This window comes from Mesorhizobium sp. CA6 (genome assembly GCF_020165035.1).
Classification (GTDB): Bacteria; Pseudomonadota; Alphaproteobacteria; order Rhizobiales; family Rhizobiaceae; genus Mesorhizobium.
This window is the reverse complement of sequence record NZ_JAIUHI010000001.1, coordinates 113979-229321: the sequence shown is the minus strand read 5'-3', so window position 1 is coordinate 229321 and position 115343 is coordinate 113979. Positions and strand designations below refer to the sequence as shown.

Sequence of the window (115343 nt, the reverse complement as noted above, 5' to 3'; positions counted from 1 at the left end):
CCTGGCCCGCATTCTCAATCTCAATGGCATCGCCGCCGTGATCTACGAGGCAGAGGCATCGCCCAGCGCCCGCGTGCAGGGCGGGCTGCTCGACATGCATGAAGCTACCGGCCAGCATGCCCTGAGGGTGGCCGGTCTGTTCGAGCAGTTCGAGCGGCTGGTGCGTCCCAGCGAGGACGCGAAGCGCGTCGTCGATCGAGATGGCACAGTGCTGCTCGACAAGCCCGGTAATCCCTTCAGCAAGCGCCCGGAGGTGGACCGCGGTGAGCTGCGGAAGATGCTGATCGATGCCCTGCCGCAGGGCACGATCCATTGGGGACACAAGGTCGCGTCGGTGTCGTCGAGAGGCGACGGCCGAAACGAGCTCCGATTCGTCGACGGCACTGGCACGACGACGTCGCTGCTCGTAGGCGCCGATGGCGCATGGTCGAGGGTGCGGCCGCTCTTGTCCCAGACGAAGCCTGAATATACCGGGACCTGCTTCATCGAGACGCATCTGTCGGCGGACGATCCGCGCAGCGTCGCAAACGCTGAGATCATCGGCACAGGCACGCTGATGGCAGTGGCGCCGGGCAAGGGCATTCTTGCCCATCGCAACGCGGACGGCAGTGTTCACGTCTATGTCGCGATCAACAAGCCGGAAAGCTGGGCATCGAGCATCGACTTCACGGAGGCACGCGCCGGTCTCGCCCGGGTCGCCGAGCAGTTCGACGGTTGGGCCGCACCGCTGGTCGCGCTGATCACAAACACCGATATCTCGCCCGTGATACGGCCGATCTACGCGCTGCCGGTCGACCATCGCTGGCGCCACGTGCCAGGCGCAACGCTGCTCGGCGATGCCGCGCACCTAATGTCTCCCTTCGCTGGTGAAGGCGCCAACTTGGCGATGTATGACGCCGCTGAGCTGGCTGTTGCGATCGCCGTCAAAAACGACAACGAAGCCGCCATCGCCGAATACGAACAGCGTCTGTTCCCTCGCAGCACCAGCGTCGCGCAAACCAGCGCGCAGAACCTCACTCGGTTCTTCGGACCCGAGGCTCCTCAGAGCGTCGCCGACCTCTTCAGCGCCTTGGGCTGAGAGATATGGCCCAAAACGTAGGCTCGAACCCCCCTCGATCGCCGCTTCGGAAGTTTGGTCGGCACAGCACCTTTCGAGACAATAGGCTGTTTCGATCTTTCCAGCGAATTTCGAGGAGCTGATGTTGGAGCGCGACCTGTCACGAGCGTCTTGATGGTCAATTGGTCTTCAATTGACCGACACGGTTCTCGGCAATCCAGCGGGCAGCCAGCACCAGCGCGCCCATGCTGAAATCCTTACCGTGCTTGGCGACCATTTCTTCCGACAGTTTGGCGAGCCGTTCGAAGAATTCATCCTTGCTCTTGTCCTCAGGGGTAAGTTCGGTCTGCATCCTTCTTCTCCTGTCGCTTGCGGCCCGCATTGGCCTATTTGAACATCTGGGCGGGAAAGGTGATGATCGCGGCGGTACCGTCGACGGCGCCTAGCGCCAGGTGCCGTCCGTCGCCGGACCAAGCAAGCGCGGTCACCGCGCTGCCCAGGGGTCTGACGAGGAGTTCGTCCCGCGTTCCGATCTGGGCGATGGTGATCCGACCGTTGGCATAGCCGGCCGCAATCAGTTTCTTCTGCGGATGGGCGGCCACGGCCTCGACCGGAACCAACCCGGCGCGGCCCGTCTCCAGAGCGCCGGAGGTTTCGCCGTCAAGTGGCGGCGCGGTCATCGACCAGCCGGCAATCCGGAATGCGCCCGACGCAAACAGCGCGTCCCCCGGCGCGCTCCAGCATACCGTCCGGACTGACGATGGGAATCCCGCCACGATTGCAGTTCGGTCATCACTTGCGCTGACCAGAGCAAGGCCTCCGGTTTCGAGCCCACAGGCCAGCCAGGCGCCGTCGCCACTCCAGCAAATTGACATCGGGTGGGCTGAAAAGGCGAAATCGCGCATCGGGGTGGGCTCGCCTTCGACCATCCAGGTCGACAACCCGTGCTCCTGACCACAGGCAAGCCTCCTCCCGCCTGGTGAGAAGGCAAGCGCGTCCGTGGATGGTGGCGCGTCGCGTTGCAGCCTCACTGCTTCGATCCCGCCGCGCGCCAAAAAGATGTCCTGCCCGCTGCTGACGGCCACCATGCCCGACCGAGGACTATAGTCGATTGCGACGGCAGGTCCGGCGATCTTGACCAGCGTCTCCATCACAGAGCCGTCCGCGTTCAGCCGGGCCACATCGCCGGCCGCCGTCCCGACGAGAAAGTCGGACCCAAGATAGCTTGCGAGCGGAACATCGCCGTCAGCCAGAACGGCGGTCGCTACCAGTGGCACCGGCGGCTTTTCCCTTGGGCGGATCGTCGTTTGGCCGAGATCGCCGCTCACCCTGATCCGCTGCTCCGGCGGTTCCTGGTCCGCGACTGCCGCTATGGCAACCGTTCCATCGATGCACGTGAAGGCGACGGTCGAGCCATCGGCGCTGAAGCGCAGATCGGCGATCGCCGATGGACGGCACCAGCTTCTCGCCAGCAGGTCGAACAAGGTGAGGTTCTGTATCGCGTGCTGGTTCATGGCCACTCCCTTCGTCAGTTCACGGTCTTCGCCAGGCGACGGTCGACATCGTCAATGTCACCTTCGGCGGCCGCGATACGTTCCTCGCACGCCGTGCATGCGTTCCTGAATGCCGCGGCACTCTCCTCGGCTTCATGCAAGTCCTGCACCAGTTGCGCGTTCGTGCCGCGTCTGCCGATCTCGAGTTCCAGGCGCAGCACATCCATCTCGACGCCGGCAAGTTTCTGGTTGAGACGCTGCGCCTCGGCGGTGAGCGCGCAGACGCTCGCGACGAGATCGAGGCGGCGGGCGAGCAGCGCGTCACGGCTTTCGGTTTGCCCCATCGGACCCTCCTGTCACTTTTCGTTTCCAGGCACCGGACCTGGCGGTTGCTCGAATGCCGCCAGCAGCCCGGGCAGTGTGCCGGCCTGTGACTGGAACTGCTTTTCGGCCGTCTCGATGTGGCTCTTGAGCTGGTCCCAGATGTCGACGCGCATCATCGCAGTCGTGTCCCCGGTGAGGCGCTCGATTTCTTCGACGCGGAACTGGCGCGACAGCGAAACGCCGGAAAATACGAAGTCGCGCAGCAGGATGGCGTGGCTCTCGATGAACAGATGGATCATCGGATGCGTTTCGGCGGTGACGCCGCCGGCCGCAAGTTCGGCCCGGATGAAGCTCTGGAAGTGGCTCTGCAGGCGCAATTGGCTCTCGCCCATGAAACGCATGACAAACACCAGATCACGGGGCATCAGCCTTACCAGATCGCCGGCAACGCCGTCGGACAGATCGGATGTTGGCGGCGGACGGCTCCGGTTGTCCCTGTCGTTCGGCATAGCCTCTCTCCTGCTGAGCCGCATGGGCCGTCACGTTGAAATAATAGAGAGACCAGAAGAATTGAATAGATGGCGTGTATTTTTCTGCATGCTGCAGATGCTAAGTAAATATATTGCGATTGCGAATAGAAGAAAATCATTACAGCCGTAAGTTACAATTGTAAAATAACGTTACAGTTGATGGCGATCTCTGCCGTCGAAATGCGCGTGGGTTGTTCCCAGCGGCCGGATGCGCCCTTATTTCCAGACTGGCACGGCGCTTGCTTTGTCTATTTCCATAAGAAGCCCATCGCGCTCTCGTCGCGATGCTAAAAGAACGAAGGAACGGAGGAAGCAGGTCCGCTTCGATACGCCATCGCAAGTGCGGTTGGCGTAGCGAGCCGCGCCAGACCCCTCACAAACCTTTGCCGCGATCCACTTGAACAGCCGGCCGTCGGTCGCGCCTGAATGCGCAACCCTTTGTCGTGCCGTTCGCACTCTCACTGGCGGCGCTGTTTGCCGTCTCACGCCCGGATCAAGGATCCGCGGCTCAAACCTGGTGGAGGCTTATGACGATGTCGTCTTTGACGCTCAACAAGATTACCTCGCAACGCGGCATTTCCGTAGGCGAGGCGACGAAGAAGATTTCCGACCTCGGTTGGAACCCGACCTATGTCCAGGAAGCGATGACGTTTCCGACCGACTACAAGATCGCCAAGGCGCCGCGCGATCCGATGAAGCAGGTGCTGCGCTCTTACTTCCCCATGCAGGAGGAGAAGGACAACCGCGTCTATGGCGCGCTCGATGCCGCTCTTCGCGGCGACATGTTCCGCAATGTCGAGCCGCGCTGGGTGGAATGGATGAAGCTCTTCCTCGCCATCATTCCCTTCCCGGAAATCTCCGCCGCCCGTTCGATGGCGATGGTGGCGCGGCTGGCGCCGGGCGAGGATCTCAGGACCGGCTTCACCATGCAGATGGTCGACGAGTTCCGCCACTCCACGATCCAGATGAACCTGAAGAAGTGGTACATGGAGAACTACATCGATCCGGCGGGCTTCGACATCACCGAGGAAGCCTTCGGCAAGTGCTATGCGACGACCATCGGCCGCCAGTTCGGCGAAGGCTTCATCACCGGCGACACGATGACGGCCGCGTGCATGTACCTGACCGTCGTGGCCGAGACGGCGTTCACCAACACGCTCTTCGTCGCCATGCCCTCGGAGGCGGCCCGCAACGGCGATTACGCGCTGCCGACCGTGTTCCTTTCGGTGCAGTCCGACGAGAGCCGGCACATCGGCAACGGCCACTCGCTGCTGATGGCCGCGCTGAAGGAGCCTGAGAACCACCTGCTGCTCGAGCGCGACATGCGCTACGCCTTCTGGCAGAACCACGCCATCGTCGATGCCGCAATCGGCACCTTCATCGAATACGGCACCACCAATCGCGACAAGTCGAAGGAATCCTACGCGGAGATGTGGCACCGCTGGATCTACGAAGACTACTATCGCACCTACATGCTGCCGCTCGAGAAGTACGGCATCAAGATCCACCATGACGATGTCCAGGCAGCCTGGGAGCGCATCACCAAGAAGAACTACGTCCACAAGGTCGGCCAGTTCTTCGCGGTCGGCTGGCCGGTGAACTTCTGGCGCATCGAGGCCCAGACCGACAAGGACTTCGAGTGGTTCGAGCACAAATATCCGGGCTGGTACGCCGAGTTCGGCGACTTCTGGAAATGGTATGCCAAGCTCAGCCACAAGGGCGAGAAGGTGCTCTTGTTCAACAGCGATGTCGGTTACGTCTATCCGCATCGCTGCTGGTCCTGCCTGGTGCCTTGCCTGATCCGCGAGGACATCGTGGTCGACGAGATCGACGGGCAGCTGCATACCTTCGCCCACGAGCTCGACCGCTGGACCGCTGTCGAAGCCTTTGCCGACGAGTATCAAGGCCGTCCGACGCCCGCGATGGGCCGCTTCAGCGGCAAGCGCGAGTGGGAGACGCTCTATGACGGCTGGGATCTCGCCGATGCGATCAAGGACCTCAACTTCGTCCGTTCCGACGGCAAGACGCTGATCCCGCAGCCGCATTTGCGCTTCGGCGCCGACGAGCAGTGGACGCTCGACGATGTGCGCGGCAACATCCTCGGATCGCCGCTCAAGGCGCTTCGCGGCATGTCGCCGGCCGATCGTGAGAAGCACCTGGCCGAGTATCGGGCCGGCTTTACGATCACGCCCTTCAACTGACCATACGAGCGCGGGGGCCGGGTTCCGACCCCCGCGACATTCCAGAGGAAGGCCATCTCCTGTCCTGCGGACGGGCCGGAGAGGAATTGGGAGGTTATCGATGACTGGTGCTCACACCGTGCGCCTGGAGCCGGTCGGCGTCGAGTTCGAGGTCGAAAACGGCGAGACGGTCCTGAACGCGGCATTCCGCCAAGGCATTGCGCTGCCGCATGGCTGCAAGGAAGGGCAATGCTCGGCCTGCAAATGCGTGCTGCTCGAAGGCGAGGTCGACATGCTGAAATACTCGACCTTCGCCCTCAACGACACGGAGAAGGATACCGGGCACATCCTGCTGTGCCGGTCCATCGCCTATTCCGACATGCATGTCGAGCTTCTCAACTACGACGAGGAGGTGCTGGCGAAATCAATCGCGGTGAAGACATTCAAAGGCCGGATCTCAAAATTCGAACATCTGACCCATGACATCCGCGGCATCGAGATCGAGCTCGGCTCGCCGATAAAATTCTGGGCTGGGCAATATGTCGACATCACGGTCACCACGCAAAAAGGGGAGACGATTACGCGCTCGTTCTCCATGGCAAATACGCCGGACCAAACCCAAAAACTTTCCTTCATCATCAAGAAATATCCCGAAGGAAAGTTCTCCGGAGAGCTTGATTCCGGAGGCATCCGCGTCGGAGCCGAAGTCACTGTCGCCGGACCCTATGGAACCTGCTTCCGGCGGGAGGAACGGCAAGGTCCCCTGATCCTGGTCGGCGCCGGCTCCGGCATGTCGCCGGTTTGGTCGATCCTCAACGATCACCTGAAGAGCGGCGAGAAGCGGGACGTGTTCTTCTTCTACGGCGCGCGGACCCCGACCGACCTGTTCTATCTCGACAGGATCGCCGAGCTTGCCGGCCGCCACCCGGAGCTGAACTTCATCCCGGTGCTGTCGCATGTGAATGGCGAGGCGTGGGACGGCGAGCGCGGCTTCGTCCACCAGAGCGTCGATGCCAAGCTCAAGCAACTGGCGGTCGACGGGCAGGGCGACGTCTACGCCTGCGGTCCGCCGCCCATGATCGATGCGCTGCAGCCGGTCCTGTTCATGAACGGCTTCGAGAGCGAACGCATCTTCTTCGACCGGTTCACCACGTCGTCCAGCGCCACCCCGAGCCATTGAGACGGCCCGGAGCCAGCGACACCAAAGCAACTGCAACAAGGGAGTGAAGACAATGGTAGCAACGTCGAGTTCAGTCGGATCGGGAGCCGCGGGAGCCGCGATCTTCGCCGATTCCGACAGCCGCAAATATCGGTATTTCGATCCGAAAGGCCAGCGCGCCACCCATTACGAGGACGTCACGGTCGACGTGCAGCCCGACCCCGAGCGCTACCTGATCCAGGACTGGATCATCTCCTTCTCGAACGGCAAGGGCGCCTACATCAAGGACAATACGGCTGCCAAGAGCTCGAACTGGCATGCCTTCCGGGCTCCCGACCAGGAGTGGGAGCGCACGCATTATCAGCGCCAGTCGAAAATCGAGACGATGGTGCAGAGCGTCATCACCAATGCCCGCCGCGCAGGCGCGCCGAAGACCTTCGACAGGGTGTGGGCCAAGCTCCTGCAGGCGCATCTCGGAGCGTGGAAACATGCCGAGTTCGGCCTAGGCACTTCGCTGATGCAGGCGCAGCGCTACGGCTACACGCAGATGATCAACAACGCCACGCTGACCAATTCCTCCTACAAGCTGAGGCTCGCCCAGGACATCACGCTCTATCTCGCTGAGATCGGCATGGACATCGCCGGCTGGGACGACGAACTCGGCAAGAAGCACTGGCTGGAGGACGGTGTCTGGCAGGGCACCCGCGAGGCGGTCGAAACCATCATGGGCACGACCGATTATCTGGAACAGTACTTCGCCATCAACATCGTGTTCGAACCGCTGGTCGGCGAACTGTTCCGCTCCGGCTTCCTGATGCAGGCTGCGGCGGCCAACCACGACTTCATCACACCGCCGGTGATCTCGGCGGCCGAAGCCGACTACGAGCGCAACCTCGCCAACACCATCGACCTGGCCTACCTGCTTGCCAATGACGAGAAGCATGGCGCGGCGAACAGGAAGCTCTTCCAGGGCTGGGTGAACAAGCACGGCGCGCTTGCCGACAAGGCAGCCACCGGCCTTCAGCCGATCTGGTCGATGCCGCATTCCAAGCCGATTTCCTTCACCGACGTTCGCGCCCAATCCGAGGAACGGATCGGCCAGATCCTCGGCGAACTCGGCCTCAAGCGCTGAACAGGGAGAAGACCAACATGTCAGTAGCAGCACGCGACGCCTCGCAGTCCAACATCTTCAAATCGATGAAGGACATCACCTTTGAGCAGACGATTTCGCACCAGTGCGGCGTCACCATGAACGACTCGGTCGAGGCGCGCGCCATCGCCGAATTCATGGGCAAGAAGCCGGGGGTCATCGTCACTTACCAGCCGGCCATGATCCGCATCGACGGCAACGGCAAGCTGATCTTCAAGATGGACGAGATCAGCGAATATCTCGGCCGCGACATGACCGCCGAGATCTTCGAGGTCAACACCTCTACCCACTACGGCCGCATGGTGCGCGTCGACGACAACACCGTGATCCTGTTCGGGAACATGGACGAGGTCTTCGAATACATCTGAGGAAGCCGGGCACCGGCGCGCCGCCCGATCGCGGCGCGCCCACTCCATCAACAGGACGGCATCAACGCGACGATTGCGGAGGCAAGAATGTACAGGACACCTGAAGGCAAAGACATTTTCGTGGTCGATGGCCACACCCATTTCTGGGACGGCAGCCCGGAGAACCAAAGGAACATCCACGGCAAGCAGTTCATCGACTGCTTCTACGCCTATCATACGGGACTGAGCCCGAAGGAGCAGCTTTGGGAGAAGGGCAAGTTCGAGAAATACAGCGCCGACGATCTCTATCGCGACCTGTTCATAGACGGTCCGGACGACGTGGCGATCGTCCAGTCGACCTATCTGAAGGATTTCTACAAGAACGGGTTCAACACGATCGAGCGCAACGCGGAGGTCGCCAAGCGCTACCCGGAGCGCTTCATCATCAATGGGTCCTTCGATCCGCGCGACGGCGAGAAGGCGCTGGAATACATCCACTTCATGAAGGAGACTTATGACGTCAAGGGCGTGAAGATGTACACGGCCGAGTGGAATGGCGCCTCCAAGGGCTGGAAGCTCACCGATCCCGATGCCTACAGGTGCTTCGAGCTCTGTGAAAAACTCGGCATCAAAAACATTCACGTCCACAAGGGCCCGACAATCATCCCGCTCAGCAAGGACGCGTTCGACGTGCATGACGTCGACCACGCAGCGACGGATTTCCAGGGCTTGAACTGGATCATCGAGCATTGCGGCCTGCCGCGCCTCGACGATTTCTGCTGGATCGCGACGCAGGAAACCAATGTCTATGGCGGCCTTGCCGTGGCGCTGCCCTTCATCCATTCGCGCCCGCGCTATTTCGGCGAGGTCATTGCCGAGCTGCTGTTCTGGATCGGGCCGGAGAAGATCCTGTTCGGCTCCGACTATGCGATCTGGACGCCGCGCTGGCTCGTCGAGAAATTCTGGGCGTATCAGATCCCCGAGGATATCGCCGCGGAACGCGGCGTGCAGCTGACCGACGAGATCAAGGAGAAGATCCTCGGGCTGAATGCCGCGCGCCTTTACAACATCGACGTCGAAGCGAAGAAGAAGGCGCTCGCAAGTTCGCCCTTCAGCATCGCGGCGGAGTAGGGCCATGGCAACCGCCAGCGTTTCCGACAGCCGCGAGAAGGAACTCTGGCGGCGCCTTGGCGAGGTCAATGACCCGGAACTCGACGAGCCGATCACCGAGATGGGTTTCGTCGAGCGCGCCGAGATGACGGGCGACGGCAGCGTGGAGGTCGATTTCCGCCTGCCGACCTACTGGTGCTCGCCCAACTTCGCTTTCCTCATGCTCGACGGCGTCCGCAAGGCGCTCGACCAGCTTTCCTGGTCGCCCGCCTATCGCGTGAAACTGCACGATCATATGTTCGCGGAGGAGGTCAATCGCGGCATCGAAGCCGGCAAGGCATTCGGCGACATATTCGCCGAGTTAGCCGCAGACGCGGATCTCGGCGCCGTGCGCGAAACCTTCAGGATGAAGGCATTCAAGCGCCGCCAGGAAGCGGTCCTGCGCGGACTTCGGCAGCACCGCCTGACGGATGTCGAAATCCTCGGCATGGACCTGCCGGCATACGATGCCGCCAGCTTCGAGCCGGGCGAGGCGGCCATGCAGAAGCCACGGTACCGAGCAGCGCTGCTGGAGCGGTTTCCCGATCGCCGTATGGACGATCCCGTCTTCGTCACCTGGGAAGGGCGGCAAATTCCGCCTGCCGCGCTCAGTGCCCATCTCGCCGAGTTGCGCGGTGTGCGTGTCAACATGGAGTTCAACGGTGCGCTTTGCCGTGGGCTCAAGCAGACAAGATACAAGGAACTGAGCGTGGTCGAAGGCGAGCCGACGCTGGTCGACTTCATCATGGATCGCGTGCCGGCGCGAAACGCGCCGGCCGTCTAAGCAGCGTCGAAAGCAACGGCCTCCCTCGCACGAGGCCCCCAACCAACAACCCGCCCGTAAGGCGGAAGGAGGAATCATGCCTAAAATTATGCTTCACAATTCCGAGGCCCGCCGGGCCCTTGCCCGTGGCGTGTTCAGGCTGGCGGCGGCGGTCGAACCGACGCTCGGTCCCAAAGGCATGAACGCCATGATCGACCGGCCGATCGGAACGCCTATGGTGACCCGCGACGGCGTCAGCATCGCTTCCGAGATCGAGCTGCATGACCGTTTCGAGAACATGGGCGCGCAGGTCGTCCGCGAGGTGTCGATGCAGACCAACGAGGTCGCCGGCGACGGCACCACGACCGCCATCGTGCTCGCCAACGCGCTGATCCAGGGCGGCATCGAGGCCAATGAGCGCGGCGCCAAATCAGTCGATCTCTGCAAGGGCATCAACCTTGCCGTTGCGGCGGTCGTGACGGCCCTCAAGGCATCGGCCAAGCCCGCCAAGGGCAATGGCGTCCTCGCCTCGGTTGCCAACATCGCCGCGACCGATGCCAAGCTTGGCGCGCTGGTGGCGCAAGCGCATGAGCGCGTTGGCGCGGAAGGCGTCATCACCACCGATTTCAGCGTGACCACCGAGACCACGCTGGACGTGGTCGAGGGCATGTCCTTCGACCGCGGCTACCTCTCGCATCACATGGTGACGGACCAGGAGAAGATGGAGGCCGTGCTCGAGCGGCCCTTCATCCTGATGACCGATCTCAAGATCAAGGAGCCCACGGCGCTGGAGACTGCGCGCCGTATCGCCGACGAGGCGGGGCGCCCGTTGCTGATCGTGTCCGAGGAAGTGTCGCCGGAAGTTGTGGTCACGCTGCTCGGCAAGCAGGGGCCAGGCAAATACCTTGTCGTCCATCCGCCGGAATATGGCCATTGGCGAAAGGCCATGATGGAGGACCTGGCGATCATCACCGGCGGTAGGGTGATAGCCCGCGACCTCGGCGGCCGGCTGGAGGACATCACAGTCGACGATCTTGGGACCGCTGACCGGGTGAAAACCAGCTCATCCTACACCTCGATCATTCGCGGCGGCGGCGACCATGACGCGATCGCGGCGCGCCGCGCGCAGGTGCAGCGGCAGTATGAGGCCGCGCCGCCGAACATCGAGCAGGACAAGCTGCGCGAGCGCCTGGCTAAGCTCTCCGGCGGTACCGCGATCCTCTATGCCGGCGGCGTCACGCCGGTCGAGCAGAAGCGGACCATCCAGCTGATCGAGGATTCGCTGAATGCGGTGCGCGCGGCGTCCGAGGAGGGCGTGGTTGCCGGTGGCGGCTCGGCGTTGGCCCAGATCGCGCCGCTGCTCGACAAGGTGGCGACCGGTGTCGACGGCGATGTCGCCGAAGGCGTGCGCCTGGTCCGGTCGGTGCTGACACGGCCGCTCTGGCGCATCGCCGCCAATGCCGGCGCCGATCCCGAAGCCGTGGTAGCCGAGGTGACGCGCATCAACGGCGGCTACGGTTATAACGCATCCGCCGGCAGCTACCAGAACATGTTCGAAGCCGGGATCATCGATCCTGTCCGCGTCACCTACACCGCGCTGGCCAATGCCGCCTCCGTGGCGACGCTGATCCTGACCACCGAGACACTGATCGGCGATCTTGCCGAGGATGAGGACCCGACGGCCGGGCCGGCGCTCGGCGGCGGCGCGGAAAAGCTTGGCCGCGCCTGAAACAATTCCGGACCTGAAAGGACACGACGATGAAAGCCGCAAGACTTTACGAATACGACCCGCACATGAACGTCAAGCTCAAGATCGAGGAGGTCAAGGCGCCGACGATCACGGCCCCGGACGAGGTCATCGTGCGGGTAGGTGCCGCCGGCCTCTGCCGCACCGACCTCCATATCATTGAAGGTGTGTGGAAACCGACCATGGACCCCGACGGCAGCCTTCTGCCTTACATCATGGGTCATGAGAACGCCGGCTGGGTCGAGGAGGTCGGCAGCGGCGTCAGATCGGTCAAGCGCGGCGATGCCGTGATCTGCCATCCGTTCCGCTCTTGCGGCATCTGCCTCAACTGCCGGCACGGCGAGGATATGTACTGCGACAATGGCCAGTTCCCTGGACTGGGCATGAATGGCGGCTTCGCCGAATATTTCATCACCAGCGAGCGCTCGCTGATCAAGCTCAATGCCAATGTCACGCCGATCGAAGTGGCGCCGCTGGCAGACGCCGGCATCACCGCTTATCGCGCCGCCAAACGGGCGGCGAAGCTTTTGCGGCCGGGGAGCTACTGCGTCCTGCTCGGCATCGGCGGGCTCGGACACATCGCGCTGCAGTCGCTGCATGCGATTTCAGGCTGCCGGATAATCGCCGTCGATCGTGAGCCTGCCGCGCGGGTGCTGGCCAAGGATCTCGGTGCCGACTTCGTCCTCGACGGCGGGCCGAACGTCGTCGAGGAAGTAAAGGCGATCACCGGCGGCGGCGCCCATGTGGTCATCGATTTCGTCGGCGAGCTTGGCGTGGAAAACATCTGCTGGAAGATGGTGCGCAAGGGCGGCCAGCTGTTCGTGGTCGGCTATGGCGGCGCCGTCAACGTGCCGACCGCGCATCTGGTCATCGAGGAAATCAACATCGGCGGCAGCCTGGTCGGCAATTTCACCGAGCTCGTCGAACTGATGGAGCTCAACGCCGACGGCAAGGTCAAGATGCACTACACCGAGTACAACCTTGCCAGCATCAACACCGCGCTCGACGACTTCAAGAACCGGCGCTTCACCGGCCGCGGCGTCATCGTTCCCTGAAAACCTTGGGCCCGGATGGGCGCGGAAAGCCGCGGTATCCGGTCCAGGCGTCATAATCCGGAGAGGAAAAATGAACAAATACATCTGTGAATTCGTCGGAACCTTCGCGCTGGTCTTCTTCGGCTGCGCGACGGTTCTGTTCATGCGTTCCGAGGTCGGACTGCTAGGTGTTGCAATGGCCTTCGGCCTGTCGGTGATTGCGATGGCCTATTCGATCGGGCCGATTTCCGGCGCGCATCTCAACCCGGCGGTAAGCCTTGGCGTCTTCGTTTCGGGCCGGATGAAGGCCAACGATCTCGCCGGCTACGTGGTCGCGCAATGTCTGGGGGCGATCGCTGCCTCGGCGGTGCTCTACGTGATGGCGCAAGGCAAAGGCGGCGGCTATGACGTCGCGGCGAATGGTTTTGCCCAGAACGGCTGGTCGGCCTATTCGGCGACTTCGGCGTTCTTGTTCGAGGCAGTCGCCACATTCCTCTTTCTGCTCGTCATCTTGCGTGCCACTGCGGAGGACGGCGCGGGTGCTCTGGCCGGCCTGGCGATCGGTTTGACGCTGGTCATGATCCACCTCGCCGGCATTGCCGTGTCAGGGTCTTCGGTCAATCCGGCCCGCTCGCTAGGGCCCGCGTTGTTTGCCGGCGGAAGCGCGCTGTCGCAGCTCTGGCTCTATATCGTGGCGCCTTGGCGCTGCCGCAGCCGGACTGGTGCTGCGCGCCGGGATGATCGGCGCCAGCGAACCGGCACCGCAGCTCGCCTGATCGGCCGCTGCCTTTTTGTCGGTAAGATTCCCAAGCCCATGGCGGAACGCCATGGGTTTCTTTTTTGCTGCGTGTTCAGACGAAGCCGCGCCGGATGCCATATTGCTCGAGCTTGCGGTAGAGCGTTGGCCTGGAAATGCCCAGCCGCTGCGCCACCCGGCTGAGATTGCCGCCCTCCGCGGTCAGCGCATTCTTCAACGCCTGGTGTTCCGCCTCGGCTAGCGTGCCAGCGGGCTCTTCGGGGGAGGCTGCCGTGTTGCTGCCCGGCTGCGGCTTGGAACCGCCATCCGTGATTTCCTCGGGAAGGTCGTGCAGTCCGATACCGCGGCCGCGCGCCAGGATGTGCAGCCGTCCGACGAGGTTCTTCAGCTCGCGCACATTGCCCGGCCACCGATAGGCGAGCAATGCAGCGACAGCTTCCTGCGAGAATTCCAACGGCTCGTCGCCTGATGCAGCGGCGATCTTCCGGTTGAAATGTTCGATCAGCAGCAGCACGTCCTCGCCGCGATCGCGCAGCGGCGGCACAGTGATCGAGACGGCGCCGATCCGATAATAGAGGTCGCGGCGGAAACGACCCGCAGCGACTTCCTGCTTGAGGTCTCGATTGGTCGAGGCGACGAGCCGGACGTCGACTGGCCGGCCTCGGTTGTCGCCGATACGGTGGACCACGCGCTCTTCCAGGACACGCAACAGAAACGGCTGGATCTCGAGCGGCATCTCGCCGATCTCGTCGAGGCTGAGCACGCCGCCATTGGCAAGCTCGAAGACACCCGGTTTGCCGTCGCGTGATGCGCCGGTGAAGGCGCCGGCGACATGGCCGAACAGCTCGCTGCCGAACAAGTCCTTTGTGATGGCGCCGCAATTCATCGCGATGAACGGGTCATTGTCCGTACGCCGGCTGCCGGCATGGACGAGCCGCGCGAACAGCTCCTTGCCGACGCCGGTCTCGCCTTCGACCAGCAGCGAGGCGACGCTTTTCGATCGCGCGACGCGGCAGGCGACATCGACTGCGGCAAGCAGTGCCTCGCTCTCGCCGACTATCATTGCGGCTGCGTCTTGAAGATGCTTGTCCGCCTCCCGGTTGATCACGGTCAGGCTCGAAACTGTCGGCGCCGACGGGAACACCAGCGCCGCGCCGCGCAAGTCGCCATCGAGCTTGAGCGGTGTGATGTGGCAGGAGCGCAGATGAGCCGGCAGAGCCTTGGCGATATCGGCCTCCGAACCCGACGACGGAAGGTTCATCAGCCAGCGGCCGCGGCCCGCGTCTATCGGGCCGCTGGTCATTTCGGCGGCTTCGCCGTCGGGCAGGTTGTTTCGGTAGATCGCGCGCCCGCGATGATCGACGATCACCAGTCCATCTTTTCGGCGATAGCCGGGAGCCGAGGAAATGAAAGCTTCGAGCAGGCGTGTGCGCTGCTCCTGTTGCTGCTCTGCCAATGCTTTTTCGATCTGGCGGGCCGTGGCGGCGACAAGCGCGGTGTTGTGCGGTCGGAAGATCGGCGAGTAGCCTGACAAGTCGACGACCCCGACTATCTTGCCGTCCAGCGGATCGCGGATCGGCGCCCCGGCGCAGGTCCAGGACTTGATGCCGGCGCAGAAGTGCTCCGCCGCATGGACGAAAGTCGGTTCCCCGGTCCACAGCGCCGTGCCGATGCCGTTGGTCCCGACGGCGCCCTCATTCCATTTGCCGCCGATGGCCAGATGAATATCCATGCCGTCATGCAGGGTCTTCTTGTCGCCGATGGCATCGATCAGCACGCCGTCGCTGTCGGCAAGAACCAGCATCGCGCCGGTGCCCTCCAGCAACTGACCGATGGAGGCGAAGGATCGGCGCGCCGCCGAGAGCAGTTCGGCATTGGCCCGGGTCAGGTACTCGATTTCGTCGCGATCGCTGCTCAGCGGCGCTTCGATTCCCTGAGCGTTGATGCCGCCGGTGGCGCTGCGATACCAGGAGTCGTGAATGAGGGAGCGGACGTGGCTTGGGCGGATCGGATCGCGGACACATTTGGGCTCGTCCGCCAGAAAATCTTCCCAAGCGCGCATGGTGGCGCGCTCGTCATAGTCGATGCTGCCCAGAGCGATTTGATTGCTGGCCAACGACGCACGCGTCTGAAGAGCATCGATCTTCATCTGATTAGGCCCAGGATCGCGTTTCATTCAGTCATTACGGAACCTTCGAGGCATGCCAATGCTGTATGCTGTCTTGGATCGGACGTGCCGAAGCCGGTCCAATCGCTTACCGGTCAATTGATACCTAGTTTCGCGCCGATGTCGGTGGCGAGCTGTTCTTCGGAGTAGGTGGCGGTGAGGCGACGCCCGTCCATTTCGGCAAGCTTCGCGGCGACGGCTTCGTCGACCGGCGCGAAGTAGCCGTTCTGCTTGGTGGCCAATACGAAAATGTGCTCGCCGCCGCGATCGCGGATATCGCCGATATGATGAAGCTGACGGCCTGTGTTTTGATCCTTCGAGATCACACGCCCATTGAGGCTGACATGCACGGACGGGTTGGCCTCGGCCACAGATCCGGTTGCGCCGCCAACGTGAAAGATAAGGCCTTGAGCCTTCGGTTTCTGGCGTGGCTGTTTCGAAGCTGAATAACCGCCGGCGCTGAGCTGGTCGGCAAGGCGCACGATGGTTGAGCGGTTCTGCTCAATCAGCCTTTTGACTTGAGCATCCTCGCGCCGCGGGCCATCCCGCTTGGAGATGATCTCGACCATGAATCCTCCCAGATTCGTCGGCAGTGCCGGTATGGCAATTTTTCTTGCTTGCAGCGGACCTTACACTGCCACAGTCGAGTCCGCCATTCATATTAGTTAGTGCCGAAATGGATGTCGTTGGTAGCAGGTGGCTGCTACACCGGGGTATTCGTAGGTTGAGCAATGCCCGTGTCATGCCGCCTTGCTCTTCGATTCCGAGGGCTCGCTGTTGAATGAGTGTGCTGTTGCAGGAGACATTCTATTTCCCGTATCGCTGCTCCAGCGCTTCGGCAATATGTTCGCAAAGCAACTCCCCGGTGACGATGGTGACGTGGAGACGGATGCGTGCGCCCCGCGGATCGACCATCGTGACCACCGCGCCGCGGTCGGAGTATTCGAACGTGTCCAGAACCTTGTGAATGACAAAGTCAGCTACATTGGGTGCCGAGCCGGCCTGATTTTCCACGGCTTTCCTCCATCCCGAAATCAGCGGGTCCCTTTGGCAGCAGTCACGTGCTTAGGCGGTCTCCTTCGACAGCTGCCCGATCGTTAAATATGTAGCGGATTACCTCAACGTCCAGAAGAGTATTGACCCGCCATCCCTGTTGAGCGGCGAATATCTCTTTGTTCACAAGCGCAAAGGATAAGTGCCCCGGTCGTCATATCGTTGAAGCAGACAACGACGAAGTGCAGATTACGCTAAACACCATCTTAAGTCAGCCTTAATACATTTCAGCGCGAGATTGGCGAGGCGCTTCCAATCAGTCCCGCTATTGGCGCCTGCGGGCGGGACTGACCTTATCAGGTCAGCGTTAACATGAAACGGTTCAAGGACATAAGTGTCGGCAGCAAGCTCACGCTGGGCTTTGGATTGGCACTGCTTTGCACCGTGACGGTCGGGGTATTTGGGGTCGCACAGCTGCGGTCGCTCAATAAGGTCACGAGCGAGATCACCGGAGTTTGGTTGCCCCAGGTGCAGATCGTCGACGAGATGAAGCGCAACCTTGCGGAGCACCGGCTCTACGCGACGCTGCGCATGCGTGCCGAAAACTCTCAGCAAATCGCTGACATCGACAAGGAGATGGCGAGAGAGAGCGAAGAAATGCTCCAAGATCGGCGCGCCTACCGCAGGAGCGCCGGATCACCTGCCGAGCAGGAACTGTTCGATCAATTCGTCAACCTCTGGACGGCGTATCAAGATTCCCTGTCGTCGATCATTCCACTTCTCGATACCGCGGAGCGAACGAAGGCAGCTAACGAGTTCGAGGCGGTGTCGCTCCCCACGATTGCGGCGGCGGCTCAGCGGCTGGATGGCCTCTTGGCACTCACCAATCAGCGCAGCAAGGCTGCCGCAGCCATCGCGGACCGCACCTACACCATCGCGCAGCGGCTCGTTTGGGCCGCGATCGCCTTTGCTGCCGTGTGCCTTGGCGTGCTTGTCGCCTGGATTCGCCATAATGTCAGCAAGCCGATCCTGGCCGTGAGCGAAGCGATGCACCGGTTGACGCGAGGGGAACACCGCTCGACGCTGGTTGCGCTCAGAAAGGATCGGCGCGACGAGGTCGGAATATTGTTCACGGCCTTTGCCGGCTACCGCGCCAGCCTGGAGCGCAGCATCGCCCTGGCTCGCGATGCCGAGTTGGAGCGGCAGAATCTGGCTGCCGCTGCCGCGAACATGCCTGTGGGCCTATGTATGTTCGATGCCGGCCGACGGCTGGTTTTCTGCAATCAGGCCTATGCCGACTTCTATCGCCTGCCGGAGGCCCTGACCCACCCTGGTTCCCGGTGGGCCGATTTGATGCGTTTCCGGATTGCGGCGGGACTTTATGTAGGCCAGGACCCGGACAGATATCTGGAAGAGCTCTCGGCGACCATCGACCGCGCCGAGCGCGTCGTGAGCCTGGTGGAGCTCAGGGACGGGCGCACCATCGATCTCATTCATCAGCCGCTGCCGGGCGGCGGATGGCTTGCCACGCATCACGACGTGACCGACTTGCGGCGCAGCGAGGCTCGCATATCGCACATGGCTCGCCATGACGGGCTTACCGATCTTCCAAACCGGATATTGTTTCGCGAACGCGCAGAGGACGCCTTGGCCGAGATGGCTCGCAGAGATGGCAAGGTCGCCTTCCTTTGCCTCGATCTCGATCATTTCAAGACTGTCAACGACACGCTAGGGCATCCGGTCGGCGACGCCTTGCTCAAGGAGGTCGCCGCAAGGCTGAAGCAGATCGTGCGCGAGGACGACACTGTTGCCAGACTAGGTGGCGACGAGTTCGTGATCATTCAAAATGGGGTCGATCAGCCGGTCGAGGCCACCGCCCTTGCGCAACGCGTCATTGATGCGCTGAGCGCGCCTTATATCGCCGACGGCCATGGCGTCACCGTCAGCGCCAGCGTCGGCATCTCGATTGCGCCTGACGACGGCACAAACGCCGACCAGTTGCTCAAGAACGGCGACATGGCGCTCTATCGGGCAAAGGCGGAGGGTCGCAGAACATACAGGTTCTTCGAGCCGGACATGGATGCCCGCATGCAGGCGCGGCGGGTTCTCGAACTCGATCTGCGCGACGCGTTGGGACGGCAGCAGTTCGAGATCTACTACCAGCCGCTCCTCAATCTCGAAAGCGGCGAGGTCAGCTGTTTCGAGGCGCTGTTGCGCTGGCATCACCCGACGCGGGGTATCGTTTCGCCGTCCGAGTTCATCCCCTTGGCTGAAGAGATCGGCTTGATTGTTCCGATTGGGGAATGGGTGATCAAGCAAGCCTGTCTCGACGCAGCAAGCTGGCCCGAAGGCATCAGGGTTGCCGTCAACCTGTCGCCGACGCAGTTTCGCAATGCCCGCTTGCTCTCGACGATTGTCGCAGCGTTGGATGCCTCGGGATTGCCCGCGAGCCGTCCCGAGCTTGAAATCACCGAGACCGTGCTGCTGGCCAACACCCAGGCTACTCTCGCGATGCTGCAACAGATCCACTTGCTGGGTGTCCATATCGCGATGGACGACTTCGGGACCGGATATTCGAGTTTGAGCTATCTGCGCTCGTTTCCGTTCGACAAGATCAAGATTGACCAGTCCTTCGTAAAGGACGCTGAGGATATCGACAGCTCCGTCGCCATCATCCGGGCCGTCACCAGCCTCGGCAACAGCCTTGGGATGCAGACCACCGCCGAAGGGATAGAGACGGCCGAGCAACTGGAACGGGTGCGAAGAGAAGGCTGCACGGAAGCGCAAGGCTTCCTGTTCAGTCGGCCACTACCGGCTCGGGAGATCCCCGCGATGCTGGAGCGCACACGTTCCGTCGTGGCCGGCGACATCAGCGAGCTTGCGCCCGAAACGACAGGCGAGCGGAAGAAAGAACAGGTCTCCGCCGGCCGGCTTGGCAGGAGTGCGTCTGCCCGGGGTTGACTGAAGTCGGCAAGATGCCCCGCGCAGAGAACAAACCTGCTCGCGGTACTTGCATAGCCAACACTGGCTCATATCGGCGGGTCCTAATGAACGCGCCGGCGCGGCCGTGACGTTGAAGCCGCCAGTGCCATCCGGAACAGGCTCTGACGGGCTGCGGTTCGCAGGTCAGAGGGAAACCGATAGTCCGCCGTCCACCGCCAGCACATGTCCATTGACGTAACCGGCAGCGTTAGAGGCGAGAAACACCACGGCTCCGCCGAGTTCCTCAGGCTTGGCCCAGCGGCCTGCGGGGGTTCGTGCCTCGACCCATTTGGTGAAAGCCTCATCGTTGATAAGCGCGGTATTGAGCTCGGTTGCGAAATAGCCGGGGGCGATCGCGTTGATTGTTATCCCGTGACGGCCCATTTCGGCGGCGGCGGAGCGCGTCAGTCCATGCAGGCCCGCCTTTGCCGCCACATAGGCGTGAATGGTGGGACGGCCAAGGATCGCCGCAACCGATCCAGTGTTTATGATGCGGCCGAATTTGTTCGGCAGCATCAGACGCACTGCATCACGCATCATGCGAAAGCAGGCCGACAGATTGACGGCAATCACACGGTCGAAATCCTCGTCCTCCCATTCGACCAAAGGCCTGCGATGCTGGATGCCGGCGTTGTTGATCAGGATATCGAGGCGGCCGTGGCGTTCGACGATTGCTTGGAGCGCCGCCCTTGAGACCGCCGCGTCGGCAACGTCGAACGGCAGGGCTTCGGCCCCGATGCTTTCCGCCGCCGCGGAGAGGGCGTTCGTGCCGCGGGCGTTGACGATTACCGTCGCACCGTTTTCCGCAAGTGCTTTGGCCATGGCGAAGCCGAGGCCGCGCGAAGCACCCGTGACCAATGCGACACGGCCCTTGAGCGAGAACAATTCCGACATTGAAGCCCCTGGAGCGAGATGAGAATGCTTCAATCTAGCCGCATCTCGCTTCAACGAACGGGCGGGAGTTGCCTCCCGCCCAAAAAACCCTATTTGGCGACGCAGGTATCCGCCGTCTGCGGAGTGCAGACGTCGAGGCCGGTGTAGGTCGGGTCAGCCGGCGGAGCCTTGCCGTCCTTCATATCCTTCAATGCCATCATCGTCTTGTAGCCCATTTCGAACGGCCGCTGGCCGACCTGGCCAAGGGAGAGACCTTCCTTCATCTGATCGATCTGGACGGGAAGCGTGTCGGCGACGACAAGGGCCAGGGCCTTCGAGGCGATCTTGTCCTTGTACGGGGCTACCGCAGCTCGGTTGGCATCTGGGATGAACTGCGGGAAGCCACCGGTTGGGATGAATGCGTCGAGGTTCGGGTTTTTCCCCATGATGTCCTCGAATTGCTGCACCGAAAGCGGGAAATCATCGTTGGTATAGAGCGGACAGCCTTCGATTTCGGTCCAGCCATTCTGGCCCGTCAGCCGATCCCCGGGCGAGGCTGCCGATTTGGTGCCCGAAAGCGTATCGCGAATGCCCTGCATGCGCTCATTGTGGTTGGCCGCCGCCGCGCCGCCCGACTGGATACAGATCGTGCCGCCCTTGGGCTTAATCTGCATGGCAAGCTTGGCAAGGTTCACGCCGATCTCATAATTGTGGGTCCCGATATAGGCGGCGCGAAGATCCTTGTTCTCGGGCAGGAGGTCGGAATCCCAGGTGAGGACCGGGATGCCGGCTTCCTTGGCTGCCTGCAGCGCGACTGCCATCGCCGCGGCATTCGATGGCGACACGGCGATGCCGTCCACCTTCTTGGCAACGAGGTCCTGCACGATCTGTACCTGCTCGTCGCCGCCCCCATGCTCTCCGGGGCCGATATACATGCACTCCAGGGCCCCATTCGATTCGGCTTCGGCTTTCTTGCAGCCGTCGCGTGCCTGGTCGAAGAAAGGATTGTTCATGTTCTTCGGCACCAGGGCGAAGGTGTATTTCGCCTGGGCGCCGGAAACGGCGAGCACCATTGCGCCAAGCGCCACGGCCGCCGTCAACAGATGTTTTCTCATGGGACGTTCTCCTCCTTGGTGTGATCCCGCAGGCCTCCCGCCGGCGGGTTTCTAACGGCTTCGTTTGGGCATCAAGGCTGCCAGCGACGCTGCGAGCATCGATCTGCCGCCGGTTTGCATGCCCAAAAGAACCGCAAGAACGATGAAGGCGCCCACGAAGGCACCCTGCCAATTTGAATCGATGCCGGCCATCAGCAGTGCATTCCTGATCACCTCGAGGAAGGCCGAACCGATTATCGCGCCGAACGCCGTGCCGGCGCCGCCCATGAGGCTGGCTCCGCCAATGACTGTCGCGGCGATCACGCGCAGCTCATAACCTTGGCCCATGGCATTGATGGCCGAGCCGTTGTAACCAAGCAGCAGCAGCGAGGCGAGCGAGGCGGTGAAAGCCGAGAAGACATAGGCCTGGAATTTGATCCAGTCGACCGGCACGCCGGTAAGCCGGGCGGCCTCCTCGTTACCACCGATGGCGAAGAGATGTCGGGCCCAGGCGGTGAAATTGAACACGAAGCCGACGATTAGGGCCAGAATCACCATAGTCCAAAACTGCGATGACAGTCCCGGTATCCAGTGGGGTGCCCAGTCCTGCGGCCCATGCAGCGGCCATCTCGCCTGACCGATCGCCTTCACGATCGGAGCATCGGGCCCGAACTGGTAGAGCATCTGGTTGGCCGAGAACACGACCGCCAGCGAACGCGCCACGGACAGCATCCCGAGGGTGACCACGAAGGACGGCATTCCGACATAAGCAACAAAGAACCCGTTGACCGCGCCGCAGGCCAGACCGGAGAAAAGGCCGATGGCGAAGGCGACGTACCAAGGATAGTGCCAGGTCAGGAACAGGCCGGCGACGATGGCCACCAGGCCCATGATCGACCCGACCGACAGATCGATGCCACCGGTGATGATCACCACCGTCATGCCGAGCGCCATGAGGCCGAAAGGTGCGAAGTTGCGCGTGACGTTGGCGACGTTTTCGGAGGTGCCGAAGCTCGGCTCGATGGCTGTCATCAACATGACGAGAGCAATGAGCGCGATTGTCACCCAGAATGGCTGACTTGAAACCACACGCTGCAGCGCCGTCTTCTCCTTGGTCGGGATGAAGTCCGCCATGGCCGGGCGGCTGGTTTCCACGAGCGACTCCCTGACGCTAACCGACTGCCGAGCACTATTCGCCACGGATGGCCCCCGTTATTAGTCCGGTGATTTCCTCGGGCGAGGTGTCGTCGACCTGCTTGTCGGCAACCTTCGAACCTCGCCTCAGCACGATGATACGATCTGCGACGGCGAAAACGTCAGGCATGCGGTGGCTGATCAACATGACCCCGACCCCTTGCGCCTTGAGGCGTCGGATCAGTTCGAGCACTTCCGCCACCTGGCGTACGGAGATTGCGGCGGTCGGCTCGTCCATCAACACCAGCTTGGCGTTCGAAAGCCGGGTTCGTGCGATGGCTACCGCTTGGCGCTGCCCACCCGACATCTTCCTGACCAGGTCGCGCGGTCGGGTTTCCGATTTGAGTTCTTCGAACAGCGCTGCCGAGCGGTCGATCATCGCCTGCTTATTGAGCACCCTGATCGGCCAGAAGCCCTTCTTGATCTCACGGCCAAGAAAGACGTTCTGCGCGGCCGTTAGATTGTCGGCGAGCGCCAGGTCCTGATAGACGACTTCGATTCCTTTAGCACGCGCCTGGACGGGTTTGTGGAATTGACAAACCTCGCCGTCCACTACGATTTCGCCGTCGTTCGGCGGGAAGTTCCCGGCCACTGTCTTGACTATCGTCGACTTGCCGGCGCCGTTGTCCCCCATGAGACCCACGACTTCGCCCCGCTCTACCTGGAAGCTGACGTCGGTCAGGGCCTGGATGGCTCCAAAGTTCTTGGAAACATGGCGAACTTCAAGCACCGGCATCGCGGTCCTCCCCGGACAACATTGCCAACCCTGTCCCGGACTTATGCAAGACAGCTAATCAGCGAAACGCATTCAACACAATCATTATTAGATCAGGATTTTGGGGGCGTTGGAGCAAGGGTGCGACTTGCGGCGCAATAGGATCTTTGATACCGCCGGCTCGTCTCTGCTTGTGCGCAACGAAGGGACTCCGGGCGTGCACCGGCCAGCATGCCGTTGAGAATAGCGCAACCGATGGCAATCTTGGCTTTCGGGCGACAAGGCGCGGACTCGTAGACGTCGGCCGATGTGTCCCTTATAGCGCCGAAGACGAGCACGTCTTCAATCTGCTCGCCTTTTCTTATCTCGAAGGTCGAATGAGCAGTTTACAACGGCTGACTGAGTTTGGCGCCCAGCTTTGCGCCTGATGCCGGCCATTCCAGCAGAGCTTTGCCTCCTCCGGGAAGCGGACATCGCAGGGTGACAATGCCGGATGTCGTCGGATTCCAGAGGCAGACGACGCGAAATTGAATCCGCCACCCTCGGTGCGCTTGGTTCGGCGCCTCCCTACTGGTGACGCGGAGACGGATGCGTGCGCCCTGCGGATCGACCCTCAGGACGGCTTGTCGTCCGGATGGCCGAGCTCGCAGAACCAGCCGCCGAGATATTTCACTGACGGTCTTTTCGGATCGGGAACCGGCGTCTTCGCCTCGACGGCGGCGCGGAATGGCTCGGCGCTGTCCTGTGGGATAAATCCCAGATGGTTCGCGCCGCTGTTGTCGACCATCTTCAGCTTGTTATCGGAAATGCCGTAAGAGATGGTGTGGCCGACGCGCGGCGCGGTCAGCGATGCCTCGACCAGGCGCACGCAATCGGCAAAGGATAGGTACGACCACAGCATACGGCGGTCGGCCGGTTCAGGGAAGGACGAGAAGATGCGCAGGCATACCGTCTCGATGCCGAACTTGTCCCAATAGAGCCGGCTGAGACTCTCGACAAAGTTTTTCGACACGCCGTAGAGGCTGTCGGGACGCACCGGCGCGTCGACGCCGATATGCGCCTCGACCTCGTGGTAGCCGATGGCATGCACCGACGAGGCGTAGATGACGCGCTTGACGCCATGTTTCCGGGCGCCTTCATAGATGTGGTAGGAGCCGCGGATGCTGGAATCGAGGATGGTCTGCCACTCGCATTCGAGCGGCGCGCCGCCGAAATGCACGATCGCGTCGCAGTCCTTGGTCGCTGCGATCGCGGCTTCCATGTCGGCGAGATCGAAAACCGCTTCCTCTTCGTGAGGCGCGAGATCGCCGAACGGGTGGCGCCCCGCCAGGCGAATCGTCTTGGCCAGCGGCACCAGCCCCTTGCGCAGCTCCGATCCAAGCCGGCCGGCGGCGCCGGTGATCAGGATACGTTCGTAATGCGGCATCGTTTACTCCACTTGCGCTACGGCGGTATTGATCCGCGAGATCGCCTCGGCCAGCACCTCTTCGTTGGTCGCGGTCGAGATGCGGAAATAGGGTGACAGTCCGTAGGCGCCGCCGGGCACCGACGCCACCCGGCCTTCACTCAGCAGGTAATTCGCAACCGCGGTATCGTCTTCCAGCACGACGCCCTTCGGGGTCTTGCGGCCGATCAGGCTGGCGCAGCCGATATAGGCATAGAAGGCACCTTCCGGCGGCGACAGCGTCAGCCCGTTGATCTTCCCGATGCCGTCCACGACCAGATCGCGGCGCCTCTCGAAAGCCTGGCGGAAGCGCGCGACTTCGTCCTGCGGACCGTTGAGCGCGGCTACGGTCGCGGCCTGCGCGATCGAGCACACCGAGGTGCAGGACTGGCTCTGGATCGTCGACATCGCCTTGACGAGCGGCGCGGGTCCCGCCGCGTAACCGACGCGCCACCCGGTCATCGCGTAGGATTTCGAGACGCCGTTGACGATCAGCGTGCGGTCCTTGAGCTCGGGGCAGGCCTTGCCGAAGGAAACGAACTCGCGCCCGTCGAACAGGATGTGCTCGTAGATCTCGTCGGAGAGGACGAGCACTTGCGGGTGCATGGCTAGAATGGCGCCGAGTGCGCGCAAATCCGACTCCGAATAGACCGCGCCGGATGGATTACCCGGCATGTTGAGGAAGAGCCATTTCGTCCTCGGCGTGATTGTTTTTTCCAAGAGCGCTGGGGTCAGCCGGAAACCGGTGGTCTCCGGGCATTCGACGACGACCGGCGTGCCGCCGAGCAGCTTCACCATTTCGGGATAGGAGACGAAGTAGGGCGCCGGCAGGATCGCCTCGTCGCCCGTCTCCAGCGTTGCCATCAGCGCGTTGAAGATGATCTGCTTGGCGCCGTTGGCCACCACGATGTCATCGGCCGTGTAGTCCAGGCCGTTCTCGCGTCGGAATTTGCCGGCCACAGCCTGGCGCACCTCGGCCGTGCCGGCAGCGGCGGTGTAGAGGGTTTGTCCCGCTTTCGCCGCGAAATGCGCGGCATCGATGATGTGGAGGGGCGTCGGAAAGTCGGGCTCGCCCAGGCCGAGATCGATCACGTCCACGCCCCTGGCGCGTAGCGCCTTGGCGGCCTGCGAAGCGGCCATCGAGGCCGAAGGCTTCACCACCGAAAGGCGCGAGGCAATATAGCTCATCAGTCGTTCTCCGTGATGTAACCCTTGGACCGATCGTTGGCTCGTGCGGCCGCACGGCGTTTAGCCGGATCGCCATAGCCGCCGCCGCCTGGCAGTTCGAGGATCAGCCGGCGTCCCGCCGGCACATGCTGCCAGCCCTTGGGCCGCATCTTCGTGCCGTCGTCGAGCTTGACCAGGCCGGCAGTGCCCGGCTTGCCGCCGTTACGGCCGTGGGCCGGATGATTGACGCGGTCGAACATGGCCGAGAAGTCGAATTCGTGGCCATCGGTCGCCTCGATCTCGATGATCTGTCCGAGGCCGCCGCGGAATTCGCCGTCGCCGCCGGAGTTAGGGCGCAGCTCCTTACGCCAGATGACGATCGGGCCGGTATGCTCGGTGGCCTCGATCGGCATGGTGTGGACGCCGGACGGGAAGGCCGTCGCCGACAAGCCGTCGAGCTCGGGGCGGGCGCCCATGCCGCCGGAATTGAACATAAGCACTTCGGCGCGGCGACCGGATGCGCCTGAAACAGGGCGCGCCGAAATATGGATGTTCCAGAGTGCGCCGGCGCCTTCCGCGAGGATTTTTCCGGGTAACGCCTTCGAGAAGGCGCCGAGCACCAGATCGGGAACCATGTGGCCGAAAATATGCCTGAGCGCCACCGGCGCCGGTCGCACGGCGTTCAGGATGTTGACCGGTGAGGATACGGTGAAGAAGGCGAGCGAGGCTGCATTGTTGGGAATGTCGGGCGCCACCATGCATTTCAGCGCATAGCAGGCATAGGCCTTGCTGTAGATGATCGGGCAGTTGATGCCCCAGCGGCTCATCGGATCTGTGCCGGTGAAATCGACTTCGACATGGTCGTCGCGGACTGAGACCGTCGCTGCGAGCTTGACCGGCTCGTCATAACCGTCGGTCACCAGCTCGTTCGACCAGCTTCCCTTGGGTAGCGCCTCGATGCGCTCGAGCATCGCGTCGCGAGTGCGCGAGAAGATGAAGTCGCCGAGCCCGTCGAGCGAGGTGAGGCCGATCTCCTTCATCATGTCGACGAGGCGGCGATGGCCGACCTCGTTGCAGGCTGCGAGCGAATAGAAATCGCCGACGACCTGGTTGGGTTCGCGGACATTGGCGCGCAGGATGCGGACGAGGTCGAGATTGACCTTGCCCTTCTCGGCGAACTTCATGATCGGGATCTGGATGCCTTCCTCATAGACCGATTTGCCGTCGGCGCCGAAGCCGCGGCCGCCGACATCGACCACATGCGCCGTGCAGGCGAAGAAGGCGACGAGCTTGCCATTGAGGAAGGACGGCGAGACCATGGTGATGTCGTGCAGGTGGCCGGTGCCGAGCCAGGGATCGTTGGTGACGTAAGTGTCGCCCTCGAACATTTGATCGCGCGGGATCTCGTTCATGAAATGCAGCACGGCTTCGGCCATGGTGTTGACGTGGCCGGGCGTGCCGGTCACCGCCTGCGCCAGCATTTGGCCGCGCGGATCGAACACGCCGGCCGACAGGTCGCCGGATTCGCGCACCGAGGTCGAGAAGGCGGTGCGCAAAAGCGTGAGCGCCTGCTCCTCGACCACCGAGATCAACCGGTTCCACATGACCTGCATGCGGATTTCGCCAATATCGCTCATGCCTGGCTGCCTTTGCGGGTCAGGAGGATCGCGCCGTCGCTCTGGATGACGGCGTCGAAGCTGGTGGTGACAACGGTCGATGTCTCGCGCTCGACGATGACGGCCGGGCCAGCGATGCGATCGCCGGCGCACAGCGCCTCGCGTTCGACGATGCCGTAGCTCTGCGGCGCCCCCGTTGCCGGATCGAAGACCGCGCGGGTCGTCGTCGGTTGGCTGGTCTTCTTGCCTGCGGTGAGCTCGTGCGTGGTGCCGGCCGGACGAATATCGGTCGCCTTCACCGACCAGGTGACGATCTCAATCTCCAGCCCGTCGAGCCCGTCGATGGCGCGGCCGAAGAAGCGCTGATAGCTGGTCTCGAACAGCGCCTTGAGCCTGGCGGCCGCATCGTCGCCGAACGGCTCGTCCGATACCGGCACGGGGATTTCCCAGCCCTGGCCGGCATAGCGCATGAAGGCGGTGATCTCGCAGACGATCTGGCCACTGGCGCCGGTGCGGACAAAGCCTTCGGCGGAGGCTTTGAGATCGGAGAGCAGGGCGTTGACTTCGGCCGGCTTGAAGCGCGAAAGGCGCGTCAGTTTCGAGGCCAGCGCCTCGTAGCCGAACGGCGCCTTGAGGAAACCGATCGCCGATCCAACGCCGGCGCCGCGCGGCACGATGCACTGATCGATGCCGAGCTTTTCGCAAAGCCTTGCCGCATGCAGAGGCGCTGCGCCGCCAAAGGCGATCATCAGATTGTCGGAAATGTTCTTGCCGTTCTCAACGGCGTGTACGCGGGCGGCGTTGGCCATGTTCTCGTCCACCACCTCGCAGATGCCGAAGGCGGTCGACATGGCATTCAGCGACAGGCGCTCGCCGACATCGCGCAGGATCGCCTGCTCGGAAGCGGAGATGTCGAGCTTGATCGCGCCGCCGGCGAAATTGTGCGGATCAAGCTTGCCGAGCACCAGGTCGGCGTCGGTGATCGCCGGGCGTTTGCCGCCGCGGCCGTAGCAGGCCGGGCCAGGTTCCGAGCCCGCGCTTTCCGGCCCGGTCTGGATACGGCCCATAGCGTCCACCCACGCGATCGAGCCGCCGCCGGCGCCGATCTCGATCATCTCGATCACGGGGATCGAGATCGGCATGCCGGAGCCCTTGGAGAAGCGATAGGTGCGCGCCACTTCGAAGGTTCTCGCCGTGCGCGGCGCAAAATCCTCGATCAGGCAGATCTTGGCGGTGGTTCCGCCCATGTCATAGGAGACGACCTTCTCCAGGCCGAAGCGCCGAGCGATGTCGGCGGCAAAAATGGCGCCGCCCGCGGGACCGGACTCGACCAGCCGGACAGGGAATTCAGAAGCAGTTTCCACCGAGATCAGGCCGCCGCCGGAATGGATCATGAAGACCGGGCACTCGGCGCCCATGTCCTTGAGGCGCGTCTGCAGGCGGGCGAGATAGTCGGCCATCTGCGGCCGCACATAGGCGTTGGCGCAGACCGTGTTGAAGCGCTCGAACTCGCGCATCTGCGGCGAGACCTCGGCGCTGATCGAGATCGGGATGGTAAGCTTGCGAGCGAGGATCTGGCGCGCCCGGCGCTCGTGGTCGGGGTTGGCATAAGCGTGGATGAAGCCGATCGCCACCGAGCCGAAATTGCCGGCCAAGATCCGCTCGGCGATTTCCTCTAGGGCTGCTTCGTCGAGCGGTTGCAGTTCCTGGCCCTCGGCGCCGATGCGGCCCTTGACGGTAAAGCGGTCCTCGCGCGGGATCAGCGGTGTCGGCAGTTGCAGGTTGAGATCGTATTGCTCGAAGCGGTTCTCCGTCCGCATCTCGATCACATCGCGAAAGCCTTCTGTCGTGACGAGCGCGGTCCTGGCGCCGCGCCGCTCGATCAGCGCATTGGTGGCGAGCGTGGTGCCGTGGATGATGATGCCTATCTCGGCCGCCAAAATTCCGGCATCGCGGATCACCACCTCAATACCGTCGAGGATCGCCTGCTCGGGCGCCGAATAAGTGGTCAGCACCTTGGTCGAAAACATCGTTCCCCTGACATCGAGGGCGATGTCGGTGAAGGTGCCACCGATGTCCGCGCCGAGGCGAATGTCGTCTGATCTGGAGGTCATGCCGTGGCCTTCTGCGAAGCGAGTGCTGCGTCGCGCATCTGGGAAAGGGTCTGCCGGGGCGTGAGCGCTTCGGGCGAGATGGCGATGTCGAGAACGGCGCCGGTCGCAGACTGCTGGGCCCGCCGGAACGCCGCCGCGAAATGCCCGCTGCTTTCGACGCGCTCGGCGTGAAAACCATAGGCCCTTGCCAGCGCCACGAAGTCCGGGTTTTCCAGCGAGGTGCCGGAGACGCGGGCCGGATAGTTGCGTTCCTGATGCGCGCGGATCGTGCCGTATATGCCGTTGTTGATGATGAGCACGATTGGCTGCGCGCCGGCCTGCATAGCCGTGCCGAGCTCCTGGCAGTTCATCTGGAAGTCGCCGTCGCCGGCAAAGCATACGACTGTGCGCTGCGGAAACGCGACTTTCGCGGCGATGGCTGCAGGCAGGCCATAGCCCATGGCGCCAGACTGCGGGGCAAGCAGCCGCGCGTCCGGCCCGAACTTGAAGAACTTGTTCGGCCACACCGTGAAATTGCCGGCGCCGTTGGTGAGGATGACGTCGGCCGGCAAGGTCTCGCGCAACCAGGCGGTGACCGCGACCATGTCGACCGGGCCGGGCTGGACGGGTGCTGCGAATGTGGCTTCATAGGCCTTGCGCGCTGCCGCGCGCCAGTTGGCCCAGTCCCCTTTCACCGGCGTCAGCGCCTTGGCGAAAGCGTTCGGGCCGGCATGGACGCCGATCGCGGGCACGTAGATCTTGCCGATTTCGCGGTCGGAGCCGTGCACATGGATCAGCTTCTGGCGCGGCACCGGAACGTCGAGCAGCGTGTAGCCGTCGGTCGTCATCTCGCCGAAGCGGACATTGACAGCCAAGATCACGTCAGCATCGCGGATCAGCGTCTTGACATGCGCCACCATGCCGACGCCGGCTTCGCCAACGAAGACTGGCGAATGGTTGTCGAACTGGTCCTGGTAGCGGAAGGCGGCAATGACGGGGATGTCGGAAGGCTCGGCGAAGGCCTGGAGCGCGGCGCGTCCATTTGCCGTCCAGTTGGCCCCGCCTATCAGCAGCACCGGCCTCTCGGCCGCAACCAGCATCTCAAGCGCCGACGAAAGGGCATCCTGCGACGGAGCGGCTTCGAAAATCGAAGCAGGGCCGCTGAGCGGCGCGGCCTCGGTCGCGGTCGTCAGCATGTCTTCGGGCAGCGCGACGACGACGGGGCCGGGCCGGCCGGTCAAGGCGGTGGTCCAAGCGCGCGCCAAGATTTCAGGCAGGCGCTCAACGTCGTCGATCTCGACCGCCCATTTGGCGACGGTGCCGTAGACGGCGCGGTAGTCGATCTCCTGGAAGGCCTCGCGGCCCTTCATATCGGTGCCGACCTGGCCGACGAAGAGGATCATCGGCGAACTATCCTGCATCGCGGTGTGAATGCCGATGCTGGCATTGGTCACGCCTGGGCCGCGGGTCACTAAGCAGATGCCGGGCGATCCCGTCAGCTTGCCGTAGGCCGAGGCCATGAACGCCGCGCCGCCTTCATTGCGGCAAAGCACATAGTCCAGCCTGCCCTTGGTATCGTGCAGCGCGTCGAGAACGGCGAGATAGCTTTCGCCGGGCACGCCAAAGCTCTTGGTCGCGCCTAAGGCGATCAGGCATTCGACAAGAAGGCGACCGCCATTGCGGACCATGCTTCGACATCCTCTTAAGCCGGTGGCAAGCGGACCGAGCCTGCCTTTCGGATTTATACCTGCACTGCGGCCGGTCGACGCGAAATCAAGAAATGCGATCCATACGAAAGTTTTTCTTTCGCTATGAAATCCGCACCAAAACACTGGGGTTCATCATGCCCGACGGATCGAATGCATCCTTCAGCCGTGCCATGAGCTCCCGCTCCACCGGACTTCTGTTTCGGTCGGCCATGGCGATCTTGGCGCGGCCGAGCCCATGCTCGGCGGCGAAGCTCCCGCCCATGTCAGTGGCTGAAGCGGCCAGCGCCTCAGCGAATGCCGCGGCTTTCCCATCGAAATCGGCGCGGCCCGCCGGCGGCGACAGATTGTAATGGATGTTGCCGTCGCCGAGATGGCCGAACGGGTTGATCCGCACGCCCGGAAGAATCTTGTGGCATAGTTTCGCGCCCGCCTCGATGAAGCGCGCGATCGCGCCCGGCGGCACGGAGATGTCGTGCTTGAGCTGCTCGCCCTCCAGCCGCTGGCCTTCCGGCTGCTCCTCGCGCAGGCGCCAGAACTGCGCCCGCTGCGCGCCCGAATTGGCCAGCGCGCCATCGACGACCAGGCCTTGCTCCATGCCCCATTCCAGCGCCGAACCCAGGATGTCGTCGAGGGGGACGCGCGTCGAGCCCGACGCCATCTCGACGAGCAGATAGACGTCGCCCCGCGTCTCCAGCTGATAGGCGAGGTCTGGAAGATGCTTGAGCGCGAGCGTCAGGCCGACATCCGAAAAGAACTCAAGGCCGGCCAGGAACTCTCCGGCCTCGCCACGCAGAAACGCCCCGAACGACACGGCGGCGGCGAAGTCGGACATCACCAGCAGCGCGCTCGCCCGCTGCTTTGGCGAGGGATAGAGCCTGAGGATTGCTCGCGTCACGATGCCGAGCGTGCCTTCCGAACCGCAGAACAGCTTGCGCAGCTGATAGCCTGCATTGTCCTTCTGTACCGCGCGCATTCCGTCCCACACCGTGCCGTCCGTCATGACGACCTCGAGGCCGAGGACCAGATCCTGCATCATGCCGAAGCGAAAGGCCTGGCTGCCGCCGGCATTGATGCCGATCAGACCGCCGATCCTGGCGCTGCCTTCGGCCCCAAGATGCACTGGGAACATCAGGCCACGCGGCTCCAGCGCCTCGTGCAGCGCGGCGAGCACGACGCCTGCCTCAACCGCGATCGAGCCGCTCTCCGGATCCGGCTCGCCGATTGCCGTCATGCGCGACAGCGAGACGATAACCGCGTCGGGCTGCTCGGCGACGGCCCCACCGCACAGGCCGGTATTGCCGCCTTGCGGCACGACTGCCAATCCTGCCTGCCGGCAAGCCTTGACGACCGCGGCCACCTCCGCGGTGCTGGCGGGGCGGGCGACGCCCACGGGCCGGACGCCGTAGCGGTTGAGCCAATCGCGCTGGTAAGGTTGGGCATCATCGCCCGAAAGCCAGCCTTTCGGTCCGAGTATCCCGCGCAGGGCGACTATGGGATCGGTCATTGAAATTCCTGCTGATGTGCGCGCGAACGTTGCATCTCCCGGGATGCTGTTCAATGACCCAGCACCTGCGACAGAAACTGACGGGTTCGCTCATTTCGGGAGGACGTGAAGAACGCCTCCGGCGGCGCCTCTTCGACGATCTCGCCGCCGTCCATAAAGATGACCCGGTCGGCGACGCGACGGGCGAAGCCCATTTCGTGGGTCACGCAGATCATCGTCATGCCTTCGGAAGCGAGCGTCACCATGACATCCAGCACCTCGGCGATCATCTCCGGGTCGAGCGCCGAGGTCGGCTCGTCGAACAGCATGATCTGCGGCTGCATGCAGAGCGCGCGGGCGATCGCGACGCGCTGCTGCTGGCCGCCGGAAAGCTGGCTCGGAAACTTCATCGCCTGCTCAGGGATTCGCACCTTCTCCAGAAAGCGCCTGGCCGTCGTCTCGGCTTCCGCGCGCGGCCGCTTGCGCACGATCATTGGCGCGATCATGCAGTTCTCCAGCACCGTCATGTGCGGGAACAGATTGAAGTGCTGGAACACCATGCCGACTTCGCGCCTGATCCCGTCGATATTGCCGACGTCGTCGTTGAGCTCGGTGCCGAGCACGGCGATGCGGCCGCCGTCATGCTGTTCGAGCCGGTTGATGCAGCGGATCAGGGTGGATTTGCCGGAGCCTGACGGACCGCAGATGACGATCCTTTCGCCGCGCCCGACGGAGAGGTTTATCTTCCGCAGCGCGTAGAACGACCCGTAATGTTTGTCGAGGCCTTCGATATGCACGGCCGGGCCGGACGGGAGCGTGGAATCCATGCGTGCCTCCTACCGCTCGCCCACCGCCATGCGCCGCTCGAGGTAAGCGCCGTAGCGGGACAGGCTGAAGACGAAGACGAAGTAGATGAAGGCAATGAAGGCATAGACCTCGACATAGGCGAAGCGCCATTCGCCGGTGCCATAGGCGGCGTTGCCTGAGGCCAGGATCTCGAAGAAGCCGACGATGACCACCAGCGAGGTCTCCTTGAACGAGATGACGAACTGGTTGATCGTGGCCGGCAGCGCGTTGCGCATCGCCTGCGGCAGAAGGATGCGGCCGATGCGCTGCCAGTAGCTCATGCCGAGCGCCATGGCGGCTTCTTCCTGCCCGGCCGGGACGCCCTGCATGCCGCCTCTGACGATCTCGGCCTGATAGGCGGAGAAGAACAAGGCGGAACCCAGGATCACCCGGTAGAGCTTGTCGCCCGCCATCCACTGCGGCAAGGCGAAAGGCAGGACGATGGCGAAGGTGAACAGGATCGAGATCAGCGGCAACGACCGGACCCCATCGATGATGAGACCGGTGGTCCTGGATATCCATGGCAGCTCGGAGCGGCGCAGCAGCGCCAAGCAGACCGCCAGCGGGAAGCCGATCAGACAGGTGGTCACGAAGATGAAGAGGGTGAGCGCCAGCCCGCCCCAGGCTTCCTCGCCGACATAGGAAAGGCCGAGCACGCCGCCTTTCATCAGCACGTAGTACGACGCTGCTCCTGCTCCCCACACCAGCGCGATCCGGCGTCCGGTCCAGAAGGCCGGAATACAGCTCAGCACCGTCATCACCACCACGGTCAGGCAGGCGAGCGCGGAGCGCCATTGCTCCTCGAAGGGATAGAGACCGAACAGGATGATCCGCCACCGGGCAGCGATGACCGACCAGCAGGCTCCTGCCGCCGCCTGGCACGCCTCTGGCCCGCCACTCGTGGTGAAGACGGCAGAAAAGACTGCCCAGTTGAGCAGTTTCCAGACGATAGAGACCATGATCGCCAGGGAGATCAGCGACAGCAGCGCCTGGAGCGGCGTCGCGAAGAAGCGGCACTTCAGGTCTTCGAGCCTGCCCGGGGCAGGGGGGGCGACAATGACCATCTCCATCTCTGTCATCCCCTCAGTTGATTGCCCTTGAGGGCAATGGCCTTGTTGATGCGGTTGAAGACGGCGGCGAGGCTGAGATTGATGGCGAGGAAGCCTCCCATCAGGATGCCGATCACTTCCAGGGTCTGGCCGGAATGATTGATGGTCAACGCCACGATCATGAAGAAGTCGGTGAAGCCGACGGCAATGCCCATGGTCGTGGCCTTCATCAGCCAGACATACTGGTTGGCAAGGATCGGCAGCATGGCCCGCAACGCCAGCGGCAGACGCACCAGCGTGAAGACGCGCCATGGGCTCAAACCGAGCGAGCGTGCAGCTTCCATCTGGCCCATGCCGACAGATTTGAAGCCGCCGCGCACGATTTCTGCGATGTAGGAGCCGCCATAGATGGCGATCGCGATAGCCAAGGCGGAGAATTCCGGCGGAACGCGCAGGCCGCCCCTCAGGTTGAGGCCTTCCAGGGCCGGGAAATCGAGCAGCGGTGCGTCAGGCAGACGTCCTACCACCAAAACGATGGCCGCGCAGGCCAGCGCCGCAGCAGCACCGGCAAGCTGAATGGTGGCACGCTGGCCGAACGGCTGGCTGAGCCGTGACGTCCTGCCCAGCCAGACCGGCAGCGCGATGGCGGCGATCAGGGCCGATGTGGCCAGCGCCATTGCCACCCCGCCGACATTCGGCGCCGGCACGTAGAGGCCGCGGCTGGTCAGCAGAAAGCCCCAGGCTTCGTGCGCAGCGCGCGGCGTCGGCAGGTGCGTGATCAAAGCGTACCAGAAGAAGACCTGGAGGATCAGCGGGATGTTGCGGAAGATGTCGACATAGGTGCGGCCGAGCAATTGCGCCAGTTCGTTGGACGAGGTCCGCGCCAGGCCGACGATCGTCCCGACGAGCGTTGCCAGGATCAGCCCGGTGCAGCCCAGGAACAGCGTGTTGATGATGCCGATGAGGAAGAACCACCAATAGGGATCGTTGGCCGTGGCCGGCAGCAACGAGAAGTTCACGTCCCAGCCCGTCGACTTGTAGAGGAAATCGAATCCCGAGGTGATCCCTTGCTCCGCGAGATTCCGCCGCGCGATGATGATGCCTGCGAGCACCAGGGCTGCAAGCGAACCGACATAGACGACCTGCAACAGCGCGTTGCGGACCTTCTGATTTCTCAGCAGGCTGACCATTGACCAATCCTTCTCGAATTGCCGCCGGCTCCGCCCGGCCGAAGCCGGGCGGGAGCCTTGAGCGGTAACACCGTCAGACGTGGATCAGTCGATCACCAGCGGGAACAGGACGCCGCCATTGTTCCAGAGGTTGGTTAGCTCGCGATCCATCTTGTAGGGCGAATCCTTGCCTAGGTCGCGATCGAAGATCTGGCCGTAATTGCCGACCTTCTTGATCACGTTGTAGGCCCAGTCGTCCGAAAGCCCGAGGCCTTTGCCCATGCCGGGCGTCACGCCAAGGAACTTCGCCACCTGCGGCGAGGTCGGCTTGGCCTTGATCTCGTCGACGTTCTTGGAGGTGATGCCTTCCTGCTCGGCGAAGATCAGTGTGCTCAGCGTCCAGTTGGCGATGTCGACCCAATTGTCGTCGCCCTGGCGCATGATCATGACTTCCGGCTCTACCGCGAGCACGTCGGGCAGGATGACATGGTCTTCGACCTTGCTCTTAGCGATGCGGGCGATGGCCAATGTCGGACCCCACTGCGCATAAAGATCGCAACGGCCGGAGAAGTAGGCCTGCTCCAACTCTTCCGTCTTTTCGATCAGCACCGGCTCGAGCTTGATGCCGAGCTTCTGGGCGTAGGCGGCGACCTGCTGTTCCTGCGAGGTGCCGGCGGGAATGCAGATCGTGCCGCCATTGGCATCCTTGAGCGATTTCAGGTTGAGCTCCTTATGCGCCATCACCTTGGTGGTGCCGAGATAGTAGGACGTCGAGAATTGCAGGCCGAGCTCGGTGTCGCGGCTGAGTGTGCCGCCCGAGGCCTTGATGATGATGTCGACATCGCCCGACTGAAGCGAGGGCCAGCGCTGCGCCCAGCTGATCGGCACGACCTTCAGCTTCGCCGGATCGCCGAACACGGCGGTCGCCACCGCCTTGCAGAGGTCGATGTCCATGCCCTTCCAGTTGCCTTTGTCGTCCACTTCGGCGAAGCCGAGATAGGAGCCGTCATGGCCGGTGCAGTTGAGCACGCCGCGGGCCTTCACGGTCTCCAGCGTCTTGCCGCCGGCGGCTTCAGCCGGCACCGCCAGATGCGCGAGGCCCAGGGCCATGGCGGCGGCCCCCCATTTGATCATTTTCATAGTTGTTGTCTCCACTGTTGAGGTTGTTCCGTTTCTTGTTGTTGGAGCCCCGCAGATGTCTTCGGGACTCGGTCTCGAAGCCGCCTCTCAGTCGGAAAGCGGGGTCGGTTTCGGCAAGGAGAGTTTCAGGTCGCTCCGCCAATCCTCCTGGGCCAGCCACCGATGGAGCGCCGCCACCGCCTTCACGCGCAGATGCCCGCGCGGGACGACGAGATAGAAACCAGGCACTTCCTCCGGCTTCATATCGGCAATAGCGTCGCGGCCGATCGGCGCCACCAGCGCGCCGGAGCGGAAATCTTCCTCGGCATCGATCACGGAAACCAGGCCGACGCCGATGCCTTGCAGGGTCGCCCGACGCATGGTCGCGGCATCGTCGAAGCTGATGCTGCGGTCTCCATCCGTCAGCTCGACGCCAAGGTGCCGCAGAATATCCGGCCACAGGCGCTTCGACTTGACGGTGTCGAGCAGCGTGAACTTCGTGAGATCGTGCGCCGACTTGATCTTTTCGCCGATCGCCGGCGTGCAGCAAATGATCTTCGGATCCGGCACCAAGAGCGTGGTTTCGTAGTCCGGCCAGTTGCCGTAGCCCCACTGCACGGTCATATCGATGTCGTCGCGCCCGAAGTCGGGCAGGTCGACCATCGTCGTCAGGCGCAGATCGGCGCCCGGCAGCATCTCGCGGAAGAGCGAGAGCCTGGGCAGCAAATAGTGCGTGGCGAAGTAGGGGCTGGCATTGAGGTTGATGCGGTCGCGGTAGTTCGACTTGGTGACGCGGCGGACACCTTCGGAAAACTCCTCGAAGCCGGCCTTGACGTAGTGCGAGAGCAAAATGGCGGATTCGGTCAGCTCGATCGAACGACCCTTGCGCTCGAACAGCGTCACCTGGAGCGTGTCCTCAAGGAGCTTGATCTGCTGCCCGACCGCTTGCGGCGTGACCAGCAATTCGTCGGCTGCCTGCCTAAAACTCTTGTGCTGCGCGACGGCGTGGAAAACGCGCAGCGCGTTGAGCGATGGGAGGCGAAGCTTGCCGGTCATGGAATTCCGCCTCCTTTCGTTCGAGACTCCGTCGATCATGCACTGCTGAATGTCAGCCGGGCCGGGCTGATGAAGTTGGTTCAGGCGTAGATGTAACCACCTGAGACAATGACGTTTTCGCCGGTCATGTAGGTATTCTTGGGTCCGCCGGTCATGAGTACCCACTCGGCGATTTCCGTCGGCTCGGCGCCGCGGCCGAGAGGGCTTGCCTTAGCCAGCTCCTCCAGGAAACCGAGCGCCTTTGCCTTCTCCGTGGCCATGCCGGCGGGTGCGACGGAATTCACCAAGACACCGTCCTTGGCCACGTGATGGGCAAAGGAGCGCGTCAGGCTGACGACGGCTGCCTTCGTCGCTGCATAGTGGGCGTTCTGCGGATGCGCCTTGAAGGCATCGACCGAGGTGAGGTTCACAATCCGCCCGCGCACATGGTTCTTCGGCTCTTGCGCCTGCATGTGGCGAACCGCGGCCACCATCATGTGATAGGTGCCCTTGATGTTGATGCCGTTGGAGGCGTCCCAATCGGCGTCGGTGATTTCGAGCAGCGGACGGCGCGGATAGATGGCGGCGCAATTGATCAGCGTGTCGATGCGCCCGAGCTTCGAAACGATGGCGTCGAAAGCGGCATGGCACTGCGGGCCGACCTGGATGTCGCAAGTCGCCGCTGCGGTTGGCAGGCTCTTGGCCTTTGCCGGATCGAGCGCGCTCTGCGCTGCTTCTTGGTTAATGTCGATGACACCGATCTTTGTCGCCCCGGCCTCCACGGCCATGCGGGCGAGAAGAGCGCCGAGGCCTGCGCCGCCGCCAACGATCAGAACGGAAAGGTCTTTCATCCTGTTTCCCTTACTTGGTGCCGCTCGGCGAGGTTGGCCAGGTCGGCATGATGTCAAAACGGGTAACGTCGGCCCATGCGGGGAGCGCGAGAACCGCGGTCACCATCTTGGCCACGTCATCCGGCTGCACCACTTTGCTGGCGTACATGGCCTCGCGCGCCTTGGCGTCGAGGATGTCTTCATAGAGCTGCGTCTCGACGCGGCCGGCGACGATCTCGGTGACGCGTATGCCGGACGCAGAGAGGTCGGCGCGCAGCGCGCCGGCAAAGCCGGAGATCGCCGCCTTGGTGGCCGCGTAGACGGCGATGTTGGAGAATGCCGTGTGGCCGGCGACGGAACCGGTGAACAAGATGTGGCCCGACTGCCGCTCGCGCATCTGCGGCACGACGAGGCGGGTGAGCAGGATCGCGGCGCTGAGGTTCACCTCGAGCGTGGTGTCGATGTCGGCGATGTTCATATCGGCGAAATTGCCGAGCGGCGGCATGATGCCGGCATTGTTGATCAAGACGTCGACGGTGAGATCGGCCAGCACCGATTCCAGCGCCTCGCGGTCGGTGACGTCGACGGCGATCGGCACGATGCCCGGACGCTCGGCCTGTAGCTCCTTGAGCGCGGCCTGGCTGCGGCCGACGGCATAGACGTCGTAGCCGGCGTCGCTCAGCGCAATTGCCATCGCCCGCCCTATGCCGCTCGTCGCTCCTGTTATGAAGGCTGTCGTCACCTGGGCTTCCCCGATTGCTTGGACTTCAGTTTGCGGCCTGGGCCGATGCCGCGAAACCAAGAAAAGCAGCAAAAAGGAAAGATAAAATTTCGAATGCCTTTCGGCGGCTGGAATATTTCGGCGTGCCTATGCGGCGACAAATGCTGCTATCCCAAGGAAAACAATGTCCTCAACCCGCGAAGGCGGATTTCCGATCGCCAGCTGAGAAAAAACATGGCTTTCGTAAACAACCGGCCGCCCGCGCGGGCGACAGAGGCGAACGACGTCGAAGTCGGCGAACCTACCCAGCGGTCGGCAAAGGCTTTTTCAGCTTGGTGAAAAGCGAGGCCGCCGCGGCCTTCTGCTCGGCCTCGGTTGCCTCGACGCCCGAGGCTTTGGCAAGCGCGCGCACACGTCCCAAACTGTTCTGCAGATGCTTGCGCATCGCCTGTCGGGCTTTGCTTCCGTCCTGCCTTTCGATGGCATCGACGATGGCTTTGTGCTCGCTGTGGATACGCGCGTAGTAGCTGTCCTTGAGGGCAGGCTCGACGACATAACCGAGCTGGAATCTCGGCACGATCATCGGCCCGAGATAGGCAAGGAAGCCGTGGATGAATTCGTTGCGCGCCGCCTTGGCGATCGCGAGGTGGAAGTCATAATCGTAATGGATCTGGACCGCGGCGGGGTCGGCCTGCTGCGCGTCGATGTCATCCATTATGGCGCGGATGCCGCTTGCTTCCTTGTCGGTGCGGCGTTCCGCGCAGAGCCCGGCGGATTCCACCTCGACGCTCAGTCTGAGTTCAAGCAAGGCGATGGTTTCCGGCAGGGTCCTGAGTGCCTCGTCCGGGATCGAGAAACTGCGCGGGGTCGGCGTTTCGCTGACGAACATGCCGCGCCCCTGCTGCGGAACCACCATACCCTCGGAGCGCAGCCGCGCCACTGCTTCGCGCACGACGGTGCGGCTGACGTCGTATTCGGCGCAAAGCTCCGCCTCGGTCGGCAGTTGCGCGCCGGGCTGCAACTGACCGGAGCGGATCTTTTCGGCCAAGCTCTCCGCCACCAGGGTGGAAAGCGGCTTGCGTTTCGTCATTGAGGTCCTTCCGTTCAAATCAGATCAGGGCCGTTCAAGTTCAGATTCGGGATGATGCCCGAACCGGCAGGACCATTCAAACCGCCGCGGTGACGATCAGTTCGACCAGCATGCCGGGCTTGGCCATGCGGCCCTCGCCGGAGGAGCGGGCCGGCGCGTGCTCCTTCGGCATCCAGGCATCCCAGACCGTGTTGACCTCGTCGAAATCCCGCACGTCGTCCAGCCACATTTGCACGTGCAGGATGCGGGTCTTGTCGGTGCCGGCCGTGGGGAGCAAGGCATCGATCTTGCCGAGCACCTCGCGCATCTGGTCGGCCGCGGATTGACCCGGTTTGGCGACTTGGCCGGTCAGGTAAAGCGTGCCGTTGTGAATGACGCCGTGATGAACGCGGGTGTCGAAGTCGAAGCGCTGGATGTCGGTCACGGGTTCTCTCTCAGGTAGCCGGCGTCAGCCGGATGGGATTGCCTTGCAGATACTGCGCGTAGGGCGCCTGGACGAGCCAGCCGGCATCGACGGGCAGGGTCACGCCGGTTATCGAGGCGGCGCGGTCGGAGCACAGGAACAGCGCGGCCTCGGCAACGTCGCGCGGCTCGACGAAGCGGCGCAGAGCCGTGGTCGCCTGGATGGCTTCGGGGTTGCGCTCGCCCTTGGCGATCTTTGCTTTCAGCCCGTCCGACAGCGTGTAACCCGGAGCCACGGCATTGACGCGTACCCCGTGCGGGCCGAGCTCGGCGGCCAACATCTGGGTGAGAGCCAGCACCGCATGTTTTCCCGGCGTATAGGCCGGCAGCGACAGCGGCGCGAAAGAGGCAAGCGAGCCGACATTGAGGATCGCCCCGCGGCCGGCCGCCGACATCAGCCGGCCGAACACCTGGCAGCCGAGCAGGGTGCCGCGATAGTTGATGCGCCACATCTCTTCGTCTTCGGCGAGGTCCTGGTCGAGCACATGCTTGCCACTCTGCAGGATGCCGGCGCAGTTGACGACGACATGAGGCGTGCCGAACGCGCTCACGACTTCCGTCGCCAGCGCCTCGACGGAGACGGGATCGGCAACATCGGTCCGGACGAAGAGGGCTCGCGGCGCGCCTATGCTCTCGCACGCGCTCGCCGTTTCCTTGCCACGGACGCTTTCACGGCCGGCGACGACCACCTGATAGCCGTCCCCGGCAAAGCGCTCGGCGATCGCGCGGCCGATGCCCGACGTGCCGCCGATGACGACGGCGCTCGATATATCAGCCATGGCGGTGGTCCTTCCGCTCGATGTCGAAGAATTCGGCCATGGCCTCGACCTGGAAATCCATCATCGGGCGTCCGGGCTGAATGCGGCAACCGATCTCTTTCGCCGCCTTGAGCAGCGCCGTCTCGGCGGGCTCCATGATGATGTCGACCACCGTCATCTCCGGCGTCAGCTTGCTCACATCCATCGGCAACGGATCGCCGGCCTTCAGCCCGGACGGCGTGGCGTTGATCGCCATGTCCATGCCGGACGGATCGGGCTCTCCGATCTCGATGCGACAATCGGGGAAGGACTTGTTGACCAGCGAGGCAAGCTTTTGCGCGCGGTCTCGGTCGATGTCGGCCAGCCGTATCTCCGCCGCGCCTTCTTCGGCCAGGCAATAGGTCAGCGAGGAGCCGGCGCCGCCGGCGCCAACTTGGAGGATGCGCTTGCCGGCGATCTGGTGTCCGCCTGCCTTCAAGCCATCGATGAAGCCGACGCCGTCGAAATTGTCGGCATACCAGCTACCGTCCGCCTGCCGGCGCACCGAGTTGGCGCTCTGCACACGCGCGGCGCGGTCGTGAGCGGCCGCGCATTTGTGGTAGACCGGGACCTTATAGGGCACGGAGATGATCACACCTCTGATGTTCTCGGCCGCCGTGATGCCGGCCCAGAAAGTGTCGAAATCTTCCGGACGGCAGCTCAGCGGCACCATCAGGCTGTCGAGCCCCTTCTGCTCGAAGATCTCGTTGAATATGCCGGGGCTCTTGGCATGGCCCACGGGATGGGCCAGCATGACGAAGATGTCGGCCTTGCCGGTTCCGCGCATCGGTTATTCCTTTCCGTTTGACAGTTCGTGATCACTCAGGATTTCGAGCGCCCGCACGAGTGACGAATGGTCGGCGTCCGCGCCGGCGGTTCGCGCTGAGCAGGCATTCATCAGCTGCTGCGCCGTTGCCGTGCCCGGCAATGCAACGCCAAGCGCGCGAGCACTTTCGAGCGCAAGACCGAGATCCTTCTGGTGCAGCCGGATGCGGAAACCCGGGGCGAAGGCGCGGGCGATCATGCGCTCGCCATGCACTTCAAGCACGCGCGATGAGGCGAAGCCGCCCATCAGGGCAGTACGCACCTTCGCCGGATCGCAGCCGGCCTTGCCGGCAAAGACCAGCGCTTCGGCAACCGCCTCGATGTTGAGCGCGACGATGATCTGGTTCGCGATCTTGCAGGTCTGGCCGGCGCCGTTCTTTTCGCCGATCAGCGTGATGTTGTTGCCGAGCTTCTCAAAGATCGGCAGCGCGCGCTCGAACTCGGCAGCCGGACCACCGACCATGATGGTAAGTGTGGCCGCCTTGGCGCCGACCTCGCCGCCGGAGACCGGCGCGTCGAGATAGCCGCCCCCCGCTTCCCTGATTTTCGCCGCAAATTGGGCGGTGGCGATCGGGCTGATCGAGCTCATGTCGATCACCAGCTTGCCGGCGGATATCCCTTCAAGCACGCCGCTCTGGCCAAACAGGACGCGCTCCACGTCAGGCGTGTCGGGCAGCATCGTGATGACGATCTCCGCGGTCCGCGCCACCTCAGCGGCGGAGGCGACGACCGATGCTCGCAGATCTGCAGGCAGAGGCGAGCGGTTGAGCACCGTGAGGACCTCATACCCCGCGTCGGCGAGATGCCTTGCCATCGGCGCCCCCATGACGCCCAGTCCGATAAAGCCAATCTTCATTTGCAACTCCGTTGCGGCCAGAGCCATCTTGCAGGCCAAGCTTGCCATATGATATAGGACATCATACAAATTTCAATGCACCTTTTTTCTCATTGGAGACCGATCGCAAAATGCAGGAGCGTGTCAATTCGCTAAAGGCTGCCGTGCAGGCGGGCAAACCCCACATCGGTATCTGGTGCTCGCTGGCTTCGGCGCTGACCACCGAGGTCGTCGCCGGCTCCGGGACGGGCTGGCTGCTGATCGACGGCGAACACAGCCCGAACGATCTGCGCAGCATCATGGCGCAGCTGCAGGTCGCGGCAGCGTTTCCTTGTGAGGCAGTGGTGCGCCTGCCGTCCGACGATGCCAACCTCATGAAGCAGGCTTTGGATGTCGGCGCCCGCAGCTTGATGATTCCAAATGTGCGCACGGCGGAGCAGGCACGCGCAATCGTCGCAGCCATGACCTATGCGCCAGGCGGCTTCCGCGGCTTTTCCGTCGGTCATCGTGCCAACGCGTTTGGCCGCATCGCCAGCTACCACGCCAAGGCACGCGAGCAGCAGCTGCTGGCCGTCCAGATCGAGGACGAATCGGGCGTCACCAATGCGGGCGAGATCGCCGCTGTCGCGGGCGTCGATGTGCTCTTCGTCGGCCCCGGCGATCTCTCCACCAATATGGGCGCGATGGGCAATCCAGGCGCTGCACATGTGCAGGAGGCGATCGCTTCGGTGCGCAAGGCCGCGGCCGCCGCTGGCAAGGCCAGCGGCATCCTGGCGCCGGTCAAGGCCGACGCCGACCGCTATGTCGCCGACGGCTTCACCATGATTGCGGTGGGCTCGGATCTCGGTTTGCTGGCGCGGGGCTCGGATGCCCTGATCGCTTCGTTCAGGCAGTAGGAAAAGCCATGGCAATTCCTCCTTACAAGGCGCCTTCCCGGGACGCCTACGACATCGTCATCGTCGGTGGCGCGGTGATCGGTTCGTCGACCGCTTACTGGCTGAGCCAGGCGCTGGGCAGCGGCGCGTCGATCCTCGTGGTCGAACGCGACTCAAGCTACGAGTTCTCCTCGACGGCGCTCTCCACCAGCGCAATCCGCCAGCAATATTCCAACCCGATCAATGTGAAGATCAGCCAGTTCGGCATCGAGATCATCCGCGGTTTTCAGGAGCGGATGGCGCCGTTCTACACCAATGAGCCCGCGCCTGATCTCGGCTTCAAGGAACATGGATATCTCTACTGCTGCTCGCCCGAGGGCGTGAACGCAGCGCGTGAGCGGGTTGAGCTGCAGCGCAGCCTCGGCGCCCACACCGTCTTCCTCGGACCGGGCGCGTTGAAAGAACGTTTTCCCTGGCTGAATGTCGACGACCTCGGCGGCGGTTCGTGGGGTTCGCGCGAAGAGGGCTGGTTCGACTCCATGGGCTTGCTCAATGGGTTCCGCCGCGCGGCGCGAGCCAGCGGCGTCGAATATATCGACAACGCCGTGACGGATTTGGATGTTTCCGAAGGCCGGGTCGTCTCGGCCCGTCTCTCGACCGGCCAGACGGTTCGTTGCGGAACCCTAGTCAACGCCGCCGGTCCACGCGCACAGCAGGTCGCCGCCATGGCCGGCCTTTCCATCCCGGTCGCGCCCTACAAGCGCTACAGCTTCGTTTTCGCCAGTGCCAATCCCATCCCCGGGCGGATGCCCAATGTCATCGATCTTTCCGGCACATTCGTACGCCCCGAAGGCGAGCTCTTCCTCACCGGCAACACGCCGCAGGGCGACGGGCCGGCCGACTATGACGACTTCGAGATGCATTTTGAAGAGTTCGACGACTACATCTGGCCGGCGCTCTGGCACCGCATTCCAGCTTTCGACGCATTGAAGGTGCAGACCAGTTGGACCGGCCATTACGAATACAACATGCTCGACCACAACGGTATCGTCGGCTTCCACCCGGAGGTGACCAACTTCATGTTCGCCAACGGTTTCTCCGGCCATGGCCTGCAGCAGTCGCCTGCCGTCGGCCGGGCGGTCTCGGAGCTGATTGTCCACGGGGCTTTTCAGACGCTCGACCTGTCGCCGTTCAGCTACGAGCGCATACCGCGGAATGAACCGTTTCTCGAAGAAGCGGTGATTTGAGCCGTGTCAAACTGAGCCGACCGGCGCTCCCAATTTGATTTCAGGGAAAACGGAAATGAAGATCCTTGTGCCCGTGAAGCGGGTTGTGGACGCCAACGTCAAGGTCCGGGTGAAAGCCGACGGACTGGGCGTCGAGCTTGCCAACGTCAAGATGGCGATGAACCCGTTTGACGAGATCGCGATCGAAGAAGCCATCCGCATCAAGGAAGCCGGCAAGGCTGAAGAGATCATCGTCGTCTCGATCGGCCCGCAGCAGGCGCAGGAGACGCTGCGCACCGCGCTCGCCATGGGCGCCGACCGTGCCATCCTGGTCAAGACCGACGAGCAGACCGAGCCGCTGGGCGTCGCCAATTGGCTCCAAAGAGCGTCGAACAGCTCGAAAAATGGCTTCAATGACAGCGCGGAGCCGATCTGCGTCGAGATGTTCCATCGGTGTGTCGCGTCAGGTCAGAGGGTACTCTGGGTCGACCTTCAGGCTTAGAAATCGTTCGATCGATCATGCATTCTTCTGTTGCGTCGCACTGTCAAAGTCGAGCCACCCCATCGTGTCCTCAAGCCGTCTCGCTGCATGAGAAAAGGTCTTCGCCAGCGCTCGAGCTGGCAGGTCGATGACTGCAGCTTTTCGAAGCGAAGTTGAGCAACTCATTCGTAGACGAAGTTGCCGGAACTGCGCCAACGGACTCTGCCGTCCAAGTGAGTGGAACCTTCCGATCGATGCTGCCTTATCTTCATGTTTGAAGAAGCAGCGAGAGGAAGCAATTGAGCAGCATTGCCTGGCGGAGTCTGCTTTTACTGCCGGTGCTTGCACTGGCGCTGGCCTCCTGCTCCTCATCTGAAACCGTCGAACAGCAATCGAAGCTTGCCGCCTCGACGGCGGAGGCGGCGGTATTGGTGATCGATGCCTGGCTTTCGGGCGCCGCACCGCCGCACTATGCATCTGCGGCCCTGCAATCCTTTGCCGGCACGCTTGGTGACGCCGACCGGCAAGTTCAATCGGCCCCCTCATCCGATATCGCAAGGCGGGACGCGCTGAAGTCGGCGGTCGGCCGGGTGACGATCGCAGCAGCCGCGGCCGAGCGCGCCGTTAAGGCTGAACAGCAGATCCAGGCCAGACAGGCGCGGCAGGATCTTCGCGCCGCGCAAGCGGATCTCGCCGCGGCCTATCGCCAGTATTTTGCGCAGCAGCAATGAAGAAGCTGCTTGAAATTTCACTCGGTGTCGTGACCAGCGTCGGCGGCTTCCTGGAGGTCGGCTCGATGGCGACGGCGGCGCAGGCCGGTGCATTGTTCGGCTACCAGCTCATCTGGGCGGTGGTGCTCGGTACCATCTGCATCATCTTCCTGGTCGAGATGGCCGGCCGCTTCGCCGCGGTCAGCCATCACACCATCGCTGACGGCATCCGCGAGAGGTTCGGCTTCAATGCGTTCATCTGGCCGCTGCTTGCAGTCTTGCTGGTCAACTTCCTGGTGCTTTCCGCCGAGATAGGCGGTGTTGCCGTCGCTGCCGAGCTTGCCACGGGGATCAGCTTCCAGTGGTGGGCCTTGCCGGTCGCTTTCCTGGCGTGGCTGCTGCTGTGGAAGGGCACGTTCGGCCTCATCGAGAAAGGGGTGTCGATGCTTGGCCTCGTCACCCTCTGTTTCGTCGTCGCGGCCTTGATGCTGCGCCCTGAATGGAAAGAGGTGGCGGTCGGGGCCGTGCCCAGCCTGCCGCAGCACGACACGGCGACCTACTGGTTCATGGCCGTCAGCATTCTCGGCGCATCGATCTCGCCTTACCTTTTCATGTTCTATTCGTCGGGCGCGATCGAGGACCAATGGGACAAGAGTTACCTCGGCACCAATCGAGCGATTGCCGGCCTCGGCATGAGCTTCGGTGGCACGATCTCCGTGGGCGTGCTCATCGTGGCCGCGCTCGTGCTGGGCGCTCATGGCGTGAACCAGGTGGATGACTATAACCAGCTTCCGCTGATGCTGATCCCGATCTTCGGCTTCTGGGGCTTCGTCCTTTTCGTTGCTTCGCTAGGCATTGCCTGTTTCGGAGCCGCTCTCGAAGTGGCGCTGCAGCAGGCCTATCTCGTCGCGCAGGGATTCGGCTGGACATGGGGTGAGGATCTGAAGCCGCGCGATGATCCCGGATTCAGCCTCGTCTACACATTGACGCTCTTCCTCGCCGCCGTCCCGATAGCGCTCGGTCTGGACCCGTTGAAGCTCACCATCTTCTCGATGGCGCTGACCGCGGCCAGCCTGCCGCTGACGGTCGTGCCGTTCCTTTTCCTGCTGAACGACGACCGCTATGTCGGCAAGCATCGCAACGGTGTCATTTCGAACGCGGCCGTGATCTTCGTCATCGCGCTCGGCTTCGTGCTGGCGGTGGTGACCATTCCGCTGCAGATATTCGGAGGCACATGATGCAGCTGCTGCGCGATATATTGGACAAGCAGGTCGTCGACCGCGAGCAGGTCAAGATCGGCAAGGTTGACGGTTTGGTTGCCGAGCTGAGGCAAGGCAAGCCGCCCAGGCTCGTTGCCGTCGAACTTGGCTCGATCGCATTGGCGCGCCGGCTTGGCGCGCAGCCAGGGCGGTGGACGGCGCGCCTCGCGGCAAAGCTTGGCGGCAAGCGCCAGGCAAGGCCGCATCGGATCGCATGGAACAAGGTACGCGACATCGGCGTCCACATCGAATTCGATATCGACGTTCGCAGGACGAAGATCTTTGCCTGGCAGCACTGGTTGCGCGATCACGTCGTCGGCCGGATCCCGGGAGCCTGACGATGACGAATGTAAATCTCGAGCATCTGGCCGGTCGGCGCGTGTGCTCAGAAAGCGGCAAGAGTATCGGCTACATCGAGGAGATCATCGCCGAGCAGGATGGTGACGATCTCGTCGTCACTGAATTCCATATCGGCATCTTCGCGGCGTTCGAACGTCTGTCCGCGTCGACCGTCGGCACCGCATTGCTCGATTTTTTCAAGCTGCGTCGCAGGTCGGGCCTCTATCGCATACCTTGGGACAAGCTCGACATTACCGATCCGGCGCACCCGCGGCTGCTCTGCTCGGATAACGAGCTTTCGGGATTCGAAGATATTGGCAATTCTCGGACAAGTCCCGCTCCCCTCCATCAGCGCGACAGTTGAGGCAGCGGTCTTCCGATGTCGTCCGAGACGCTTTGCACCGACCCGCGGGCGCGCCGTCTGTCCAGATGAGCCCGGACTTGCCGACAGCAAGGCCGCTACTCTTGCCATATTGCATTTATGCCCAAGGAAACTCCTCGTATGCGGAACGATCGAGTCCAACTGCCGTTACCGTCAAAAAGACAGGAGCGAGCAATGACTGGACGCACCACCCACGATCAGCAGATACGTGTCATCGAGAAGCGTGAGAATACGAAGAACGCGCCCAAGGAATTCGAGGCCAAAGCGGAGCTGAAGCGGTCGGCGGCGGAGCGCGAGGCACGGCGGAAGGGGTCGAGCCTCAGGGGCGATACGCCTGACCTGGTCGATCCAGACGATCGCAATATCCTTCGCGGCAAAAATCAAGAAAGTGCCCATAACAAGAATCGAGGTTCCAAGTAGGACCGCGCTCCGCGGCAACCCCAGGGCCTCCCGGCCGCAATCGGTGCCTTCTCGATAATCTGTCTTTTGCGCAACTTGCCCGGATTCTCGACGAATAACTGTGATCGGCTTCGACGTGTTCGACTGGAAAAGGTCTCCAGGCTGAACCACCGCCTTCGCTAGCGGTTGGCCACCAAAAGACCGCAGCCCCGGCGCCCGCGGGAATGGAACCTCGCCCATCCTGCAAAGTTAAAGCGCGGGAGCGGTTGTCATGTCAGCAAACGCCGGCCTTCTGGTAGGCTTCGCATTTTGGTTTCTTGCCAGCAGCTGGGTCGCAGCCGAGGAAGCCGGGCGTCGACAAGCGAAGGTCGTCGAACCTCCGATCGAGCCCGCGACTTCGGCTGCGCCGCAATCCTCGAACCCAACCGCGTCCCAGGACCCGCCGGGCATCGGACTGTCGCTGTTCCTGAGCAACGGTTGTGGTGCATGCCATACCATAAGAGGCACCGAGGCCCGCGGGACGATTGGCCCGGACCTTTCCTATGTCGGATCGCGATCAGCGATTGGCGCCGGGGTCCTGCCTAACACCGAGGAAGCCATTGCACGTTTTGTCGCTCGCCCTGATCTGTTCAAGCCAGGCGTGAAAATGCCGGCGTTCAACATGCTGCCGCAAACCGAAATCCAGACGATCGCGCGATATTTGAAAGCCTTGCAATGACGCCTGGTTCTCGTACCGAATTCGGGACAGCGTCGTCCAATGCTACTGCCGAAGAAGACGCCGTTCGCGTGGCGAACCAGCCGATGATGATCCGCGTGAAGCATGTCGTATTCGGCGCCATCGGTTTGCCTGTCGTCCTGTTGCTTGGGGCATGGATCGGCTTTTTCAACGTCGGCGCCAGCAGCGGCCATTGGAAGGTGACGGCCTGGTTCCTTCAGCTCGCCATGCGCTCGGCCGTACGCACCTATGCATTGGCCGTGGACGCGCCGAAAACGCTCGACCGGCGGGGGCTCCCGGCGGCAGCCGGACATTTCGCGCGAGGCTGCGCGATCTGCCACGGCGCGCCTGGCGAGCTCCGCTCGCCGGCGGTGCTGCGGATGCTTCCGCAACCGCCGGATCTCGCGCTCACGGTCGGAGATTGGACCGACGCCCAGCTTTTTCGGATCGTCAAGCATGGAATACGGTTCACCGGCATGCCCGCCTGGCCGGCCCGCGACCGCGATGACGAGGTCTGGGCAATGGTTGCTTTCCTGCGGGAACTTCCAAAGCTCAATCCGAATGAATTTCGAGCGCTTGCCTTCAATGGCAGCGATGCTACCAGCAGCGATCGGCAACCCGCCACCCCGGATGTTCTCTCCGACTGCATGCGCTGCCACGGAGGCGACGGCGAGGGCAGGGGTGACGCCGTGCCCGTGCTGGCCGGGCAGAAAGAAGCTTACCTGCTCGCCAGCCTTCAAGCCTATGCCAATGGCGATCGCACGAGCGGCTTCATGGCTCTGCCGGTGACTGGCGTCGACCCCGCCGATCTGGCTGCGCTTGCCCGGTATTTCGCGGCGCAGCCGTCGGTATCAGCGGACCGCGATCAAGTTTCGGCGGAGGTGATCAACAAGGGACAGCAAATCGCTGAGGCCGGAATTCCGGAGCGGAACGTGCCTGCCTGTTCCGGCTGCCATCTCGGCTCCGACAAAAATCCGATCTATCCGCGCCTCGACGGTCAGCGTGCTGCTTACCTGGAGCGGCAGCTGAAGCTGTTCCGGTCCGAAGACCGAGGCGGCACGCCGTTCTGGCATATCATGGCTACCGCAGCCCAACGCCTCACGGACGACGATATACGGGCGGTATCGGCCTATTTTTCCAGACGTGCTGAAGGTCCTCGGTGAGCACAATGCGCCTGCTGTACAAGGCGCCTCGAAATCGGTTCAAGGAACTTTATCCCATCCTGCCAGTTCCAACTCCGCACAGACGGCCTGAGCAGACAGCCGGCTGAAGCATCCTTTGCGGGTGAACCAGGCTGAATGCACTTCCGGCGGCCTTACGAGACATGGAATTTCGGGACTGCAGCCTGTCCCGGCCTCCTGTCGCAGCTATGGCGCGTAGATGCCGCAGAACAGAAGAACGCCGCCGATCAGGCAGAAGGCGAGGAGTGTCGCAACGTAGAACCCGTGTTCGCGGAAAATCCTGATATCGCGTTTCAGACTCACGGCTCAGCCTCTTCGGCACCCTACGAAGCCCACAACACGGAACGGCACCGGCGAGTTCCGGATCTTGTGTTTCGTCTGTTTCGGAGAGCCCCCAATTGGCGGGCGTTGGCCAGCCTTCCGGCTGCAGCCGGCGCTCTCGCCTCTGGCTGCACCGGTGTGCAGTCGGCCCTCAATCCGCACGGCGAGCAGGCCGACGCTCTGGCTGTTCTGTTCTGGATATTCACGGCCGTGCTCGGACTTGTCTGGCTGGTCACCATGGCCGGGTTGTTCTTCGCGCTGACACGCCGGCGAGACAGTCGCGGCGAACCGGCGCAAGCGCGTCCCGCCGTCAAACGGCCGATGGGTATCGCCTTTGCTGCGATGCTGACATCGACTGTCATCATTCTCTCCGGCCTGGCCGTGCTCAGCTTCGACGGACAAAGGGCGGTTTACGGAGACGGGGCCGGGGCGGCCGTAACAATATCCGTCATAGGGCACCAATGGTGGTGGCAGGTCCGCTACGAAGGAAACAACGGTTTCGAAACGGCGAACGAGATTCGCATTCCGGTAGGCAGCGCGGTCGACATCAAGCTCACAACGGGTGATGTGGTCCACTCGTTCTGGATCCCGAGCTTAGCCGGCAAGCTCGATCTCATTCCAGGCAAAAGCAATGAACTCCGCATCCAAGCGGATAAGCCCGGCGTGTACCGCGGCCAGTGTGCCGAATTCTGCGGTCAGCAGCATGCGCATATGGCGATCTTCGTGGTGGCACTGGAGCCGAGCGAATTCGAACGTTGGCGCGCAAAACAGGCCGCGCCGGCAAGGCCGATGGCTCATCTTACGAAGCAACAAAATGTCTTTGCTTCCGCTGGATCGTCTCCATCCCCCGCCCTTTCGGAGCATTCGCGATGAGCCAGGCGGTCGAAGAACGCCACGAGACCCGTGACACCGATCTGGATGACGAGGAACTGCGCGCGAGGCTGAGCAAGACCTGGGGCACGGCGCATGGTCTGATAGGCATTCTTTCGACAGTCGATCACAAGATCATCGGCATCCGCTATGCCGTCACCGCCTTCGTCTTCCTGTTGGCCGGCGGCATCATGGCGATCATCATGCGGCTGCAGCTCGCACGGCCGGACAGCCACCTCGTCGACGCCGAGCTCTACAACCAGCTTTTCACCATGCATGGCACAACGATGATGTTCCTGTTCGGGGTGCCGGTCGGCGAGGCGTTCGCCGTCTATCTGGTGCCGCTCATGGTCGGTACCCGCAACATCGCCTTTCCGCGCCTCAATGCCTTCTCCTACTATGTCTATCTGTTCGGCGGCCTGATGTTGTGGGGCGGCTTCGCGTTGAGCATCCGCCCTGATGTCGGGTGGTTCTCCTACGTGCCCCTCGCAAATCTGAATTTCACTCCAGGCAAGGGGCCGGACTATTGGGCGCAGATGATCACTTTTACCGAAGTCGCAGCGCTCGCAGTCTCGGTGGAGATCGTCGTCACAGTCCTGAAGCAGCGCGCGCCGGGCATGACGCTTGACCGCATTCCACTCTTCGTATGGACGATGCTCGTCCATTCCTTCATCATCATCTTCGCCATGCCGGCGATCATGCTCGCCTCGTCTATGCTGATCATGGAGCGGCTGGTCGGCACGCAGTTTTTCAATCCGGACGCGGGCGGCGATCCGCTGCTTTGGCAGCACCTTTTCTGGTTCTTTGGTCACCCCGAAGTCTACATCATCTTCCTGCCTGGAACCGCTTTCGTGTCGGCGATCGTGGCGACATTCTCCCGGCGGCCGGTCTTCGGCTATTTGCCGATGGTGCTGTCGCTGATCGCGATCGGCTTTTTGTCCTTTGGCTTGTGGGTTCACCACATGTTCGTGACGGGCCTGCCTGAAGTCGGCGCCGCATTCTTCACCGCCTCCAGCATGGCTATAGCCATTCCAAACGGGGTCCAGATATTCTGCTGGATCGCGACGCTGTGGGACGGCAAGCCGGTGCTCAAGACGCCGTTGATCTTCGTGCTCGGTTTCTTCTTCATCTTTGTCGCCGGCGGGCTCTCCGGCGTGATGCTGGCGTCGGTGCCAATCGATACGCAGGTGCACGACACCTATTTCGTCGTCGCTCATTTCCATTACGTGCTTATAGGCGGCACCGTCTTTCCGCTTGTCGCGGCCGTCTACTACTGGTTCCCGAAAGTGACGGGCCGGCTCATGGATGAGCGGCTTGGCAAATGGCAGTTCGTCCTCGCCTTCACTGGTTTCAACGTCACGTTTTTTCCGATGCACCTGCTCGGCCTGCATGGCATGCCGCGCAGGGTCTACACTTACCCTGCGGAGATGGGCTGGGGCGGGCTCAACCTGCTCGCCAGCGCCGGCGCGCTGCTGTTCTTCGCAAGCTTTCTACTCATGCTCTACAACATGATTGCCAGCGCCCGCTCGGGCGCCCTTGCCGGCGACAATCCTTGGGGCGCCGACACGTTGGAGTGGGCGACCAGCTCGCCGCCCCAGCCGCAGAACTTCGATCGCATTCCCTGCGTCACAAGCGGCTCGCCGCTATGGGATCAGGGCGACGACAAGGCGGTGGTCGGCGGCCTCAAGGTTGATGAGCGCGAACTGCTCGTGACGAGCGTCACGGAGGCTCGGCCTGACATTCGCGAGGAATCGCCGGCGCCCTCGATCTGGCCCTTTCTGGCGGCGTTTGCCACAGCCGTCGCGTTCATCGGCTCGATCTACACGCCCTGGGCGGTTACTTGGGGTTCGCCCGTCGTCGCCATCGTGCTGGTCGCCTGGTTCTGGCCGAAAACCATCGAGGAGAATGTCTAGATGGCCCGCAGCGTCATCGATGTCTCGGGTTTGCCGACCTATGCCTTCGGTTCGCGTGTCACCCCCTGGTGGGGGACCTTCTCGTTCTGCCTGCTGGAGGGAACTGGCTTCGCCCTCGGCATCGGCGGCTATCTCTACCTGGCCGTCACCAATAAGGAGTGGGCGAAGGACGCGGTCCCTTTGAGCCTGCTCTGGTCGGCGCTCTTCACGCTCGTCCTTGTCGTCAGCGCACTGCCGAATTTCCTGATCAAGCGAGCAGCGATGCGGGAGAGCTTGCGCTCGGTCCGTCTGCTGCTGCTGATCATGAGCGCGATCGGGCTGGTGCTTATCGGGCTGCGCATCATGGAATTCTCGGCCTTGCCGGTACGCTGGAGCGACAATGCCTATGGCTCCTTTGTCTGGCTCCTTCTCGGCCTGCATGGCGTGCATGTGCTGACAGACGTCGCCGACACGCTGGTCCTGACGGTGCTGATGTTCACGCGGCATGGAACGGGCAAACGCTTCAGCGATGCCGAGGACAATGCTTTCTACTGGTATTTCGTCGTGCTCTCATGGCTGCCCCTCTACGCCGTGCTCTATTGGCTGCCGAGGTTGTGATACGGCCGGGATCGCGCAGTTCCTCCGACGCCACGCACGACGCCTGATGACCGTCTACCCCCAGCGCTTCGCGCAACAAGTCGAGACCGTCGACATGAAGACGATTCTCTCGGCCTGGACCTCAAGCTATGCGACGATCCTCACCGGCACCGACTTCGCCGCCGGGACGTGCGCTTTATGAGCCCTGTGCCACAGCGGAATCAAAGGATTGAGTTCGGGATAATAGCCGGCGCAGTTGCCGCTTGGTATGGAGTAAGGCGTGATCCGCAGGCCTCCCACCCGCCGCTCGACACCGTCATCGGCATGCGCCTCGAGAGCGACTTCCTGCCCGGCGCTGAGCCCCATCCGTCGGATGTCTTCCTCGTTCATCAGCAAGACCATTCGCGTTCCGATGATGCCGCGCAACCGATCGCGATAACCATACACGGTCGTGTTGAACTGGTCGTTCGACCGTACTGTGATCAGCGTCAGTACGTCCTCGCCCGACACATCGATGTCGGGGTCGGTTTCCAGCGTGGTGGGCAGCTTGAAATTCGCCTTTTTGTTCGGCGTTTCCCAGACGCGCTTCGACGCCTTGATGTCGCGATGGAATCCACCTGGCGTGAGGAAGCGTTTGCTGAAATCCTTGAAATGTGCCGGGAAACAGCGCTCGATCTCGTCGCGGATGCGGGAATAGTCAGCGACCCAGTCGTCCCAGGGAATCGAACTCATGCCGGCGACGGTCGCCTTGGCGAGTTCCGCCACAATGCTCGGCTCGGACATGAGATGCTCGCTCGGTTTTGGCCGCGACCCGAAGGAACCGTGAATGCAGGCGGTCGAATCCTCCATCGAGACCCATTGCGGCCCGCTGGCCTGAATGTCCTTCTCCAGCCGAGACAGGCATGGCAGCAGATACGTGACTTTCCCGGCGATCAAATGGCTGCGGTTGAGCTTGGTCGCGATCTCGACGTGCAGGTCGAGGTTCCGCCAGGCCTTCTCGACCAGTCCGGTTTCCGGAACGGCCCGCACGAAATTACCGCCGAGTCCGACGAAACCGCGAACCCGCCCGTCGATCACGCCCTCGCACGTCTCGACGGTATCGAGCCCCTTATCCCGCGGCGGCTCGAAGCCGTAGAAGTCGCGAAATTTATCGAGCGGGACGAGCTCCGGCTTTTCGGAAATGCCGACCGTTCGCTGTCCCTGCACGTTGGAATGTCCGCGCAACGGCGATATGCCGGCTCCGGGCTTGCCGATATTGCCGCGCATGAGCAGCAGGTTGCACAGCATCTGCACATTCTCGGTACCGTGGCGATGCTGAGTGAGCCCCATGCCGTAATTGCCGATGACCGCATTGGCCGAACTGTATACTTCAGCGACATGTTCGAGATCAGCCCGCGAGATGCCGGAACGTCGAACGATGTCTTCCCAATCGGTCGCGCGCAGATAGGCTTCGAAGTCGGCAAAGCCGTATGTATGCTCCTCGATGAAAGCGGTATCGAGGACGCGTTTTCCGCCTCGCTCTCGGGCTGCGTCATCGAGCGCCAGCACAGCCTTGGCGATACCGGTCATGGCCGCAATATCCCCGCCCGCCCGGATCTGGAAGAAATCGCTCGACATTTTCGTCCCTGGGCCTGGCGACAGCATCTCGACCGGGTTCTGCGGGTTCTTGAATCTCACCAAGCCCCGCTCCCGCAGAGGGTTGAAGGTGATCACCGGGACACCGCGCTGGCGAGCGTCCTCGATGGGGTGTAACAGGCGCGGCGCGGTGACACCGGTATTGTGGCCGAAGAAGAACATCATGTCGGATTTGGCGAAGTCCTCCAATTGCACCGTGCCGACAGGAGAGCCGATCGATTCCGGTAGGCCGACCGACGTCGACTCGTGACACATGTTCGAGGAATCGGGCAGGTTCGAAGAGCCGTAGATGCGGGCGAAGAGCTGATACATGAACGAGGCCTCGAGCGAGGCGCGTCCGGACGTGTAGAAGACCACGGACTTCGGGTCGAGGCGCCTGAGCTGAGCGCCCATATCGCCGAACGCGTCCGGCCACGCCACAGGCTCGTATCTGTCGGTGGCGCGATTATAGCGCATCGGCTCCGTCAGGCGTCCCTGTTTCTCAAGATCGTGATCCGGCCAATCCAGGAGTTCGGTCACTCTATGGGTGGCAAAGAAGGACGGCTCGCAGCGCCTGCTGGTCTGCTCCCACATCGTTGCCTTGGCGCCGTTCTCGCAGAACTCGAAAGGCCGCGGCTCGGCCGGTTTCGCCCATGAGCAGGAGACGCACATGTAGCCGTCCGCCTTGTTCTGCTTCAGCAACGTGCTCCATATGTCGGACAGCAGCAGCCCCTGGTCCCGCGCGTTGCGGATCAAAGACTTGAGCGAGCCCCATCCGCCGGTCGGATGATTGTATTTCTTGATCTCGACGCGATCGGTGACAGCAGGTTCCATGTGAGTCGTCCAAAAAAGAGGAAAGCAAAGAGAAAACCAAAGCGGGCCTCAGTTGTTCCAGCTTGCCTCGTCAGTGACTCATCGTAGGCCGCCAGTGCTCAGGCTCGCTAACGGTAGCGCACGGTCGTGTCGGATGGCTCAATTGTGTCCAAGGAGGCGCTGCCGATCTCCACCAAGAGGGCCGAAGGGCGATGCCGGACAGCCTTGAACCGAGCGGACGATTGAGGTGGTGCCCGTCTATCATCAGCTTCGCGCTGCCCAGGGCAACCGTGGACGTCCGGCCGCCGCTGCGCTGCGCTCGTTGATAGGAGAGATCGTGCTCACGCCCGGCGACAAGCGCGGCGAGGTCCATGCCGAGCTATGCGGCGAGCTGCTCGGCATTCTCAAACTCGTCAACCCTTCATGCGCCAGGGGTATGGTGCGACCTGAGCTCAGATGTCGGGTTATAGCGCCCGGGCGGCGAGCGACACTATGGTTCGAAAGGCTCTCCCAGCGAAGCCACGCCGTTGAGCTTGAGCAGACGCCGGTTCGAAGAAATGATGCCCAGCACGACGATTGTCACGAGATAAGGTAGGCTCGATAGAAGTTGCGAGGAAACGGCGAGCCCAGTTGTCTGGGCCGCGAGGCTTGCGAGGGACACGGCGCCGAAGAGGCAAGCACCAAGGAAGATACGGCTGGCAAGCCAAGTGCCGAAGACGACGAGCGCGATCGCTATCCAGCCGCGCCCGGCGATCATGCCATCGGCCCAGAGCGGAGTGTAGACCACGGCCGCGTAGGCACCGGCAAAACCCGCCAACGCGCCGCCGAAAGCGACCGCGGCGAAGCGCACGGCGATTACCGGATAGCCGAGCGCACGGGCCGCCTTGGGATTCTCGCCGACGGCGCGGATGACGAGGCCGGTCTTGGTGTAGGCAAACACCGCCCAAATGCCGACGGTCGCAGCAAGCGAAAGCCACACGACAATGTCTTGGCTGAACAGGCCGCCGATGACCGGGATATCTGAAAGCCAGGGCAATGAGAGCTTCGGAAGCCCTTTGACCGTGAGGCTCTCAAAACTCTTGCCGAACAGCGCCGACAGGCCCTGGCCGAGGATGCCTATGGCAAGGCCCGTCGCAACCTGGTTCGCCCGGAATCCCAGCGCCACGACCGCAAAGACAAGGGAAAGAGCGGCGCTGGCGAGACCAGCGGCGAGGAAACCCAGGAGATGCCCGCCGCCTTGGTAGACGATGATGAAGGCAATGACTGCGCCGAGGGCCATCAGGCCCTCCACACCGAGATTGAGGACCCCGGCGCGCTCTGCCACCAGTTCGCCGAGCGCCGCCAGAAGGAACGGCGTAGCCGCCGCCAACATCCCGGCGATGATGAACTCCACGGCGTTCATGGCGTGCTTGCGTGGGCGGCATGGCGCCATTCGAGCCGATAGCGGACGAAGGCGATGGCGACAAGATAGGCAAGCAGCAGGCTGCCCTGGAAGACCCTGACCGCAGCGACCGGCAGATTTGCCGAGACCATGGCGTTATCGCCACCGATATAGAGGGCCGCCATGAGCAACGCGGAAAAGACGATACCGACCGGGTGAAGGCCTCCGAGATAGGCGACGATGATGGCGGCATAGCCGTAGCCGGTCGAGATGGAGCGCTGCAACTGTCCGAGCGGCCCGGCGACCTCGGCCGCTCCGGCAAGGCCTGCCGCGAAGCCACCGACGAGGAGCGAAAGCCAGATCGCGCGTCCTTCGTTGAAGCCAGCGTATCCGGCGGCGCGCGGCGCGAGGCCGCCGACCTGCAGCTTGTACCCCGCGAAACTCCTCTGCATGAACACCCAGGCGCCGAGGGAGAAGGCGCAGGCGACAAGCAGCGAGACGTTGACGCGGGTGCCGGGGATCAGGATCGGCACCATCGCGTCGTACTGGAACATCACCGATTGCGGGAAGTTGAAGCCATTCGGATCCTTCCAGGGGCCGAGAAGCAGATAATTGAGCAATTGCGCGGCAACGAGCGCCAGCATGAGCGACACGAGAATCTCGTTTGCGTTGAGCTTCACGCGCCAGAAAGCCGTTAGCGACGCCCACAGCGCGCCGCCCAGCGCGCCGATGACCAGCATCGATGGCCAGATCCACTGGCCCGTTGCCTGCGGGAACCAGACGGGAATGGCGGATGCGAAGATCGCGCCGAGGATGAACTGGCCCTCGGCGCCGATGTTGAAGACCTTCGCGCGAAAGCCGATCGCAAGCCCCTGCGCGATCAGCAGGAGCGGCCCCGTCTTCAGCAGAACTTCCGAGAACGAGGCCCAGGACAGGAACGGCTCCAGAAGCATCGCGTGGAAAATAGCGACCGGATCGCGGCCCATCAGGAGGTAGAGGCCGAGATTAAGCAGCGTCGCCAGGGCGAGCGCGACCGGCGGGGCGATCAGTTTGACGGGAAGCGAGGCATGCTCCCGGCGAACCAGAAGGGGAAGGAACGGACCGGAGAGAGCGCTCATGGGACCTTCCTGGCCATCGAATGCGCGCCGATCATGTAGCGGCCGATCTCCTCGGGTCTGGTATCGCGCGTCACCAGCGGCGGGCTCAGCCGGCCCTGATGGATCACCTGGATCGAATCGCAGAGTTCGAACAGTTCCTCCAGCTCCTCCGAGATGACGAGGATGCCCATGCCTTCGTTGCGCAGGGCGACAAGGCGCCGGCGGATGGCGGAGGCCGCGCCGATGTCCACGCCCCAGGTGGGTTGCGCCACGAACAGCAATTTCGGGGACAGCATGATCTCGCGGCCGACGATGAACTTTTGCAGATTGCCCCCCGAAAGCGCGCCAGCCTCCGCTTCGGAACCGGGCGTGCGCACGTCGTATTGCCGGATGCAGTCCTCGGTGAAAGCCTTCGCCCGGGCTGTGTCGACAAGGCCGCGTTTCAGCAGGCCGAATGGATGGGCGGTCAGAAGGCTGTTGAGGACGAGCGACATTTCCGGCACCGCGCCGCGGCCGAGCCGTTCCTCCGGAACGAAAGCGAAGCCCAGTCGGCGGCGGGCGGCCGTATCGAGCGCGCCGACATCCTTTCCCATCATGTAGATGCAATCGGACTTTTGGCGCGGCAGCACCGTTTCGCCCGAGATCAGCGCCGCGAGTTCGCTCTGCCCGTTGCCCGATATGCCCGCTATGCCGAGGATCTCACCGGCACGCACCGTCAGATTGACGTCGCAAAGCGGCACGGCGAAGGGATCATCGGGCTGATGGTCCAGGCCCACGATTTCGAGGCGCTTTTCGCCGCCGGAATGCGCCAACGCCGGCATGGGCTGCGGCATGTCGCGGCCGATCATCATGCGGGCGAGGTCGTGCGCGTCATGGTCGCGCGGGTCCACGTGGCCGGTGACGCGCCCGCCGCGCAGGATGGTCGCTCGATCGCAGACCGCCCGGATCTCCTCCAGCTTGTGCGAGATGAACAGGATCGAAACGCCGCCGTCGCGCAGCCGCCGCAAAGTCTCGAACAGCTTGTCCACCGATTGCGGCGGCAGGACGGAGGTCGGTTCGTCGAGGATCAGGAGCTGGGGTTCGGTCATCAGGCAGCGAATGATCTCCACCCGCTGCCGTTCTCCCACCGAGAGCGCGTGCACATGGGCAAGCGGATCGACCTCTAGTCCGAAATCGCGGCCGAGCATGCGAATGCGCTCGGCAAGGTCCGATTTGCCCTTGGGCACGACCAGCCGGATGTTCTCCACCACCGTCAGCGTCTCGAACAGGGAGAAATGCTGGAAGACCATGCCGATCCCCTTGCGCCTCGCATCCGCAGGGGAAGCGAGGGCCAGGGGGTCTCCTTTCCAGGTCGCCATTCCGGCGTCCGGCTGCTCGACGCCGTAGATCAGCTTCATCAGCGTCGACTTGCCCGCTCCGTTTTCCCCGAGGATCGCATGGATCGAGCGTGGAGCCACATCCAGATCGATGTCTCGATTGGCATGGATCTGGCCGTAGCTCTTGGAGATGCCGCGCAGCGACAGGAGCGGGACGGTCACGGTCACTTGGGCAGCGGCGTGGTGACACCCTTGACGTGCCAGTCCATGGCAACGATCTCGGCTCCGGTCATCGTCTTGCCGGCGGGCACGCCCTCGCTGCCGTCGGCCTTGACGATCGGACCGGTAAAGGGCGAGAAGCTGCCGTCGGCGATCTTGGCTTCAACATCCTTTATCCTGGCCATCATGTCGGCCGGGATACCCGGGTTCCAGTCAACGACCTCGACCACCTTGTCGCCGACACCCAGGAAAGCGTTTGCGCCCTTGAAGGTGCCGGCGATGTGGGCATCGACCGAGGCCTTGAAGAAGGGTGACCAGTCGGTCGCCACGCAGCCGAGATAGGTTTTGGGCGCGTATTTCTTCATCGACGAGTTGAGGTTGAAGGCGGGGATGCCGGCTTCCTCGCAGGCCGAGACGACGGAGGGTGTGTCCTGCGCGTTGGAGAAGATCACGTCGCATTTCTGCGCCAGCAGCGCCTTGGCGGCCTCCTGCTCCTTGGCCGGATCGAACCAGGAGTTCACCCATACGACCGAAACCTCTACATCGGGCTTTACCGCCTGCGCTCCCAGCGTGAAAGCGTTGATGGAGGTGATCAGCTCGGGAATGGCGAAGGCAGAGACCGAGCCGAGCTTGCCAGTCTTCGAAAGCGCGGCTGCCGCCATGCCCATAAGGTAGGTACCCTGGGAATATTGGGCCGCGAAGGGCGAGAAGTTCGGCGCCACCTGGAAACCGGAAGCGTGCAGCACGGTTACATCGGGATTGCGGCGCGCGATCTGCAGGGCGCCGTTCTGATAGCCGAAGGAGCCGGCGACCAGGAACTTGTTCCCGTCGGCGACCGCCTTGTTCATGATCCGGTCGGCATCGGGTCCTTCCTGTATGTTCTCGATGATGGTCACCTTCACCTTGTCGCCGTAGGCTGCCTTCACAGGCTCAAGCCCGTCGGCGAGCGCACGGCCCCAGCCGACATCGCCGACCGGCGACGGGACCACGAGCACGATGCCCAGAGGTTCATCGGCGGCAAGCGCGCGGCCGCCCACCGCCACGACGAGCCCAGAGGCGGCCGCGCCTTTCATCAATGTTCTGCGGGTAAGATTTGTCAGCATGTCGGTTCCCCTTGTTTTGGTTTCTAAAATTCCACCGTCGCAAGCGCCGCCTCGGCTTGCGCGAACAGCCTGGCCTCGTCGAGCCCCGGGAATTCGCCTTTGGCCCAGACGATGCGGCCGTTGATCATGGTCATGTCCGTCGGCGCGCCGATGCCCACCTTGGCCAGCAGGCTCAGCGGATCGTGCCGTGTGCCGACATAGTCCATGCGCCGCGTGTCGATGGCGAAAAGGTCGGCGGCCATGCGGGGCGCCAGCCTGCCGATGTCGCCGCGTCCGAGCAATGCCGCGCCTCCGGTCGTCGCATAACCGAGAAAATCGGCCGGCGGCGGCACCGGATGGTCGCGCGTCGACGCCGACAGGCACTGCAGCATGTAGGCGGAATGGATGCAGTGCATCAGGTTGGAATTGTCGTTTGAGGCGGCCCCGTCGCAGCCCAGACCCACACTGAGTCCGAAGGCCGACATCGCCGGAATGTCGGTGATTTCGGCGCCGACGAGATAGACCGGTTCCGGGCAGTGGGCGACGCCAGTGCCGCTCGCGGCCATCTTGCGCAGCTCGTCGTGGGTCAGTTCCCAGCAATGGGCATAGAAGGTATCCGGCCCGCAGAAGCCGATCTCCGCGCAATAGTCCACCGTGCGCATGCCGTGACGGGCCTCGATTACCGGGCTTTCGCCCTCGCCGACATGGGTATGCATGCGCACCCCGCGGTCGCGCGCCAGCGCCACCGATTCCACGAAGGTGTCGCGATAGCAGTTGACTGGCTGGCAAGGTGCGATGACGACCTGCCGCATGCCGAAGGGACCGGGATCATGGTAGGCGTCGATCAGCCGGGCGCAGTCGGCGATGAATTCGTCGGTCGTTTCCAGCATGGCGTCGGGAATGGTCGAGCCTTCCGATTTGGGCAGCGTGTTGCCGCCACGTCCGGCATGGAAGCGCATGCCGAGCAGTTCGGCTGCTTGGAACTGCCGGTCGATCAGCCGCTTGCCCGCCGGCCGCGGAAAGCAATACTGATGGTCGAATGCCGTCGTGCAGCCGTGCTTTATCAGCTCGGCCATCGCCGTGACCGATGCATGGTAGAAGCATTCCTCAGTCAGCCGCGAGAAAATGGGATAGATGCGGTCGAGCCATTCGATGACCGACAGCTTCGTCCAGTCCAGATCGGCGCGGTTGCGCACGAAGCATTGAAAGAAGTGGTGGTGGGTGTTGACGAGGCCGGGATAGACGAACCAGCCAGCGGCGTCCTGCGTGATTGTTCCAACGGGCAGCTCTGCCTTGTCCAGGCCTGCGCCGATGGCCCGTATTGCCGGGCCGTCGGTCAAGACATCGACATTGCGTCGGATGTCCGGACCGTTGCCCTCGTCCACGATGACCGCAGCGCAGCCCTTCAGCAAATAGCCCGCCACGTCAGGCCTCGCCGACTTCGAGGACGGGCGCGGGTGTCAGTTCGTGCAGCCGGTGGATGCCCGGCATCTCGATGAAACCCTCGAGACTGCGGACCGCCCGTGACCAGAGCCGGATTGCCGGATAGGGGTCGAGCGAAACGCCGCCGTCCGGCGCCAGCGCAACATAGGGAAAGCAGGCAATGTCGGCGATCGTCGGTCGATCCGATGCGAGGAAGCGCTGGCCGCGGATATGCTGTTCGACGAGGCCGGCTTCCAGCTCCCGCAGGGCCGCTATTGCCTGCTCCCGAAGGGCGGCGATATTGCCCGGACGCAGCAGCATCTCGTGCAAGCGCGCCGCCCCAAGGCTCGCGGTCAGCCGGTGCGAAAAGGAGAGCCATTGCTGGACGCGCGCCGCCCGCCCGACCGTATCATTGCCCAGCCATTGGGGTGCCGCCTTCGCGGCGAGATAGACCAGCATGGCCGAGGATTCGGTCAGCACGAGGTCGCCATCCTCCAGGATCGGGATCGAACCGGCCGGATTGAGCGCCATGAGCTCAGGACCGCGATGCTCGCGACCGGGATGGAAGTCGACAGGACGGATGTCGAGCGTCACCCCGATCAGCGCAGCCATGAGGCGCACCTTGTAGCAGCTCGGCGACAGCACGTAGTCGTAGAGCTTCATTGCGCCACCAGTTGCGCGCCGTAGGTGTAGCCGTGGCGTTTCAGCCAGCGCCGGTAGGCAACCGAGGTAAGGTCGGCGCGCGTGGGAATCTCCATGCCGGGATCGAGCGGGAGCAGCGTCGGAATTTGGTTTTCGAGGATCGATCGGTCCTGAACGAAGATCGTCTGCTGGAAATGGATCAGGTCGGCCATCGGTGTTTCGTCATCGAACAGCGCCATCCATGGCCAGACGTCGCATAGGTCTTCGGCAAGTGGCTGCACGAAAAGTGTGATAACGTCCCATTCCGCCGGGCGAGGCGGGCAGGTCTTGTAGAGCACCGAGCAGGTCGGCGCGGGCACGCGGTACATGTATTCCGTGGTGATGCCACCTTCCGCCGACTTGGCGGCCTGCGGCTGGTAGAACTTCACCTGAGTGGCCCAAACCTCGTCTTCGTCCTCTCGGATCTCGACCTTATAGTTCTGCACCTCCGTATGCGGCTCGGCCCCCAGTATGTCGGTATGCACGAAAGGAAAATGCGCGATGTCCAGGAAGTTCTCCACCGCACGCAATGGCGAGCAGCGCACGCGCACCACCCCGACATCGACGAGCCGGCGGCCCGGCTGATCGGCCTCGGGGATCGCAAACAGCGGCTTTTGTGGATTGCCGAGCGATGACCAAACATGGCCATAGCGGATGCAGGCGGGCAGGTCACGTCCGTTGCCGCCCGTGACCTTCGCGTTTCCATCTTCGCCGCGCCTCACCGCGATCGGCTCGCCCATCAGGGCCGTCCTGCACCCATGCGCATCGAGCTGGCTAGCAAGGCCGACAGGGTACCATCCATCGATCATCGCGTTGCGGGTCATCGGGCGATCCCGGCGCGTGCAATATCCTCGGCCGCCCGCCGCAGCGCCTCGGCGGCCCTCGACGCGGCGATACGCTTGTCCGGATTGCTGTCCTCGTCCACCAAAACATGCATCAACGTGCGCGCCTGCCCATCGGGAGCAAGCAGCAGCCGGACGGTCCGGTCATCATAGGTGTAGTCGAGCAGGTCTCCAGCGGCCGTCGTGCCCGCGGCTGCCTCCAGCGCCACGATTCCCGCTTCCACCACCATGGAGCGGAGCGGCGCAAGGCCCTCGAACCGCGGCGGCCCGGCGGCGGGTTCGCCAACGGAAATCCATATGATGCCGCCTCCATCCTCGACGTGCTGCGTTGCGACACGAATCGTGTCCGGCGGCGTCAATGCCGGATGGGCCGGAATGCGCTGGCAGTTTCCCGCCTTGGCGTAGCTCCAGCCGTGATAGATGCAGGCCAGGGTCTCACCGCGTACGAAGCCGTGGGAAAGGCGCATGCCGCGATGGGGGCATCTGTCGGCGAAGGTCGCCGCACGGCCGGAGCGGGTTCGCCAAAGGGCAACCGGTCCGGCCGGGGATTGCGCCGGCATAACGGTTCCCGCCGGCAAGTCCGCGGAGAGGGCAACAGGCATCCATGAGCCGGTGGGATAAGACGGCATGCATCAACTTTCAAAACGGCACCAGCATCTTCCCGAGCGAAGCTTCGCGGTCAAGGATATGCTAATACGCCGGGTTACGTTTGCACAACATTTCCTCACTGGCAATAATGCCTAAAAAAGGTGCATCACACCTCCGCAGGCAGAGGGCCGCAGGCCCAGAAACTTAGCCCGATTCGCTCTCGATCGGTGCCCGGCGGATGGTCTCGACCCAGACATCGATTGGTCCAAGAGAGCACCCCATCTCCATCATGTCGATGAGTTCGACCGGACCGGCAATGTCGAGTTCAATGCGGTCGGGACCGGCAACGCATATTGCATGCGCGAGCCCGAGCTTCGCGGCATGACGCTCGATCCACGGAAGAAAGGATGCCACCTCGACATCGCCGAAGATCGTCATGCGCTCCCGCCAGGAACATCGATTTTGCTCGTTCATAGAAAACCTCGGCAATGAAGCTGATATTCTATCTATCTATTTACATCGTGCTCAATCGCTGAAGCATCTGCTTTGAGAGCGTCGTCACGCCAGACCTGAAGTCGAAGACTGCTATGTGCGAGTTGATCCTCAAGATCGACAGACAGGTTTCGGTCCAACTAGTCGCGCTCACGACCTGGTTGATATGCCTTCGACGACGCGCTACGGGATTGAGGGATCGTATAGGCCGCTGGCTTCCCAGCGCGACCTATCCTGGCGGATGGAGGGCGCCGACGGTCGCGAAACACTCAAGAAGCTTTTCACGATTTCTCCCTAGGGGTCCAAGGAGCAGCGCGTGCTCAACCGCCTCTGGACCCAGATCAAGACCGGAAGCTAAACGGAATATGGCGGCTCAAACCTTTTTCGAGCGGCGCCGCGGCATGGAGGCCTGCCGCCGCGTCGTAGCCATGCGACAGAGGAATGGCAGAGGGACAGGGCGAAATCTCTGGGGTCGGTAAAGAGCAAATTCACGCTCAGGGCCGACCAGAATGACTCCCGCGATCTCCAGCACGCCGCTGCCGAGAGCGCTTTCTCGCGCCGGCAGGATATGGTCGGGCGCCCGTGACGGGCGCAACTCGGTGGCGATCTGGCCAATTGCCAGTTCCGCCGCGTTAACGAACTGGCTGTGTCTGATGCTACCGGCCTCGCGATCGTTTGAGCCTTTCCGACCCGATCAGATCGAGCGTAGCTGCGATCACGTTCGCGTGGCTGCGTTCACAGGACAGCAATGAATGCTCAAGCCCGCATGGCCTTCCACAATTTTCGGGCGCGCCATGGTATCCGCGCAGGCGGGGTTCATGGTTGCCGCGACCACGAAGACCGCCAGTCCCAATCTCTTCAGCAATTCAGTGCTCCTCATCAGGCTTGATCGCCAGGCGTCGGAGTTGGCCTCCTGCTTTGCAATGCCGAGAGACGGTTGAGCAGGTTGAGGGTGATCCTCCCCACGTCGTTCATTGCTTTGCCGGCAGGCAGCGCGCCGCACCAGGCGACCGAACTTGCTGAAAAGATCAGGCCGCCCGCAGCAAGATTTCGTAAGGTCATTTCGGCGCAGCGACGGCCGACGCGTTCTTCATCCCCGCCCGCGTACCAGCGCGAGGGATCCTGGAAGAAGCCGGCCGGAAAGTCCGTCGCGCGGGCGATCACGACGGTGTCGGCCGACGTGCCCAGGGCCGGGTTCGTCGCATCCACCTCGTAACCCGCGGCGGCACCCAATACGATGCCTTCCGAACCGAAGGTTTCGTCCTCGATGCCTTCAAACAACCATGCGCATTCCGGCGCGTGGCTTTCGGGCGTTCGCGTGAACGGGCGCGCGCCGTCGAAACCCATCAACGAAATCGCGCCGCCGACCAGTGAAAACTCGCCGCGGCCCCGGGAGCGAAGGTGGCCGCCAGGCTCGTTGGTTATCGACAGATATTGTTCGCTGACCGGACCATCCCAAGTGCGGCCAGGTTCCAGGGGCGAGCGGCGCAATTCCATCAGGTCGTCCTTGAAGGCGACCGTTCCGGCAAAGCCGTTTCCGCCGAGATAGGCGATGCTGCCTCCCTCGGCCGCGAATTGCCGCAGCGCCCCTTCCATCTCGGTCGACATGTATTCAGGATGGCTTCCGGTCACGACGGCTCGATGCCCGCGGAGAGCCTCGATCCCCTGCCGATGCAGATCGTGATCGGTGACGATATCGAGCGCTATGCCGTTCTCGTTGCAGAATCTGAGGAAATGCAGATCGACCGGCAAGTTGTGAGGGCAGCCGCATAGCGGGTAGTTGTAGTCGTCCCGCAACGTCACCTTGGGTTTGCGATAGGAGCAGATCGACACGCCGCTGAGATCGGAGTGATAGTCGTAGAGCGACTTGAGGCTGTTTGCGATGGCAAAGCGGTGTCCGCGATCGTCGCACTTCCATTCATAGAGTTGGTCTGGGAGATACTCGTCCGCGTAAGCGAGATAGGTCGCGGTCGGCAGCAGATAAAGCAGCGGCGAGGAGGCACCCGCGGAGGTGACGAAGAACACGATGCGCTCGTAGCCGCCGTCCCATTCCACCTGGAAAGCGTACACGCCCGGCTTTGCATTCTCGGGCACCGCGGCGCGATGGGAAGCGGGCCAATCGAGCGGTCCCATGTCATCGTCATGGCAATGGACGGCATCGTAGTGCGAAGGCACGAGCCGGGGGTCGAAGCTTGATCCGTCCCAGCGCGCCGATGTCACGCAGAATGTAGGCTGATTGATCACATCGAGCGCCAGCGGAACCGGTCCGCCTGACGACAGGATCGATCCCGTCGGCAGCAGAGTCGGAAAATCCCAGGCGATTGGCCCCTGAGAAGTCTCCAGCCGAATAGCTGCAAATCTCGCATTGAGAGTGAGCTCGCTTCGAGAGCTGCTCGCGCCGAAGAGGACGTCGCGCCCTTGTGGATGCCATTCGGCGTCGCGCAGGCGCCGCTTGAATTCGTAAGGGGCGAGGAGGTCGTGAGATTTCAGCTTGAAGAACGGCTCGCCCTCATGCAGGCCGAGCTCGACGGTCAGCCAAACCCCTTGCGGAACCGGCGCAGACAACAGACGATCATTCCGCATCTCCAAGGCGATCTCCCCATCGCGAAGGCTCAGCAGAAAGGACCCCGCTTCCAGGATCGTGCGCGGCCCCGTATTGCGGGTGAGAAACAGCTCAAAGCGGATGCCCTTGACGGCAGGCGCTTTTGCAAGCTCCTCGGCACGCAGGCGAAGGTATGATCCTTGATCGAAGCTGCGATGGGCGTCCGGCTCGGATGTCGCCTCGATTGGCCAATCCACAAAATCCGCGGCTTGCGTGTCCAGCCGGCATATCCGCACGCTCTCCACTGGCCGGCTGCAGGAGAGGCCAAGTTCCACCCGCTGGCCGGGCCTTACGCTCCAGGGCGTGGCATAACCGGCAGCGCTCATCGCTCCATGGTCAACCAAGCGGCGCATCGATCGTGCCTCTCAAATCCATGAATGACGGAGCGACTTCGCGGTCTTGGTTCCAGATCGACCGGTTGTCGCGCATGCCCCTCAACCACTACCGCAACCCAGTTGATTTGTATATGCTTGTATAGGTAAGTTCGATCCATTAGGCTCAGGGCGAGATCGCCAAGCCGGCCGTGCCAAGGAGGATCGCATGCGCAACGCTCCGCTCTTCGACCTGTCGGGCCGGAAAGCACTTGTCACCGGCGCAAGCCGCGGCATCGGGCGTTCCATTGCCGAGGCGCTGAGCGCGGCCGGCGCCGATGTCGCCGTCACGGCACGCAGCCTTGCCTCGCTTGGGGAGACGACGGCGACCATCCGCGCCGCCGGCCGGGTGGCGCATGCCATCGCCCTGGACGTCACCGATGTCGGCCGCTGCAGGGCGGCGACGGCCGAGGCCGCCAGCCTGCTCGGCAGTCTCGATATTCTCGTCAACAATGCCGGGATGGAGGAAGTCCGCCCCTCGCTCGATGTCGACGAAGCGCTTTGGGACAGGATCGTCGACACGAATCTCAAAGGCGCATTCTTCTGCGCCCAGGCCGCCGCGCAGCACATGAAGGACGCCGGTCGGCCCGGCGTCATCATCAATCTTTGCTCGCTCACCTCCGAAGTCGGGATTCCGACGGCTGTGCCCTATGGCTCGTCGAAGTCGGGCCTGCTCGGCATGACGCGCGCTCTGGCGGCCGAGTGGGCGGATCTGGGGATCAGGGTCAACGCCATCGCCCCCGGCTATTTCAGGACGGCAATGACGGAAGTGTTCTACGGCAATGAGGCATGGCGGCAATCGATGCTCGCCAAAATCCCGCAACATCGCTTCGGCGACCTGTCGGACCTGCACGGGATTGCGGTATTCCTCGCCTCCGATGCCTCGGCCTACATCACCGGTCAGTCCATCCCCGTCGATGGCGGCTTTCTCGCGTCGATCTGAGATGGCCTCTCATCAGCTGGAGCTCGAGTTTGCTGGACGCAGAAAATGCTGGCAGCTGTTATACGTACATGTATATACTTTATAGGCTGGCCATTGTTCTATCTGCGGTCCTTGCCCCGTATTGCCGGTCTTAAAGGTCTTCCAGTCGTGTGACCGGCCATCGCCAACCGCCACTGCGTTCCAGGAGAAGGAGCAGCCATGTCCGATATCAGCTTCCACGACCTGTCGACCCTCGACGCCGACCGGCGGGCCGGCTTGCTGAGGCGCGCCGAAGCCGATCTTTCGGTCTTCGTCGAAAAGGCCCGTCCGATCATCGAGGCGGTCAGGACCGAAGGTGACGCCGCCCTGCTTCGGTTCGCGCTCGAGCTCGACAAGGCCGATGTGGCCGATGGCGGGCTCGAGGTCTCGGAAGCGGAGTTCGACGCGGCATTCGACAAGGTCGAAAAGGATGTCGTGGAGAGCATCCGGTTCGGTATCGAGAACATCAGGCATTTCCACGAGGAGCAGCGTCCGGAAACGATGTGGCTGAAGGAAGTCCGGCCGGGCGCCTATGCGGGTGACAGATACACCCCGATCGCCTCCGTGGCGCTTTACGTTCCGCGCGGCAAAGGCGCCTTCCCGTCGGTGACGATGATGACCTCGGTCCCGGCTGTGATTGCCGGCGTGCCCCAGATAGCGATCGTGACGCCGCCGACTTCCGATGGATCCGTCGATGCCGCGACCCTGGTTGCCGCACGCCTCGCCGGCGTCGAGACCGTGTACAAATGCGGTGGCGCCCAGGCGGTCGCTGCTGTCGCCTATGGCACCGAGACGGTGAAGCCCGCCGTCAAGATCGTCGGGCCGGGCAGTCCCTGGGTGGTTGCGGCAAAGAGCCTGCTGTCCTCGGTCATCAACACTGGCCTTCCGGCCGGCCCGTCCGAAGCCATCATCTTTGCCGATGACAGCGTCGATGGCGGCCTCGCCGCGCTGGACCTTTTGATCGAAGCCGAGCACGGGCCGGATTCCTCGGCCTATCTGGTGACGCACAGCCGCAAGGTCGCCGAGGCCGCGCTTGCCGCGCTGCCGCAGCATTGGTCCCGCATGAGCGAACAGCGCGTCGAATTCTCGCGCGCGGTGCTGACCGGAACGCGCGGCGGCATCGTGCTGACCGCATCCCTGGAAGACAGCTATCGCTTCATCAACGACTACGCTCCGGAGCATCTCGAGATCCTGTCGAAGGAACCGTTCGTGCATCTCGGGCACATCACCGAAGCGGCCGAGATCCTCATGGGTCCGCATACGCCGGTGACGCTCGCCAACTTTGTCCTCGGGCCCAATGCCGTGTTGCCGACCAGCCGGTGGGCGCGCACCTATGGGCCGCTGTCGGTCACGGATTTCGTCAAGCGCTCGTCAGTGGGTTATGTGACGTCGGCGGCCTATCCGGAACTCGCCCAGCATGCGCGCAGGCTCGCCCGCTATGAAGGCTTCAGCTCGCATGAAAACGCGGTGTCGGAAATCCGCAGCCGCTATCTCTCGGTCTGAGCGGAAGCGAAGACGATGAAGGCCGCGCGACTTTACGGACCCGGCGACTTGCGCGTTGAGGATATCGCCGCCCCGGGCGTCCCCGATGCGGGCTGGGTGAAGCTCAAGGTGGACGCCGCGGGCATCTGCGGTTCCGACCTGCACAATTTCTGCACCGGTCAATGGATAAGCCGCTCGCCTTCGACGGCCGGCCATGAATTGACGGGCACAGTGATCGCCGTCGGTGAGGGCGTCGACACCATCGCCATTGGCGACCGGGTGGTCGCCGATTCCCGCTTCTGGTGCGGAGAGTGCGCGCAATGCCGTGCCGGCGGCCGGCATCTTTGCACGTCGCTCGGCTTCGTCGGCGAAATATGCGACGGCGGATTTGCCGAACAGGCCATGCTCCCCGCGCGCCTGTTGCATAGCGTCGATGCCGCGCTTGATGCACGGGTAGCGGCGATGGCCGAGCCGCTCGCCGTTGCGCTGCACGCGGTGCGGCGCCTGCCGAAAACAGCAGGCTCGGTGCTTGTCCTCGGCTGCGGGACCATCGGCGGGCTTGCCGCCTTGCTGCTATCGCGGACGTTCGCGGGCACCGTATTGATCGCCGACCGCAACCAAGGCCGCTGCGCTCGCGTCGCGCGCGTGACCGGCGCCACGATCGTCGACCTGGACGCGGACGCCATTGCCTCAGCGACCGGGGATGCCCCCTTGCTGGCGGCCGTCGAGGCGACAGGCAGCATCGCCGCGCTCAGTCAGTTGCTGGGTGTTCTCGGCCCGGGCGGCACCATTGCGATGGTCGGCATCTTCCACGGCCGGCTCGACATCGACCCCAACATGCTGGTCGAGCGGGAGATCGCGTTGCTGGGCTGCCACGCCTTCGCCGACGAGCTTCCCGATGCCATCCGGATGCTGGGTGAGCTGAGCGAGCCGCTGATCAGCCTGATCGACCGCGAGATCGGCCTGGATGACGTCCCCGCGGCCTATCGGCGGCTGTTGGCAGGCCAGGGCGACGGCTTGAAAACAATCATCCGAATGCGGCAACCCCTTGAGCATTCCTGATTTCCGATGCTTGCCGGAAAGGACATCTGAAATGAACACTCTGCCCGATACGGCCAGCCCCCTCTACGAGAAGGTCAAGGACTACATCCTGACGAACATCGGAACCGGCCGGTGGAGCAAGGACCGCAAGCTGCCGTCCGAAAATGAATTCGTGGCAGCGCTTGGCGTCTCCAGGATGACGATCCACCGTGCCTTGCGGGAACTGACCTCGGCGGGATTTCTGATCCGGCTGCAGGGCGTGGGAACATTCATTGCACCGCCGCGGCCGCAGTCGGCCCTGATCGAGATCAACAATATCGCGGCCGAGATCCTGGCACGCGGCAACAAGCATCGTTCCGAGGTTCTCGTCCTCGAAAAAATCATGCCGGAAAAGGAGCTTGCGCTGTCCTTCGAGTTCGCCAGGCGTTCGTCGGTCTACCATTCAGTCGTCGTCAATTTCGAGAACGATCTGCCTGTGCAACTGGAAGAGCGCTTCGTCAATCCGAGCCTGATACCCGACTACGACAAGCAGGATTTTTCCAAGACCGCGACCTACGACTATCTGATGCAGAAAACACCGGTGACCGAGGTCGAGCACATCATCTCGGCAATCCCAGCCGATGCCGAGACGGCGCGGCATCTGGGCATCGATGCCGGCAGCTGCTGCCTGCTTCTGCACCGCCGGACGTGGACGGGAGCGATCGTCGCCACCATCAGCAAGCTGACCTATGTCGGCAGCCGCTATTCGCTCGGCAGCCGGTACTCTCCTTCCAAAAGCGGCTGATCGCGGCAAGGCGAGCCCTGTTCCGGCGCAAATCGCGTGACGGATTCCTGGATGCGATCGGCCCTAACGCTATGCGGCAAACGAATGCGGTCTGATGTTCCGAAAGTTGCGAACCCAACCTGTCCAACTTGTATATGCATGTATGTATTTTAGTCTTGACATTCACCGCCGCCGACGTCGAGTATCCTTGCGCTTCTGTTGAAGCGGCAGGTAAGACGCCGAGGCAGAGTGCCGCAAGAGCATAAGCCTGCATTCTCATCCAGGCCGGATATGCAGTTCAAAGAGCGGCGCGATCATAAAGGGGAACAGAGATGATGCGTAACCTAGCAGGACAATTTCGTGCACTCGTCGCGGCTGCCGTCATCGGGTTCGCCCCGGCGGCCTTTGCCGCCGACACGGCCATTCCCGCGACGCCTGAAGCGGGCACCTTCAAGATCGGCATCGAGCCATGGCTCGGCTATGGCCAGTGGCACGTCGCCGAGGCCAAGGGCCTGTTCAAGGCAAGTGGGTTGTCGGACGTCCAAATCGTTAACTTCGCGGAAGACAAGGACATCAATGCCGCGCTCGCGAGCGGCCAGCTCGATGCCGCCAACATCGCGACCCATACCGCGATGGGTATGGTTGCGGCGGGCCTGCCGGTGAAGATCGTGCTGCTGCTCGACGTCAGCATGACGGCCGACGCCATGATCGCCGGCAAGGATATTTCCTCCGTCGCCGACCTCAAGGGCAAGCAGGTCGCCTTCGAGGAGGGCACGACCAGCGACATCCTGCTCAAATACGCCCTTGCCAAGAACGGCATGTCCATCGCCGATGTGCAGCCGGTGCCGATGCCGGCGGCCGACGCCGGCAGCGCGCTGATTGCCGGACAGGTCCCGGTCGCGGTCACCTACGAACCTTATCTCACCGCGGCCAGGGCGCAGAACAAGGACGTCAAGCTGCTCTTCACCGCCGGCGAGGATCCCGGCCTGATCAGCGACGTGCTTGTGGTGCGCGACGAGGTGATCAAGTCGCGACCCGGCCAGGTGCTTGCCATGATCAAGACCTGGGATGCGGCCCTGAAGGACTACAACGGCGATACCGCCGGTGGCCGCGCCATCATTTCCAAGGCCGTCGGTTCCAGTGTAGAGGACCTCAACACGGCCTTCGACGGCGTGCGCTATTATTCTCTCGCCGAGAACAAGAGCGCTCTGACCGGCGAGTTCTCCACCAAGACATTCGCCGACGTCGAAGCCGCCGCCAAGAATGCCGGGCTGCTCCAGGCCGACGTGACGCCGGAGCAGATGATCGACCCGTCATTCGTCAAGGCCGCGGAATGACCAAGGCTGCGTCGCGGTGGTAGCGCGGATGTCCGAGCAGCGTGCCGCCAAAACGAGCCAATCCGGCCCCGCGCAAGGACCGGCTGCGCGACCGGTGCCGCGCCGCCGATCCTCCGGAATCGGCGCGCCCATCACGCGGTCGCGTTTCCTGATGATCGCCGTGGCCGTTTTTGCCGGCCTCGGCCTTGCCTGGTGGGCGGCAACAGGCCTGGAGCTGGTGAAGCCCATCTTCCTGCCTTCGCCGGAAAGCGTGGCGGGGCAGCTCGGCAAGCTCTGGAGCGACGGCACGCTGTGGCTGGACCTCAAGGCCTCGATATACCGCATCTCCGTCGGCTTCCTGATCGCCTCGGCACTGGCGATTCCGATCGGCGTGCTGATCGGCAGCTTCAGGGTCTGGGAAGCCGCCGTCGAGCCGCTGGTGGATTTCATCCGCTATATGCCGGTGGTCGCCTTCGTGCCGCTTTCCATCCTCTGGTCGGGCACCGGCGACGCCCAGAAGTTCCTGATCATCTTCATCGGCACCTTCTTCCAGCAGGTCCTGATGATCATGGACAATGTGAAGCGGGTGCCGACGGATTTCGTCGGCCTCGGCAGGACGCTCGGCCTGCCGGACCGCAAGATCCTGACGCGCATTGTGGTGCCCAGCGCCCTGCCGGGCATCTGGGACACGCTGCGCATCAGCCTGGGCTGGGCGTGGACCTGGCTCGTGCTGGCTGAGCTCGTCGCGGCGACATCCGGCCTCGGCTACCGCATCACCGTGTCGCAGCGTTATTTCCAGACAAACACCATCATCGGCTACATCCTGCTCTTGGGCGTGCTCGGTCTCATCACCGACCAGGTGATGAAGGCGCTGGGAAAGGTGCTGTTCCGGCAGGAAGGGCACGCGCAATGAGGTCCGCCCGATGAGTGTGCCCAAACTGCGCATCGAAGGCCTCCACAAGAGCTTTGGCACCGGGGAGCGGCGCACGCAGGTGCTGCGCGACATCAATCTCGACCTTGCCGATAACGAGTTCGTCTCGCTGGTGGGCACGTCGGGTTGCGGCAAGAGCACGCTGCTGTCGATCGTTGCCGGGCTGCAGGATTTCGACGCGGGCGAGCTCGACATCGACGGCTCGCCGATCCTCAAGCCCGGCCTCGACCGCGGCGTCGTCTTCCAGTCCTACACGCTGCTGCCTTGGCTGACGGCGCAGCAGAACATAGAATTTGCCCTCAAGGCCGCCGGCTATGATCGCTCGACCTGCCGCAGGATCGCGCGCGAGCATCTCGACCTCGTCAAGCTTCCGCACTGCGCCGACCTCTACCCGTCCGAACTGTCGGGCGGCATGAAGCAGCGCGTCGCCATCGCGCGGGCGCTGTCCTACCGGCCCAAGATGCTGCTCATGGACGAGCCCTTCGGCGCGCTCGACGCCTTGACCAGGCACCAGATGCAGGAGCTGCTGACGCAGATCTGGGAGGAGCACCGGCTGACCGTGCTCTTCGTCACCCATGACGTGGAGGAGGCCGTCTATCTGTCCGACCGCATCGTCGTCATGGGGATCGGCCCGGGACGCATCATGCGAACCTTCAACGTCGACATAGAGCGCCCGCGCCGGGAAGAGGTCATGGAAAGCGCGGAGTTCATGGACCTGCAGCGCAATGTCCACAAGGCGATCCGCGAAGCTTCAAGACGCCCCGAGATGGCATGAGGCGAGCCGGCCTTGCCGGGCCGCCTGCGGAATCGCCCTCTGCGACTAACATAATCCTTCTCCGTCAATAGCTTACGAAGCGGTTCGCCAAAGTTGACAAGAGCCCGCGGGCGGCGGTGTCGCAGCTTCCGATTGGGCTGACTACGCCAAGCAATCCAAGGCAAAGCAAGCCAAATAACGGGCGAGCCCTCGCGCTTTTTTAAGCGTTTGCCGGCGTGCGGATAAGATTCGATCTGCGTGTCGGAACAAATTGGCGCCCACCACGTTGTGGAGCTTGCGGTGAATTGTATACCTCGCCGCGAGGGCGGGACTTCATCTGATCATCAGTTTCTTCACAAACAGGTGGACTGGGGAGGGGCACTGTGAACGTGCAGGCATCAAGGGCGCAATTAGATCGTCGTCAGATTCTCAATTCCTTAAAGGCTTTCAGGCGAGGCGACTTTTCCGTCCGGATCGACAACATCTACGAAGGAATCGATTCCGATATTGCCGATGCCTTCAACCAGATCGTCGAACTCAACGATCAGGTGACGAAAGAGTTTGAGCGGCTGAGCAGAGTGGTCGGTAAGGACGGCAGAATTGGCGAGCGGGGTCATGTCCGCAATGCCACCGGCAGCTGGGAATCAAGCGTCAGGTCGGTCAACGACCTGATCGAAGACATGGTTCAACCGACCGCCGAAGTGGCCCGCGTCATCGGGGCAGTGGCCAAGGGCGACCTTTCCCAGACAATGATGGTCGAAATCGACGGCCGCCCGCTGCGCGGGGAGTTCCTGCGCATAGGCAAGATCGTCAACACGATGGTGGGGCAACTGGCTTCCTTTGCCTCCGAAGTGACACGTGTCGCGCGTGAGGTTGGAACGGAGGGAAAGCTCGGCGGACAAGCGCGGGTGAAGGGCGTGGCCGGCACGTGGAAGGACCTGACCGACAACGTCAACGCCATGGCCACCAACCTTACCGGCCAGGTGCGCAACATCGCCGAGGTGACCACTGCGGTGGCGTCAGGCGATTTGTCTAAGAAGATCACTGTCGATGTGAAGGGCGAGATCCTCGAGCTCAAGAACACCATCAACACGATGGTCGATCAGTTGAACTCGTTCGCATCGGAAGTGACGCGCGTCGCGCGCGAGGTCGGCACGGAAGGCAAGCTCGGGGGCCAGGCGCGGGTCGAAGGCGTCGGCGGCACGTGGAAGGACCTCACCGACAATGTGAACTCGATGGCCGAGAATCTGACCGGCCAGGTTCGCAACATTGCCGAGGTGACGACGGCGGTCGCGCTGGGCGATCTCTCGAAGAAGATCACCGTCGACGTGAAGGGCGAGATCCTGGAACTCAAGAACACCATCAACACGATGGTCGATCAGTTGAACTCGTTCGCATCCGAGGTCACGCGCGTCGCGCGCGAGGTCGGCACCGAGGGCAAGCTCGGCGGCCAGGCCCAGGTTCGCGGCGTCGCCGGCACCTGGAAAGACCTGACCGACAACGTCAATTCCATGGCCGAGAACCTCACCGGCCAAGTGCGCAACATTGCCGAGGTCACGACGGCGGTTGCTTCGGGTGACCTGTCGAAAAAGATCACGGTGGCAGTGCAGGGGGAGATACTCGAGCTCAAGGATACCATCAATACGATGGTCGATCAGCTGAACTCCTTCGCCTCCGAAGTCACGCGCGTTGCGCGCGAAGTGGGCACGGAAGGCAAGCTCGGCGGGCAGGCAGAGGTGAGGGGCGTCGGGGGCACCTGGAAAGACCTGACCGACAACGTCAATCTGATGGCGGCCAACCTGACTGGCCAGGTTCGAAACATCGCCGAGGTTACGACAGCCGTCGCCCGCGGCGACCTTTCCAAGAAGATCACCGTGGACGTCAAAGGCGAGATCCTCGAGCTCAAGGATACCGTCAACACGATGGTCGACCAGCTGAACTCCTTCGCCTCCGAAGTCACGCGCGTGGCGCGCGAGGTCGGTTCGGAAGGCAAGCTCGGCGGCCAGGCCCATGTGGAAGGCGTCGGCGGCACTTGGAAAGACCTGACCGACAACGTCAACGCCATGGCCGGCAATCTGACCGTGCAGTTGCGCGACGTGTCCAAGGTCGCAACCGCGATCGCGACCGGCGATCTGACGCAGAAGATCACCGTCGATGCCTTGGGAGAGATCCTGCAGATCAAGGATGTGATCAACACGATGGTTGATCAGCTGAATTCCTTTGCCTCGGAGGTGACGCGCGTGGCGCGCGAGGTCGGTTCGGACGGCAAGCTCGGCGGCCAAGCGCAGGTCAGAGGCGTGGGCGGCACCTGGAAGGACCTGACCGACAATGTGAATGCGATGGCGGCCAACCTGACGGGCCAGGTGCGCAACATCGCGGAAGTGACCACGGCCGTGGCGCTCGGCGACCTTTCCAAGAAGATCACCGTGGACGTCAAGGGCGAGATCCTTGAGCTCAAGTCGACCATCAACACCATGGTCGATCAGCTGAACTCCTTCGCCGGCGAGGTGACTCGCGTGGCGCGCGAAGTCGGCACCGAAGGAAAGCTCGGCGGCCAAGCCCAGGTGCGAGGCGTGGCCGGTACATGGAAGGATTTGACCGACAACGTGAATTCCATGGCCGAGAATCTGACCGGCCAGGTTCGCAACATCGCCGAAGTGACGACGGCGGTCGCGCGAGGCGATCTTTCGAAGAAGATCACCGTCGACGTGAAGGGCGAAATCCTCGAGCTCAAGTCGACCATCAACACCATGGTCGACCAGCTGAACTCCTTCGCCGGCGAGGTGACACGCGTCGCACGTGAAGTCGGCACGGAAGGAAAGCTTGGCGGTCAGGCCGAAGTGCGCGGCGTGGCCGGCACCTGGAAGGATCTGACCGACAACGTCAACCTGATGGCCACCAATCTGACCAACCAGGTGCGCGGCATCGCCGACGTGGTGACTGCGGTTGCGCAAGGCAATCTCAAACGCAAGCTGACTGTGGACGCGAAGGGCGAAATCGCCTCCCTGGCCGACACCATCAACGGGATGATCGAAACGCTCGCCACCTTTGCCGACCAGGTGACCAATGTCGCGCGCGAAGTCGGCATCGAAGGCAAGCTTGGAGGCCAGGCACGCGTGCCTGGCGCCGCCGGTCTGTGGCGCGATCTTACGGACAACGTCAATCAGTTGGCGGCCAATCTGACCACCCAGGTCCGCGCAATCGCCGAGGTCTCGACGGCGGTGACGAAGGGCGATCTGACGCGCTCGATCAGCGTCGAGGCTTCCGGAGAGGTCGCCGCGCTCAAGGACAACATCAACGAGATGATCCGCAATCTCAAGGATCAGACGTTGAAAAACGCCGAGCAAGATTGGCTGAAGACAAATCTCGCGCGTTTCTCCCGCATGCTGCAGGGAGAGCGCGATCTGGCCACCGTGTCGCGTCTCATCATGTCCGAGCTCGCTCCGCTTGTGAACGCGCAATACGGCGTCTTTTACGTGACCAATCGGGACGAGGAGGAGTCCTATCTGGAACTGGCGGCGTCCTATGGTGCCGAAAGCAAGGCGGCAATCAAGCAACGCCTCGATCTGCGTGAGGGTCTCGTCGGACAAAGTGCTGCCGACAAGCGAGCCATTATGCTCGACAATGTTCCGCCGGACTTTTTGCGCGTCACATCGGGGCTTGGCAGCGCCTCGCCGGCGAACGTCATCATTCTGCCTGCCTTGTTCGAAGATGAGGTCAAGGCCGTCATCGAGCTCGCATCCTTCAGCGAGTTCCGCGACACGCACCAATCGTTTCTCAATCAGCTGATGGAATCGGTCGGCATCGTCCTCAACACGATCGCGGCGACGATGCGCACCGAGGGCCTGCTCAAGCAATCGCAATTGCTGACATCCGAGCTGCAGGCGCGCCAGACCGAACTGACGAAAAAGCAGGAGGAACTGCACGCCACGAACGAGGAACTCCAGGAGAAGGCTCAACTTCTGGAGAATGAGAAAAAGCAGGTCGAAAACAAAAATCTCGAAATCGAGATGGCGCGCCGGGCGCTTGAGGAGAAAGCCGAGCAGCTGGCGCTTACCTCCAAGTACAAATCCGAGTTCCTCGCCAACATGAGCCATGAGCTCAGAACCCCGCTCAATTCGCTTCTCATTCTTTCAAATCTGCTTGCCACGAACCAGCAGGGCAACCTCAACGAAAAGCAGGTCGAGTTTGCTCGCACCATCAATTCGGCCGGCACGGACCTTCTCAGCCTGATCAACGACATTCTCGATTTGTCGAAGATCGAGTCCGGCACGGTCTCGATCGACATCAACGATATGCCAGTCGCCCATTTGCGACAGCATATGGAGCGCACGTTCCGCCAGCTTGCAGCCGACAAGGGTCTGGGCTTTACCATCAATGTCGATCCCGCTCTTCCGGAAACCGTGCGTACGGACGAGAAGCGGTTGCAGCAGATCGTGCTCAACCTGCTGTCGAACGCCTTCAAGTTCACCTCCGAAGGCAAGGTCAGCCTGAGTTTCAGAATGGAAAAGACGGGACGCCGCAACGGCGCCAAGTTGCCCAGGAAAGCGCTTGCCATAGCGGTGACCGACACCGGTATAGGCATCCCGGAAGACAAACAGAAACTGATCTTCGAGGCGTTCCAGCAGGCCGACGGCACGACCAGCCGCAAATATGGAGGAACCGGTCTTGGGCTCTCGATCAGCCGTGAGATCGCCCGTTTGCTCGGCGGCGAGCTAAGAGTCGAAAGCATTCCCGGCAAAGGATCGACGTTCACGCTCGTCATTCCGATCGACGGTCCCAGGATTGCCGCCGCCAGCCAGCCGGAACTGCTTCCGGCCACCGAGGCAATCGCGACGACAGCAGCGCCCAGCGGTTTGCCGTCGGCGGAATTGATGGACGATCGCGACGCTATATCGGCGCAAGACAGGGTCGTTTTGATCGTCGAGGACGACCCGACCTTTGGCGGTCTGCTGCTGGGCCTGGCACGGTCTGCCGGGTTGAAAGGCGTCCTGTCGACCGCAGGCTCCGGAACCTTGGCGCTGGCCCGCAAACTGGTGCCGGACGCGATCACGCTGGACCTCGGCCTTGCGGACATCGATGGATGGGTGCTCTTCGACCTGCTGCGCCATGATCCGAAGACCGCCGGTATTCCCATTCATGTGATTTCCGGAGCGGAAGACATCGATAGCCTGGCTCGCAAAGGGGCATCGAGCATCTCGACCAAACCGGTGTCATCCGAGGAGCTGGTGAAGGTGTTCCAGGAAATTCATTCGAGGAACCTGCGCGTCCAGCGCCGGGTGCTCGTGGCTGACTCCGATCCCGAGCGCCGACTTTCCCTGGTCGAGACGATCCGGGACGGCGTCACCTCGGTCACCGCAATCAGTCGCGCGGCAACCGCGGAGGACATCGACCTCGCCTCATTCGATGCGGTTGTCCTTGGGCTTGGAAAGTCTGCCAGGGATAATGCGCGGGCCCTTGACGAGCTCACCAACCAGTTTTCAGACGGCCTTCCCCCGCTGCTGTTTTTTGCCCCTCATTCAGAGGCAGTTGAACAGGTGCTGGCGTTGAATCCCGCTTTGTCCTCAGTCCCGCGAGCTGAGAATTTTGCTCAATTGGCTCTCCATATATCTGCGACGCTTCCGGGAGGACTGCGCGAGGAAAGCGGGGCAGGTGTCGAACGAGCTGACAACAGGTCGAATCTTGCGGGCGCGAAAGTCCTGATCGTCGACGACGATATTCGAAACATCTATTCGCTGACGAGCGTCCTTGAGACCTACGATATCGAAGTCCTTCACGCTGAGCGCGGTCGCGATGGGATAGCGTTGCTGGAGGAGAATGCCGACGTCGACGCAGCCTTGATCGACATCATGATGCCGGAGATGGACGGCTACGAGACGATGAGGAGTATCCGCAACACACCCTCCATCGCGCATATTCCATTGATATCGGTGACAGCAAAGGCGATGAAAGGCGACCGGCAGAAATGCCTGGAAGCCGGGGCTTCCGACTATATTGCCAAGCCTGTCGATCTCGACCTGCTGTTGGCACTGCTGCGGGTCTGGATCGGTCGCTCTCGCGATCGGGTCGAGACATCCCAAAATCTGCTTAGGTCAGTCAGCTGACGGGATGCCCGATGCAAAGGCTGTCGCGGGTACGTTCGAAGAAACTGGAGATTGTGCAGTTGGCGGACAATCAGTCAAAGGCACGCATCCTGGCAGTCGATGATGACGAACGAAACCTGTTGGCGATCGAAGAAGTTCTCACTCCACTCGCGGAAGTCGTCGCTGTGCAATCCGGCGAGGAGGCTCTGCGCTGCCTCCTAAAGGAGGATTTCGCCGTTATCTTGCTGGATGTTCTGATGCCGGGCCTCGACGGCTACGAAACAGCCGCGTTGATCCGCCAGCGCGAACAGTCCAGACGAACCCCTCTCATCTTCCTCACGGCCATCAATAAGGAAGATGCTCATATGCTGCGTGGCTACGACGCCGGCGCAGTGGACTATATGTTCAAGCCCTTCGACCCCGCCATGCTGCGATCGAAAGTGGCTGTATTCGTCGAGCTTCACGAAAAGACGCTCGAGATCCAGCGCAATGCGGTCGCCGAACAGGCACTGCTGGCGAAGGCCCTGCAGGCCGAAAAACAAAAGCTCGAGGCCGAACGATCGCTGCGCAGCGCCGAAGAACGGCAGGAGGCCATTCTTGGATCCTTGCCCGTCTGTTTTCACGCCAGGGTCGCCGAGCCGCCTTTTGCAGCACGTTTTGTTTCAAAAGGTGTCGAACGTCTGACGGGATTCCCACCTGAGCGACTGACGTCCGAGTCGCGGTTTGGGCTGAGCCGGGTGCATCCGGAAGATCTACCCAGGGTGCGGGAAGCTTTATTGGCGGCAAAGGTGACAGGCTCCTACACATGCGAGTTCCGCTGGCAGTGTGCCGATGGCAAATATCGTATCTTTCTCGACCAAGGAATCCTGTCGAAAGGTGTCGACGGACGCCGACCTGAAATCCTCGGCACTCTGCTTGACGTGACCGAGCGACGAGAACTCGAAAATCAACTTCTTCAATCACAGCGCCTCGAGGCGGTCGGGAAACTCACCGGAGGATTGGCACACGATTTCAACAATCTGCTTGCCGCGGTTCTGAGCGGACTAGGATTGCTCGAGAGGCAGCTTACGCTTGACGAGCAAGCAAAGAAGATCGTTGAACTCACTCGCCGCTCCGCGAAGCAAGGCGCCGAACTTGTCAACCGCATGCTTGCCTTTTCGCGGCGTCAGAATCTGAAGCCGACGGCAGTGCGGCTGGCCGCGCTGGAAGATACGATGAACGGCTTGGTGGCTCCCGTGCTCGGCGGCCTGATCCGCTTTGAGTGGAAGGTCGACAACTCCGTTTGGCCTGCGCATGTCGACGTCGGCCAATTGGAGTTGGCGTTGATGAATCTGGTGTTCAACGCGCGCGACGCGATGCCCTCCGGCGGGACAATTGCCGTGCAGGCGCAAAATCGGGTCATCAAAATACCTTCCGAAGATCTGGCGGCCGGAGAGTATGTAGTCCTCACCGTCAAGGACACCGGTGCCGGCATCCCGAAGGAGATTCTGACCAAGGTCGTCGAACCGTTTTTCACGACGAAGCCCGTCGGGAAAGGCACCGGGCTGGGTCTCAGCACGGTATACGGTTTCATGAAGCAATCGGGCGGCGCGCTTCGCATAGACAGCCTCGTCGGGCGCGGAACATCCATGGAGCTGTGGCTGCCGCGTTCAGCGGAGCAGCCTTCCGACAATGTGGCAGATCTGGATGGAGAGAGAGTCCTGGTCGAGACTGCAGGGAAGGCTTTCCCTTCGCTTCTATTGATCGACGACAGCAGCGGATTGCGGCAGCTAACCGCGGAATCGCTTCGGCAACACGGATTTACAGTGACATGCGCAGCAGGGGGTGCCGAGGCGCTGGCAATTATTGAACGGACACCGCATGAGTTCGACGTCATTGTCACCGATTTCGCAATGCCGCTCGTGTCCGGAGTCGAGGTAATTCGCTTCGCGCGCAACCTGCGCTCCGATTGGCCAGCGGTTATGATAACCGGCTATGCCGACGCTGACGCAATTTCAAACCGCCCATCGGACGTGCCATTGGTCAACAAGCCGTTCCGGGAAAAAGATCTCATCGAGAGCATCTTGCGGGTCAGCGCCTTGAAGCCAGTCGGCGGCCGGCCGACAGCCGGTTCCGGTTAGATCCAGACTTGGCAGTGGCCAACCGGTCTTTCGCGCCAGAGGACCGCACCCACTGACGACTGAGCATTCGAAGGACGGCTGCTCCATCCGTTGGCGGGCGGCACCTTGGCCGGCATGTGCCGGGCGAGATGAGCGATGGGTCAGCGCCAGAAATCCAGAACCTCCTCCGCAGCGGCGACTTCGACATGATGCGAATATCGCGTCGTGAACAGCTTGAGTATATTTTCGTAGGCTTCGTCCGATGTGCTGCAGATCGCATCCTCGACCAGGATCGTTCTGTAACCGAAGTCGATCGCTCCGAGCAGCGTCGCCAACACGCACATGTCGGCCTCGCCTCCGCTGACGATAAGCTCGGTCACACCTTCCGCCTGAAGGCTCCGGTGGAGCTCGCCGGTCAGCCAGGGAGAGTAAACGGGCTTATCGAAAACGCGAGCCGGCGGCACGAAATCACGCAGTTCGGGCAGCAGTTCGAGGCTGCCCGGGCCGGCACATTCGATAGTCATCTGCGACCAGCGCTCATAGTATTGACGCCAATGGCCCTGGCCTTCGCCAGGTCTTCTCGCCGTTATGAACCTGGTGAAAATCGTTCGCTCCGGTCTGCCATCGACAAGCGAAAGCACCCTCGGCAGGATGGCGGGCAGCCACTCAACCGCCCATGGCCCAGGCGGCAAGAACATCATCTGCATGTCAACGCAAATGTGGACGGCTCGTGTTGAGATTGGCGTCATCGCGATCCAAACTTCCCTGCCGTGGAAGCTAAGCCTTTGTGTCACCCAATGCCTGCGCCGTCGGAGCGGTGTCGACGCCCGTTTCGCGGCCGGCCTCGGCGAGGAGCGCGTCGGCGAGGTACTCTTTCAAATCGCCGACCTCATCGCTGATTTCTTCCGCGAGGATGCCTTCCCGCTCCGCGTCTGCGATGCAAGCTCTCGCCAGTCTTTCTGCCGCGGCTTCCGGGGATGCTTCGGCGGCCGGTCTAACCGCATGCCCCTCGATCCACTCCTCGACGAAGTGTCCCGGTTTGTTGACGAGGATATCGACCTGGTCTGGGTTGATTGTAGGCGCAGGGAGAGTGTCGACTTTCATGGCTTGTACTCCGGATTTGTGAATTACAAACGCGGACGCTTAAGCAAGGATGCATAGTCTCTGCCCCTCTCGAAGGACTGTGATCGTAATGTGAAGGAGAGCTGATGGCGCGTTCGTCTGAAACGGCAAGAGCGTGGCCCGCGCCTTTTGTTGGATTGCGGTGGTTTCACTTACGCTTGCGGTCGAGACGCTTGAGTGATTCGCGCAGTTTGTCAGGAAGCCAGCGGTTTACGTGAAACAAGGGCAAGCTGCGTAGATATCGACGCATGGTTTCATTCGAGAATTGCCGCCTAAGAAGAGCGGCTGTGGATTTGTTGTCGCGTTTCTCGGCCATGGTTGCAGGTCAAACATGAGGCGGCTTGCTTGATCAAAAACTTGTCCCGCACTCCGTTGTTCCCCCCAGTTACAAACAGTGAAGGGTCCACTGCCGATTTGCGCCCCCGATTTTTGTCGGCCCATGGGTAGGGATCCCACGTAACCTTGATCAATGGCCGGTCTTCTGATGTGGCGCCGCGACCGCCTTGCTCTGCGGCGATGCTTTCTCGCAGCCCACGGAACATTGCAGGCAATAAAAGGCGGGAAAATCCCATCGCTGCTAGCTTTCGCTATGCTTCGTCAAAACGACTGCCTTCCTTGGAAGGATCCCGCGACAGCACACGTTCTTCCTCGTCGTCGGGCAAGGCTTCGTCGCTCTCCTGATAGGGGTTGTCGTCATCCTCTTCGGGGAGGACGCCTTGTGCTTCGGCATCGTCCTCCGGATCGCCGTTTACGGCGACGCTGCCAGGCGGCACCCGACCATTATCAAGAGCGTCCCAGTCCTGTTGTTCGATGCCGGGAGCTTCGGTTTCATCCCGCCTTGCGGCTCGCTGTTTGTCGCGCGGATCCATTTCTCGTCTCCAAGATAGGTGCGTCCGTGACGCGGGCTGTTCTAACCATAAACCGTTTGATGGGGTCGGTTGTTCCGGAGGGGCGCTGCTACGAGATCTGCTCGAACGTGCATTGGCGCGGCGCTTTTTCGGGCCGCCAGCGAATGAATCGAGTGCCATGCCGGAACCGCTCGCCGGTGACGTGGTCGAAGCGGACTTCCACGACCAGTTCCGGCCGCAACGGCTCCCATTCGCCGCTGCGCTCGGTGCTCCAGCGGCTCGGCCCGCCCGGCGCCTTGCCGGTGAAGCCGGGCCCGCCACGCAGCGCCTCCAACTTCTTCGTGAGCGTGGCTCGTTCCTCGTTGGCGATTGTCGAGGTGAAGCCGACATGGTCAAGCAAGCCTCGTTCATTGTAGAGGCCAAGCAATAGCGATCCGACCTGCGACTTGCCGTTCAGATAACGGAAGCCGCCGACCACGCAGTCGGCAGTGCGCAGCCGCTTGACCTTGATCATCGCGCGCTCGCCCGGCTGATAGGGATCGCTCAGCCGCTTGGCGACGACGCCGTCGGTAGAGCCATGCCCGGCGTCCTCCAGCCATCGCCTGGCGGTCGCGAAACTGGTGGTGCAGGGCGAGAGCTGAAGAGCGTCCGTGTTTGCTTGCGCGACGAAGTCTTCAATTGCCGTGCGTCTTTGCGTCAGCGCGACTTCGAGCAGCGATTTGCCGCCCGGCGCGACCAGCATATCGAACAGGATCAGCCGCGCCGGCGTCTCCGCGCTCAGCTTGCGGATGCGGCTCTCGGCTGGATGAAGCCGCATCTGCAGCGCGTCGAAGGATGCGGCGCCGCCGATCTCGATGACGATTTCGCCGTCGACCACGAAATCCTTGGCTTCGAGGTTTTGCATCATTGCTGTGAGTTCGGGAAAGTAACGCCCAAGCGGCTTGCCCGACTTCGCCCTGAGATCGACCGTTTTGCGATTCTTGAAAGCGAGGCAGCGAAACCCATCCCATTTCGGTTCGAACTGCCAGGCGTCTTTGTCCTGCGGCAGTTTTTCGTCGATCCGAGCCTCCATCGGGGATGTATCGAGGGGGAGAGGAAACGCGTCGGTCGCGGCCGCTGCCATCGTCGGCCCTCAGGCGTCGAGATCGATCAAGGCGATGCCAAGGCCGGGGCGTTTGGTGCGCCGCAGGTGAGCGGGCGATTCTGTCACCGTGACTTCGAGCGTAGGCTTGACGATGCCTTCAACAAGGTGGCCGCCGCGCGTCGATCCGTCGCTTAAACCCAGGACAGCATGGATGTGCAGGCTCGGTCTGCCGCCGTCGTCGACCGCGATGTCGCCAACAGCGCTCAGAACCTCGCATTGCTCGCCGACCGGGATCTTGCGGTAAGATTTCGAGCCGAAGTCGAACCAGCCAACGGTCGCCTTCTCGAATGCGCCGATCGCGGTCAGCGAGGCGCCGGCAATTCCCTGCTCGTCGGCGAAGTCGGACAGGGCAGCAAATGCTTCCTCGCCTGGGTCCAGCACAACCACGAATGTCCTTTGCCCAGAAGTCTGTGCGACCAGTTTCGATTTCATATCGGCCCGCCATCAGCGTTGGTATTGGCCGTAGAACTCGAACCCGGCATGCATGTTCCCACATGATGAGCATCTTCGAAGGGCAGGATCACACTTCTGTGAGGCCTAGGATCCCGCGCCGGCCAGGCCGGAACAATGGCCTGCATGAATGGTTAGCCCCCGATGAGCAGCCAGCCAGGAGCGAGCCATGTCCCAGCCTTCCCTCCCATCCACGCTTGGCCTCAGCCGGCGCAATTTCATGACAGGCACAGTCTCGGCCGCCGCGGCACCATTGCTCGTTTCATCGGCGAAAGCCGAAGCGCCTGCCGCCGCTGGCCCGGAACTTCGCGAGCCAGTGGTGACGTCGATGCGGATCAACAAGCAGGCTTATGAGCTGTCGCTCGATACGAGAACGAGCTTGCTTGACGCCTTGCGGGATCATGTCGGGCTAACCGGCACCAAGAAGGGTTGCGACCATGGACAATGCGGGGCGTGCACGGTTCTTGTCGACGGCAAACGCGTGCTCTCCTGTCTCAGTTTCGCGGTGATGAATGCCGGCAAGGATGTGACGACCGTCGAGGGGCTGGCATCCAGCGACGGTAAGCTGCATCCGATGCAGCAGGCCTTCATCGACCACGATGCCTTCCAGTGCGGCTACTGCACGCCGGGCCAAATCCTGTCGGCCATTGGTTGCATCAATGAAGGGCACGCAAAATCCGAAGACGACATCCGCGACTATATGAGCGGCAATATCTGCCGTTGCGCCGCCTATCCAAACATTGTCGCTGCCGTCCTGCAGGCACGCGATCAGATGAAGGGAGCCTGATATGCGTCCCTTCGTCTACGAACAGCCGACCGACATTTCCGCGGCCGTCGCGATCGCATCTCGCTTCACGACCGAGGACGACCAGCCGACGCGAGCGAATGCGCAGTTCATCGCCGGGGGCACCAACCTTGCCGATTATATGAAGCTCGGCGTTGCCGAGCCGAGCCGGCTGGTCGACCTCAACCGGCTCAAGGATCCAGGCCTCAGGCAAATCCGGGTGACCGACGAGGGCATCCGCTTCGGGGCTCTGGTGCGGATGGGCGAGGCGGCAGATCACGCTGAGCTCAAGCGCGGCTATCCCGTTATTGCCGACAGCTTGCGGCTGGCCGCAAGCGGCCAGATCCGCAACATGGCAAGTCTCGCCGGCAATGTCCTGCAGCGCACGCGCTGCGAATATTTTCGCGAGACATCCTGGCACTGCAACAAGCGCGTGCCAGGGTCCGGCTGCGCTGCGATGGAGGGTTTCAACCGGCAGCATGCGGTGCTGGGCGGCAGCGATGCCTGCATCGCGACGTATCACGGCGACTTTGCCCAGGCGCTGATCGCGCTCGATGCCGTCGTGCGTGCCGAAGGCTCGCGTGGAGCGCGAAAGATACCGCTCGCCAAGCTGCATCGTCAGCCACGCGATACGCCTGAGATCGAGACCGATCTCGCTGCTGACGAGATCATCACCGCCATAGAAGTGCCGGCTGTGCCATGGGCGCGGCGCTCGCTTTATCTGAAGATCCGAGACCGCGAATCCTACGCGTTCGCGCTGGCTTCGGCGGCCGTTGCGCTCGACCTGGACGGCGACAACGTACGCGAGGCGCGCATTGCCTTGGGCGGCGTGGCGACCGTGCCGTGGCGTGCCAAAGCCGCGGAGGAAGCCCTGCAAGGAAAGACGCTCGACGAGGTTTCGGCGGGGGCGGCGGCGGATGCCGCCTTCGCCGGGGCCGAGCCGCGCCAGCACAACGCATTCAAGATCGAGCTCGGTAAGCGAACGCTGGTGCGCGCGCTGCTCGAAACCCGCGACATGAAGGTGTGACCATGGACACTGCCGCTCCGAGACCGAAAGAGAACCAGGGCCAACCGCTGCCGCGCGTCGATGCACGGCTCAAGGTCACCGGGCAGGCGCATTACCCAGCCGACCTGCCGACCGCCAACATCGCTTACGGCGCGCTGGCCACCAGCAGCATTGCCAAGGGCAAGGTAGCCAAGCTTAATCTCGACGACGCTCGTGCCGTGCCCGGGTTGCTCGATATCGTCACTTATGGCGACATGGACAAGGTCGAGAAGCCGAAATTCGGCAATTCCGGCGCCACCTCGATCGGGCCGCTGCATGACCGGACGATCTTCCATGACGGCCAGATCATCGCGCTCGCGGTTGCCGAGACATTCGAAGCCGCCGAAGAGGCGGCGCAGTTGATCCGCGCCGAGTATGATGCGGAGACGCCCACGGCGAGCTTCGACAGTCCGGGCACGGCAACCATTCCTGCCGCCGGCAAGAGTCCTCTGTTCAAGGAAGACGTGAAGGCCGGCGACTTCGATGCCGCCTATAGAGAGGCCGCGGTGAAGATCGACGCGCGCTATTCGACGCCCACGCAGCACCACAATCCGATCGAGCTGTTCTCAACCACCGCCTTCTGGGAGGGCGACCAGCTGATCGTCCACGAGCCGTCGCAAAACGTGACCGGCTGGAAGGTCGAGCTTGCCAGGCAATTGAAGATCGATCCCGCTAAGGTGCGCATCGTCAGCCCCTTCATCGGCGGCGCCTTCGGTTCCAAGGGACCGATGACGCCGCGCACGGCCATCGTCGCGGTTGCCGCCAGGCGGCTCGGCCGACCGGTGCGTTGCGTGACCAGCCGGATCCAGGCCTTCGGCACCCAGACCTATAGGGCGGAGACAAGGCACCGCATCCGGATCGGCGCAGGCAAGGACGGCCGCATTACTGCTTTCGCGCATGAAGGCTGGGAGGTCACCTCGCGGCCGGACTCCTATGTCGTGGGCGGCACGTCGGCAACCGGCCGCATGTATGCTTACGGTTCTGTGCTGACACATGTCTCGCTGGTGCAGGCGGACCGCAACACGCCCGGCTATATGCGCTCGCCGCCCGAGACGCCTTATGTCTATGCGCTGGAAAACGCCATGGACGAAATGGCGGTAGCGCTCGGCATGGACCCGGTGGAATTCCGCCGGATCAATGAACCGAAGACAGAGCCGATCGGCAAGAAGCCGTTCTCCAGCCGCTCGCTGATCCAGTGCTATGACCAAGCGGCCGAGGCTTTTGGCTGGGCGAAGCGGGACCCGAAAGTGGGAGCGATGCGCGACGGCGACTGGCTGGTCGGCATGGGCTGCGCGACGGCGATTTATCCAACCGCAGTCGCGCCATGCGCGGCACGGGTGCGCCTGACCGTCGATGGCGATGTGCGGCTGCAATGCGGTTCGCACGAGATCGGAACCGGCGTGCGCACTGTGGCCGGTCAGATGGCGTCGGAACGTCTCGGCGTCAGCATCGATCGGATCAGCGTCGAAATGGGCGACAGCAGCCTGCCTCCCGCTCCTGTCTCGGGGGGCTCGATCTCCACCGCGAGTGTCTGCTCGGCAGTGCTGAAGGCCTGCGATGCCATCCGCGCCAAGCTCTATGCCGGCGCGACCGCCGAGGGCGGGCCGCTGGCGGGCTCTCACAACGAGGAACTCGACCTCGCCGACGGAAAGATCGTGGCCAAGGGCGGCGCTTCGGCAAAGGTCGAAGATGTCCTGAAGACCATGCAGGTTGGCGCAATCGAGGAATATACCGAGTTCGCGCCCAAGGGTGCGACGCCCGAAGCGCTGAAGAAGCTCTATGCCGGCATGCCGGAATTCCACGGTGGCGAGCAGGATGAGGATTCGGTGAAATACGCCTTCGGCGCCGAGTTCGTCGAAGTCCGCATCAACCGCTACACGAGGGAGATCCGCGTGCCGCGCATCGTCGGCGCGTTCGCGGCCGGCCGCATCATGAACACGCGCACCGCGCGCAGCCAACTGATGGGCGGCATGATCTGGGGCATTGGCCAGGCGCTGCATGAAGCGACGGAAGTCGACAGCCGCTATGCCCGCTACGTCAACCGCGACCTGCAGGACTATCTTGTGCCGGTGAATGCCGACATCAAGGACCTGCAGGTGATCCTGGTTCCGGAAGTCGACCACGCGGTCAACCCGGCCGGCGTGAAGGGCTTGGGCGAACTGGGCAATGTCGGCACGGCCGCGGCTGTCGCCAGCGCAGTCTACCATGCCACCGGCAAACGCATCCGCGATTTGCCGATCAGGATCGAGCAGTTGCTCGCTTGAGCATGCCTGCGATGCATGCGCATAGCTATTTTCTCTAATAGGCGAAACCCATGTTTCACCTTGGGGTGTGGATGCTGCCCATCGCGGGTATCCCTCTGATCCTCATTCTGATCTGGATGTATTTCCTCGCCAGGCGCCGAAGCCGGCGGCCGGCGGAGCGGAAGGGCGGTCCGTCACAGCCGACGGGGCGGCGTCGCAACGACCTGAAGCGCTGAAGTCTTTAGCCCGGGTGGCCGATCTCTGTCACCTGGTCGGCAAAGCGTGGGCGATGACTTCGTGCCGACCTTGGTTTCCGTGGAGTGGCGGCCGCCGAAACGCATGGGAGCGGCGGTGGTTGCGGATTAAATCCGCGACCTGTTCCCGGTTGCAGTCACCATTCTGTGATTCCGACGCGGGCGCGGAACCTTGGCGGCGAAAGCACCGTTAGGGGGCGTCAACTCTGGGTTTGCCTTCAGCAGAATCGGCGAGGGGATGCCGCAAATCTTCTCGAAAAACGCCAATGGCGTTGCGCGCTTTGTCATCTGGGGAAGTTGTGCGGTTCTGTTGATCGCAGCCGCGATCGGGACAATCCTTCCCCGTTCGGACCTGGTAACGGGAGTAGGTGAGCCATTGGCGCAGCCGGTGCCGTTCAGTCACAAGCACCATGTCGGCCAGCTCGGCATCGACTGCCGCTATTGTCACAATGGCGTCGAGACCTCGTCTTCGGCGGGTTTGCCGGCGACCGAAGTCTGCATGACCTGCCATTCGCAGCTTTTCACCAATGCCGGCATGCTAGCGCCGGTGCGTGCAAGTCTGGCCGGCGGCAAGCCGATCGAATGGCAGCGCGTCAACGGCGTCCCGGATTTTGTCTTCTTCAATCATGCGATCCACATCAACAAAGGCGTCGCCTGCGAGATCTGCCATGGCGAGGTCGACCAGATGCCGCTGACGATGCGGGCGCGCACACTGAGCATGGAGTGGTGCCTCGGCTGTCATCGCAACCCGGAGCCGAATTTACGTCCCCTGCAGGACGTGTTCCTGATGCATTGGCAGCCGCCCGCGGACATCGCTGAGATCAGGCGGCAGCTGATCGGCGTGCTCGACATCCATCCCGAGACGATGACGGATTGCTATGTCTGCCATCGCTGACAGGCCTGGTTCCGCCATCGACATCGAGGCTCTGCGCAAGCGGCTGGCGCATGGCGGTGAAATGTGGCGCAGCCTCGACGAGATCGCCGGCGCTGCCGATTTCCGCCGCTTCGTCGAGGCCGAGTTCCCGGCAATCGCGGAACGCCTGCCGGCAAAGCCGAACCGGCGCACGCTGCTGAAGCTGATGGGCGCCTCGCTGTCGCTTGCCGGGCTGGCCGCCTGCAGCAGGGCGGAAAGCATCGTGCCCTATGTGCGCCAGCCGGAAATCCTGGTCCCCGGCAAGCCTGTCTACTATGCGACGACGCTGTCGAGTGACGGCTTCGGTATCGGCGCCATCGTCGAAAGCCATGAAGGGCGGCCGACCAAGATCGAAGGCAATCCCGACCATCCGGCCTCGCGCGGCGCCACCGACGCGGTGATGCAGGCAGCCGTGCTGACGCTGTTCGACCCGAACCGTTCACGCACGCCGCTCAAGGATGGCCAGCCGGCATCGTACGGCGATTTCCTGAAGACAATGGCGGGGCTCGTTTCGCGATGGACGGCATCGCAAGGGCAGGGCGGGGCGTTGCTGGTTGAAGCGACCACCTCGCCGACGCTCGCGGCGCAGCTGGATGCGCTGCGGACACGCTATCCGAGGCTGAAACTCTATCGCCATGATCCGTTGGCGATGCCGGCCGCGATGGAGGCGTCGCGCACCCTGTTCGGGTCGGCGCTGACGCCGGTCTATCGCTTTGATCGTGCCGAAACGATCGTCAGCCTCGACGCCGATTTCCTCGGCGAAGGGCCTGGGCGGCTCGCTTATGCGCGCGACTTTGCTGCGCGGCGACGTGTACGCGATCCGTCCGACCGGATGAGCCGGCTTTATGCGGTGGAGTCGACGCCGACAATCACCGGAGCCGCCGCCGATCATCGGCTTGCGATCAAGCCAAGCGACGTCGAAGCTGTGGCTGCCGGATTAGACGCGGCGTCGACCGGCCAAACCGGAGCTTCCAACTCGCCGATCGACCAGGCCTTGATGACGGTGCTGGTCGACGACCTGAAAGCGGCAGGCCGCAATGCGCTGGTCATTGCCGGAGCGCAGCAGAGCGCCTTCGTTCATGCGGTCGCGCTTGCCGCCAATGCGAAGCTTGGCGCGCTTGGCAACACGGTCGAGCTGATCGAGGCGCCGGATTCGCTGTCGGTCGACGGCGATCTCGGAGCGCTGCGCGAGGCAATCGGCGATGGGGCTGTGGACACCGTGGTGGCGCTGGGTGCAAACCCGCTGCACACCGGCCCGGCAAACCTCGATATGCGCAAGGCTTTTTCGGGACTGAATCTGCTTGTCCATCACGGCCTCTACCGCGACGAGACGGCGTTCCTGGCGCACTGGCATGTGCCCGCTGCGCATGAGCTCGAGAGCTGGAGCGACATCCGCGCCTATGAAGGCAGCACCTCCCTGGTCCAGCCGCTGATCAAACCGCTTTACGACGGCAAGACCGCGCATCAGCTTCTTGCCGTGCTTGGCGGCGGGTTCGAGGCCGATCCGCTTTCGCTTATCCGGCAGCATTGGACGCAACTCGATGATGATGCCTGGAGAAAGGCTCTGCGCGACGGTGTCATGGCGGACAGTGCTGCCAAACCGGTATCCGTCACAGTGCCGCCGGACCTGGCGGGACTGAAGCCGGCAGCAAAGGCAGACAGCGGCATCGATGTCCGCTTCGTCGCGGATCCCTGGTTGCGCGACGGCCGTTTCGCCAACGCCTCATGGCTGCAGGAACTGCCGCGACCCTTGACGAAGATTGTGTGGGGCAACGCTGCGCTCGTCTCGCCCGCCACCGCCGAGCGATTGAAGGTCGGAAATGGCGAGGTCGTCAATATCGCCTCCAATGGGGCGGATGTCGATGCACCTGCCTGGATCGTGCCCGGCCACCCGGACGAGACGATAACGCTGTCCTTCGGCTTCGGGCGAAAGGTCGGTTCCGTTGCTGCGCTATCGCAAGGCTACGACGCCTTCCATTTGCGCCGTGGTTCGGAATGGTTCGCGACCGGCGCGGCCATCGCGCCGCGCGGACACAGCATGCGGGTCATCACCACGCAGCATCACCAAGCGATGGAGGGGCGCGCCATCGTGCGCTACGCGTCGCTCGATGCATTCCGACAGAACCCGGATTTCGTGCGCAAGAATGCGCCGCCGGCGCCGACGGAATCGCTCTATCCCGACTGGCCGTACGACCAGGAAGCCTGGGCGATGGCGATCGACCTCTCGGCCTGCACCGGCTGCATGGCCTGCGTCTCGGCCTGCCAGGCGGAGAACAACATCGCGCCGGTCGGGCCGGAGGAATGCGAGCGCGGCCACGAGATGCATTGGCTGCGGGTCGACCGCTACTATGCCGGGCCGGTCGACGCGCCCGAGACATTTTTCCAGCCGGTGCCCTGCATGCATTGCGAAAAGGCGCCGTGCGAAGTGGTGTGTCCGGTCAACGCCACCGTGCACACGCATGATGGACTGAATGCGCAGGTCTATAACCGCTGCATCGGCACGCGCTATTGTTCGCAGAATTGCCCCTACAAGGTGCGGCGCTTCAACTTCCTCGATCATCAATCCTTCGACAAGGAGGAGGCAGGTCCGGAGCAGGGCGTGCACAATCCGAATGTCAGCGTGCGCTCGCGCGGGGTGATGGAGAAATGCACCTATTGCGTCCAGCGCATCAGCGCCAGGCGCATCCAGGCGCAGATCGAGAACCGCGGCATGGCCGATGGCGAAGTGGTCACCGCCTGTCAGCAGGCCTGCCCGACGCAGGCCATCACCTTCGGCGATCGCAACAAGAAAGATGCAAAGGTCGTTCGCGAGAAAAGCGCGCCGCAGAATTACGCGCTGCTGGAGGAACTGAACACACGGCCGCGCACCACCTATCTCGGCAAGATCTCCAATCCGAACGGCAAGCTTGCCAAGCCGGGCGAGGCGACCGATGGCTGAAGCGAGCGCGAACAGCCCGGCTGTCCTGCGCGGCCGTCACGATTTTCCCGAGATCAGCGGCCGCATCGGCTCCATTGTGCTCAACGGCCGCCTGCCGCGCCATTTCTGGACAGCGTTCCTGCTCTGCTTCCTGCTGGTTTTGCTGCTGCTCTATTCGATCACCTATCTCATCGCGGTCGGCGTCGGCGGCCTCGGTATCAACATGCCGGTGGTCTGGGGCACGATGATCTCCAATTTCGTCTGGTGGATCGGCATCGGTCATGCCGGCACGCTGATCTCGGCGGTGCTGTTGCTGCTGCGCCAACCCTGGCGCGCCTCGATCAACCGCTTCGCCGAGGCCATGACGTTGTTTGCCGTCGCCATGGCCGGCCTGTTTCCCATCCTGCATCTTGGGCGACCGTGGTTCTTCTACTGGCTGCTGCCGCTGCCCAATGTGCATATGCACTGGCCGCAATGGCGAAGCCCGCTGGTCTGGGACTTCGCGGCAATCGCCACCTACGCGACCGTCTCGCTGCTGTTCTGGTATATGGGGCTGCTGCCGGATCTTGCAGTGCTGCGCGACTGTGCCAGGTCGAGACCGGCGCAGCTCTTCTACGGCATATTGGCGCTCGGCTGGCGCGGCTCGGCCTATCACTGGGCGCGTTACCAGGTCGTTTATTTCCTGCTTGCGGCGCTCGCCACGCCGCTGGTCGTTTCGGTGCATTCGATCGTCTCGCTCGACTTCACCTTCGCGATCACGCCCGGTTACCACTCGACGATCTTCCCGCCCTATTTCGTCGCCGGCGCGCTGCTCTCCGGCTTCGCCATGGTGCTCACCATCGCCATTCCATTGCGGTGGGCCTTCTCAGTCAAGGACCTGATCACGCTCAGGCATATGGACAATGCCGCCAAGCTGATGATCGCCGCCGGCATGGTCGTCGCCTATGGTTATGTCTCGGAAGCATTCTTCGCCTGGTATTCGGGCGAGCCTTACGAACGCACCATGATGGCGCAGCGCGCGCTGGGTCCCTATGCGCCGCTGTTCTGGATAATGCTGAGCCTGAACTGCGGCGTGCTGCAATTGCTGTGGTTCAGACGCATCCGCCGCAACATGCCGCTGCTGTTCGCGATCGCCGTCGCCATCAATGTCGGCATGTGGATCGAGCGCTACATCATCGTCGTGACGGGGCCGAGCCGCGATTACCTGCCGTCTGCCTGGGGCGAGCAGTCGCTGGCCTGGCTCGATTTCGGCATCCTGTTCGGCTCGATCGGCACCTTCTTCGCGCTCGTCTTCCTGTTCATCCGTATCCTGCCGGCGATCACCATCTTCGAGGTCGAGGAACTGGCCGAAGAGGAGGGCAAGATCCGATGAGCCTCTACGGCCTCATGGCGGTGTTTGCCGGTCCCGAAGCGCTCATCGCGGCGGCGCGCGGCATGCGCGAGCGCGGCTATCGGCGCATGGATGCGTTCTCGCCGTTCCCGATGAAGGAACTGGAACGGATATTGGAGATACCGAAGACGCGCCTGCCCTGGGCCGTGCTCGCCGGCGGCATTGCCGGCGCGGCACTCGTCTATGCGCTGATCTGGTACTCTGTCGAAGTCGATTATCCCATCAATGTCGGTGGCCGGCCGCTGCACTCCTGGCCGCCTTTCGTCATCATCGCGTTCGAGGCCGGCATTCTCGGCGCCGCCTTCGCGGGTTTCCTGGGGGTGCTCGCGGCCAATGGGCTGCCCCGCTATCATCACCCCGTCTTCAACGCCGAGAGCTTCAGCTACGCGCGCGGCGGCAAGTTCTATCTGCTGATCGAAGCGGCCGATCCCAAATACCGCAAGGGCGTGACCAGGGGCCAGCTGACGCGGCTCGGCGCCGAGATGGTCGAGGAGGTCGAGGCGTGAGGCGCCTCGGCCTCACGCTTATGTTGGGTGCGCTGGCCGTCGCCGGCTGCCGGCAGGATATGGAGGACCAGCCGCGCTACGATCCGCTGGAGGCCAGCAACCAGTTCGCCGACGGCATGTCGGCGCGGACGCCCGTTACAGGAACGGTGGCGCGCGACGCCGATCTGACGCCGGTCCCGGACAAAATCCCTTATCCGATCACGATCGAGCTGCTGCAGCGCGGGCAGCAGCGTTTCGACATCTTCTGCTCGCCCTGTCACGGCCGCACCGGCGATGGTCACGGCATGATCGTCCAGCGCGGCTTTCCGGCGCCGCCGAGCTACCACCAGGAAGCCCTGCGCAAGGCCTCGGACCGGCACTTCTACGACGTCATCACCAACGGCTATGGCGCCATGTATTCTTATGCAGCCAGGGTGCCGCCGCAGGACCGCTGGGCGATCATCGCCTATATCCGCGCGCTGCAATATTCGCGCGACGCTCCGGTCGCCGAACTTCCGCAAAGCATGCGCGCGCGGCTCGAAGCGGAGGCCTCGCCATGAGCCGCCTCGAGCAAGGCTTTCTGTCGGCGGGCGCCGTAGGACTTGTCGTCTGCGGTCTGGGCGTATCGCTCGACGCCAAGGCGATGCTGAGCGCCTGGCTCCCCGCAATTCTCTTCGCGCTCAGCCTGCCGCTCGGCGCGCTGACCATACTGATGGTACACGGGCTGACCGGTGGACGCTGGGGCGATGCGGTCCGCCAGCCTTTGCGGATCATGATCGCGATGCTGCCATTTGCGCTCGTCCTGCTCCTGCCGGTGCTGATGCGGCTCGACCTGATCTTCCCATGGGCCGGCGCCGATCCCGCGATGCTTGCTGAGCAGGTTCGAGAGAAGCTTGCTTATCTCAATGTGCCGTTCTTCCTGCTGCGCTTCGCCTTCTGCGCTGCGGTCTGGCTCGTTCTGGCCTGGACGATGCTAACTACAGAGGACCCCGCAAAGCGTGGCAGCGGAAAGAAATATGCCCTCGGCCTCATCCTTCACGCGCTTTCCGTCAGCGTTTTTGCCATCGACTGGATGCTGTCGCTCGAGCCTGAATTCACCTCGACCATCTATGCGCTTTGCGAAGCTGCCGCCGAGGTGGTCGGCGCATTCGCCCTGGCGATCCTGGTGCTGGCGGCAAGGCGGGCAGTGGAAGTCATGCCCGGAGGCGAGGAAGATGTCGCGCTCAGCGAGGATCTTGCCAACATGCTGCTCGGCTTCGTGCTGACCTGGATCTATCTCGCTTTCATGCAATGGCTGGTGGTCTGGGGTGGCGACTTGCCCGACGAGATCCGCTGGTACGGCGTGCGCTCCACGGGCGGCTGGCTATATCTTCTTTGGCTGCTGATTGCCGTGCACGTCGCGGCTTTCGCGGGCCTGCTCAGCCGCAGGCTGAAGCGCAGCCATCGCGGCCTTGTCTGGCTCGCCGCTGTCGCTCTGGCCGGCCATTTCATCGACGTCTTTTGGCGAGTCCGGCCACCGCTCTTTGCCGACGGCCTGCTGGCATTGTGGCACGATGCGGCCGCCTGGATGGGATTGGGCGGGCTGTGGCTCGCGCTGTTCCTTTTCCTGCTCCGCCGGCCAGACAGGATCGTCTGGTGGAAGCGGGAGGTCGCCCATGGCTAATGCGGACCGTCATCCCGAGACGCGCGATGTCCAGCCGCGTGTGCTGCTCGCCTTCGGCGGCGGGCTGCTGCTGTTCATCGCTTTAGCTGCGATCGGCGTGAAGCTCGTCTTCAACACCGCGCCGACCTGGTTGCCGCTGCCAGCCAATACCAATCCCGAGAACCCGGATCTCCAGACCACGCCGCAGCAGGATCTGACCGCGCTCCGCGCCGAAGAGGATCGCCAGCTCAAGACGCTTGGCTGGGTCGATCGCAAGGCCGGCATCGCGCGCATCCCGATCGATGACGCCATGTGGGCGGTGGTCAGCCACGGCCTGCCGGATTGGTCGCGACCGACGGCAGCGGCCACGGAGCCTGATTGCGCCCTGCTCACGGCGGCGGTTCCCCGTGCGCCGCAGGCCCAGAATTGCCAACAGCAGCGTGGGGCAGGGCGATGAGAAGCTTGTTGGCTGCGCTTTGTCTGTTCATTGCCGGCATGGCGATTGCCGCGGAACGACCGAGCTTCGATCCGAAGCTCGGCGCGCAGCTCAGCCTTGAGCGAGAATTGGTCGATACAAGCGGCCGGAAGCTGACGCTTGGCGAGACGCTTGGCGGACGTCCGGCGCTTGTCATCTTCGGCTACGATAAATGCCCGAATCTTTGTGGCGTCACCCAGCAGGCCGTCGCATCCGATCTGAAGAAGACATCGCTTCGCCCTGCGGATTATCGCGCGCTGTTCATCTCGATCGACCCCGAAGAGACCTCCGCCGATGCCGCCGCGGCGCGGGATGACATCGCTTCCGCCGCAGGCCCGGCGGGATTGTCCGCCTGGCGTTTTCTGACCAGCAGCGAGAGCGCCGGCGCGGCGCTGGCCAAGGAGGCCGGGATCACCTTCGACCCGCGCAAAGACATCGATCAGTTCGTGCATCCGATCGCAGTTATCGCGCTCACACCGTCGGGCCGAATTTCACAGGTATTGCCGGCCTTGACCTTCACGCCGCGCGATCTCCAACTCGCGCTGGTCGAAGCATCAGCCAACAAGCTCGGGTCGATTGCCGATCATGTCTTCCTGTTCTGCGCGGGGTTCGACAGTTCGAAAGGCCAGTACACTCCCGTAGTCTGGGCGGCGCTGAAAGTGGCCAGCCTGGCAACGGTGCTCGGCCTGGGAGCAACGGTGCTCTGGCAAATGCGGGGGAGGGCAAGGTGAGCTTCGGCGTTCCCTTCTTCCCGCAGGAAGCCTCGTCGGAAGCCGGCCATGTCGATGCGCTGTTTTATACGCTGCTCGTTTTCTCAGCCGTGCTCGGGCTGGCGCTCACCGGGCTGGTCGTCGGCTACGCGGTGAAATACCGCGTCGGGTCGCCGGCGGATCGCACCGGACAGCGTTCCCGTACCCTGTGGCTGGAAACAAGTTGGACCATCGCCAGCCTGATCATTGCCTTCATCTTCTTCGGCTGGGGCGCAGTGCTTTTCGTTCGCCGCGATCATCCGCCGGCGGACGCGCTCGAGATCACGGGGCTGGGCAAACAGTGGATGTGGGAGTTCAGGCAACCCGGCGGCCAGCGCGAGATCAACGAGTTGCACGTTCCGGTTGGCAAACCGATTGTCGTGTCGCTTGCCTCGCAGGACGTCATCCACTCCTTCTACGTGCCGGCGTTCCGCATCAAGCAGGACGCGGTGCCTGGACGCACGACCCATATCTGGTTCATTGCCACCGAGCCCGGCCGCTACCACCTGTTCTGCGCCCAATATTGCGGCACTCAGCATTCTGAAATGGGCGGCTGGGTGACCGTGATGGCGCCCGAGCAATATGCCGCGTGGCTGAACAGCCAGGGCGAAGGCGAGACGCTTGCCGCAAGCGGCGAGAAACTGTTTCGCGCGCTGGGCTGCTCCGGCTGCCATGGCGCGAGCAGCAAGGTGAGGGCGCCCTCGCTTGACGGCATCTTCGGCCGGCCGGTGGCGCTCGACAATCAGCAGACGGTGATCGCCGACGAGCGCTATTTGCGCGACTCCATCCTCAACCCGAAGAAGGAGATCGCGGCGGGCTTCGAGCCGGTCATGCCGAGCTTCGATGGCCTGATCGATGAAGGCGAGTTGCAGATGCTGCTCGCCTATCTGAAGTCGCTTTCGCCTCAGCCAACGGCTGGAGCCAAGCCATGAGCAACGCGGCGATGCAGGGTACATATCTCGGCGAAGGCCGCGGCCTGCGGGCATGGCTTCTCACCACCGACCATAAGCGCGTCGCGTGGCTCTATCTCATCTCGCTAACGGCCTTCTTCTTCCTCGGCGGCGCGATGGCGGTGCTGATGCGGATCGAGCTGGCGACACCGGCAGGCGACCTCGTCTCCGACGATGTCTACAACCGGCTGTTCTCGCTGCACGGCATCATCATGGTCTGGCTCTTCCTGGTGCCGTCAATCCCAGCGACCATGGGCAATTTCCTTTTGCCGCTGATGATCGGCGCGCGCGACCTCGCTTTCCCGCGGCTCAACCTCGCCAGCTGGTACGTCTTCATTTTCGGCAGCCTGTTCGCGCTGTTTGCGGTGGTGGCCGGCGGCGTTGATACCGGCTGGACCTTCTACACGCCGCTGTCGACGCTTTATGCCAACGGCTTCGTCTCGACCGCGGCCTTCGGCGTCTTCATTGTCGGTTTCTCGACGATCATGACCGGCATCAATTTCATCGTCACGGTTCACACGCTACGCGCGCCGGGGCTCACCTGGTTCCGACTGCCGATTTTCGTCTGGACGCTCTACGCCACCAGCCTGGTGATGGTGCTGGCAACGCCGGTGCTCGCCGCATCGCTGATCCTGATCGTGCTGGAGCGCGTGTTCGGCATCGGCATCTTCAATCCCGATCTCGGCGGCGATCCGCTGCTCTTCCAGCATCTCTTCTGGTTCTACTCGCACCCGGCCGTCTACATCATGATCCTGCCCGGCATGGGTGTGGTGTCGGAGGTGCTGCCCTGCTTCAGCCGCCGGCCGCTGTTCGGCTACAAGGCGGTGGCGATGTCGTCGATGGCGATCGCCGTCTTCGGCTTCCTGGTCTGGGGCCACCACATGTTCGTCAGCGGACAGTCGGCCTATGCCGGCGTGGTGTTCTCGTTCCTGTCCTTCTGCGTCGCGATCCCGTCGGCGATCAAGGTTTTCAACTGGAGCCTGACGCTGCGCAAGGGGGAGATCAGCTTCGAGACGCCGATGCTCTATGCGCTGTTCTTCCTGGCGCTGTTCACCTTCGGCGGGCTGGCGGGGCTGTTCCTTGCGGCGTTGGCGGTCGACGTGCATGTCCACGACACCTACTTCGTCATCGCGCATTTCCACTACATCATGGTCGGCGGCATGGTGACGGCCTACATGGCGGGCCTGCATTTCTGGTGGCCGAAATTGACCGGCCGCACGTATTCGGAAACCGCGGGGCGTATAGCGGCGACCGTCACTTTCGTCGGCTTCAATCTGACCTTCTTCCCGCAATATGTGCTGGGCTTCGACGGCATGCCCCGGCGCTATCATACCTATCCGCCTGAGTTCCAGTTCTGGAACGTGTTGTCCTCGGGCGGCGCGGTGGTGCTGGCGATCGGCTATCTGATGCCCTTGTTCTACCTCGGCTGGTCGCTTTTTCGCGGCGCCCGCGCGCCCGACAATCCGTGGAGCGCCACGGGGCTCGAATGGCAGACGAGCTCGCCGCCGCCACCACATAATTTCGAGACCATGCCGGTCGTGACGCGACCGGCCTATGCCTACGACATGAAGGGGCTCGAGCACGAGCGCTTCAGCCCGCACCGGGAGGAAGCGGCGCGATGAGCGGCACCGAAAGCGTCGCTTTCGACACGCCCCAGCGCGAACGGCGCGCCGACACTTTTGCGATGTGGGTGTTCATCGGCTCCGAGGCGATGCTGTTCGGCGCGATTTTCCTAGTCTTCCTCGTCGCCCATATTGATTTCGGCCCCGCCTTCGCGGCGGCTTCCAAGCATCTTTCGCTGCCGCTCGGCACCTTCAACACGGCCGTGCTGCTCACCAGCAGCTTCACCATGGCGCTGGCGCACAGGTTCACGCTGCAGAGACGTTGGCGCGCGACAATTTGGGCGTTGGCCGCGACCTCGGTGCTGGGTGTCTGCTTCCTGGTTGTGAAGGGGATGGAATACGGCAAGGAGATCAGCGAAGGACTGGCCCCGCTTCTCGGCCTGCCGTTCCGCTATGCAGGACCGGATTCCGTGCACGCCCAGCTTTTCTTCGGCCTCTATTTCGCGATGACCTCGCTGCATGCGCTGCACCTGATCGGCGGCATCGTCGTCATCGCCGGCATGATCGCGCTCTGGCGGCCCTCCAGCCCTGCCAACCGCCTGCGCCGGGTGGTTGCCGTCGGCCTCTATTGGCATTTCGTCGACATCATCTGGGTGTTCATGTTCCCCGTCCTTTACCTGATCAACCGATGAGCGAATTGCGCAAACTCACCTTCGGCTATCTCGGGCTGCTCGCGCTGCTGGCGCTGACGGTGGCTTCCTCCTTCCTCGATCTCGGCGGCTTCAATGTCGCCCTCAACCTGGCGATCGCGGCCGCCAAGGCGGTCCTGATCGCCCTGCTGTTCATGCATCTGACAGGCACCTTGCCGCGGCTCGCCGTCGCGGCAACCGGGCTTTGGCTCGCCATTCTTTTCGGGCTGACGCTGATCGGGCGATAGGAGAGCGGCATCAATCGCCAGCGGGCACGCCGATTGGGACTGAGGTCCTGTCATCAAGCCGCAACAGGCCCAGCATCAACATGTGATCTTGCTCATAGTCTTCGGGCAGCATGATTGCGAATGAGGAACACGTCATTGGAGGTGAGCGATGCCCCTGTCCGCGGCGCTGAATGATGCCGACTTGGAATTCAAGTGCTTGGAATGTAACCATGCCTTCAAAAGGAAAGGGTCGTGGTTCAAGGTGATCTCGACCTTCAAATGCGAGGGCTGCGGAGCTGCGAACCGCATCGGGTATGCCGACAAATTGGCGTTGTTCGAAAAGCACTCAGCGGCGTTTGGCTGATCGCAAGCCGGACCGCGAAGGGCGGCTCGACAACTCGCCCGCTGGAGTGGCGTTGGTTGAACCGCCGCGCCTGGTAGACCTCCGAGAAATCGGCCCGGTGTTGCGTATTCGCTGCTCAATAAGCGAGCGGCCCGGCACGAGAACGGGGGAGCCCACGGGCCGGGCCTGACCGGCGGGGGCACGGACTAGATACAGGGCGCCGGCTGATGTCGTTATAACAAATCTCGATGGAGCCTCCGCCGTGCGAATGAAGGACCGCTCTCAATAACACCGCCCCTGAATCACGGCCAAGCAAAGTGCCATACGGATTGTCGCGACTTCCGTAGAGCGGCCCAGCCACGCTCAGTATTGCCCCTGACCCGGTTATTGCACATTGCATCGCGACGGCATCATAACGGTGCGAAAAATTGCAACTTGTCCCTCGCTTGAATGAAACATTTGTCGCCGATACCCCGTATGCAAAGTAAGCAGGGGGTGAAATATGCTGCATGAAGCCAACGGAGACTGCGCGCTAAATCTGAGCGAAGACGAAGCGCGCCTTGCTGAGCGCTACCGCTTTCTTTGCGGCCAGCACGATGGGCTTTCCAGATGCGGCATAGCAGCCTGGGTCGGCGCGCTCGCGGGCGGTGTGTTTATCGTCTCGGCGATATTCTTTGGTGGCGGTGAACAGGGCGATCCTCTCTTCATATTCGGCATTGGCGTATGTTGTCTTCTTGCTGGCGGTCTCCTTTGGTTCCATGAGCGCCAAGCTGAGAAGCGTCGCTGGCAAGAGAAGAGGTCAATCGTCCATAAGTTTCGCAGCCGAGGACTCGGCATACAGCTGAACGGCCAAGTTCATCGTCTGTTCGGCTAGTGCGTTTCGCCGTTTCACGGAAACGGCGAACGCCCTATCTCTTTGTTTTTTGCGCAATTCCGGACGGAAAACCGCCCACACTTTTCCTGGAATCGCTCCAGCTGTTGAATGGCTGATGCGCAGCAATGAGGATCTGCGTTCTGCACAGCTGGGGTATCTTCGGTAAAATGGTCGCGGCGGTTGCTACGGCGCCGTGTTGTGCGCTTTGAACGCCAAGCGAAGTTCGAGCGCCTCAGGGCTGGCGCTGCCTAGCTTGGTGTCTCCGTTTTGTGAACCCCAGGCATAGGCAAAGTCGAATACAGGAGCCGGAGAGTAGGTGGCCCAGCGCGCGAAGATCTGCTTCGCCTGGTCCGGTGTCGGCAGTACATAGACGTCCGCAGCCGCTCCGGTACGGGTCTTCCAATTGCCGCCGCCGAAGGCCTGGTATACAGGCACAATCCTGTCGAGAGGGATGCCAGCGGCAACGGCTGCCTCGACCGTTCGATCGATGAAGTCCAAATCGAAAGCTTTGCCGCGGACCGGATATGGATCCAGGCCGAAAAGATCAATTCCTGTATTGGCGGGATTAAAGGTATTCATGAAGGCGGGGGCTTCGAAAGACCCCATGTCCATCAAAGTAACAAATGTAACTGCCCCGGGGACATTGGCTCTGATCCACTCGGTCTCGGCCTTCAGGGCCGCCGGACTAACTGCTGGGGAATGGTATTTGCCGGTGATGTCCGGCTCATCGCAGAGGCGAAAACCGAACAGCCGCGGATTGCCGATAAATGGCTTCACCTTGGCAATGAAGCGTGGCGTCACGCCGCTGGATTCATTTAGCCATATCAGCCCCTTCATCCCTGGCGGCAAGGCATTGAGTTGCTCTACGGATTGTACATCGGCGAGGTCGAAGCCTGCGCTCGCGATTGCAACGCCCGGCCCACCGGAGGTGTAGTGAAGCGTCTTGCCGCTGCCGCCCGCAGACAGCGCCGATTGGCTGCAGATCAGCATCATGAGCAACGCCGATATGCACAGATTGCTGATGCGTGTGAACTTTGCCGACCAAGCTGTTGGCGCGACGGGTTCCGACTTGATGGATTGCGCGGCTCGAACCGCTGCGCCATACCCGCACGTTGAACTCGTCGGCATGCTCCAACTATCCACCAAATCGCCCCGCACCGGTCTCCTTTTTAGGCTGTGCGGAAAAATTCGGCTTCATCTGTTCGATCGATGGACCCGCTTCGAGGCGGAGCTGCTGCCAAGCCAGCATAGTGGTGGCATCCATGCAATCATCTATGCGCTGCAGGTCCAGATGCTGGCTATTTCAGCGCCGTCTTCATGGGCGCCGACGTCGACCAGCCGCGCAATCTGACGAAGTCTGTGACGGTGGTGGAGTAGGCATTACCGGCGAACATTGTCGCCGGTAATGCCCTGCTTTGCGGAGCTTGGAGGCTCCTATCGACGGCGATCTTATGGCAGGTACGAGCCTGCGCTAGATCGCCATGAAGAGCATGCCCGTCCTAGACCACAGCGAACGAGCTCGCCGTAACCGCAAGATGCGGGGAAAGGGCGGCGAACTGAATCTGAGCTGCGCCGCCTGCGCCGTCGCTGTCAAAGTAGAGCGCTCCGGTCGTGCTGTTGTAGACGATATGATCGGTGCTGTCGTGAGCGGCGGCACCGGTATAGAAAGCACTGCTTGCGAGCGCCCCAACGCTGAGCCCTTTGAAGACAGCGTCATCCAAGTGGATCTTGTCCACAGACGGGCTGAAGTCGGTAACCGTGGCAACATTGCTCTTGCTGAGGGTGCTGTTGAAAACGAAGGTGTCGTGGCCGCCATTGCCGGTCAGCCAATCGCCGCCGCCGCCGCTCTTTATGACGTTGTCGCCGGCATTTCCGATGATGTGCTGACGCAATTCGTTGCCGGTCAAGTTGATCGCCGTCGTGCCGGCGTCCTTCTGGGTGCCGAGGACTTCAATCGACGAGCCGGCGGCAAGCGCATAACTCACCGACGTCCACACCCTGTCCTGGCCCTGGCCAGCGGCCTCGACCACCTTGCTGGCAGCATTGTTGACATAGTAGTCGTCATTGCCCCCATAGCCCGCCATCGTGTGTGCGGTGTTGTCGGCCGGGCGTAAAACGTCGTTGCCGCTGGTGCCTTTTATGTCGGCGATCGGGGCCGTGACGGGAGGTGGGGTTGTCGTGCCGCTACTGGTGCCAGTGCTACTGCCAGTACTGGTGCTAGTGTTGGTGCTGGTGCTGGTGCTGGTGCTGGTATGGGTGTTGTGATCCAGGAAAAACGCCTGCATCGACGACGTGTTGCCAAGCGAGGTCTCGCCATTTTGCGAGGACCACTTATAGGCCATGTCAAAGGCTGGCGACGGGACGAGCTTTGCCCAATGGTCCATGATGGTCTGTTCCTGGGCGGTGGTAGGCATCACATAAGACCCGCCCGTATTGGTCGACCACCCGCCGCCGCCAAACGTCTGGAACACAGGAATGATCGCACTCTGCGGAATGCCCGCCTTCTCCGCTGCAGCGACGGCTCTGTCGATGTAGTTGAAGTCGACCGCGGTCGAGCGCACGGGGTAGGGATCGAGCCCGTAATAGTCGATCCCCGTGTTGGCGGGATTGTACGTGTTGGTGTAATCGGAGGCCGTGAACGACCCCATGTCCATCAGCGTAATGAAGGTTTTCGCACCCGGGAAATGAGAGTGAATCCAGTCGGATTCAGCCTTCAGATTCGCAGCGCTGACCTGTGTGTGGTATTTGCCCGTGGGGTCAGGCTCGTCAGTGAGATAAAAGCCAAAAACCTTGGAATTGCCGAGGAGGGGCGTCACCTTGTCTATGAAAGACTGGGTCACCCCGCTGCTTTCGTTGAGATATATCAAAGCCTTGGTGCCGTCAGGCAGCGCGTTGACCGATGACGCGTACTGAAGGTCGATCAAGTTGAAGCCATTAGCTATGGCGCCGGAGGCGGGGGCGCCATAGGCGTAATGCATGGTAGCCATGCGAACATCCTTCTTCTGATTGATAAGCGCCCCACCCCCTGCCTAACCGAGAGGGTACATTAGCGCCAAATCAAATACGGAAATATGTTGATAGAATGATTGATCGAGTACTTTACCAGCACCAAAAACGCCTAATCTTACAGTGATTTGCATCGAATTTCGGTGTTCGATGATGCATCAAATTAGCCGGGGATAACACGATTCCGTTACTCAACCTTCAGGCCACAAAGACCGACGATGCGGCGAGCGAAACGCTGCTGGAACCAAAACAACCCGATACCGGTAGAATCATTGATGCTGGGCACAGAACACAGCAATAAGGAAACGGTTGTCAGGATCAATTCCCGGTTTTTTGGGAAAACTTGAAATTTTCTCGGGTGTGTCCAGTGCGAGGCACTCCCTTTTTTCGAGCGAAGGACACTTCGCTTGAGTGCTCTCTTCCTCTAGGCATTTTGCTAGGAACGTATCTTCGTCGATGGCTCGTCAGATCCGGGGTTCTGCGATCAACCGCGTTCGCCGAACTTGGACTTGAGGAACGGTTGAACCGACGCAATTCAAGCTGAGGCCTTGTCACCGGCTCAGAGGCCGCCGAGCCTCGAATCCCCTCGCCGAAATGGACATTCAATTCGCGCTCCGACGCAGCCGCGCGCACCCCGAGATCGGTCCGCTCATTCAAACGGACGAGGACATTGGGCAAGCCTGCCCGTACCGTGAACCTTGGCGCAAAACATGTATCTGAGTAGCGAACCAGGATCATGGAAGCACGAAGAAATGCTGACCAGTGCACGCGACCCAAGTCTGACGGGCGGTCGGGGGAGACAGCATGAATCCGCATCTTGTGTGTGTTGGAGGCGAGGACCACGCCTTCAGGATTCCGTTTTTGCTGTCGCTGCGTCAGAAGGGCTTCCAAGTCACTGCGGTGTCGAGCGGTCCGGATACAGCATTTTCGCAGCACGACATTCCGCATCGACGCTACGGCTTCGACCGATTTTCCAGCGGGAGTGGAGGCGCCGTAAGGACGATCAGAAAACTGATCTCGGACCTGTGCCCGGACATTGTACAGAGCTTTGATACCAAGCCTAATCTCTTGACGCCGTTGGCGATAAGGGGGGCCGTTCCGGTCATCCGCACCATCAATGGTCTTGGCTGGACGTTTTCTTCCCGTGAGCCGAGGGCTATGGCGCTGCGCCCGATCTTCTCGGGGCTGCAGTGGCTTTCGTCGCGCTGGACGGCTGCCACGGTTTTCCAAAACCGTGATGACAAGGCGTTCTTCGAGCGCTACCGGCTCATCGGGCGCGGGACTGGTCGCCTGATCTGCAGTTCCGGCATCGACGTCGACGGCTTTACCAGGGCAAGAGAGAGCGCTCCGTCATCGCAGGCCATGCGCGAGCAGCTTGGGCTGTCATCGGCTGAAGTGATCATTTTTGTCGGCCGGCTGACGCGCGAGAAGGGCATCCCAACGCTGCTTAAGGCAGTACCCCGCGTTCTTGAAAAAAGGCCGAATGCGCGTTTCGTGCTTGTTGGTCCATGGGAATCCGAGGGGCCGTTCGCCGTCGACAAATCGGAAATCGAACGCCATTCCCCTCATGTCATTGCCCTGGGTCCACGGCGCGATGTTCCTGCCCTTCTTGGCATGGCGGATTTGTTTGCCTTTCCGACACAATATCGGGAGGGAGTGCCACGTGTCCTGCTCGAGGCGGGGTTAGCTGGGCTGCCAATCGTGGCGTCAGATATGCCGGGCTGCAACGAAGTGGTCCAGCCCGGTTGGAACGGATACCTGGTTCCGCCTGGCGATGCCGAGGCATTTGCTTCCAGGATAAATCAAGTCTTGGCCGACCGCCCCGCCGGGGCGGCCATGGGCGCTCGTTCCATCGAATTCGTCAAGCAGCATTTCGCGCTGCCGCTGGTGGTCGCCCAGTATTGCGACCTTTACCGGCATATTCTTGATGCCAAAGCCGTTGGCGCCTCAGTTCAGGCCTCGCAGACCGAAAAGAATGCCGCATTTGGTCCGTTGGGCGAGGTGCGCCAATGATCCGAGACGTCCTGTTGGCCGGCGGCGTTGCAATGGCTTATGCATCGCAACTCGAAATTCCAGGCGCGCCGTTCGGAATCAGCGAATTGTTGCTGGCGGTTTGGATACTGATTTCGATTGGCCGCGTACTTGCCGGTGGTCGACTTGAAGCCACGCCGGTCCTGTCGATTTTTGCCGCCTTCTGGGGGATCATGGCATTCGCTCTCGGGCTAGGCATGATTGTCGGCATGCTTACGAGCGTTCAGTACATGGACGCGCCGGTTCACGACATGATTGCCTATCTGTTGCTGGCATTCGTTACATGTCTGCTTGCGGCTGATCCTCAGGCGGATCGCCGTCTGCGTCGCACCGCGTGGTGGGTGATCGGCATTGCGAACGCGTGTTTTGTTTTCCAACTGGCGCTTGGATTCGGCTTGCTCCATCAGTCCGGAGTGAACCCTTGGTTCTGGGACAGGTTCACAGGATGGTCGGACAACCCAAACCAGCTGGCTCTTTATTGCGCGCTGTTCGGCCCCCTTGCACTATACCTTTCAATGACAACAAGTAATATGATAGCCAGGACATTTGGCATAGTAAGCATTGTTCTCATAGTATACGTCGGACGATTGACTAAGAGCGATACCTATCTATTGACAATAGTGATAACTGGTTTGGTTTTCCTGATGTTGCGCGTCCGGAGATGGGTCGCGGTTGGCGGAAGGGTCACTCTTGGTCGTCAAATCAGCCTTTTGCTGTTGCTTGCTTTGGTCCCTCTTGCAATCTCCGCAACACCCTATGTGCTTGCGGAAACGAGCACTGTTGAAAATTTCGCCAAGAGCCTGACCAAAGGCGAGGGTGGTGAGGCGACAGCCGAGACAGCCAATCTGCGCATCAATATCTGGACCAATGCTCTGGGCAAGGGGTTGGGGTCTGCTTCGCTGGGCCTCGGCCCGGGACCACATGTCGACAGATCTGTCGTGACCAAGGAGTTTATCGACCTGCCTTTCGAGGCTCACAGCACGCTACTGGACTTGTATACTCAAGGAGGCATTCTAGCGGTTCTCGCCCTGTTATGGATCCTCGGCTTCGCGGCCATCTCTGCCTGGCGTGCAAAGCTCGACGCTCTGGTGGCACTTGCGTTGTCGATCGGCATCTTCGGCTTCCCGCATTTGGTCATTCGCCACCCGATCGTTTGGTTCTCGATCACACTTTGCCTCGTAGCCGGGCAGCCCAAGTTTATCGCGGCAACTGCAGGAGCGAGGAGCCGTTGATATGTGCGGAATCGCCGGGATCCTTCTTGCGCCAGACTCGCCCAGCACAAGGCCGCTCGCAGCTATAGCGCAGATGACAACAGCCCTCCGTCACAGAGGGCCCGACGGCGAAAGCTTCTGGAAAGATGTGGAGGCTGGTGTCGCTTTCGGCCACAGCCGCCTGGCAGTCGTGGATTTGTCGGAAACCGGCGCCCAGCCCATGCGCTCGGACAGCGGCCGGTATGTGATCACCTTCAATGGGGAGATATACAATTTTCGGGACTTGCGCCGAGAGCTTGAGGATGCCGGCCACAGCTTTCGCGGGACATGCGATACGGAAGTTGTGCTTGGGGCCGTGGAACAGTGGGGGCTCGAAGCTGCGCTTACGCGATTTGTCGGCATGTTCGCGTTCGGATTGTGGGACGCAAAAACGAGAACTCTTCATCTGGCCCGCGACCGGATGGGGGAAAAGCCAATCTACGTCGCCCCGACCCGCCATGCCCTGGTTTTTGGCTCCGAACTCAAGGCCATTCGGTGTTTCCCGGATTTCCGTCCAGAACTCAATCCCAGCGCCGTAAGGGCTATGCTGTCGCAAGGTTGGGTGCCGGACGACAGTTGTATCTGGCGCGGCGTTTTCAAATTGCCGCCGGGATCGGCCCTGTCTTTAACTGCAGCGGATTTCGCGAAAGCGCGCCGTACGGGAACTGTTCGAAACAAAGTTCGATTCTGGTGGTCGTTGGCGGACGTCGCCGCGAAGGGCCGGCAAGACCCGATCGTCGGCAGCGACGAGGATTTAACGAATGAACTCGATCGGCTGCTTCGGCTTTCTGTTCGAGAGCGCATGTGCGCGGATGTGCCGCTCGGCGCCTTCCTGTCGGGCGGCGTAGATAGCTCGACCGTAGCCGCGCTAATGCAGGTCCAATCCCGAAAATCTATTCGCACTTTTACGATCGCCTTCGGGGAGCACGGATTCGATGAAGCTCCTCATGCTGCTGCGGTCGCTCAGTACATAGGCAGCGATCATACAGAGCTGCACCTTTCCCCTGCTTCCGCGCGCGATGTCATTCCGGAATTGCCCAGTGCCTGGGACGAGCCGTTCGCCGACGAATCGCAAATCCCCACTCTGCTGGTGGCGCGACTTGCTCGCCAGCACGTCACTGTGGCGCTGACGGGCGACGGAGGCGATGAATGTTTCGCCGGTTACGCTCGCCATCTGATGGCGGCGCAAGCAAATCGGCGTCGTCGTTTGCCTTCGTCGCTGCGTGGTTCAGTTGCCGCAAGCATCGGGCTTGTGGCGCGCGCAACCCGTTACGATTTTTTTGGCAGGCTGCCACTTTCGGCGCTCTTCGGCCATGCGTTGCGCGGTGATCGGCTGGAACGATTGGCTCAATTGCTCGCCGCTTCGGACCAGGAAGAACTGTACCAGCGTCTGACAGGGTCATCGACGACAAGCCTGACCCGATTTGGCCACCGGGCGTCAACTCGGCGAACTCCGCGACTCGACGATTTGCTGTCCCGGCTCCTCTACAACGACATGGCAGGATATCTGCCCGGCGACATCCTGGTGAAGCTGGACCGCGCCAGCATGGCGAACGGGCTGGAAGGCCGCTGCCCGCTGCTCGACCATCGCGTCGTTGAATTCGCCTGGCGGCTGCCACCGGATGCAATGGTCCGCCATGGACGAGGCAAGTGGCTGCTTCGACAGTTGTTGCATCGCTACGTTCCCCGGCGGCTCATAGATAGGCCTAAGCAGGGCTTCGATGTTCCAATTGCGGTCTGGTTGACAGGACCGTTGCGTGCATGGGCGAGTGACCTGTTCGCCGACATGCGCCAGTCAGGAGATGGGCTTCTGGACATCGATAAGGTCCAGACGTGCTGGCGCGATCATGTCAACGGAAAGCGGGATCATTCCCGGGATCTTTGGGCAACATTGATGTTCCTGGCATGGCGCGCCGACGCCAACCGGCTTCTAGTGCCCGCAAGACAGTCGCGCATGCTTGAAATGACGGGAGTTTAAAATGGAAGGTTCGATAGCTAGGCGAACAAAGCTACCGCGCGCCACAGAGATGCGCGTCGAAGTGCGAGAGCCCAATCCGCGCATGCGGCGTCCGCTGCGTGACCCCCGAGAAGACCTGACCCCTTTCGGCCAATTGTTGGTTACCTTGGCGGCGCGCAAATGGTTTTTGGTCGCAATGGTCGTTTTGGGCGGTGCGGTTGCGGGTCTAGCCGGCTTCGCCAGGCCGGCGCTGTATGAGGCCACCACGCAAATCATCGTCGACAATCCGACCAGAAGCGCTCCTCAGCCGACGGGCGGTCAGGATATGCTCGATACCAGCATTGACAACCATCTGACGATGCTGGCCTCGCAATCTCATCTGCGTCGGGTAATAGACGCAATTTACAAGGCAACGCCCGATCGGCAGGCCAACCTCAATGGCGCCGCGGCGCAAAACGCCGCTTCCCCAGCCGAATCGCAATCGTTTGCAGGTGCATTCTTGGCCGGGATTTGGCCGGATCACGCTGACATGACCCCAGAGGGCAGGGAGGCTGCGAGGCTGAAGGCGTTGAGGCGCTACGTCAGGGTCGGGCAGGAACTGCGATCGCGAGTCATTACCATCGGCTTTACCGATCCGGATCCCGTCCGGGCGGCATTCGTGGCCAACACATTCGCGCAAGTGTATGTCCAGGATCTTGCGCGGACTGCTCAGGCCGCTGATAGGTTGGAGCTCGAATCCGTCGTTTCTGCGCTGCCTGGCGTGCAGTCCGATCTCGCGCAAGCCACCGACCGCCTTGA

The 115343-nt window shown here is 62.4% G+C and carries 99 protein-coding genes and 3 pseudogenes (2 of these 102 cut by a window edge); 55 read left to right on the top strand and 47 right to left on the bottom strand.

Annotated features, from left to right (window positions below; all coding sequences use genetic code 11):
* Positions 1-1078 carry the 3' portion of an FAD-dependent oxidoreductase gene (locus tag LB526_RS01005; protein ID WP_224625730.1) on the top strand. It extends 47 nt beyond the left edge of the window, so only the last 1078 of its 1125 coding nucleotides appear in the window; its start codon lies beyond the left edge, outside the window; it ends in the stop codon at positions 1076-1078.
* 157 nt (positions 1079-1235) lie between these two features.
* Here the strand turns inward: LB526_RS01005 and LB526_RS01000 are convergent, their stop codons facing one another.
* Genes LB526_RS01000 through LB526_RS00985 form a run of 4 tightly spaced genes read right to left on the bottom strand, consistent with a single transcriptional unit; the run spans position 1236 to position 3383 of the window.
* Positions 1236-1409: a hypothetical protein gene (locus tag LB526_RS01000; RefSeq protein WP_181174704.1), complete on the bottom strand. Its 174-nt coding sequence runs from the start codon at positions 1407-1409 to the stop codon at positions 1236-1238.
* A gap of 34 nt (positions 1410-1443) precedes the next feature.
* Positions 1444-2571: a WD40 repeat domain-containing protein gene (locus LB526_RS00995; protein ID WP_224625727.1), complete on the bottom strand. Its 1128-nt coding sequence runs from the start codon at positions 2569-2571 to the stop codon at positions 1444-1446.
* Between the two features lie 14 nt (positions 2572-2585).
* Positions 2586-2894 (bottom strand): hypothetical protein, encoded by a 309-nt coding sequence (locus LB526_RS00990; protein ID WP_140839161.1) that lies wholly within the window; start codon positions 2892-2894, stop codon positions 2586-2588.
* A gap of 12 nt (positions 2895-2906) precedes the next feature.
* The gene (locus LB526_RS00985) at positions 2907-3383 is read right to left on the bottom strand and encodes a hypothetical protein (RefSeq protein ID WP_224600591.1); all 477 of its coding nucleotides are present in this window, start codon (positions 3381-3383) and stop codon (positions 2907-2909) included.
* 548 nt (positions 3384-3931) lie between these two features.
* On the opposite strand from LB526_RS00985, the gene LB526_RS00980 reads away from it, so the two are divergent.
* The 9 genes from LB526_RS00980 (at position 3932) to LB526_RS00940 (ending at position 13873) form a co-directional block, all read left to right on the top strand.
* On the top strand, positions 3932-5605 hold the full coding sequence (locus tag LB526_RS00980; RefSeq protein ID WP_224600592.1) for an aromatic/alkene/methane monooxygenase hydroxylase/oxygenase subunit alpha: 1674 nt from the start codon (positions 3932-3934) through the stop codon (positions 5603-5605).
* Positions 5606-5705: 100 nt separating this feature from the next.
* On the top strand, positions 5706-6764 hold the full coding sequence (locus LB526_RS00975; protein WP_140839155.1) for an NADH:ubiquinone reductase (Na(+)-transporting) subunit F: 1059 nt from the start codon (positions 5706-5708) through the stop codon (positions 6762-6764).
* Between the two features lie 52 nt (positions 6765-6816).
* Positions 6817-7875: an aromatic/alkene monooxygenase hydroxylase subunit beta gene (locus LB526_RS00970; RefSeq protein WP_224625726.1), complete on the top strand. Its 1059-nt coding sequence runs from the start codon at positions 6817-6819 to the stop codon at positions 7873-7875.
* Positions 7876-7892: 17 nt separating this feature from the next.
* Positions 7893-8261 (top strand): MmoB/DmpM family protein, encoded by a 369-nt coding sequence (locus LB526_RS00965; RefSeq protein ID WP_112097527.1) that lies wholly within the window; start codon positions 7893-7895, stop codon positions 8259-8261.
* Positions 8262-8348: 87 nt separating this feature from the next.
* Entirely contained in the window at positions 8349-9371 is a 1023-nt protein-coding gene (locus LB526_RS00960; RefSeq protein WP_224625724.1) for an amidohydrolase family protein, read from the top strand.
* Positions 9372-9375: 4 nt separating this feature from the next.
* Positions 9376-10173, top strand: a complete 798-nt coding sequence (locus tag LB526_RS00955; protein WP_224625722.1) for an iron-sulfur cluster assembly protein — start codon at positions 9376-9378, stop codon at positions 10171-10173.
* A gap of 76 nt (positions 10174-10249) precedes the next feature.
* Positions 10250-11881: a molecular chaperone GroEL gene (locus LB526_RS00950; protein WP_140839148.1), complete on the top strand. Its 1632-nt coding sequence runs from the start codon at positions 10250-10252 to the stop codon at positions 11879-11881.
* 29 nt (positions 11882-11910) lie between these two features.
* The gene (locus LB526_RS00945) at positions 11911-12954 is read left to right on the top strand and encodes an NAD(P)-dependent alcohol dehydrogenase (RefSeq protein WP_140535659.1); all 1044 of its coding nucleotides are present in this window, start codon (positions 11911-11913) and stop codon (positions 12952-12954) included.
* 70 nt (positions 12955-13024) lie between these two features.
* The gene (locus LB526_RS00940) at positions 13025-13873 is read left to right on the top strand and encodes an aquaporin (RefSeq protein WP_411966922.1); all 849 of its coding nucleotides are present in this window, start codon (positions 13025-13027) and stop codon (positions 13871-13873) included.
* Here the strand turns inward: LB526_RS00940 and LB526_RS00935 are convergent.
* The 3 genes from LB526_RS00935 to LB526_RS00925 all read right to left on the bottom strand — a co-directional run bounded on the left by LB526_RS00935 (position 13785) and on the right by LB526_RS00925 (position 16871).
* Complete coding sequence (locus LB526_RS00935) at positions 13785-15806, bottom strand: sigma-54-dependent Fis family transcriptional regulator (protein WP_224625720.1); 2022 nt, start codon at positions 15804-15806, stop codon at positions 13785-13787. The two genes, LB526_RS00940 and LB526_RS00935, sit on opposite strands and share 89 nt — an antisense overlap.
* A 146-nt stretch (positions 15807-15952) precedes the next feature.
* On the bottom strand, positions 15953-16426 hold the full coding sequence (locus LB526_RS00930) for a hypothetical protein (RefSeq protein ID WP_224600596.1): 474 nt from the start codon (positions 16424-16426) through the stop codon (positions 15953-15955).
* 238 nt (positions 16427-16664) lie between these two features.
* On the bottom strand, positions 16665-16871 hold the full coding sequence (locus LB526_RS00925; protein ID WP_224625719.1) for a hypothetical protein: 207 nt from the start codon (positions 16869-16871) through the stop codon (positions 16665-16667).
* A gap of 351 nt (positions 16872-17222) precedes the next feature.
* On the opposite strand from LB526_RS00925, the gene LB526_RS00920 reads away from it, so the two are divergent.
* Positions 17223-19811, top strand: a complete 2589-nt coding sequence (locus LB526_RS00920) for an EAL domain-containing protein (protein ID WP_224625718.1) — start codon at positions 17223-17225, stop codon at positions 19809-19811.
* Between the two features lie 165 nt (positions 19812-19976).
* On the opposite strand, the gene LB526_RS00915 is transcribed toward LB526_RS00920, so the two are convergent.
* The 22 genes from LB526_RS00915 to LB526_RS00810 all read right to left on the bottom strand — a co-directional run bounded on the left by LB526_RS00915 (position 19977) and on the right by LB526_RS00810 (position 44019).
* The gene (locus tag LB526_RS00915; RefSeq protein WP_224625717.1) at positions 19977-20726 is read right to left on the bottom strand and encodes a glucose 1-dehydrogenase; all 750 of its coding nucleotides are present in this window, start codon (positions 20724-20726) and stop codon (positions 19977-19979) included.
* 89 nt (positions 20727-20815) lie between these two features.
* A complete protein-coding gene (locus LB526_RS00910; protein ID WP_224523067.1) occupies positions 20816-21820 on the bottom strand; it encodes a sugar-binding protein in 1005 nt (334 codons plus the stop codon).
* Between the two features lie 51 nt (positions 21821-21871).
* Positions 21872-22954, bottom strand: a complete 1083-nt coding sequence (locus LB526_RS00905; RefSeq protein WP_224517261.1) for an ABC transporter permease — start codon at positions 22952-22954, stop codon at positions 21872-21874.
* Positions 22955-22988: 34 nt separating this feature from the next.
* Positions 22989-23729: an ATP-binding cassette domain-containing protein gene (locus tag LB526_RS00900; RefSeq protein ID WP_224625716.1), complete on the bottom strand. Its 741-nt coding sequence runs from the start codon at positions 23727-23729 to the stop codon at positions 22989-22991.
* A gap of 592 nt (positions 23730-24321) precedes the next feature.
* Positions 24322-25134 carry an NAD-dependent epimerase/dehydratase family protein gene (locus LB526_RS00895; protein ID WP_224625715.1) on the bottom strand — a complete coding sequence of 271 codons (813 nt, stop codon included), beginning with the start codon at positions 25132-25134 and terminating at the stop codon, positions 24322-24324.
* A 3-nt stretch (positions 25135-25137) separates the two neighbouring features.
* Positions 25138-26340, bottom strand: a complete 1203-nt coding sequence (locus tag LB526_RS00890) for a pyridoxal phosphate-dependent aminotransferase (protein ID WP_224625714.1) — start codon at positions 26338-26340, stop codon at positions 25138-25140.
* Positions 26340-27956, bottom strand: a complete 1617-nt coding sequence (locus LB526_RS00885) for a hydantoinase B/oxoprolinase family protein (RefSeq protein WP_224625713.1) — start codon at positions 27954-27956, stop codon at positions 26340-26342. Before LB526_RS00885 ends, LB526_RS00890 begins: the two co-directional genes overlap by 1 nt.
* Complete coding sequence (locus LB526_RS00880; RefSeq protein ID WP_224625712.1) at positions 27953-30049, bottom strand: hydantoinase/oxoprolinase family protein; 2097 nt, start codon at positions 30047-30049, stop codon at positions 27953-27955. The genes LB526_RS00885 and LB526_RS00880 overlap by 4 nt, the downstream gene beginning before the upstream one ends.
* Complete coding sequence (locus LB526_RS00875) at positions 30046-31716, bottom strand: thiamine pyrophosphate-binding protein (RefSeq protein ID WP_224625711.1); 1671 nt, start codon at positions 31714-31716, stop codon at positions 30046-30048. The genes LB526_RS00880 and LB526_RS00875 overlap by 4 nt, the downstream gene beginning before the upstream one ends.
* 121 nt (positions 31717-31837) lie before the next feature.
* Positions 31838-33241, bottom strand: a complete 1404-nt coding sequence (locus LB526_RS00870; RefSeq protein WP_224625710.1) for an FAD-binding oxidoreductase — start codon at positions 33239-33241, stop codon at positions 31838-31840.
* A gap of 50 nt (positions 33242-33291) precedes the next feature.
* Positions 33292-34047: an amino acid ABC transporter ATP-binding protein gene (locus LB526_RS00865; protein WP_224625709.1), complete on the bottom strand. Its 756-nt coding sequence runs from the start codon at positions 34045-34047 to the stop codon at positions 33292-33294.
* A 9-nt stretch (positions 34048-34056) separates the two neighbouring features.
* Positions 34057-35130 carry an amino acid ABC transporter permease gene (locus tag LB526_RS00860; protein WP_224625707.1) on the bottom strand — a complete coding sequence of 358 codons (1074 nt, stop codon included), beginning with the start codon at positions 35128-35130 and terminating at the stop codon, positions 34057-34059.
* Positions 35131-35141: 11 nt separating this feature from the next.
* Positions 35142-36305 carry an amino acid ABC transporter permease gene (locus tag LB526_RS00855; RefSeq protein WP_224625705.1) on the bottom strand — a complete coding sequence of 388 codons (1164 nt, stop codon included), beginning with the start codon at positions 36303-36305 and terminating at the stop codon, positions 35142-35144.
* A gap of 84 nt (positions 36306-36389) precedes the next feature.
* The gene (locus tag LB526_RS00850) at positions 36390-37424 is read right to left on the bottom strand and encodes an amino acid ABC transporter substrate-binding protein (RefSeq protein WP_224625703.1); all 1035 of its coding nucleotides are present in this window, start codon (positions 37422-37424) and stop codon (positions 36390-36392) included.
* Between the two features lie 87 nt (positions 37425-37511).
* Positions 37512-38459 carry a LysR substrate-binding domain-containing protein gene (locus LB526_RS00845; RefSeq protein WP_224523045.1) on the bottom strand — a complete coding sequence of 316 codons (948 nt, stop codon included), beginning with the start codon at positions 38457-38459 and terminating at the stop codon, positions 37512-37514.
* Between the two features lie 80 nt (positions 38460-38539).
* A complete protein-coding gene (locus LB526_RS00840; protein WP_224625702.1) occupies positions 38540-39289 on the bottom strand; it encodes an SDR family NAD(P)-dependent oxidoreductase in 750 nt (249 codons plus the stop codon).
* Positions 39290-39299: 10 nt separating this feature from the next.
* Positions 39300-40010, bottom strand: coding sequence for an SDR family oxidoreductase (locus tag LB526_RS00835; RefSeq protein WP_140630300.1), 711 nt, complete (start codon positions 40008-40010; stop codon positions 39300-39302).
* A 280-nt stretch (positions 40011-40290) separates the two neighbouring features.
* Positions 40291-41079 (bottom strand): FadR/GntR family transcriptional regulator, encoded by a 789-nt coding sequence (locus LB526_RS00830; RefSeq protein WP_224542942.1) that lies wholly within the window; start codon positions 41077-41079, stop codon positions 40291-40293.
* Positions 41080-41155: 76 nt separating this feature from the next.
* On the bottom strand, positions 41156-41503 hold the full coding sequence (locus LB526_RS00825) for a RidA family protein (protein ID WP_224625700.1): 348 nt from the start codon (positions 41501-41503) through the stop codon (positions 41156-41158).
* 10 nt (positions 41504-41513) lie between these two features.
* Entirely contained in the window at positions 41514-42320 is an 807-nt protein-coding gene (locus LB526_RS00820; protein ID WP_224625698.1) for an SDR family NAD(P)-dependent oxidoreductase, read from the bottom strand.
* Positions 42313-43125, bottom strand: a complete 813-nt coding sequence (locus tag LB526_RS00815; protein ID WP_224625697.1) for a shikimate dehydrogenase family protein — start codon at positions 43123-43125, stop codon at positions 42313-42315. The genes LB526_RS00820 and LB526_RS00815 overlap by 8 nt, the downstream gene beginning before the upstream one ends.
* 3 nt (positions 43126-43128) lie before the next feature.
* Complete coding sequence (locus LB526_RS00810; RefSeq protein ID WP_224625695.1) at positions 43129-44019, bottom strand: 2-hydroxy-3-oxopropionate reductase; 891 nt, start codon at positions 44017-44019, stop codon at positions 43129-43131.
* A 110-nt stretch (positions 44020-44129) separates the two neighbouring features.
* Here LB526_RS00810 and LB526_RS00805 point away from each other — a divergent pair, with 110 nt between their 5' ends.
* The 14 genes and pseudogenes from LB526_RS00805 to LB526_RS00740 all read left to right on the top strand — a co-directional run.
* Positions 44130-44894 carry an HpcH/HpaI aldolase family protein gene (locus LB526_RS00805; RefSeq protein ID WP_224625693.1) on the top strand — a complete coding sequence of 255 codons (765 nt, stop codon included), beginning with the start codon at positions 44130-44132 and terminating at the stop codon, positions 44892-44894.
* Positions 44895-44902: 8 nt separating this feature from the next.
* A complete protein-coding gene (locus tag LB526_RS00800; RefSeq protein WP_224625691.1) occupies positions 44903-46120 on the top strand; it encodes an NAD(P)/FAD-dependent oxidoreductase in 1218 nt (405 codons plus the stop codon).
* A gap of 55 nt (positions 46121-46175) precedes the next feature.
* Positions 46176-46508: pseudogene (locus LB526_RS00795) on the top strand (electron transfer flavoprotein subunit beta/FixA family protein); the annotation flags it as partial.
* 371 nt (positions 46509-46879) lie between these two features.
* The gene (locus LB526_RS00790) at positions 46880-47311 is read left to right on the top strand and encodes a hypothetical protein (RefSeq protein WP_141245390.1); all 432 of its coding nucleotides are present in this window, start codon (positions 46880-46882) and stop codon (positions 47309-47311) included.
* Positions 47308-48528, top strand: a complete 1221-nt coding sequence (locus LB526_RS00785; protein WP_224625690.1) for an NRAMP family divalent metal transporter — start codon at positions 47308-47310, stop codon at positions 48526-48528. Before LB526_RS00790 ends, LB526_RS00785 begins: the two co-directional genes overlap by 4 nt.
* Positions 48525-48887, top strand: coding sequence for a hypothetical protein (locus LB526_RS00780; RefSeq protein WP_224625689.1), 363 nt, complete (start codon positions 48525-48527; stop codon positions 48885-48887). The genes LB526_RS00785 and LB526_RS00780 overlap by 4 nt, the downstream gene beginning before the upstream one ends.
* Before the next feature lie 2 nt (positions 48888-48889).
* Positions 48890-49252, top strand: coding sequence for a hypothetical protein (locus tag LB526_RS00775; RefSeq protein WP_224625688.1), 363 nt, complete (start codon positions 48890-48892; stop codon positions 49250-49252).
* A 192-nt stretch (positions 49253-49444) separates the two neighbouring features.
* On the top strand, positions 49445-49690 hold the full coding sequence (locus LB526_RS00770) for a hypothetical protein (protein WP_095768612.1): 246 nt from the start codon (positions 49445-49447) through the stop codon (positions 49688-49690).
* Between the two features lie 250 nt (positions 49691-49940).
* Positions 49941-50387, top strand: coding sequence for a c-type cytochrome (locus tag LB526_RS00765; RefSeq protein ID WP_224625687.1), 447 nt, complete (start codon positions 49941-49943; stop codon positions 50385-50387).
* Positions 50388-50470: 83 nt separating this feature from the next.
* Positions 50471-51547 (top strand): c-type cytochrome, encoded by a 1077-nt coding sequence (locus LB526_RS00760; protein WP_224625686.1) that lies wholly within the window; start codon positions 50471-50473, stop codon positions 51545-51547.
* Between the two features lie 477 nt (positions 51548-52024).
* A complete protein-coding gene (gene coxB / locus LB526_RS00755) occupies positions 52025-52759 on the top strand; it encodes a cytochrome c oxidase subunit II (protein WP_224625685.1) in 735 nt (244 codons plus the stop codon).
* Positions 52756-54669, top strand: coding sequence for a cytochrome c oxidase subunit I (ctaD, locus tag LB526_RS00750; RefSeq protein WP_224625684.1), 1914 nt, complete (start codon positions 52756-52758; stop codon positions 54667-54669). Before coxB (LB526_RS00755) ends, ctaD (LB526_RS00750) begins: the two co-directional genes overlap by 4 nt.
* Positions 54670-55266, top strand: coding sequence for a heme-copper oxidase subunit III (locus LB526_RS00745; RefSeq protein WP_224625683.1), 597 nt, complete (start codon positions 54670-54672; stop codon positions 55264-55266).
* 14 nt (positions 55267-55280) lie between these two features.
* A pseudogene (locus LB526_RS00740) lies at positions 55281-55387 on the top strand (cysteine hydrolase); the annotation flags it as partial.
* A 5-nt stretch (positions 55388-55392) separates the two neighbouring features.
* Here LB526_RS00740 and LB526_RS00735 read toward each other — a convergent pair.
* The 11 genes from LB526_RS00735 to LB526_RS00685 all read right to left on the bottom strand — a co-directional run bounded on the left by LB526_RS00735 (position 55393) and on the right by LB526_RS00685 (position 69720).
* Complete coding sequence (locus LB526_RS00735; protein WP_224625682.1) at positions 55393-57693, bottom strand: FdhF/YdeP family oxidoreductase; 2301 nt, start codon at positions 57691-57693, stop codon at positions 55393-55395.
* A gap of 469 nt (positions 57694-58162) precedes the next feature.
* Positions 58163-59074, bottom strand: coding sequence for an ABC transporter permease (locus tag LB526_RS00730; protein WP_224625681.1), 912 nt, complete (start codon positions 59072-59074; stop codon positions 58163-58165).
* Positions 59071-60171, bottom strand: a complete 1101-nt coding sequence (locus LB526_RS00725) for an ABC transporter permease (protein ID WP_224625680.1) — start codon at positions 60169-60171, stop codon at positions 59071-59073. Before LB526_RS00725 ends, LB526_RS00730 begins: the two co-directional genes overlap by 4 nt.
* Positions 60168-61688, bottom strand: a complete 1521-nt coding sequence (locus tag LB526_RS00720; protein WP_224625923.1) for an ABC transporter ATP-binding protein — start codon at positions 61686-61688, stop codon at positions 60168-60170. Before LB526_RS00720 ends, LB526_RS00725 begins: the two co-directional genes overlap by 4 nt.
* A gap of 2 nt (positions 61689-61690) precedes the next feature.
* Positions 61691-62785 carry a BMP family ABC transporter substrate-binding protein gene (locus tag LB526_RS00715; protein WP_181174715.1) on the bottom strand — a complete coding sequence of 365 codons (1095 nt, stop codon included), beginning with the start codon at positions 62783-62785 and terminating at the stop codon, positions 61691-61693.
* Between the two features lie 26 nt (positions 62786-62811).
* Complete coding sequence (locus LB526_RS00710; protein ID WP_224625678.1) at positions 62812-64191, bottom strand: amidohydrolase; 1380 nt, start codon at positions 64189-64191, stop codon at positions 62812-62814.
* A gap of 1 nt (position 64192) precedes the next feature.
* The gene (locus LB526_RS00705) at positions 64193-64852 is read right to left on the bottom strand and encodes a glutathione S-transferase family protein (protein ID WP_224625677.1); all 660 of its coding nucleotides are present in this window, start codon (positions 64850-64852) and stop codon (positions 64193-64195) included.
* Positions 64849-65694, bottom strand: coding sequence for an aromatic ring-hydroxylating oxygenase subunit alpha (locus tag LB526_RS00700; protein ID WP_224625676.1), 846 nt, complete (start codon positions 65692-65694; stop codon positions 64849-64851). The genes LB526_RS00705 and LB526_RS00700 overlap by 4 nt, the downstream gene beginning before the upstream one ends.
* Positions 65691-66341 (bottom strand): Rieske 2Fe-2S domain-containing protein, encoded by a 651-nt coding sequence (locus LB526_RS00695; protein ID WP_224625675.1) that lies wholly within the window; start codon positions 66339-66341, stop codon positions 65691-65693. Before LB526_RS00695 ends, LB526_RS00700 begins: the two co-directional genes overlap by 4 nt.
* A gap of 163 nt (positions 66342-66504) precedes the next feature.
* Entirely contained in the window at positions 66505-66774 is a 270-nt protein-coding gene (locus LB526_RS00690) for an acylphosphatase (RefSeq protein ID WP_411966906.1), read from the bottom strand.
* Positions 66775-67671: 897 nt separating this feature from the next.
* Complete coding sequence (locus LB526_RS00685; protein ID WP_224625673.1) at positions 67672-69720, bottom strand: N,N-dimethylformamidase beta subunit family domain-containing protein; 2049 nt, start codon at positions 69718-69720, stop codon at positions 67672-67674.
* A 214-nt stretch (positions 69721-69934) separates the two neighbouring features.
* Here LB526_RS00685 and LB526_RS00680 point away from each other — a divergent pair, with 214 nt between their 5' ends.
* From LB526_RS00680 to LB526_RS00635, 9 genes are all read left to right on the top strand, one after another.
* The gene (locus LB526_RS00680; protein WP_224625672.1) at positions 69935-70708 is read left to right on the top strand and encodes an SDR family NAD(P)-dependent oxidoreductase; all 774 of its coding nucleotides are present in this window, start codon (positions 69935-69937) and stop codon (positions 70706-70708) included.
* A 198-nt stretch (positions 70709-70906) separates the two neighbouring features.
* Positions 70907-72229, top strand: coding sequence for a histidinol dehydrogenase (gene hisD, locus LB526_RS00675; RefSeq protein WP_224625671.1), 1323 nt, complete (start codon positions 70907-70909; stop codon positions 72227-72229).
* 15 nt (positions 72230-72244) lie between these two features.
* Positions 72245-73270, top strand: a complete 1026-nt coding sequence (locus LB526_RS00670) for a zinc-dependent alcohol dehydrogenase (protein ID WP_224625670.1) — start codon at positions 72245-72247, stop codon at positions 73268-73270.
* Between the two features lie 31 nt (positions 73271-73301).
* Positions 73302-74033, top strand: coding sequence for a histidine utilization repressor (gene hutC / locus LB526_RS00665; protein WP_095768633.1), 732 nt, complete (start codon positions 73302-73304; stop codon positions 74031-74033).
* A 314-nt stretch (positions 74034-74347) separates the two neighbouring features.
* Positions 74348-75349 carry an ABC transporter substrate-binding protein gene (locus LB526_RS00660; RefSeq protein ID WP_224625922.1) on the top strand — a complete coding sequence of 334 codons (1002 nt, stop codon included), beginning with the start codon at positions 74348-74350 and terminating at the stop codon, positions 75347-75349.
* Positions 75350-75377: 28 nt separating this feature from the next.
* Positions 75378-76241, top strand: a complete 864-nt coding sequence (locus LB526_RS00655) for an ABC transporter permease (protein ID WP_411962427.1) — start codon at positions 75378-75380, stop codon at positions 76239-76241.
* A gap of 10 nt (positions 76242-76251) precedes the next feature.
* Complete coding sequence (locus LB526_RS00650) at positions 76252-77034, top strand: ABC transporter ATP-binding protein (protein ID WP_224625669.1); 783 nt, start codon at positions 76252-76254, stop codon at positions 77032-77034.
* A 368-nt stretch (positions 77035-77402) separates the two neighbouring features.
* The gene (locus LB526_RS00640) at positions 77403-83117 is read left to right on the top strand and encodes a HAMP domain-containing protein (RefSeq protein WP_318013248.1); all 5715 of its coding nucleotides are present in this window, start codon (positions 77403-77405) and stop codon (positions 83115-83117) included.
* Positions 83118-83128: 11 nt separating this feature from the next.
* A complete protein-coding gene (locus LB526_RS00635; RefSeq protein WP_224625667.1) occupies positions 83129-85216 on the top strand; it encodes a response regulator in 2088 nt (695 codons plus the stop codon).
* 140 nt (positions 85217-85356) lie between these two features.
* On the opposite strand, the gene LB526_RS00630 is transcribed toward LB526_RS00635, so the two are convergent.
* The 5 genes from LB526_RS00630 to LB526_RS00610 all read right to left on the bottom strand — a co-directional run bounded on the left by LB526_RS00630 (position 85357) and on the right by LB526_RS00610 (position 88741).
* Positions 85357-85944, bottom strand: coding sequence for a cysteine hydrolase family protein (locus LB526_RS00630; protein WP_224625665.1), 588 nt, complete (start codon positions 85942-85944; stop codon positions 85357-85359).
* 28 nt (positions 85945-85972) lie between these two features.
* On the bottom strand, positions 85973-86299 hold the full coding sequence (locus LB526_RS00625) for a hypothetical protein (RefSeq protein ID WP_224625664.1): 327 nt from the start codon (positions 86297-86299) through the stop codon (positions 85973-85975).
* 605 nt (positions 86300-86904) lie between these two features.
* Positions 86905-87186 carry a hypothetical protein gene (locus tag LB526_RS00620; RefSeq protein ID WP_095768638.1) on the bottom strand — a complete coding sequence of 94 codons (282 nt, stop codon included), beginning with the start codon at positions 87184-87186 and terminating at the stop codon, positions 86905-86907.
* An 88-nt stretch (positions 87187-87274) separates the two neighbouring features.
* Positions 87275-88288: an ATP-dependent DNA ligase gene (locus LB526_RS00615; RefSeq protein WP_224625662.1), complete on the bottom strand. Its 1014-nt coding sequence runs from the start codon at positions 88286-88288 to the stop codon at positions 87275-87277.
* A gap of 9 nt (positions 88289-88297) precedes the next feature.
* The gene (locus LB526_RS00610) at positions 88298-88741 is read right to left on the bottom strand and encodes a PPC domain-containing DNA-binding protein (protein WP_224625660.1); all 444 of its coding nucleotides are present in this window, start codon (positions 88739-88741) and stop codon (positions 88298-88300) included.
* 187 nt (positions 88742-88928) lie between these two features.
* Between LB526_RS00610 and LB526_RS00605 the strand changes: the two genes are divergently transcribed.
* The 16 genes from LB526_RS00605 (at position 88929) to LB526_RS00530 (ending at position 106301) form a co-directional block, all read left to right on the top strand.
* The gene (locus tag LB526_RS00605; RefSeq protein WP_224625659.1) at positions 88929-89546 is read left to right on the top strand and encodes a (2Fe-2S)-binding protein; all 618 of its coding nucleotides are present in this window, start codon (positions 88929-88931) and stop codon (positions 89544-89546) included.
* A 1-nt stretch (position 89547) separates the two neighbouring features.
* On the top strand, positions 89548-90570 hold the full coding sequence (locus tag LB526_RS00600; protein WP_224625658.1) for an FAD binding domain-containing protein: 1023 nt from the start codon (positions 89548-89550) through the stop codon (positions 90568-90570).
* Between the two features lie 2 nt (positions 90571-90572).
* Entirely contained in the window at positions 90573-92852 is a 2280-nt protein-coding gene (locus tag LB526_RS00595; RefSeq protein WP_224625657.1) for a xanthine dehydrogenase family protein molybdopterin-binding subunit, read from the top strand.
* Positions 92853-93323: 471 nt separating this feature from the next.
* Positions 93324-93980 carry a cytochrome c3 family protein gene (locus LB526_RS00590; protein ID WP_411966991.1) on the top strand — a complete coding sequence of 219 codons (657 nt, stop codon included), beginning with the start codon at positions 93324-93326 and terminating at the stop codon, positions 93978-93980.
* Positions 93964-96936, top strand: coding sequence for a TAT-variant-translocated molybdopterin oxidoreductase (locus LB526_RS00585; RefSeq protein WP_224625655.1), 2973 nt, complete (start codon positions 93964-93966; stop codon positions 96934-96936). Before LB526_RS00590 ends, LB526_RS00585 begins: the two co-directional genes overlap by 17 nt.
* Positions 96929-98287 (top strand): NrfD/PsrC family molybdoenzyme membrane anchor subunit, encoded by a 1359-nt coding sequence (gene nrfD, locus LB526_RS00580; protein WP_224625654.1) that lies wholly within the window; start codon positions 96929-96931, stop codon positions 98285-98287. Before LB526_RS00585 ends, nrfD begins: the two co-directional genes overlap by 8 nt.
* Positions 98284-98811, top strand: a complete 528-nt coding sequence (locus tag LB526_RS00575; RefSeq protein WP_224548649.1) for a DUF3341 domain-containing protein — start codon at positions 98284-98286, stop codon at positions 98809-98811. Before nrfD ends, LB526_RS00575 begins: the two co-directional genes overlap by 4 nt.
* Complete coding sequence (locus tag LB526_RS00570; RefSeq protein ID WP_224548647.1) at positions 98808-99350, top strand: c-type cytochrome; 543 nt, start codon at positions 98808-98810, stop codon at positions 99348-99350. The genes LB526_RS00575 and LB526_RS00570 overlap by 4 nt, the downstream gene beginning before the upstream one ends.
* Positions 99347-100453: a hypothetical protein gene (locus tag LB526_RS00565; RefSeq protein ID WP_224625653.1), complete on the top strand. Its 1107-nt coding sequence runs from the start codon at positions 99347-99349 to the stop codon at positions 100451-100453. The genes LB526_RS00570 and LB526_RS00565 overlap by 4 nt, the downstream gene beginning before the upstream one ends.
* Positions 100446-100889: a hypothetical protein gene (locus LB526_RS00560; RefSeq protein WP_224625652.1), complete on the top strand. Its 444-nt coding sequence runs from the start codon at positions 100446-100448 to the stop codon at positions 100887-100889. Before LB526_RS00565 ends, LB526_RS00560 begins: the two co-directional genes overlap by 8 nt.
* The gene (locus LB526_RS00555) at positions 100811-101638 is read left to right on the top strand and encodes an SCO family protein (RefSeq protein ID WP_224625651.1); all 828 of its coding nucleotides are present in this window, start codon (positions 100811-100813) and stop codon (positions 101636-101638) included. Before LB526_RS00560 ends, LB526_RS00555 begins: the two co-directional genes overlap by 79 nt.
* The gene (gene coxB, locus LB526_RS00550) at positions 101635-102588 is read left to right on the top strand and encodes a cytochrome c oxidase subunit II (RefSeq protein WP_224625649.1); all 954 of its coding nucleotides are present in this window, start codon (positions 101635-101637) and stop codon (positions 102586-102588) included. The genes LB526_RS00555 and coxB (LB526_RS00550) overlap by 4 nt, the downstream gene beginning before the upstream one ends.
* Positions 102585-104228 carry a cytochrome c oxidase subunit I gene (ctaD, locus tag LB526_RS00545; RefSeq protein ID WP_224625647.1) on the top strand — a complete coding sequence of 548 codons (1644 nt, stop codon included), beginning with the start codon at positions 102585-102587 and terminating at the stop codon, positions 104226-104228. The genes coxB (LB526_RS00550) and ctaD (LB526_RS00545) overlap by 4 nt, the downstream gene beginning before the upstream one ends.
* The gene (locus tag LB526_RS00540) at positions 104225-104860 is read left to right on the top strand and encodes a cytochrome c oxidase subunit 3 (protein ID WP_224625646.1); all 636 of its coding nucleotides are present in this window, start codon (positions 104225-104227) and stop codon (positions 104858-104860) included. Before ctaD (LB526_RS00545) ends, LB526_RS00540 begins: the two co-directional genes overlap by 4 nt.
* Positions 104857-105105, top strand: coding sequence for a cytochrome C oxidase subunit IV family protein (locus LB526_RS00535; RefSeq protein ID WP_140543006.1), 249 nt, complete (start codon positions 104857-104859; stop codon positions 105103-105105). Before LB526_RS00540 ends, LB526_RS00535 begins: the two co-directional genes overlap by 4 nt.
* An 824-nt stretch (positions 105106-105929) precedes the next feature.
* Complete coding sequence (locus LB526_RS00530) at positions 105930-106301, top strand: hypothetical protein (protein WP_224625644.1); 372 nt, start codon at positions 105930-105932, stop codon at positions 106299-106301.
* 183 nt (positions 106302-106484) lie between these two features.
* Here LB526_RS00530 and LB526_RS00525 read toward each other — a convergent pair whose 3' ends face one another.
* Positions 106485-107294 (bottom strand): hypothetical protein, encoded by an 810-nt coding sequence (locus LB526_RS00525; protein ID WP_224625642.1) that lies wholly within the window; start codon positions 107292-107294, stop codon positions 106485-106487.
* A 292-nt stretch (positions 107295-107586) separates the two neighbouring features.
* Between LB526_RS00525 and LB526_RS29740 the strand changes: the two are divergent.
* Positions 107587-107678, top strand: a pseudogene (locus LB526_RS29740) (sugar isomerase); the annotation flags it as partial.
* A 122-nt stretch (positions 107679-107800) separates the two neighbouring features.
* On the opposite strand, the gene LB526_RS00515 reads toward LB526_RS29740, so the two are convergent.
* On the bottom strand, positions 107801-109288 hold the full coding sequence (locus LB526_RS00515; RefSeq protein ID WP_224625640.1) for a calcium-binding protein: 1488 nt from the start codon (positions 109286-109288) through the stop codon (positions 107801-107803).
* A gap of 823 nt (positions 109289-110111) precedes the next feature.
* On the opposite strand from LB526_RS00515, the gene LB526_RS00510 reads away from it, so the two are divergent.
* The 4 genes in view from LB526_RS00510 to LB526_RS00495 are tightly spaced (at most 1 nt apart) and all read left to right on the top strand, a layout consistent with a single transcriptional unit that may run on beyond the window.
* On the top strand, positions 110112-111320 hold the full coding sequence (locus tag LB526_RS00510; RefSeq protein ID WP_224625639.1) for a glycosyltransferase family 4 protein: 1209 nt from the start codon (positions 110112-110114) through the stop codon (positions 111318-111320).
* Complete coding sequence (locus tag LB526_RS00505; protein ID WP_224625638.1) at positions 111317-112570, top strand: O-antigen ligase family protein; 1254 nt, start codon at positions 111317-111319, stop codon at positions 112568-112570. The genes LB526_RS00510 and LB526_RS00505 overlap by 4 nt, the downstream gene beginning before the upstream one ends.
* Position 112571: 1 nt before the next feature.
* Positions 112572-114566, top strand: a complete 1995-nt coding sequence (gene asnB, locus LB526_RS00500; protein WP_224625637.1) for an asparagine synthase (glutamine-hydrolyzing) — start codon at positions 112572-112574, stop codon at positions 114564-114566.
* Position 114567: 1 nt separating this feature from the next.
* A protein-coding gene (locus LB526_RS00495; protein ID WP_224625636.1) for a GumC family protein crosses the window boundary here: on the top strand, positions 114568-115343 show its 5' portion. 1438 nt of this gene lie beyond the right edge of the window; 776 of the gene's 2214 nt are visible here — the first part of the coding sequence; its start codon is at positions 114568-114570; its stop codon lies beyond the right edge, outside the window.

What these genes read in the sequence shown, in the direction of transcription:
- LB526_RS00630 (WP_224625665.1), bottom strand. Translation starts at nt 85,944, where the DNA reads ATGACGCCAATCTCAACACGAGCCGTCCACATTTGCGTTGACATGCAG.
- LB526_RS00910 (WP_224523067.1), bottom strand. Translation starts at nt 21,820, where the DNA reads ATGAGAAAACATCTGTTGACGGCGGCCGTGGCGCTTGGCGCAATGGTG.
- nrfD (WP_224625654.1), top strand. Translation starts at nt 96,929, where the DNA reads ATGGCTGAAGCGAGCGCGAACAGCCCGGCTGTCCTGCGCGGCCGTCAC.
- LB526_RS00730 (WP_224625681.1), bottom strand. Translation starts at nt 59,074, where the DNA reads ATGAACGCCGTGGAGTTCATCATCGCCGGGATGTTGGCGGCGGCTACG.
- LB526_RS00735 (WP_224625682.1), bottom strand. Translation starts at nt 57,693, where the DNA reads ATGGAACCTGCTGTCACCGATCGCGTCGAGATCAAGAAATACAATCAT.
- LB526_RS00655 (WP_411962427.1), top strand. Translation starts at nt 75,378, where the DNA reads ATGTCCGAGCAGCGTGCCGCCAAAACGAGCCAATCCGGCCCCGCGCAA.
- LB526_RS00940 (WP_411966922.1), top strand. Translation starts at nt 13,025, where the DNA reads ATGAACAAATACATCTGTGAATTCGTCGGAACCTTCGCGCTGGTCTTC.
- asnB (WP_224625637.1), top strand. Translation starts at nt 112,572, where the DNA reads ATGTGCGGAATCGCCGGGATCCTTCTTGCGCCAGACTCGCCCAGCACA.
- LB526_RS00585 (WP_224625655.1), top strand. Translation starts at nt 93,964, where the DNA reads ATGTCTGCCATCGCTGACAGGCCTGGTTCCGCCATCGACATCGAGGCT.
- LB526_RS00875 (WP_224625711.1), bottom strand. Translation starts at nt 31,716, where the DNA reads ATGGTCCGCAATGGCGGTCGCCTTCTTGTCGAATGCCTGATCGCCTTA.
- LB526_RS00745 (WP_224625683.1), top strand. Translation starts at nt 54,670, where the DNA reads ATGGCCCGCAGCGTCATCGATGTCTCGGGTTTGCCGACCTATGCCTTC.
- LB526_RS00695 (WP_224625675.1), bottom strand. Translation starts at nt 66,341, where the DNA reads ATGCCGTCTTATCCCACCGGCTCATGGATGCCTGTTGCCCTCTCCGCG.
- LB526_RS00600 (WP_224625658.1), top strand. Translation starts at nt 89,548, where the DNA reads ATGCGTCCCTTCGTCTACGAACAGCCGACCGACATTTCCGCGGCCGTC.
- LB526_RS00770 (WP_095768612.1), top strand. Translation starts at nt 49,445, where the DNA reads ATGACTGGACGCACCACCCACGATCAGCAGATACGTGTCATCGAGAAG.
- LB526_RS00830 (WP_224542942.1), bottom strand. Translation starts at nt 41,079, where the DNA reads ATGACGAAACGCAAGCCGCTTTCCACCCTGGTGGCGGAGAGCTTGGCC.
- LB526_RS00515 (WP_224625640.1), bottom strand. Translation starts at nt 109,288, where the DNA reads ATGGCTACCATGCATTACGCCTATGGCGCCCCCGCCTCCGGCGCCATA.
- LB526_RS00975 (WP_140839155.1), top strand. Translation starts at nt 5,706, where the DNA reads ATGACTGGTGCTCACACCGTGCGCCTGGAGCCGGTCGGCGTCGAGTTC.
- LB526_RS00885 (WP_224625713.1), bottom strand. Translation starts at nt 27,956, where the DNA reads ATGAGCGATATTGGCGAAATCCGCATGCAGGTCATGTGGAACCGGTTG.
- LB526_RS00995 (WP_224625727.1), bottom strand. Translation starts at nt 2,571, where the DNA reads ATGAACCAGCACGCGATACAGAACCTCACCTTGTTCGACCTGCTGGCG.
- LB526_RS00815 (WP_224625697.1), bottom strand. Translation starts at nt 43,125, where the DNA reads ATGCGCGGAACCGGCAAGGCCGACATCTTCGTCATGCTGGCCCATCCC.
- ctaD (WP_224625647.1), top strand. Translation starts at nt 102,585, where the DNA reads ATGAGCAACGCGGCGATGCAGGGTACATATCTCGGCGAAGGCCGCGGC.
- LB526_RS00705 (WP_224625677.1), bottom strand. Translation starts at nt 64,852, where the DNA reads ATGAAGCTCTACGACTACGTGCTGTCGCCGAGCTGCTACAAGGTGCGC.
- LB526_RS00780 (WP_224625689.1), top strand. Translation starts at nt 48,525, where the DNA reads ATGATGCAGCTGCTGCGCGATATATTGGACAAGCAGGTCGTCGACCGC.
- LB526_RS00690 (WP_411966906.1), bottom strand. Translation starts at nt 66,774, where the DNA reads ATGAACGAGCAAAATCGATGTTCCTGGCGGGAGCGCATGACGATCTTC.
- LB526_RS00915 (WP_224625717.1), bottom strand. Translation starts at nt 20,726, where the DNA reads ATGTCGGAATTGTTCTCGCTCAAGGGCCGTGTCGCATTGGTCACGGGT.
- LB526_RS00650 (WP_224625669.1), top strand. Translation starts at nt 76,252, where the DNA reads ATGAGTGTGCCCAAACTGCGCATCGAAGGCCTCCACAAGAGCTTTGGC.
- LB526_RS00725 (WP_224625680.1), bottom strand. Translation starts at nt 60,171, where the DNA reads ATGAGCGCTCTCTCCGGTCCGTTCCTTCCCCTTCTGGTTCGCCGGGAG.
- hutC (WP_095768633.1), top strand. Translation starts at nt 73,302, where the DNA reads ATGAACACTCTGCCCGATACGGCCAGCCCCCTCTACGAGAAGGTCAAG.
- LB526_RS00880 (WP_224625712.1), bottom strand. Translation starts at nt 30,049, where the DNA reads ATGACCTCCAGATCAGACGACATTCGCCTCGGCGCGGACATCGGTGGC.
- LB526_RS00765 (WP_224625687.1), top strand. Translation starts at nt 49,941, where the DNA reads ATGTCAGCAAACGCCGGCCTTCTGGTAGGCTTCGCATTTTGGTTTCTT.
- LB526_RS00625 (WP_224625664.1), bottom strand. Translation starts at nt 86,299, where the DNA reads ATGAAAGTCGACACTCTCCCTGCGCCTACAATCAACCCAGACCAGGTC.
- LB526_RS00800 (WP_224625691.1), top strand. Translation starts at nt 44,903, where the DNA reads ATGGCAATTCCTCCTTACAAGGCGCCTTCCCGGGACGCCTACGACATC.
- LB526_RS00930 (WP_224600596.1), bottom strand. Translation starts at nt 16,426, where the DNA reads ATGGTCGAGATCATCTCCAAGCGGGATGGCCCGCGGCGCGAGGATGCT.
- LB526_RS00565 (WP_224625653.1), top strand. Translation starts at nt 99,347, where the DNA reads ATGAGCCGCCTCGAGCAAGGCTTTCTGTCGGCGGGCGCCGTAGGACTT.
- ctaD (WP_224625684.1), top strand. Translation starts at nt 52,756, where the DNA reads ATGAGCCAGGCGGTCGAAGAACGCCACGAGACCCGTGACACCGATCTG.
- LB526_RS00895 (WP_224625715.1), bottom strand. Translation starts at nt 25,134, where the DNA reads ATGCCGCATTACGAACGTATCCTGATCACCGGCGCCGCCGGCCGGCTT.
- LB526_RS00920 (WP_224625718.1), top strand. Translation starts at nt 17,223, where the DNA reads ATGAAACGGTTCAAGGACATAAGTGTCGGCAGCAAGCTCACGCTGGGC.
- LB526_RS00865 (WP_224625709.1), bottom strand. Translation starts at nt 34,047, where the DNA reads ATGGATTCCACGCTCCCGTCCGGCCCGGCCGTGCATATCGAAGGCCTC.
- LB526_RS00535 (WP_140543006.1), top strand. Translation starts at nt 104,857, where the DNA reads ATGAGCGAATTGCGCAAACTCACCTTCGGCTATCTCGGGCTGCTCGCG.
- LB526_RS00845 (WP_224523045.1), bottom strand. Translation starts at nt 38,459, where the DNA reads ATGACCGGCAAGCTTCGCCTCCCATCGCTCAACGCGCTGCGCGTTTTC.
- LB526_RS00990 (WP_140839161.1), bottom strand. Translation starts at nt 2,894, where the DNA reads ATGGGGCAAACCGAAAGCCGTGACGCGCTGCTCGCCCGCCGCCTCGAT.
- LB526_RS00985 (WP_224600591.1), bottom strand. Translation starts at nt 3,383, where the DNA reads ATGCCGAACGACAGGGACAACCGGAGCCGTCCGCCGCCAACATCCGAT.
- LB526_RS00670 (WP_224625670.1), top strand. Translation starts at nt 72,245, where the DNA reads ATGAAGGCCGCGCGACTTTACGGACCCGGCGACTTGCGCGTTGAGGAT.
- LB526_RS00635 (WP_224625667.1), top strand. Translation starts at nt 83,129, where the DNA reads ATGCAAAGGCTGTCGCGGGTACGTTCGAAGAAACTGGAGATTGTGCAG.
- LB526_RS00970 (WP_224625726.1), top strand. Translation starts at nt 6,817, where the DNA reads ATGGTAGCAACGTCGAGTTCAGTCGGATCGGGAGCCGCGGGAGCCGCG.
- LB526_RS00685 (WP_224625673.1), bottom strand. Translation starts at nt 69,720, where the DNA reads ATGAGCGCTGCCGGTTATGCCACGCCCTGGAGCGTAAGGCCCGGCCAG.
- LB526_RS00850 (WP_224625703.1), bottom strand. Translation starts at nt 37,424, where the DNA reads ATGAAAATGATCAAATGGGGGGCCGCCGCCATGGCCCTGGGCCTCGCG.
- LB526_RS00900 (WP_224625716.1), bottom strand. Translation starts at nt 23,729, where the DNA reads ATGCCGGTGCTTGAAGTTCGCCATGTTTCCAAGAACTTTGGAGCCATC.
- LB526_RS00610 (WP_224625660.1), bottom strand. Translation starts at nt 88,741, where the DNA reads ATGAAATCGAAACTGGTCGCACAGACTTCTGGGCAAAGGACATTCGTG.
- LB526_RS00950 (WP_140839148.1), top strand. Translation starts at nt 10,250, where the DNA reads ATGCCTAAAATTATGCTTCACAATTCCGAGGCCCGCCGGGCCCTTGCC.
- LB526_RS00980 (WP_224600592.1), top strand. Translation starts at nt 3,932, where the DNA reads ATGACGATGTCGTCTTTGACGCTCAACAAGATTACCTCGCAACGCGGC.
- LB526_RS00890 (WP_224625714.1), bottom strand. Translation starts at nt 26,340, where the DNA reads ATGAGCTATATTGCCTCGCGCCTTTCGGTGGTGAAGCCTTCGGCCTCG.
- LB526_RS00605 (WP_224625659.1), top strand. Translation starts at nt 88,929, where the DNA reads ATGTCCCAGCCTTCCCTCCCATCCACGCTTGGCCTCAGCCGGCGCAAT.
- LB526_RS00820 (WP_224625698.1), bottom strand. Translation starts at nt 42,320, where the DNA reads ATGGCTGATATATCGAGCGCCGTCGTCATCGGCGGCACGTCGGGCATC.
- LB526_RS00595 (WP_224625657.1), top strand. Translation starts at nt 90,573, where the DNA reads ATGGACACTGCCGCTCCGAGACCGAAAGAGAACCAGGGCCAACCGCTG.
- LB526_RS00760 (WP_224625686.1), top strand. Translation starts at nt 50,471, where the DNA reads ATGATGATCCGCGTGAAGCATGTCGTATTCGGCGCCATCGGTTTGCCT.
- LB526_RS00590 (WP_411966991.1), top strand. Translation starts at nt 93,324, where the DNA reads ATGCCGCAAATCTTCTCGAAAAACGCCAATGGCGTTGCGCGCTTTGTC.
- LB526_RS00540 (WP_224625646.1), top strand. Translation starts at nt 104,225, where the DNA reads ATGAGCGGCACCGAAAGCGTCGCTTTCGACACGCCCCAGCGCGAACGG.
- LB526_RS00525 (WP_224625642.1), bottom strand. Translation starts at nt 107,294, where the DNA reads ATGATGCTGATCTGCAGCCAATCGGCGCTGTCTGCGGGCGGCAGCGGC.
- LB526_RS00775 (WP_224625688.1), top strand. Translation starts at nt 48,890, where the DNA reads ATGACGAATGTAAATCTCGAGCATCTGGCCGGTCGGCGCGTGTGCTCA.
- LB526_RS00530 (WP_224625644.1), top strand. Translation starts at nt 105,930, where the DNA reads ATGCTGCATGAAGCCAACGGAGACTGCGCGCTAAATCTGAGCGAAGAC.
- LB526_RS00955 (WP_224625722.1), top strand. Translation starts at nt 9,376, where the DNA reads ATGGCAACCGCCAGCGTTTCCGACAGCCGCGAGAAGGAACTCTGGCGG.
- LB526_RS00560 (WP_224625652.1), top strand. Translation starts at nt 100,446, where the DNA reads ATGGCTAATGCGGACCGTCATCCCGAGACGCGCGATGTCCAGCCGCGT.
- LB526_RS00700 (WP_224625676.1), bottom strand. Translation starts at nt 65,694, where the DNA reads ATGACCCGCAACGCGATGATCGATGGATGGTACCCTGTCGGCCTTGCT.
- LB526_RS00965 (WP_112097527.1), top strand. Translation starts at nt 7,893, where the DNA reads ATGTCAGTAGCAGCACGCGACGCCTCGCAGTCCAACATCTTCAAATCG.
- LB526_RS01000 (WP_181174704.1), bottom strand. Translation starts at nt 1,409, where the DNA reads ATGCAGACCGAACTTACCCCTGAGGACAAGAGCAAGGATGAATTCTTC.
- hisD (WP_224625671.1), top strand. Translation starts at nt 70,907, where the DNA reads ATGTCCGATATCAGCTTCCACGACCTGTCGACCCTCGACGCCGACCGG.
- LB526_RS00960 (WP_224625724.1), top strand. Translation starts at nt 8,349, where the DNA reads ATGTACAGGACACCTGAAGGCAAAGACATTTTCGTGGTCGATGGCCAC.
- LB526_RS00840 (WP_224625702.1), bottom strand. Translation starts at nt 39,289, where the DNA reads ATGAAAGACCTTTCCGTTCTGATCGTTGGCGGCGGCGCAGGCCTCGGC.
- LB526_RS00620 (WP_095768638.1), bottom strand. Translation starts at nt 87,186, where the DNA reads ATGGATCCGCGCGACAAACAGCGAGCCGCAAGGCGGGATGAAACCGAA.
- LB526_RS00810 (WP_224625695.1), bottom strand. Translation starts at nt 44,019, where the DNA reads ATGAAGATTGGCTTTATCGGACTGGGCGTCATGGGGGCGCCGATGGCA.
- LB526_RS00860 (WP_224625707.1), bottom strand. Translation starts at nt 35,130, where the DNA reads ATGGTCATTGTCGCCCCCCCTGCCCCGGGCAGGCTCGAAGACCTGAAG.
- LB526_RS00805 (WP_224625693.1), top strand. Translation starts at nt 44,130, where the DNA reads ATGCAGGAGCGTGTCAATTCGCTAAAGGCTGCCGTGCAGGCGGGCAAA.
- LB526_RS00510 (WP_224625639.1), top strand. Translation starts at nt 110,112, where the DNA reads ATGAATCCGCATCTTGTGTGTGTTGGAGGCGAGGACCACGCCTTCAGG.
- LB526_RS00680 (WP_224625672.1), top strand. Translation starts at nt 69,935, where the DNA reads ATGCGCAACGCTCCGCTCTTCGACCTGTCGGGCCGGAAAGCACTTGTC.
- LB526_RS00785 (WP_224625690.1), top strand. Translation starts at nt 47,308, where the DNA reads ATGAAGAAGCTGCTTGAAATTTCACTCGGTGTCGTGACCAGCGTCGGC.
- LB526_RS00945 (WP_140535659.1), top strand. Translation starts at nt 11,911, where the DNA reads ATGAAAGCCGCAAGACTTTACGAATACGACCCGCACATGAACGTCAAG.
- LB526_RS00505 (WP_224625638.1), top strand. Translation starts at nt 111,317, where the DNA reads ATGATCCGAGACGTCCTGTTGGCCGGCGGCGTTGCAATGGCTTATGCA.
- LB526_RS00870 (WP_224625710.1), bottom strand. Translation starts at nt 33,241, where the DNA reads ATGACCGATCCCATAGTCGCCCTGCGCGGGATACTCGGACCGAAAGGC.
- LB526_RS00575 (WP_224548649.1), top strand. Translation starts at nt 98,284, where the DNA reads ATGAGCCTCTACGGCCTCATGGCGGTGTTTGCCGGTCCCGAAGCGCTC.
- LB526_RS00615 (WP_224625662.1), bottom strand. Translation starts at nt 88,288, where the DNA reads ATGGCAGCGGCCGCGACCGACGCGTTTCCTCTCCCCCTCGATACATCC.
- LB526_RS00660 (WP_224625922.1), top strand. Translation starts at nt 74,348, where the DNA reads ATGCGTAACCTAGCAGGACAATTTCGTGCACTCGTCGCGGCTGCCGTC.
- LB526_RS00855 (WP_224625705.1), bottom strand. Translation starts at nt 36,305, where the DNA reads ATGGTCAGCCTGCTGAGAAATCAGAAGGTCCGCAACGCGCTGTTGCAG.